Source organism: Enterobacteriaceae bacterium ESL0689 (assembly GCA_029433525.1).
Classification (GTDB): domain Bacteria; phylum Pseudomonadota; class Gammaproteobacteria; order Enterobacterales; family Enterobacteriaceae; genus JAQTIF01.
Genome location: JAQTIF010000001.1, coordinates 1,095,759 through 1,211,101, shown reverse-complemented (window position 1 = coordinate 1,211,101; position 115,343 = coordinate 1,095,759). Strand labels below are relative to the sequence as shown.

Genomic DNA, 115,343 nt, shown 5'->3' with positions numbered 1-115,343 from the left:
TGGTCTTCGATTGGGTCGAAAGCAATTTAGTCAAAGGACGAGGCGTTAATCGACTTGATAGCACTGAACGCCCCAAAAGTCCGGAAATCAAAAATGATATCCGCCAGTACCGACAAGATCTTCGTGAAAGCGGTTATCATTTTACCGGTGATGCTGATGATAGTCAGTTATCAGTGACACCATTAGTCGGCCTTGGCAAATCGAGCCCACTGAACAAAACAATCCTCTGTCTTATGCCTTGTACAGAACATAAACTGACTATCTGTACACCTTATTTTAATCTGCCAGTGTTGCTGGTACGCAATATTATTCAACTATTGCGTAATGGAAAACAGGTAGAAATTATTGTTGGCGATAAAACAGCGAATGATTTCTATATTCCAGAAAATCAACCATTTAAAGTTATTGGTGCTATTCCTTATCTGTATGAGATAAATCTACGACGCTTTCTTAGTCGATTACAGTATTATATTGACTCTGAACAGTTGATTGTACGTCTCTGGAAGGATGGTGATAATAGCTATCATCTTAAAGGAATGTGGGTCGATGATGAGTGGTTATTATTAACCGGTAATAATCTCAATCCACGTGCATGGCGTCTGGATCTGGAAAATGCCATTCTTATTCATGATCCACAGCATCAGCTTAAAGCCATGCGCGAAAAAGAATTGCAGCTGATTCGTCATCATACGACTCAGATCAAACACTATAATGATCTGCAGAATATTGCTGACTATCCAGTAAAAGTACGTAAGCTCATTCGCCGTCTGAGACGTATCCGTATTGACAGGCTAATTAGCCGTATTTTATGAATATAGCCCTCATGATGAGGGCTAATCTATGGCATCACTTGCATAATGAGCTTCTGGTCCGCTCGATATACTTTCTTGTGTAATACCTGTTTTATGTACTTTAACGTAGAAATTATATGATACGGTAGTCAGACTAAGAGTCTGGCCCACTTGGTTATTGGCGCAACCAGTACGGATAGCGCGGAGAAACCGCAGCGTACAGGTAGTACGTGATGATTTCGAGCACTGCCCAGGGCCAGCCTGTGATGTTCCCCTTACAACACCACTTTCCCATTTAGATTTAAATGATATTCCACAGATTGCCGCGTTTATTCAGCACTGGCTGGCAGGGAATAAATCCTCATAATCCCCTGTAAGACACATACAAAAAGGACCCGGTCTTCCGACCGGGTCCTTTCCGCTGTTTTAAAGCCTGGCAGCTCCCTGCTCTCGCATGGGGAGTCCCCACACTACCATCGGCGCTTCGGCGTTTCACTTCTGAGTTCGGCATGGGGTCAGGTGGGACCACCGCGCTGTCACCGCCAGGCTGATTCTTTCTAATCCTTCCTCGCTCTTCTTCCGGACCTCGCTGAAAATCTTTCTCTCTCTCCGCTCCACGCTTCCGATAAAACACCTTCGGCGTTGTAAGGTTAAGCCTCACGGGTCATTAGTATCAGTCAGCTCAACGTGTCACCACGCTTACACACCTGACCTATCAACGTCGTCGTCTTCAACGTCCCTTCAGGATACTTTCATATCAGGGATAACTCATCTCAGGGCAAGTTTCGGGCTTAGATGCTTTCAGCACTTATCTCTTCCGCATTTAGCTACCGGGCTGTGCCATTGGCATGACAACCCGTACACCAGTGATGCGTCCACTCCGGTCCTCTCGTACTGGGAGCAGCCCCCCTCAGTTATCCAGCGCCCACGGCAGATAGGGATAAGAACTGTCTCACGACGTTCTAAACCCAGCTCGCGTACCACTTTAAATGGCGAACAGCCATACCCTTGGGACCGCTTCAGCCCCAGGATGTGATGAGCCGACATCGAGGTGCCAAACACCGCCGTCGATATGAACTCTTGGGCGGTATCAGCCTGTTATCCCCGGAGTACCTTTTATCCGTTGAGCGATGGCCTTCCATTCAGAACCACCGGATCACTATGACCTGCTTTCGCACCTGCTCGCACCGTCACGCTCGCAGTCAGGCCAGCTTCTGCCATTGCACTATCCTCCTGATGTCCGACCAGGATTAGCTGACCTTCGTGCTCCTCCGTTACTCTTTGGGAGGAGACCGCCCCAGTCAAACTACCCGCCAGACACTGTCCGCAACCCCGCTCAGGGGCGCGTTAGAACATCAAACATTAAAGGGCGGTATTTCAACAGCGGCTCCATGCAGACTGGCGTCCACACTTCTTCGCCTCCCGCCTATCCTGCACATCAAGGCTCAAGGTTCAGTGTCAAGCTGTAGTAAAGGTTCACGGGGTCTTTCCGTCTTGCCGCGGGTACACTGCATCTTCACAGCGAGTTCAATTTCACTGAGTCCCGGGTGGAGACAGCCTGGCCATCATTACGCCATTCGTGCAGGTCGGAACTTACCCGACAAGGAATTTCGCTACCTTAGGACCGTTATAGTTACGGCCGCCGTTTACCGGGGCTTCAGTCAGCTGCTTCTCCTTTCAGATTACAGCATCATTTAACCTTCCGGCACCGGGCAGGCGTCACACCGTATACTTCCACTTGCGTGTTTGCACAGTGCTGTGTTTTTAATAAACAGTTGCAGCCAGCTGGTCTCTGCGACTGACCTCAGCTCCACGCGTTAAGCGCTTCACCTTGCGTCAGCGTGCCTTCTCCCGAAGTTACGGCACCATTTTGCCTAGTTCCTTCACCCGGGTTCTCTCAAGCGCCTTGGTATGCTCTACCTGACCACCTGTGTCGGTTTCGGGTACGATTTCATGTTACCTGTCGCTTAGAGGCTTTTCCTGGAAGCAGGGCTTCTGTTACTTCGGCACCTCAGTGCCTCGTCATCACGCCTCAGTGTTATAGTGTTCCGGATTTGCCTGAAACACCCACCTGCACGCTTAAACCGGGACTTCCGTCACCCGGATAACATAGCCTTCTCCGTCCCCCCTTCGCAGTAACATAAAGTACGGGAATATTAACCCGTTTCCCATCAGCTACGCCTTTCGGCCTCACCTTAGGGGTCGACTCACCCTGCCCCGATTAACGTTGGACAGGAACCCTTGGTCTTCCGGCGTGCGGGTTTTTCACCCGCATTATCGTTACTTATGTCAGCATTCGCACTTCTGATACCTCCAGCATGCCTCTCAGCACACCTTCTTCAGCTTACAGAACGCTCCCCTACCCAGCAGCTTGCGCCGCTGCCGCAGCTTCGGTGCATGGTTTAGCCCCGTTACATCTTCCGCGCAGGCCGACTCGACCAGTGAGCTATTACGCTTTCTTTTAATGATGGCTGCTTCTAAGCCAACATCCTGGCTGTCTAAGCCTTCCCACTTCGTTTCCCACTTAACCATGACTTCGGGACCTTAGCTGGCGGTCTGGGTTGTTTCCCTCTCCACGACGAACGTTAGCACCCGCCGTGTGTCTCCCGTGGTATCATTCTCCGGTATTCGCAGTTTGCATCGGGTTGGTAAGTCGGGATGACCCCCTTGCCGAAACAGTGCTCTACCCCCGGAGATGAACCCACGAGGCGCTACCTAAATAGCTTTCGGGGAGAACCAGCTATCTCCCGGTTTGATTGGCCTTTCACCCCCAGCCACAGGTCATCCGCTGATTTTTCAACATCAGTCGGTTCGGTCCTCCAGTTAGTGTTACCCAACCTTCAACCTGCCCATGGCTAGATCACCGGGTTTCGGGTCTGTACCCTGCAACTAGTCGCCCAGTTAAGACTCGGTTTCCCTGCGGCTCCCCTATTCGGTTAACCTCGCTACAGAATACAAGTCGCTGACCCATTATACAAAAGGTACGCAGTCACCCCACCACTAAGCCCCCTCTGCTTCTTTTGGCGGCTGGGCGTCGCTCACGCTCCGCCTGCCCTGCCTTACAGCAAAGGATGCCTCGTGGAATCTCACCACTGGCTTAGTGGTGGGGCTTCCACTGCTTGTACGTACACGGTTTCAGGTTCTCTTTCACTCCCCTCGCCGGGGTTCTTTTCGCCTTTCCCTCACGGTACTGGTTCACTATCGGTCAGTCAGGAGTATTTAGCCTTGGAGGATGGTCCCCCCTTCTTCAGACAGGATTTCTCGTGTCCCGCCTTACTCTTCGAGTCCACAGCATGCGCGCTTTCGTGTACGGGGCTGTCACCCTCTTTTGCCGGACTTTCCAGACCGTTCCACTAACACCCATGCTGATTATGACTCCGGGCTCCTCCCCTTTCGCTCGCCGCTACTCGGGGAATCTCGGTTGATTTCTTTTCCTCGGGGTACTGAGATGTTTCAGTTCCCCCGGTTCGCCTCGTTAACCTATGAATTCAGTTAACGATGATGTGATTACTCACACCGGGTTTCCCCATTCGGACATCGCCGGGTCACAGGCCCATATCACCTCGCCGGCGCTTTTCGCAGATTTGCACGTCCTTCATCGCCTCTGACTGCCAGGGCATCCACCGTGTACGCTTAGTCACTTAACCTCACAACCCGAAGATGTCTCTTCCGGTCGCTTCGCTTTGAGAGACCCGGACACACTTCTTCGTGTGTCCTCTTTTCAATTTTCAGCTTGATCCAGTTTGTTAAAGAGCAAAATCTCACAGCACGCTGTCTCAGCGTACTCTGACATTTTTTATATGGTGGAGCTATGCGGGATCGAACCGCAGACCTCCTGCGTGCAAAGCAGGCGCTCTCCCAGCTGAGCTATAGCCCCATACAGCGATAAGGTGATCCCTTTTCCTGATTTCCGCCGCAGCAACACTGCATGCGCAAAATCTGGTAGGCCTGAGTGGACTTGAACCACCGACCTCACCCTTATCAGGGGTGCGCTCTGACCACCTGAGCTACAAGCCTGCTGAGATCCCTTTTGCTCATCTTTCATCAGACAATCTGTGTGAACACTTCAGAAATCCAGAACCCTCAGTTTAAGGAGGTGATCCAACCGCAGGTTCCCCTACGGTTACCTTGTTACGACTTCACCCCAGTCATGAATCACAAAGTGGCAGGCGCCCCCCTTTCGGTTAAACTACCTGCTTCTTTTGCAACCCACTCCCATGGTGTGACGGGCGGTGTGTACAAGGCCCGGGAACGTATTCACCGTGGCATTCTGATCCACGATTACTAGCGATTCCGTCTTCGTGGAGTCGGGTTGCAGACTCCAGTCCGGACTACGACGCACTTTATGAGTTCCGCTCACCCTCGCAGGCTCGCCTCCCTTTGTATGCGCCATTGTAGCACGTGTGTAGCCCTGGTCGTAAGAGTATGATGACTTGACGTCATCCCCACCTTCCTCCAGCTTTTCACTGGCAGTCTCCCTGAGTTCCCGGCCAAACCGCTGGCAACAGAGGATAAGGGTTGCGCTCGTTGCGGGACTTAACCCAACATTTCACAACACGAGCTGACGACAGCCATGCAGCACCTGTCTCACAGCTCCCGAAGGCACCCCTCCATCTCTGGAAGGTTCTGTGGATGTCAAGACCAGGTAAGGTTCTTCGCGTTGCATCGAATTAAACCACATGCTCCACCGCTTGTGCGGGCCCCCGTCAATTCATTTGAGTTTTAACCTTGCGGCCGTACTCCCCAGGCGGTCGATTTATCGCGTTTGCTTCGAAAGCCACTCCTCAACGGGAACAACCTCCAAATCGACATCGTTTACAGCGTGGACTACCAGGGTATCTAATCCTGTTTGCTCCCCACGCTTTCGCACCTCAGCGTCAGTCTTCGTCCAGGGGGCCGCCTTCGCCACCGGTATTCCTCCAGATCTCTACGCATTTCACCGCTACACCTGGAATTCCACCCCCCTCTACGAGACTCCAGCCTGTCAGTTTCAAATGCTGTTCCCGGGTTAAGCCCGGGGATTTCACATCTGACTTAACACACCGCCTGCGTGCCCTTTACGCCCAGTTATTCCGATTAACGCTCGCACCCTCCGTATTACCGCGGCTGCTGGCACGGAGTTTGCCGGTGCTTCTTCTGCGGATAACGTCAAAATGAAAGTGTATTAAACTTCCATCCTTCCTCACCGCTGAAAGTACTTTACAACCCGAAGGCCTTCTTCATACACGCGGCATGGCTGCATCAGGGTTTCCCCCATTGTGCAATATTCCCCACTGCTGCCTCCCGCAGGAGTCTGGACCGTGTCTCAGTTCCAGTGTGGCTGGTCATCCTCTCAGACCAGCTAGGGATCGTCGCCCAGGTGAGCCATTACCTCACCTGCAAGCTAATCCCGTCTGGGCACATCCGGTGGCGTGAGGCCATAAGATTTTACTTTGGTCTTCCGACATTATGCGGTATTAGCTACCGTTTCCAGTAGTTATCCCCCTCCACCAGGCAGTTTCCCAGACTTTACTCACCCGTCCGCCACTCGTCAGCAAAGCAGCAAGCTGCTTCCTGTTACCGTTCGACTTGCATGTGTTAGGCCTGCCGCCAGCGTTCAATCTGAGCCATGATCAAACTCTTCAATTCAGGTCTGATCGCTCGTGAATTAAACTTCGTAAATGAATTACGTGTTCACTCAGAGACTTTTTAAATTTGCTTGACCGTCACCGACGGTCAGGCTCTGTCTTCCTGAGTGCCCACACAGATTGTCTGACTGATTGTTAAAGAGCGGTGCTTCAATGAAGCGGGCACATATAATACTCTCATGCGCTTCAGAGTCAAGTGCTTTTTCACTTCCTCTGCCTGATTTCCGGTGGATTCGCTCCGTTATTCCGGGTCAGTGGGAGCGCATTATAGGGAGGAATTTCGTTATGGCAAGTATTAATTCAAAAAAAAGTGTTTCAGGCGGTTTATTGATCAAACGATGGATAAAAACTGACTTTTCCGGAAGTGATCTAACTAGCTCACTTCCGGTTTTTCTATCACTGCACTGCGACGATATGTCCTTCTTTTACTATCAGCTTGATTTCTTTATCAGGGATAAGTTCTCCGGAAAGGATCTGCTGTGCCAGCGGGTTTTCTATCTGTTGCTGGATAGTCCGTTTTAGCGGACGAGCTCCATATACAGGATCGTAACCACTTTCGCTCAATAACTTCAGCGCATCATCAGACATATGCACTTTATAGCCACGTTCTTCCAGACGTTTATATAAACGATGCAACTGAATTTTCGCAATAGAAGCAATATGTTTTTCACTTAATGGATGGAAGACGACAACTTCATCAATACGATTGATAAATTCCGGGCGGAAATTTTGCCCCACAACACCGAGAATGAGTTCTTTCATCTGTGCATAATCCAGGTCACCAAAGCGTTCCTGAATCAGATCGGAACCTAAGTTTGATGTCATAATGACAACCGTATTACGAAAATCAACCGTTCTTCCTTGTCCATCCGTCAAACGACCATCATCCAGCACCTGTAGCAGAATATTGAATACATCCGGATGTGCTTTTTCTACTTCATCAAGCAAAATGACGGAGTAAGGGCGACGGCGTACCGCTTCAGTCAGATACCCCCCCTCTTCATAGCCGACATATCCTGGAGGCGCACCCACCAAACGTGATACGGAGTGTTTTTCCATAAATTCAGACATATCGATACGCACCATTGCGTCATCACTGTCAAACATAAAGTTAGCCAGTGCTTTACAAAGCTCTGTTTTACCGACACCTGTTGGCCCGAGGAATAAAAACGAACCAATTGGCCGGTTAGGATCAGAGAGTCCGGCACGACTACGCCGAATGGCATTCGATACGGCATCAACTGCTTCATTTTGGCCAATAACCCGGCTATGCAACTCCTGCTCCATTCGCAGTAATTTTTCCCGTTCTCCCTCCATCATTCGCGCTACAGGAATACCCGTCCAGCGCGCCAGCACTTCGGCAATTTCGGCATCGGTGACTTTATTACGCAACAGGCGCATAGTTTTGCCTGCGGATTGGGTAGCAGCCGCAAGTTGCTTTTCCAGATTAGGGATCTTGCCATATTGAAGTTCAGACATTCGCGCAAGATCGCCTGTGCGCCGCGCCTGTTCAATGGCAATTTTAGCTTGTTCCAGCTCAGTTTTGATCGTCTGAGTGCCGGAGAGAGAGGCTTTTTCCGCTTTCCACTCTTCTTCCAGAATGGAATACTGGCGTTCTTTATCTTCCAGCTCGTCATTTAACATATCCAGACGTCTCTGACTGGCTTCATCAGGCTCTTTCATCAACGCCTGTTGTTCCAGCTTGAGTTGAATGATACGTCTGTCGAGACGATCAAGCTCTTCGGGTTTCGAATCAATCTGCATACGAATGCTGGATGCCGCTTCATCAATTAAGTCAATCGCTTTATCAGGAAGTTGCCGCCCGGCAATATAACGGTGCGACAGTGTTGCTGCCGCGACAATAGCGGGGTCTGTAATCTGCACGTGGTGATGCAGTTCATAACGCTCTTTCAAACCGCGTAAGATAGCGATGGTATCTTCAACTGAGGGCTCATCAACGAGGACTTTCTGAAAACGGCGCTCCAGCGCAGCATCTTTTTCAATATACTGGCGATATTCATCCAGTGTCGTTGCCCCGACACAATGGAGTTCGCCGCGCGCCAGCGCTGGTTTTAACATATTACCGGCATCCATCGCTCCGTCTGATTTTCCTGCTCCGACCATGGTATGCAGTTCATCAATAAACAGAATAACGTTGCCTTCTTGTTTTGCCAGGTCGTTCAGCACACCTTTGAGACGTTCTTCAAATTCGCCACGATACTTAGCGCCCGCGACCAGCGCACCCATATCCAGCGCCAGTACCCGGCGGCCTTTCAGGCCTTCAGGAACCTCACCGTTCACGATACGCTGTGCTAATCCCTCAACAATGGCCGTTTTACCGACCCCCGGTTCGCCAATTAAAACCGGATTATTTTTGGTACGCCGCTGCAGAACCTGGATAGTTCGGCGAATTTCTTCATCACGACCAATGACCGGATCGAGTTTACCTTGCTCAGCACGTTCCGTCAGATCGACAGTATATTTCTTCAATGCCTGACGTTGATCTTCAGCACCTTGATCGTTCACGCTTTCACCTCCACGCATTTGTTCAATTGCCTGAGTCACATTGGCTGTTGTTGCGCCTGCCGATTTTAGCAAATCAGTCAATGTTCCGCGTGACTCAAGTGCCGCCAGGACAAAAAGTTCCGACGAGATAAAGTTATCCTGTTTCTTTTGTGCCAGTTTGTCACAAAGATTCAACATTCGGACCAAATCCTGAGAGGGCTGCACATCCCCTCCCGTACCTTCCACCTGAGGTAAGCGGTTCAGAGCCTGAGCAATATGAGTGCTTAATTCACCCACATTAACACCAGCAGAAGTCAGTAAAGGACGTATTGATCCCCCCTCCTGACTCAGCAAGGCACTCATAAGGTGAAGTGGTTCGATAAACTGATTGTCATGCCCTAACGCGAGCGATTGGGCATCAGCGAGAGCAAGCTGGAATTTATTAGTAAGACGATCCAGACGCATGATTCCTCCCATAATTGGTCAAAATTGCTACTGGAGATTACATGAGGCCATCCCTCAATTATTCAAGGTTTATAGCGCCAAATTATGTGAAAAATAAGTTTACATTCTGTATCGTCCTGATGGGCGAAGTTATATCAACCAGATAAAACTCGCCATACGTCCGGTGATTTTATCGCGCCGATAAGAGAAAAAATGCTCCTTTTCACTGAACGTACAACGGTCACCACCGAAAATGTGGGTAATGCCTGCGTTATTCAGGCGCTGACGAGCCAGCTGATAAATATCAGCAAAATATTTATCCGCGGTGGGGCGAAAAGCACTTGCCGCCTGTCTGTCTTTTCCGACAAAAGCCTCACGCACTTCTGCGCCAACTTCAAAAGCATGAGCGCCAATTGCCGGCCCTAACCAGGCCAGAATATTTTCCGGTTTATCAGCAAAACAAGCGATGGTTTCTTCCAGCACACCATCACATAAGCCACGCCAGCCAGCATGCGCTGCCGCAACCTCGGTTCCCGCACGATTACAGAACAGAACCGGTAAGCAATCGGCTGTCATTACCGCGCATACTCTACCCGGTATTCGACAATAGGATGCATCTGCCCGTTGAGATTGATCGGGGTCACCATCCAGTTGCAGTACCGTCGTACCGTGAATTTGCTCCAGCCAGATCGGATCGGAGGGTAAGCCACCGGTGGCCACTATCCGGCGGCGATTTTCTACTACATACAATAAATCATCACCGCAATGAGCGCCCAGATTGAGCGAGTCATAGGGCGGCAAACTTACCCCACCCATGCGCGTGGAACTGCAGGCAGCCACCCCCTGCGGAATCGGCCACTGCGGGATGATGAGTTCAGTCATAACCAATCGATATTATCCTTATGCTCTTCATAATCTGCACGCATAGCATTGATGAGCTCAACCATATCCTGTGGAATGGGGGTATGCCATTCCATTTCAATACCGCTGATCGGATGATACAAGCGTAACATCGTGGCGTGCAAAGCTTGCCGGTCAAATTTGCGTAATGCCGCGATAAAATCTTCCGATGCACCTTTGGGCAAGCGAGGACGACCGCCATAGGTCTGATCCCCCACCAGTGGATGGGTGATATGAGCCATGTGCACACGGATCTGATGAGTGCGCCCTGTTTCCAGACGCAAACGTAAGCGAGTATGAACACGAAAGTGCTCCATAATCCGATAGTGCGTCACCGCCGGTTTGCCCATCGGATGTACTGCCATGTGAGTACGTTTCGTCGGATGGCGGCTAATCGGCTCATCGACGGTCCCTCCCGAAGTCATATGCCCAATAGCGATGGCTTCATATTCACGTGTTATTTCACGCAACTGTAACGACTCTACCAGCCGGGTTTGTGCTGGGATCGTTTTCGCCACCACCATTAGACCGGTTGTATCTTTATCCAGACGATGCACGATCCCGGCGCGCGGTACATCTGCAATCGGAGGATAATAATGCAACAACGCATTCAGCACCGTGCCATCAGAATTACCTGCGCCGGGATGAACAACCAGATCGCGTGGTTTATTGATGACCATGATGTCATCATCTTCATAGATGATATCCAGCGGAATATTCTGCGGCTTAAAGCGTGTTTCTTCTTCAATGGCGACATCAATAATAATCTGTTCTCCACCTAATACCTTCTCTTTTGGCTTGTCGACCACGATGCCGTTGACTTGTACTCGTCGATCGAGTACCCAGGCTTTTATACGCGAACGCGAATAATTCGGGAACATTTCGGCTAAAGCTTGATCTAAGCGTTGGCCAAGCTGATTTTCGGATACTGTTGCGGTAAGTTGTACTTGTTGTGCCATATACAGCTTCTTTATTTAACGTTGGGTTTTACGGCTTCGCCGTTTAATATAATGTGCTATTGTAGCTGGTCTTAATCGGGAGCAGGAACTGAGATCCTCCCGCATAAACATTTTGAGGAAGTCAAAACGTCATGATGCGTATGAAATATCTGGTCGCAGCAGTCACACTGAGTCTGACTTTGGTAGGTTGCTCCAGTTCAAAGGAAGAGGTACCTGATAATCCACCGAATATTATCTACGCGACTGCCCAGCAAAAACTGCAGGACGGTAACTGGAAACAAGCAATAACGCAACTGGAAGCGCTGGATAATCGTTATCCCTTCGGTCCCTATTCCCAGCAGGTGCAACTGGATCTGATTTATGCCTATTATAAAAATGCTGATTTAGCCCTGGCACAGGCGGCGATTGACCGTTTCATTCGCCTGAATCCGACTCATCCTGACATTGATTATGTCATTTATATGCGCGGCCTGACTGATATGGCGCTGGATGACAGTGCCCTGCAAGGTCTCTTTGGTATTGACCGTTCCGATCGCGATCCACAACACGCCCGTAACGCTTTTAACGACTTTACTAAGCTGGTACGTAGCTATCCCAATAGTCCGTATGCCACTGACGCTTACAAACGGCTGGTTTTTCTGAAAGACCGTCTGGCGAAATATGAGTTATCCGTGGTGAATTACTATACCGATCGCGGCGCCTGGGTTGCAGTAGTAAATCGTGTTGAGGATATGTTACATAATTATCCCGATACGCAGGCGACACGCGATGCGTTGCCGATGATGGAGAAGGCTTATCGCCAGATGCAACTGAATAGCCAGGCAGATAAAGTGGAAAAAATCATCATCGCTAATAGCAAAAATAGCTGATTATTTATCTATTAAACGTTGTAATGTCATACAGTTAAAGTCTGCTTAACTGTATGACATTACACGCTGTTTCCATTATCCCGATCGTCAAACCAAATCCCCCTGTCTCTAAACAAACAGCATCAGACTGACTGTCTGTTTTTACTAAAGAAATAAATTTTTTGACAAAAATATGTGACATCTGGCACACATATTGGTATCAGGAAAGGTATGCTAAGTTATCAGGATGGAAATATTGAGAGGTAAACTTGATGACCATAAACATTACCAGTAAACACATGGAAATTACTCCAGCAATCCGCCAGCATATTACTGATCGCCTTGCAAAGCTGGATAAATGGCAGGTTCAATTAATCAATCCTCATATTATCCTTTCGAAAGAGCCGCAAAGCTTTGTCGCTGACGCCACCATCACCACACCAAATGGTAATCTGGTTGCCAGTAGTCAGAATGAAGATATGTACATCGCAATTAATGAGTTAACCAACAAGCTGGAACGTCAGCTCAATAAATTACAGCATAAAGGAGAGGCCCGTCGTACCGCAGTGTCGCTGAAAGATACCGCTTTTCCACGGGAAACTGAATAATCCTTAAACTGACATTGTGATTGATTTACGCGCCTTCTGGCGCGTTTTTTGTTGACAGAATGAAAACAGTACAGATACTGTAATCGCTGTTAACTTAGAGCCTGTCCCATTAGGCGTTATTGGCGCAGCCAGTTTGGACACGGACAGCGCGGAGAAACCGCAGCGTACACGGAGTACGTGAGGATTTCGAGCACTGCCCAAGGACAAAATGGCAAGTAAAATAGCCCAATGGACCAGGCTCTTAAGGAATTTATTATGCTACGATCGCTGTTCTTCTTCCTGTTCTTTTTTATCTCTCCCTGATCGGGAGGCTGCTCATCATATGATAAAAAATAATATGAAGAACAACAGTAAAGCCTCCTGAATGAAGGGAGGCTTTTTTATTAATATGCCATGAATTTCAGGTATATAAAAATATTTCCGGCAGCAATAAAGCGGTTTGATGAATGACGGATGAAGATGAATAACAAAAAGGCGATAGATATGACCGAGGAAAACCCATTACTGGCTCTGCGTGATAAAATCAGCGCGCTGGATGAAAAATTACTCACTTTACTGGCAGAACGTCGTAACCTGGCGATAAAAGTCGGTAAAGCAAAGCTGGCGTCACATCGCCCGGTTCGGGATATCAATCGTGAACGTGAGTTGCTGGAACACCTGATAATACTGGGGAAAAACTATCATCTGGATGCTCACTATATTACCAGTTTGTTCCAGTTGATTATCGAAGATTCGGTTCTTACACAACAAGCCTTGCTGCAACAACACCTGAACAAAACTCATCAACACTCAGCACGCATCGCTTTTCTCGGCCCGAAAGGTTCATACTCCCATCTCGCTGCACGCCAGTATGCGACCCGTCATTTCGAACAGTTTATTGAAAGTGGATGTGCTAAATTTGCTGATATTTTCCACCAGGTGGAAACCGGGCTGGCAGACTATGCCGTTGTTCCGGTTGAAAATACCAGTTCCGGTGGCATCAATGATGTCTACGACCTGTTACAACAAACCAGCTTATTTATTGTCGGAGAACTCACACTGCCGATTAATCACTGTATCCTGGCTTGCGCGGTTACCGATCCACAACATATTCAGACGGTATACAGTCACCCCCAGCCTTTTCAGCAATGCAGTCAATATCTGAATCGCTATCCACACTGGAAAATCGAATATATTGAAAGCACCTCAGCGGCAATGGAAAAAGTCGCTCAGACGGGTTCCCCCTCTGTTGTGGCATTAGGCAGCGAAGCCGGTGGTGCGCTTTATGGTTTACAGGTTATTGAGCACTGTGAGGCAAATCAAACTCACAATATCACCCGATTTCTGATTCTGGCACGTAAAGCGGTGAATGTTTCTGATCAAATACCCGCTAAAACCACTCTGCTTATCGCTACAGGACAACAAGCGGGCGCACTTGTTGATGCATTACTGGTATTACGTAAACATCATCTGATCATGAGTAAGCTGGAGTCACGGCCTATTCGTGGTAATCCGTGGGAAGAGATGTTCTATCTTGATATTCAGGCTAATCTGGAATCTTCTGCCATGCGTCATGCCTTAAAAGATCTACGTGAAATGACGCGCTCACTCAAAGTGCTGGGCTGCTATCCCAGTGAGAATGTCATTCCTGTCGAACCCCAATAATCGCTAAGCCAGCGCATTCAGCTGGCTTAGCTACCATTGATCACGACCGGTTATCGTTGGCCTGGCGCAATAACGTTCGGCTCTCAGTCTGAAAACGCTGCGCGTACTCGCCAAACCAGTGCTCTACTTTGCGGAAACTATCGATAAATGCCTGTTTATCACCTTGTTCGAGCAACTGTATCGCTTCGCCAAAACGTTGATAGTAGCGTTTAATCAGCGCTAAGTTGCTCTCTGATGACATGATAATATCCGCGTACAGCTGCGGGTCCTGGGCAAACAGGCGCCCTACCATGGCGAGCTCCAGCCGATAAATCGGTGATGAGAGGGTCAGTAGCTGTTCCAGTGATACATTTTCTTCCGCCAGATGCAAGCCATAAGCAAAAGTGGCAAAATGGCGTAGCGCCTGAATAAAGGCCATATTCTGATCATGCTCAACAGCACTGATACGATGCAACCGTGCGCCCCAGACCTGAATTTGCTCCAGGAACCATTGATAAGCTTCCGGTTGTCGCCCATCACAGTACACCACCACCTGTTTCGCCAGACTGCCACTATCAGGCCCAAACATCGGATGCAGTCCTAAAACCGGACCACGATGTGCTGCCAGCATCGCCTGTAAAGGTTCGGTTTTTATCGATGATAAATCGACCAGGATACAATCTGCAGGTAGCGGAGGTAGCTGCTCTATAACAGAGACCGTCATATGAATAGGCACACTAATAATAACCATCCCCGCATCAGCAACAATTTCGGTGGCATGGGGCCAGTCATCTTTCTCCAGGATACGTATCTGGTAACCAGAAAGTGTTAACATTTTTACAAAGAGTTGTCCCATTTGCCCTGCGCCACCGACAATGACTACGGGACGTAAATCAGGGCATAAGGTTTTAAATCCTTTGTCATTCTCACTGGAATAAGACTCGCGCATAATGCGCCGTAATACATCTTCAATGAGATCAGGGGGGATGCCAAGCATCTCTGCTTCTTCCCGTCGGGAAGCCAGCATCGATGTTTCCCGCTCCGGAATATAGATGGGCAGGCCATACTGACTCTTCACTTTTCCGACTTCAGCAACCAGCTTCAGGCGTTTAGCCAGTAATGCCAGCAACGTTTTATCAACTTCATCAATTTGATCACGTAATGCAATCAACTCAGCAACCATACGATCCTCTTACTCTAAACGGGCCACCAGCTGTCCATGCAGATCCTGGCTCATATTGCGTAACAACGTCGCTGTTGTTTCCCAGTTAATGCAGGCATCCGTCACTGATACACCATATTTCATCTCATCACGCGATAATTCAGAAGACTGATTACCTTCGTTAAGATTACTCTCGATCATCAGACCCATAATGGAACGATTACCCGCTTTAATCTGCGCAACGATCGATTCTGCGACCGCAGGCTGGCGGCGATAGTCTTTATTAGAATTACCATGACTGCAATCTATCATCAAAGCGGGTTTCAGTCCTGCCTGAACCATTTCTGTTTCACATTTTTCAACATCTTTTGCACTGTAATTCGGGGTTTTGCCACCACGCAAGATAACATGGCCATTAGGATTACCCTGCGTATGTAGCAGACAAACCTGACCTGCCTGGTTAATACCGACAAAGCGATGTGGCATCGCCGCAGCACGCATCGCATTAATCGCTGTCGACAGACTACCATCAGTCCCATTTTTAAAACCTACCGGCATGGATAACCCGGAAGCCATTTCCCGATGGGTCTGAGACTCGGTCGTTCTGGCTCCAATCGCAGACCAGCTGAACAGATCGCCGAGGTATTGCGGACTGTTGGGATCCAGCGCTTCAGTTGCCAGCGGTAGCCCCATATTCACGAGATCGATCAACAGATGGCGCGCAATTTTTAGTCCACCTTCAATATCAAATGAGCCATCCATATGAGGATCGTTAATTAACCCTTTCCAGCCAACCGTAGTGCGCGGCTTTTCAAAATAGACGCGCATAACCAGATAGAGGCTATCGCTGACCTCTGCAGCAAGTGCTTTCAGACGATGTGCATATTCAATAGCAGCCTGTGGATCATGAATCGAGCATGGGCCACAGACGACTAATAACCGTGGATCATGGCCGTGAATTATATTCGCGACCGTCTGACGGGATTGTGCAATTTGTAATTCCTGTTCAGCTTCCAGCGGAAACGCCATTTTTAATTGATTTGGTGTGATCAAAATCTGCTCATCAGTAATATTGATATTATTCAGCACGTCTTTTTTCATGATGGTAATCCTGTGTTGCTTGTTGGTAATAATCGGTTGTTTATCGCGAAGGCATATCACCATATCATAAAGAGTAACGAATTCAATACGCAATAAGTAAACTATATTTTACAGCATTAAATAACAAGGCATTATCAGGTTAATTTAGTAAATATTAGTTTACACCTCAAAGGAAGAAATGCTGAATAGCCGGGTATGAAAGTAACGATTGAGGTATATAAAAAAGGGCCGACCTGGCAGGTCAGCCCTTTTTATCAGGATGTCGCGAAAGCGAATATCAGTTCAGGCGCTCTTTGATACGAGCAGACTTACCGGCACGCTCACGCAGATAGTACAGTTTAGCTTTACGCACAGCACCACGACGTTTCACCGTAATACTGTCAACCACCGGAGAGTGTGTCTGGAATACACGCTCAACACCTTCGCCGTTGGAAATCTTACGAACAGTAAATGCAGAATGCAGACCGCGGTTACGAATCGCGATAACCACGCCCTCGAATGCCTGCAGACGTTTTTTAGAGCCTTCAACAACCCATACTTTCACTTCCACGGTATCACCGGGACGGAAGGAAGGTACGTCCTGCTTCATCTGTTCTTGTTCAAGCTGTTTAATAATATTACTCATAATTTTATCTCTTATCCTGGGTAAACTGATCCCGGAGGCATGACGCCATCCCATCATATCTATCGTTGCTGTTCTGCGTGTTCTGTTCTGAACTCCGCCAGCAATTTCATTTGCTCTTCAGTCAGAGCCAGGTTTTCCAGAAGTTCAGGTCTTCTTAGCCAGGTACGACCCAGCGACTGTTTCAAGCGCCAGCGACGGATCTCAGCATGGTTTCCCGACAGTAAAACTGGCGGAACCGTCATCACATCTAACACTTCAGGACGAGTATAGTGTGGGCAGTCCAGTAAGCCATCAACAAAAGAATCTTCCGTTGCTGAAGCTTCATGGCCCAGAACACCAGGAATGAACCGGGAAACAGAGTCGATCAGCGTCATCGCTGGTAACTCTCCCCCACTGAGCACGTAATCGCCAATTGACCATTCTTCATCAATTTCAGCCTGAATTAAACGCTCATCTATTCCTTCATAGCGACCACATACCAGAATCAGTTTCTGATGGGTTGCCAGTTCGCTGACGCCCGCCTGATTAAGCTTACGCCCCTGAGGTGACAAATAAATAACTCTGGCGCCTTCACCTGCTGCCGCTTTTGCTGCATGGATGGCATCACGCAATGGTTGTACCATCATTAACATACCAGGCCCTCCCCCATAGGGGCGATCATCCACCGTATGGTGTTTGTCCTGGGCAAAGTCACGAGGACTCCAGCTCTGGATGCTCAGCAAGCCGTTCTTTACCGCCCGGCCAGTTACTCCGTAATCAGTAATCGCACGGAACATTTCAGGAAACAGGCTGATTATGCCAATCCACATAGCGCCGTCTTTTACCGTTTATCCGGAGAATTTAAAAACCAGGATCCCAGTCTACTTCAATAGTACGAGTAGCGAGATCGACTTTCTTGATAACCTGTCCATCGAGGAACGGAACTAATCGCTCCTTGATACCAAACGCATCTTTCAGGTTTGCTTTGATGACAAGAACGTCATTGGATCCGGTTTCCATCATGCTGGTAACCTTACCAAGATCATAGCCTTCTGTCGTGACAACCTGGCAACCCATCAGGTCTTTCCAGTAATAGTCACCCTCGGCCAGTTCTGGCAGTTGCGAAGCATCTACGACAATTTCACAATTTGTCAGCAGATTAGCCGCATCACGATCATCAATACCCTTCAGTTTAATGACTATATCCTGGTTGTGGTGGCGCCAGCTTTCCAGTTCAATCACCTGCCACTGACCCGCTCGCTGAATTAACCAGGGTTGATAGTCAAAAATGCTTTCGGCCTCTTCGGTGGAGGAAAACACTCTGAGCCAACCACGAATACCGTAGGAAGAACCCATCTTGCCCAGAACGATGGGATTAACAGGTGCTTCGGTGTGTCGTTTGCTCATCATGATCACCGTGACAGATTAAGCTGCTTTGTTCATGTCTTTAATCAACGAGGCGACACGATCAGAAACCGTTGCACCCAGGCCAACCCAATGAGCAATACGATCCAGATCTAAACGTACCCCTTCTTCATTTGCTGATGCGATTGGGTTGAAGAAACCAACGCGCTCAATAAAGCGACCATTGCGCGGATTACGGCTGTCGGTGACAACAACCTGGTAGAACGGACGCTTTTTCGCGCCGTGACGAGCTAAACGAATAGTTACCATAACATCCTCTTATGTGAATAGAACACCCAGGTGCCATCGAGAGAGGGAACCTGGGCGTCATATTAAAAAGCCCCGGAATTTTACTGATTCTGGGAGAAATTGCAATCAACATCTGTTTTGATATTAATGGCCCGGAAAGCCTGGAGGCATCATTCCTTTCATGCCACGCATCATTTTCATCAGCCCTCCTTTTGAGCGCATTTTCTTCATCATGCGCTGCATATCATCAAACTGCTTAAGCAGTCGATTGACATCCTGTACTTGCATGCCGCAACCTGCCGCGATACGGCGCTTACGCGAACCTTTAATAATATCGGGTTTGGTGCGCTCTTTTAACGTCATTGAATTGATAATCGCCTCCATTCGTACCAGCGCCTTATCATCCATCTGCGACTTGATATTATCCGGAATCTGACTCATACCGGGCAATTTGCTCATCAGACTCGCCATTCCCCCCATATTTTTCATCTGCCGCAGTTGCTCCAGAAAATCTGTCAGGTCAAAACTGTCGCCTTTCTTCAACCGGATGGCGAGTTTTTCAGCTTGTGCCCGATCAACCTTACTCTCAATATCTTCGATCAGTGAGAGAACATCCCCCATGCCCAGGATCCGCGAGGCGATGCGATCCGGGTGGAATGGCTCCAGCGCTTCCGTCTTTTCGCCTACGCCGAGGAACTTAATCGGTTTACCGGTAATATGACGAATGGATAGCGCCGCACCACCACGGGCATCGCCATCTACTTTAGTCAGTACCACACCTGTCAGAGGCAATGCGTCGTTAAACGCTTTTGCGGTATTGGCTGCATCCTGGCCGGTCATCGCATCAACAACAAACAGCGTCTCTATCGGATTCAGTGAAGCATGAACTTGTTTAATTTCGTCCATCATGGCTTCGTCGACATGCAACCGACCGGCGGTATCGACCAGCAACACATCATAGAATTGTAAACGCGCCTCTTTCAGTGCCGCATTAACGATATCAACCGGTTTTTGTCCGACATCAGAGGGGAAGAAATCAATATTAACCTGTTCTGCCAGCGTCTCCAGTTGCCGGATTGCCGCCGGACGATAAACATCAGCGGAGGCGACCAGCACTTTCTTTTTGTGCTTCTCACGCAAAAATCTACCCAGTTTCGCGACACTGGTGGTTTTACCTGCCCCCTGTAAACCGGCCATCAGTACCACCGCGGGTGGCTGAGCAGCTAAATCCAGTGTCTGATTCTCTTCACCCATTGCCGCAACCAGCTCGTTGCGTACAATTTTGACGAATTCCTGCCCTGGCGTCAGGCTTTTATTGACATCCTGACCTAAGGCACGCTCTTTAACGCGATTAATAAAGTCACGCACAACAGGCAGCGCAACATCAGCTTCCAGAAGCGCCATGCGTACTTCACGCAACGTGTCTTTGATATTGTCTTCGGTAAGGCGTCCGCGTCCGCTAATGTTACGTAATGAACGCGATAAACGATCGGTTAAATTATCAAACATGGTCTCTCGCCTGAGATAGAAAACGGTCAGCCGCGAACTGCGACGTGAAATAACAGAGATGTCGCGCAGTATAACACGACATGATGCATGATGTGATGCAACGGTTGGAGCCGGTGTCACCTAAAGCTATACTGTGGGCTGATTTCATTTAGCCGATAGCAGACAACCCTATGCCTGTTTTTGTTTTTCTCGCTCTTGTTGCCTATTCCATCAGCCTTACGCTGATCGTTCCCGGCTTATTACAAAAAAATAGCGGCTGGCGACGGATAGCGATCGCCTCCGCCATTATTGCAATCATTTGTCATGCATTTGCCCTGACATTCCGTATTTTTCCCGACGAGGGAGAGGGACAAAATCTCAGTTTGCTCAATGTCAGTTCGCTGATCAGTCTGATCATCTGTGCGATAATGACTTTCATCGCATCATGCCACCGTGGCTGGCTGTTACTACCTATTGTCTACGCTTTTGCAATAATCAATCTCTCTTTCGCGATTTTTTTACCCAGCGAATACATCAAACATCTTGAAAATACGCCGGGCATACTGGGACATATCGGGCTATCACTGTTCGCTTATGCCACATTGATTATTGCCGCTCTTTATGCGTTACAATTAGCGTGGATTGATTATCAACTAAAGAATAAACGCTTGATTTTTAGCCATGAAATGCCATCGTTATTGAGTATTGAGCGTAAAATGTTTCATATTACTCAGGTAGGCGTCATTTTGCTGACTCTCACGCTTGGCAGTGGTTTGTTTTACCTGCGTAATTTGCTCAGCACAGAAAATATTGATAAAGCGGTGTTGTCGATCCTGGCGTGGTTTGTCTATATCATTCTGTTATGGGGGCACTACCACAAGGGCTGGCGTGGGCGTCGGGTTGTCTGGTTTAACATCGCTGGTGCGGGCATATTGACGCTGGCATACTTTGGTAGCCGTATCATTCAACACGTTATTGACTAAATCCAGACTAAGGAGTTCTCTCTGGAACATATCTCAACCACCACATTGATCATCACACTGATCATCATGGTGATCATTTCGGCTTACTTTTCCGGTTCAGAAACCGGAATGATGACACTTAATCGCTACCGGCTTCGTCATCTGGCAAAACAAGGTTATCGTCCGGCAAAACGGGTAGAAAAGCTACTGCGCAAACCAGATCGCCTCATCAGTCTGGTGCTGATTGGCAACAATCTGGTTAATATCCTGGCGTCCGCCATCGGCACAATTGTTGGTATACGATTATATGGCGATATGGGGGTCGCGATCGCGACGGGTATCCTGACTTTTGTGGTGCTGGTCTTTGCCGAAGTCTTACCTAAAACGATTGCTGCCCTCTATCCAGAGAAAGTCGCCTATCCGAGCAGCCTATTACTTGGCCCATTACAGATACTGATGATGCCCCTGGTCTGGCTACTGAATACGATTACCCATCTACTGATGCACCTGATGGGAATTCGTTCAGATATTACTATCAGTAGCGCACTGAGCAAAGATGAGCTGCGCACCATTGTTAATGAATCGCAAACAAAAATCTCGTCCCGTAACCAGGATATGCTGCTCTCTGTCCTCGATCTCGAGAAAATTAGCGTTAATGACATCATGGTTCCGCGTAATGAAATTATCGGCATCGATATCAATGATGACTGGAAATCTATCCTCCGTCAGCTCGCCCACTCTCCTCATAGCCGCATTGTGCTATACCGTGGTTCACTGGACGATGCTATCGGTATGCTGCGTGTCCGTGAAGCTTATCGACTGATGACGGAAAAAAACGAATTCACTAAAGAGGTCATGCTGCGTGCCGCTGATGAAATTTATTACATCCCGGAAGGCACGCCACTGAATACACAACTGGTAAAATTCCAGCGTAACAAGAAAAAAGTGGGGCTTGTTGTTGATGAATACGGCGACATTCAGGGACTGGTAACCGTAGAAGATATTCTCGAAGAGATCGTCGGTGATTTTACCACCTCAATGTCGCCAACACTGGCAGAAGAAGTGACGCCATTGACTGACGGAACCGTCATTATTGATGGCAGTGCCAGCGTGCGCGAAATTAATAAAGCGTTTAACTGGCATTTACCCGAAGATGATGCCCGCACGATCAACGGCATTATTCTGGAAGCACTGGAAGAGATCCCGAAGTCGGGTACTCGCGTGCGTATCGGGCAATATGATATTGATATTCTGAATGTTCAGGAAAACATGATCAAGCAGGTAAAAGTGACGCCAGTAAAATATACCCATAAAAACGGATGACGGGCAAGGCGTTGTTTTATTATCAGCTTCGGTGACCGCCTGAGCGGTCACGTCTGAAAAAGGCATTTAGAGCCAGGCCTGCCTGGTTATTGACGTAGCCAGTCTGGACACGGACAGCGTGGAGAAACCGCAGCGTACAGATAGTACGTGAAGGTTTCGAGCACTGCCCAGGACCAAAATGGCAAGTCAAATAGCCTGATGGGCCAGACTCTTACACAGAATCGTATACAGAGTCTATTAATCAGTTATCTTTTTCTTCAAATCTTCCGCACCTTGTTTGGTCTTATCCCAGCCTTTTTCAACACCTGCTTTGGTTTTATCCCAGCCCTTTTCAGTACCTTCTTTTGTCTTATCCCAGCCTTTTTCAGCTTCCTGTTTGGTTTTATCCCAGGTCTTCTGTGCACCTTCACTGATTTTGCTACCGGTACTGTGACTTTCACCTTGTGCCGCATGTTTTGCTTCCAGCTTCAGTTCCTCTCCCTGATCCTGTGCCTGATGCAGTTTTTCTTTTGCGCTATCAGCACCTTTATGGGCCATTTCAACAGTTTCATCTGTAGCATGTGTTGTCGCAGCAACAACCGGTACTGTTGTCAGAATCGTCGATAACGCAATCATGGTCTTTTTCATCATCCTACCCTCTCCACTCTAATTAATATTATGATTTATAACTAATTTTTCTTATTAGCCTGTGTCATCACAGAGTAAATCACAATATTTTATTTACCATTAATTTTCATTACACACGCAATGATGTAAATAATCATCATTAATACCTGTTACATAATAGTCTAAAAAATAGTAATGCCGTTGCAGATAGTATGCGCGTGATACTATTTTTTGCTCTGCTTCGCACTTTCTTACTGATCACATTCACATTATCAGGAAGCTATGCTTCAATTAGCTAAACCGGTTTAATTAGACTTATGTGGTGAGGGAAATTGAACATGAGTGCAAAAGTATGGGTGCTCGGAGATGCGGTTGTCGATCTGCTACCAGAAAGTCATGGCCGACTCTTACAGTGTCCGGGAGGTGCCCCCGCTAATGTTGCTGTCGGGATTGCTCGCCTGGGAGGGAATAGTGGATTTATTGGACGTATCGGCGACGATCCATTTGGCCGTTTTATGCAGCAAACACTTGATCAGGAACAGGTAGATATTCGCTATATGCACCGTGATCCACTACATCGCACCTCCACTGTGGTCGTTGATCTTGATGAAATGGGGGAAAGAACCTTTACTTTTATGGTCCGTCCTGGCGCAGATCTGTTTTTACAACCTGACGATTTACCCGAATTTGCCCCTCATCAATGGCTACATGCCTGCTCCATCGCACTGAGCGCCGAACCAAGCCGCAGCACAACATACTACGCGATGGAGCAGATCAAGCGCGCTGGGGGACGGGTCAGTTTTGATCCGAATATTCGCCCTGATCTCTGGCAGGATGAATCATTACTTCACACCTGTCTCGATCAAGCTTTTACCCTGGCCGATGTGATTAAGCTTTCTGAAGACGAGCTGTTCTTTATTAGCGATACGACCGATCTTAAACAAAGCACCGCAGCTTTACTCCGGCGCTACCAGCCCGAACTACTGCTGATTACACTGGGAAAAGCGGGGGTTATTGTGGTATTTCAGCAACAGATAACCCGGTTTGCGGCCCTGCCTGTAGTGAGTGTCGATAACACCGGAGCAGGCGATGCTTTTGTCGCCGGGCTACTCTCGGGTCTGGCTGAACGGGGAATGCCTGTGGATATGGCAACCCTGGAATCAACGATTATGCTGGCACAAACCTGTGGTGCTCTGGCAACAACCGCGAAGGGGGCAATGACCGCACTCCCTTATCAACGGGATCTTAACCGGCAGTTTTAGTTATTTCCGGTGATCCAGTCATCTGACGTGAACTGGTACAGAATACTCATTTTAACCGTTACTTTTGATTAATTTGATGAAGAGAAAACGAATAACCATTAACGATATCGCCCGACTGGCTGGTGTCTCGAAAGCAACGGCTAGCCTGGTATTGAATGGGCGAGGCCAGGTGCTTCGTATTGCAGCGGATACCTGCGAACGGGTACAAACCATTGCACGTGAATGTCACTATCAACCCAATATCCATGCACGTTCATTAAGTGATAACCGCAGCCATACTATCGGCCTGGTGGTGCCTGATATCACTAACTATGGGTTTGCTGTTTTCTCTCACCAACTGGAAACACTCTGTCGTACCAGCGGTATGCAACTTCTTATCTCCTGCAGTGATGAAAATCCGCAGCAGGAACGTATCGTCGTTAATAATATGATTGCGCGTCAGGTTGATGGGTTGATCGTCGCTTCATGTCATCACAGCGATGCTGATTATCGCACTATCAGCCAGCAATTGCCGGTCGTATTATTTGATCGCCGTCCCGGTGAAAGCGCTTTACCTCTGGTCATGAGCGATTCCATCCACGCCACCGCAGATCTCATTGCCCAGGTAGCCCCCCGGTATCGCAATGAGTTTTGGTTCTTTGGCGGGCAACGTCATCTTTCGCCATCACAAGACCGTCTTACAGGATTCACTCAAGGGCTGGCGCGAGCGGGAGTTACACTGCAACCTGAATGGATTATTAGCGGGGACTACCACCCGGACGCCGGTTATGAAATGTTTGCCGCGCTCTGCTCCCGTCTCGGAAGGCCACCTGAAGCACTATTTACAACTGCCTGTGGTCTGCTTGAGGGGGTTCTGCGTTACATGAGCCAGCATCATTTGCTGAATACAGCTACCTATCTGGCCAGTTTTGATGATCACTACCTTTATGACTCTTTATCAATACCGGTTGATACGATCCGCCAGGATAACCGTCAGCTGGCATGGCATTGCTATGACTTAATCAGCAAGCTTATTAATGGTAATACGCCATCTCCATTGCAATACTATCTGCCTACGAAGCTGCATATTCGCCATTCCTGACAGGTAGCACTTTCCTTAGCCGCCCCTCTGCCAACCAAACAGAGTAACCAGACATCATTTATCTTTCATTAACATACCTGAAGTCAACTGTACCTTATTTTTGTAATAAAAATAACAAAATAAAAACATCGTCTCTTCAAGGATCAATAGAAAAATGCCCTGGTGTGTGCCAGTCAATTTGAATATAACAACATAATTTCTTTATATCAAAATTTTATTAACAAAATAAAAAGTTTCCGCAAATAAGCGCCATTCATAACAAATACACAACACATTGATTTTATTATGAAAAAAATAACAAAACATCTTTTCAGAAAGAAAAAATATCATTAATACCAAAAATAGTCATCCATTTATGCAATTAATTATAGTAATATACACTCACTACAGGATTGTGATTAATGATTGCATGGCCTTGCTATTGTAGTCATAATGAAATCATGCATGATAAATATTAGTTATAAAAAACGCTCACAAGTAGAAGGTATATGGCTTAATTCGCTATTTAATGATTATTTTACGATTTATCTGATTAATAAATAACAGCCTTTGTTGCTTAATATAAAGCGTGTAGGAGCTAATATTATCTCTGTTGATCAGCTTATTCTATGAATAATAATATATATATAGTTGAATGATTCAAAAAGTGGATCTGTGTCTGATATTCCTTTTTATTTGTTGGTTTTAAAAAGTAATATTAAGAGCCTATCCCAGTAGGCGTTATTGACGCAGCCAGTCTGGACACGGACAGCGCGGAGAAACCGCAGCGTACAGGTAGTACGTGAGGATCTCGGGCGCTGCCGAAAGCCAAAATGGCAAATAAAATAGCCTGACAGGTCACCAGGTTCTTAGCCAGCGTCTTGCTATGCAAAATAGTCAGTTATCTCTTTATGCTGATGGAGGGACTCAGAATACCTCGATGTTCAGATGACCTGCGATAATGACATGAAGCCATATAAACTTACAAAATAATTTAATAACAGGAATGGGTTTTTATGAACAATGAAGCTAACATATTACATATACTAAATACACAGCTTGAGAGTTTAATTTCAACAGAACTATTAACCAAAGCTATCCTGGCCCATTACGATAGTTTTAAAAGAATGTATGACACGAACCCTATCCATTATAAAGTAATATTAAAAAAAGGAAAATTCCTCTTATATACCATATTGGCCATCAACTCTTATTGCTCCAGTAAAAAATTAATATCCGATGCCAGAAAAAAATGTCTTTCATTGGATGTGCTGAGCATGAATAGCATCTATTCATTTATCGAATATCTCTATACGAATAAAATTATTGAGATAGATAGTTCTGATGATGATAAAAGAAAGCTGAACTATTCCTTTACAGAGAAAGGCGAGAAGGAAATTGAAAAAATCATCAAAACTACTGAGCCAGCAATCAGCCTACTTAAAAATCAAACCATTAACCTGAGCAGTAAAAATAGCATAGAAAATTATTTAAAAAGATACACAGAAATATTTGACTGTGGAATTCTCTTATTTAAAGACATGAATGAAATCAATGTTTTTATTGATAAGGATGGTGGCCATCTGATATTGCTTTATATTTTCTGCAATCAAAAAGATAATGTTTTTACCGGATCGATATCACGCATATCCTTTTACTGCAACGTATCCAGATCACATATCTCAAGAACAATTACTGAAGCGATAGAACTAGGGTTAATCAAAAAAAATAAAAATGGTTCGTTATTACTTTTGCCTGCCTTTAACTACATAGCAGAACGATATATGGCGACACATTTTATTTGCGTCATGTACTGTCTTGGATATTTATAAAAATAATCGATTGCTTATAATATCAATTATATATTCAGGACAATCGCAACTGTATACAGAACAATATTTTTTATAAGCTGAAGTTTAATACTCCTGTCAATTAAAAGCTTGTTATACAGGCTGGCACATGTTTTTGAATAGGATAAAACTATCAGGTAAAGTTGTTTTTTGCCTGATAGCGTTATCTTTCCCCAACAATAAAATCATTCAAACTTTCATAAAATAGCAAGCGAAGAATTTTCCGGCTATTAACACCAGTCGTCGCCAGCCTGGATACGGACAGCACAGAGAAACCGCAGCGTATAAGGGATATATGAGGATTTTGGGCACTGCCGGGGAATGGTCAGTAAAATAGCCTGATACTAAGCAAAAAGCAGTCTAATAAATAAGCAATATATAATATTATTTTATCACTTCGTCGCGTATCGATAACTGAAAAGTATTCATCCGATAGACAACATTTGAAGTTCATCATGATTTTTTATATCTGAGATTATAAAATATGGATGACAGGTAGCCAGCAATGCGATGACATATCCATCATGGACCGGCTGATCTGCCTGAAATTAAGTAAGACAACAAAATTTATCACGCATTCAGGTCAGTCACTGGGGAAACAATACCTGATACCATGACCTGGAATAGGATAGATCGACACGGCTTTGTTGAATAAATAGATATTATGCTGCGTGCCTACAAAAACATCGGTCTTCCTTAACGTAAAATCAGAAGGTTAAGGTCAGGGTCGGAAGCTTCTCGCAGTAGAGACCAGCATTTATGACCAAAACAGGTGTGATAAAACAGCATGGTTCACTATTATTCAACAAAGCCGATCGACACAAACATCACACACGAAAGTAATAAGGAGATTAATAATGAAAATCAATTCAAAAGTGGCTGTCGTCACTGGCGCAGGACAAGGTATTGGCCGGGCGATTGCTCTGCGCCTGTCAAAAGACGGTTTTCAGATCGGTTGTCTGGACTTTAATCCGGCAACCGCACAGGAAACCGCTAAGCTTATCAAAGATGCAGGGGGAGACGCCCTGGCTGTCGCGGTTGATGTTTCACATCGGGATCAAGTGTTCGCCGCTGTCGATCAAATTGTCGATCATTTCGGTCGTCTGGACGTGATGGTGAATAACGCCGGTCTTGGACCTACCACACCGATTGAAGATATTACGCCAGAAATTTTTCACCAGGTTTTTGATGTCAACGTAGGAGGCGTTTACTGGGGAATTCAGGCTGCACTCCGGCATTTCAAAACAAGAGCGCCTTCTCGCCCTGGGGAAATCACCGGTAAAATCATTAATGCATCCTCGCAGGCAGGCCAGGTCGGTAATCCTGATTTGGCCGTTTATGGCGCCACCAAGTTTGCCGTTCGTGGTATCACTCAGACGGCGGCAAAAGATCTGGCTAAATTTGGCGTCACCGTTAATGCATATTGTCCGGGGATTGTACGTACTCCAATGATGGAAGGTATCGCACAAAAAGTCGCTGATGAAAATGGTCAGTCACTGGAGTGGGGTCTGCAACAATGGGCTAAAAATGTTGTTCTGGGCCGCATCTCTGAACCTGAAGATGTTGCAGCATGTATCTCCTATCTGGCCAGCCCTGATTCTGACTATATGACCGGTCAGGCATTGATCATTGATGGTGGAATGGCATTCAACTAAGACAGGCGCTTAATATCTGTCAGGAGACTCTCGCGGGAGTCTCTTTAAACGACCCTTGTCATGTCAAAACGCTTAATACCTGCCTCTGCTATTTATCATCAAAAACTCCCTACCTGTATCACAAAATACTATATATTGTGTGGTTGAAGTTTCTAACATCTAAATCTAGTATTTAATCATCAATCAACAGATGCGGAACCACACGGTTGTGTATCGTCCAGTTACCCTCGGTGGGAAGAATAATCATGTGCATTACTGTTTACACTAAAAATGATTGTGTGCAATGTCATGCCACACAACAGGCAATGAAGAATCATGGTCTTACCTTCGACATCATCAATATTGATCATCATCCAGAGGTGATTGATATACTGCGTGAGCAAGGTTTTCGCCAGCTCCCGGTCGTCATTGCCGGCGATATTCACTGGTCAGGTTTCCGCCCGGATATGATTAAGCAGCTACATCAGCTCGCGGTCGCTCATGCATGAGCCAGATTATCTACTTCTCCAGCAGTTCTGAAAATACGCACCGTTTTGTCCAGCGTCTGGGATTACCGGCAATACGGATCCCGCTCAATCAACAAGCCCATATTCAGGCTAACGAACCCTACATTCTTATCGTTCCCAGCTACGGCGGCGGCAATACCGCCGGAGCCGTCCCACGGCAGGTGATTCATTTTTTAAATGATCCCCACAATCGTCAACGGCTACGCGGTGTGATTGCCGCAGGCAATCGCAATTTTGGTGACGCTTATGGTCGTGCCGGGGATGTCATCGCACAAAAATGTGGGGTTCCCTGTCTGTATCGCTTTGAACTCCTGGGGACGGCAAACGATATCGATAATGTACGCAAAGGAGTAAGCAAATTTTGGCAACAACAATCACAGAATCAATAAGTGCCGGAGAAACAGATTTCCATGCGCTTAATGCGATGTTGAATTTATACGACCAGCAAGGACGTATTCCTCTCGAAAAAGATAGCCAGGCGGTGGATGTTTTTATGGCAACCCACGTCGAGGAAAATAGTCGTCACTTTGCTGACCAGAATAGCAAAATTGAGTGGCTGATTGCAGAACATTACTACGATATCAACGTGCTGAATCGCTATCAACGCGATTTTGTACTGGCATTATTCCGCCATGCTCACCATGACCGTTTTCGTTTCCAGACTTTTCTTGGTGCCTGGAAATTCTATACCAGCTATGCACTGAAAACGTTTGATGGCAAACACTACCTTGAACATTTTGCTGATCGTGTCTGTATGGTCGCCCTCACCCTGGCGCAAGGTGATGAAACACTGGCGCGTCAGCTGACTGATGAAATGCTGAGTGGACGCTTTCAGCCCGCAACTCCGACTTTTCTCAACGCCGGTAAACAACAGTGCGGTGAGCTTGTCTCCTGCTTTCTGTTACGCATTGAAGATAATATGGAATCCATTGGCCGGGCAGTCAATTCAGCGCTGCAATTGTCTAAACGCGGTGGTGGCGTCGCCTTTCTGCTCTCGAACTTACGGGAAGCTGGCGCGCCAATCAAACATATCGCTAACCAGTCCTCTGGCGTAGTCCCGATCATGAAAATGCTGGAAGATGCTTTTTCGTATGCGAATCAGCTTGGTGCACGCCAGGGGGCGGGGGCGGTTTACCTGCACGCCCATCACCCTGATATTCTGAATTTTCTCGATACTAAACGGGAAAATGCCGACGAGAAAATTCGCATCAAAACGCTCTCTCTTGGCGTTGTTATCCCGGATATCACTTTTCAGTTAGCGAAAGAAGATGCTCAGATGGCATTATTCTCTCCCTACGATGTTGAACGTCTATACGGTAAACCATTTGGCGATATTGCCGTCAGCGAATGGTATTCTCAACTGGTCGCCGATGATCGGATCCATAAACGCTGGATCCGTGCACGTGATCTGTTTCAGCGACTGGCCGCGATCCAGTTCGAGTCAGGGTATCCCTACATTATGTTTGAGGATACGGTTAACCGGGCTAACCCCATTGCTGGACGGGTGAATATGAGTAATCTGTGTTCAGAAATTTTGCAGGTGAACAGCCCTTCCACTTTGGCCGAAAATCTCGATTATATTCATATCGGTCATGATATCTCCTGCAATCTGGGATCGCTTAATATTGCCCATGCTATGGACTCACCCGATTTTGCCCGTACGATTGAAGTGGCCGTGCGTGGTCTGACGGCGGTCTCCGATATGAGTCACATTCACGCGGTGCCCTCTGTGGCAGCGGGAAATGCCGCCGCCCATGCTATCGGACTCGGACAGATGAATCTGCATGGCTATCTGGCGCGGGAAGGTATCGCCTATGGTAGCCCGGAAGGGCTGGATTTCACTAACTTCTATTTCTATACCGTCACATGGCATGCCCTAAGAACATCAATGCAAATAGCGCGCGAACGTAACCAGTCTTTTGCCGGTTTTTTGCAGTCGCGCTATGCCAGCGGCGAATATTTCAGCCAATATCTGCAAGGGGACTGGCAGCCGAAAACCGCCCGTGTGGCTGAGCTGTTCGCTCAGGCTGGGATCACGCTACCTGATCGCAATATGTGGTTACAGTTACGCGATGAAGTGATGCGGTACGGCCTCTATAACCGTAATCTGCAGGCCATTCCGCCAACGGGCTCTATCTCTTATATTAACCATGCCACATCCAGCATCCATCCGATCGTGTCAAAGATAGAAATCCGCAAGGAAGGAAAAACCGGGCGGGTTTACTATCCGGCCCCCTTTATAACCAACGATAATCTTGCACTCTATCAGGATGCCTGGGAGATCGGCCCACAAAAAATTATCGATACTTATGCCGAAGCCACGCGACACGTCGATCAGGGGCTGTCACTGACCCTCTTTTTTCCTGACACAGCCACCACTCGCGATATTACCAAAGCACAAATTTACGCCTGGAAAAAAGGTATTAAAACCCTCTATTACATCCGTCTGCGCCAGTTAGCGCTGGAGGGAACGGAAGTGACAGACTGCGTGTCCTGCATGTTATAAGGAGAACAGAATGCCCCATTTATCGCCTGTCAGCGCTATCAACTGGAATAAAATCATCGATGATAAGGATCTGGAAGTCTGGAATCGGCTGACCAGTAACTTCTGGTTGCCGGAGAAAGTCCCCCTGTCCAACGATATTCCGGCCTGGCAAACGCTGACAGCCTCAGAACAGCAGCTCACCATTCGTGTTTTCACCGGATTAACCCTGCTGGATACCATTCAGAATACCGTCGGTGCTCCGGCGTTGATGGCCGATGCATTAACACCTCATGAAGAAGCAGTACTGTCTAATATCAGCTTTATGGAGGCCGTTCATGCCCGCTCCTATAGTGCGATTTTTTCTACTTTGTGCCAGAGTCAGGAAGTGGATGCGGCTTACGCCTGGAGTGAAGAGAATCAACACCTGCAACGCAAAGCTGAACTTATCCTGAGCTATTACCACGCCGATAATCCGTTCAAAAAGAAAATTGCCAGTGTATTTCTCGAATCGTTTCTTTTTTATTCCGGATTCTGGCTACCGCTTTATTTTTCCAGTCGCGGTAAACTGACTAATACCGCCGATCTGATTCGCCTGATCATCCGCGATGAGGCCGTGCATGGTTATTATATCGGTTATAAATACCAGAAAGGATTATTAACCGCGAGCAGCGAAGAAAAACGGCAATTACAGGATTTTGCCTGCACGTTTCTGCTGGATTTATATAATAATGAACTGGCCTACACGCAGGATCTGTACGCAGACAGTGGATGGGTTGATAAGGTTAGCGCTTTCCTGTGCTATAACGCGAATAAGGCGCTGATGAATCTTGGTTATGAGGCATTATTTCCGCCAGAGATGGCGATGGTCGATCCCGCTATTCTGGCAGCCTTATCACCGAATGCCGATGAAAACCATGATTTTTTCTCCGGTTCAGGTTCCTCCTATATCATAGGAAAAACTGAAGAAACCGCTGACAATGACTGGAATTTTTGAAAAACTTTACCCGCGACCACCTTCCACGGTGTGCCAGCTGTCCCGAATGCGCATTCATCAGCGGCACACCGTATAGCGTCCCCACAATATTTATCGTTTGCCATCAGGTCTTATCAGGGTGTAAAAACAGATAATCATTGTAAGATAAATCACCCTGGATGATATCGCAGTACATCCGCGTACCGTTATGAAAAAACAGAAAAAATCAACCACCTTGTCCTCGGCCATCTCTCTGAATGAATCCACCTTTATTGAAGGGATGAAAGACAGCCTGCCGATTGTCATTAGCTATATCCCGGTCGCTTTTGCCTTTGGTCTCAATGCAACCCGGCTGGGATTCACACCACTGGAAAGTCTGCTTTTCTCCTGCATTATCTATGCGGGTGCCAGCCAGTTTGTGATCACCACGATGCTGGCGGCAGGAAGTTCATTATGGGTGGCGGTACTAACTGTTATGGCGATGGACGTCCGCCATATTCTGTATGGACCTTCTTTACGTAGCCGGATTTCTCAGCCACTGGACAAAAGAAAAACAGCGTTTTGGGCCTTTGGTCTGACTGACGAAGTCTTCGCCGCAGCGACAGTAAAATTGTCCCGTAATAACCGAGGCTGGAGTGAAAACTGGATGACGGGTATCGCTCTCACCTCCTGGATTGCCTGGGTACTGGGTACGCTGGCAGGGGCTTACTCCGGAAATGGCTTATTAACCGGCTTCCCTGCCATAGAAGCCGGGCTGAACTTTATGTTACCGGCACTGTTTATGAGTTTCCTGTTGGCTTCGTTCCAGCGTAAGCAATCACTCAGTGTAATGGCTGCTCTGACGGGAGCACTCGCAGGAGTGATATTTTTTTCTATTCCAGCCGCTATTCTGACCGGAATTATCTGTGGTTGTCTGACTGCACTGATCCCGGTCCTCTTACAGGAGATGCCTGATGCGCATTGAGGTTCTGGTTATCGCCCTTGTCGCAGGCGGCATGAACTATCTGTTTCGCTATCTGCCACTGCGCCTGCACACATTATATATTCGCCAGGCTCGTCATAAGCATATTGTCACTATTCTGCTTAATACTATCGGTATTACCTCTATTTGCGCTCTGGTGGTCGTTTCCTGCATGCCACAAATCCTTGCCGATCATCATCAACTGTTACCGGCAATCATCGGATTTGCCGTATCAGGCGTGACATTCTGGAAAACACGCAGCATTGTTTTGCCAACATTACTGAGTTCATTAACCTATGGCGTCATATGGAAAATCAGTATGTTGCCATAAAAAGTAGCTGTCGATTTTATTCAATAATTGATTTGATTTATTTGTCACGATAGTTATTATATCCATCGAATTTACTGAGGTTACCGTCAAGATGGACAGTTCGTTTACGCCTGTTGAACAAATGCTCAAATCCCGTGCCAGTCGCTGCCACGATTTCCCGCTTGAGGAAGTTCTGCTGACGCGCCTCTGCATGCATATGCAGGGTAAACTGCTGGAAAACCGGAATAATGTACTGAAAGCACAAGGGATTAACGAAACGCTCTTCATGGCATTGATCACTCTGGAATCTCAGGACAATCATCGTATTCAGCCTTCTGAATTAAGCTGTGCGTTGGGCTCTTCCCGTACCAACGCGACACGTATCGCTGACGAACTGGAAAGACGCGGCTGGATTGAACGTCGTGAAAGTGAAAATGATCGTCGCTGCCTTTACCTGCAACTTACCGATAAAGGCCATCAGTTTTTACGTGAGATTTTACCTCCGCAACACCATAGCCTGCATCAACTCTGGTCTGCTTTAAATGCCAGTGAAAAAGATCAACTTGAGCGCATTGTTCGTAAACTACTGGCTCGCCTTGAGCAAATGGAAAGGGATGATCTACAGGCAGAGTCACAATAGTCAGCCGGGATCGGAATAACATTTTTTTCTGAGTTGATAACTAAAGTCAGACAAAGCGACGGTTTTGTCTGATTGATAAAGCTATTCAGCCAATTCTCAATCATCATTAGGGTGGAAAATAACATGGGTGCAAATGCGGAGAACACATTGCCGCAGCAACAGAACAGCAAAAAAAACAAACGAAAAAGTATTCTTTTATTACTGACATTACTCTTTGTTATTGTTGTCGTCGCTTACGGTATTTACTGGTTTCTGGTGCTGCGTCATTACGAAGAAACGGATGATGCCTATGTCGCGGGTAATCAGGTACAGATTATGGCACAGGTCTCCGGTAGTGTAACAAAGGTCTGGGCTGACAATACCGATTTTGTACAGCAAGGTGATACCCTGGTCACGCTCGATCAGACTGACGCTTTGCAGGCATTTGAAAAAGCCAAAACGCAGCTTGCGATCAGTGTACGTCAGATACGCCAGCAAATGATTAACAGCAAGCAACTGCAGGCAAATATCGACGCCAGAAAAACAGCGCTGGCAAAAGCGCAAGCTGATCTTGATCGCCGGATCCCGCTGGGAACCTCTAACCTGATTGGCCGTGAAGAGCTGCAACATGCGCGCGATACGGTCGCCAACGCTCAGGCGGAGCTGGATGCTGCCATCCAGCAACTCAACGCTAATCAGGCTATCGTTATGAAAAACGACCTTGAGCAACAGCCGACCGTCCGGCAAGCCGCCACGGATGTACGTAACGCCTGGCTGGCATTACAACGGACACAAATCGTCAGCCCGATGAGTGGCTACGTTTCCCGCCGCGCGGTTCAGCCCGGTGCTCAGATTACCCCGGCGACACCGTTGATGGCTGTTGTCCCCGCCACCCATTTATGGATTGACGCCAACTTTAAAGAAACACAACTGGCACACATGCGGATTGGGCAACCAGCAACCGTTATTAGCGATATTTACGGTGATGACGTTAAATACACCGGTAAAGTAGTCGGCCTGGATATGGGTACCGGAAGCGCGTTTTCTCTGCTACCCGCACAAAACGCGACCGGCAACTGGATTAAAGTGGTGCAACGTTTACCGGTACGTATCGCGCTGGATGAAAAACAACTCGCCGCCCATCCTCTGCGCATTGGCCTCTCCACTGTGGTCAAAGTGGATACCACTGACCATAATGGCGAAGTATTAGCCAGCCAGACACGCCAGTCACCGGTTTATGAGAGCAATGCACGCGAGATAAGCCTTGGTCCGGTCAATAAACTGATCGACGAGCTCATCCAGGCTAACGCAGAATAATTCAGGAAAGCATCATGCAACAGCAAAAACCGCTGGAAGGGGCACAACTGGTCATCATGACTATTGCGTTGTCACTTGCCACATTTATGCAGGTGCTGGATTCAACGATTGCCAACGTCGCTATCCCAACCATTGCCGGTAATCTCGGTGCCTCATTAAGCCAGGGAACATGGGTGATCACCTCCTTTGGGGTGTCAAATGCCATCTCTATCCCGCTCACCGGCTGGCTGGCTAAACGTGTCGGAGAAGTGAAACTGTTTCTGTGGGCGACCGTCGCATTTGCTATCGCCTCCTGGGCCTGTGGCATTTCCGGCAGCCTGAATATGTTAATTTTCTGCCGCGTGATGCAAGGGCTGGTCGCCGGGCCGCTCATCCCCTTGTCACAAAGTCTGCTGCTAAGCAATTATCCGTCGGCTAAACGGTCTATCGCACTGGCGCTGTGGTCGATGACGGTTATTGTCGCGCCAATCGGTGGCCCTATTCTGGGTGGATATATCAGCGATAACTATCACTGGGGATGGATATTCTTTATCAATGTCCCGATTGGTATTGCGGTAGTCGCCATGACATTACACACCCTGCGCCATCGTGAAACCAAAACGGAAAAGCGGCGAATCGACAGCATTGGCCTGGCCTTGCTGGTCATCGGTATTGGTAGCCTGCAAATTATGCTGGATCGCGGCAAAGAACTGGACTGGTTTGCCTCTAACGAGATTATTATTCTGACGATTATTGCCGTTATTTCCATCAGCTTCCTTATCGTCTGGGAGCTGACCGATGACAATCCGATTGTCGATCTCTCACTCTTCAAATCGCGCAATTTTACCATTGGTTGTTTATGTATCAGTCTCGCTTACATGCTGTACTTTGGTGCGATTGTATTACTGCCACAACTCCTGCAATCGGTGTATGGCTATACGGCCACCTGGGCAGGACTCGCTTCCGCCCCGGTTGGCGTGATCCCGGTGATCCTGACGCCCATTATTGGCCGTTTTGCACATAAACTTGATATGCGTCGGCTGGTCACCTTTAGCTTTATTGTTTACGCCGTCTGTTTTTACTGGCGCGCCTGGACTTTTGAGCCCGGCATGAATTTCGCAGCATCGGCATGGCCGCAGTTTATCCAGGGATTTGCCGTAGCCTGCTTCTTTATGCCATTAACGACCATTACACTCTCTGGTCTTCCGCCCAGCCGGCTGGCAGCCGCCTCCAGCCTGTCAAATTTTGCCCGCACGCTGGCAGGTTCTATCGGCACCTCCATCACGACGACGCTATGGAGTGATCGCGAGGCACTGCACCATGCGCAATTGACAGAGGCCATTACCCCCTACAACCCCAATGCGCAACGGCTCTATGATCAGCTACATGATCTGGGATTCAGCCAGCAACAAGCATCGGGCTGGATAGCACAACAGATAACTAACCAGGGGCTGATTATCTCGGCAAATGAAGTTTTCTGGATGTCAGCAGGTATCTTCCTGATATTACTGGGACTGGTATGGTTTGCCAAACCTCCCTTTAGTGCGAGCGGTGGTGGCGGTGCGCATTAAGCGCAGACAGATCGGTGTAATAATAAAGGGATCGGCTGATCCCTTTATTATCTTCTGACTTAATGATGCAATTTTTGCTGGATTTCCTGAGAGAGAGCCAGTTCGTCATTGTGATTGATGCGGATGCCACGTTCAATGATATGACGGGCTATCTCCTGCGCTTCTTTCAGTGAATGCATGGTATAAGTGCCACACTGATAAATATTCAGTTCCGGAATCTGCGCTTGATCCTTAACCTGCAAAACATCAGTCATCGCCGCTTTCCATGCATCCGCAACCCGTTGCTCATCGGGTGAACCAATCAGGCTCATATAGAAACCGGTACGACATCCCATTGGGGAGATATCAATAATTTCCACGCCATTACCGTTCAGATGATCGCGCATAAAACCAGCAAACAGATGCTCCAGTGTATGGATACCCTTTTCCGGCATCACTTCCTGATTAGGAACGCAAAAACGCAAATCGAAAACGGTAATTTCATCGCCGTGTGGTGTATTCATTTTCTTCGCGATACGTACTGCTGGTGCTCTCATGCGAGTATGATCGACGGTGAAGCTATCTAACAACGGCATTCTTTGCCTCCGATAGTGTTTTTCTAAAACAGGATGAATGGCTGGCATTCCAGCGAATCATCGACCGATACAAGCCCTGCATTGATCATATTCCTCAAATCAGCGCTACAAAGCTACATGAACATGGCCTTTTTGGTGATATTTTACTACACATATCTGGCTAATAACACAGCAAAAGGTTCTTTATCTTGCGCTTCAATATTCTGCTGACGCACTAACGAGGCCTCACGCTCAGCAAGAAAGTCTGCTTCATGTAAAATTTCCAGCGGCTCTTGTCGTAATAGCGTCGCGTAGCGATCAGACAGTAATTTACCTGTTTTACAAATTCCCTCTTTTTCGAGCATAACACGTAAAATACGCGCTGAAAAAGTCAATTGTGGATCATCAAAGCAGCTGACCAGTTGATCACATACCTGTTGATACTCTATGCCACCGTGAACACTATCCAATGTCTGTGCGACACGACGTAAATCGTGGAACAGATCTTTACCTACTTTTTCCAGCGGGAATTGTGCGCTTTCACAGCCAATCCCGAGAGTTAAACCCGGTTTACGTCCTTCAAGGATCACACGATTCCAGTTAACCCGTGTACACAGCAATTCATCACTGCTCATTTCTGGTGCCTCAGCCAGCACACACCAGACCATAAACAGGTCGAGAAAACGGATCTGCTGCTCGTCAATACCAATGGGCGAGAACGGATTGATATCAAGGGAACGGACTTCGAGATACTCTATCCCACCACGGAGTAACGCCTCAGAGGGTTTCTCATCACCATCAACAACCCGTTTCGGGCGCACTGGTGCGTAGAATTCATTCTCAATCTGCAAAATATTACTGTTGATTTGCCGATATTTTCCCTCTTTTTCGAGACCAATACGCGCATATTCTACTGAGGGGGTTTTTGTTGCCCGTTGCAAACCAGCAACATATTCATGCAGATCATTAAAGGTAATACCAAGCTGGCTTTGTGACTTGTTGGTGTACCCCAGATCACTCAGGCGCAACGAAGTGGCATAGGGAAGGTAATACATCCCCTCTGGCGTCTGCTCAAATGGTAATGTCGTCTGTCTTCCCTGCAGAAAAGATGAGCAGATAGCCGGTGAAGCACCAAACAAATACGGGATCACCCAGCCAAAAAGATAGTAGTTACGAATGGCGCGGAAATAACCTGCTGAAATAATTTCTTTACCACTTTCCTCATCTTTAACCCCATATTTTATCTGCCAGAAGGCCATCGGTAGCGAGAAGTTATAATGTATGCCGGAAATCGTCTGCATTAACGCACCGTAGCGATTTTTCAATCCTTCACGATAGAGCGTTTTCAGTCGCCCGATGTTTGAGGTTCCGTATTGCGCCAGCTCTATATCCTGTCCTGGTGCAATATAACAAGGCATACTCAGTGGCCACATCTGCTCATTACCAATATGACGTGCTGCATAGCGATGAATATCGCGCATAACCGTCAGCATATGCCCGATATCACGGCCAACGGGGGTAATGAACTCCAGTAATGCTTCAGCAAAATCGGTGGTTATCCATTGATGTGTCAGCGCCGAACCCATCGCCTCAGGATGAGGAGTGGTGGCGAGTGAGCCATCGGCATTAATACGCAGCGTTTCACGCTCAAGACCACGCTGGATACCCTGAATAGCCTGCGGATTTTTTTCCAGCCAGTTCAGTGCTTGTGATACGTCCGGAATCAAGTTGACCTCTCACATGTCAGAATCATTTGAATAAATATCATGGTTATTACGTTAAATGAGTACCATCACAATAATTGCTGATAGTGATCGCCATCATTTACAGTAATCGAACATCTACTGCATCCATTCCAGCCAACTTCGCCGCTTGTAATCCCAAATCAGCATCTTCAAAAACAAGACATTTCTCTGCAGCCACCCCCATACGCTTAGCACATAGCAGAAAAGTATCAGGTGCTGGTTTGTAATTCTGAACATCATTAGCGGTCACAACGGCATCGAAATAGTGCCGTAAACCAAGATGAGTTAAAAACGCCTCCGCCACGACACTTTCACTGCCCGTACCAACCGACATGGGGCGGCGTCCGTACCACTCTTTAACCACGGAAATTAATGGTAAAGGTCGTATATTGTCCAGCGATAGCGTTTTCAGGATAGCTGTTTTTTCCTGCGCCAGGCGATGAGGATCGAAAGTCGTCTGATTCCATTCAATCTGGGCCTCGGCAATACGCCATGATGGCGAACCGTTAAGTGCAACCATAGTTGGCTCATCAAAACGCATACCATAGCGATCCAACACTTCCCGCCACGCCTGGCAATGAAGTGATTCGGTATCCAGTAGTGTGCCATCCATATCGAAAATCAGGCCGGCATAATGTTCGTACATGATCATTCTTCAAAAATGGATAAGTGACCGCTACTTTAGCGTAAAAGAAACATGTTGTCGCTGTCGATAGCACCTGGCAATGCAGGAATAACCGGAAATTCAGAAAGATGTTTTTATTATAGCACTCACGTGCATAACGCAAAAAAGGCGGAAGAGAGAATGGTGCATCCGGGAGGATTCGAACCTCCGACCGCTCGGTTCGTAGCCGAGTACTCTATCCAGCTGAGCTACGGATGCATAGAAAAGAAGTATGGCATTCAGTGTGTTAATACTTCCCTGACTGAAAGCACTAAAAATAGCAGACATCCATGAGATATGGTGCGCTGTATTACTCTGTTGGCGGTTGTGATACAACGATCCTGCAGGCCAGGAAGACCTCATTGATCATAATGATATCATCAATGCGATACTGAATAAGATGGTGCATCCGGGAGGATTCGAACCTCCGACCGCTCGGTTCGTAGCCGAGTACTCTATCCAGCTGAGCTACGGATGCATCTGAAAAAACTGACTCTATTCGTATCCTGCTATCACTATGAAACACAGTGATAAAATGGTGCATCCGGGAGGATTCGAACCTCCGACCGCTCGGTTCGTAGCCGAGTACTCTATCCAGCTGAGCTACGGATGCAAAATGGCGGTGAGGCGGGGATTCGAACCCCGGATGCAGCTTTTAACCGCATACTCCCTTAGCAGGGGAGCGCCTTCAGCCTCTCGGCCACCTCACCACACGCCTCTTACGAGTGCTTCAAAGAACGCACTTTGTTGTTCTCGGCTGCGTGGCGCACATATTACTTTCTGATACTTATAAGTCAAACAATTTTTCGGCGCCTTTTTCCGTTTGCATACTTACCGTGCAATTAGCCTGTAAAAACAGCAGGAAACAGAATTTTAGCTCTGTAAAACCACTTGTGCTAAAAGTGATATGACGCGCGATGAGTTTTAACTGTACTGAAAAGATGTGCGCCTCATGAATTCATGAGGCGCGAAAGTCTTAGAAACCAGATGGCTGAGATTTTTCAGCTTGTATACGCTGGTAGATCTCTTCACGATGTACAGAAACTTCCTTAGGAGCATTAACACCAATACGTACCTGGTTACCCTTAACCCCTAAAACTGTTACCGTAACCTCATCGCCAATCATGAGGGTCTCACCAACTCGACGAGTCAGAATCAGCATTCTTTGCTCCTTGAAAAATTAAAAGAGTCGGGTCTAATGTATCCCGGCATTATCCATCATTATATAACGTCAAAAAGTAAGCGATGACAAATACATTAAGCAATAAGCGCCATCAAATTACATTCTGTTAAATTTAAGTTTAGCCGATGCACATAATTTTAACCCAATTTTATCATTAAAGGTGCATTTATTGTAACACAGCACTATTCTGCAATAGCATCATCTGTTGCCTATAGTTATTTCAGTGATAGCTATTGCAATCTAGCGGTAACCCAGTTTTTTACACTAGCCAACGCAGAAGGAAGCGCAGACGCATCTGTTCCACCTGCCTGAGCCATATCAGGGCGACCACCGCCTTTCCCTCCGACCTGCCGGGCAACCATAGCGACCAGTTCTCCAGCTTTGACTCTGCTGGTCATATCCTGAGAAACGCCTGCAATCAGGGAAACTTTACCATCAGTGACTGTAGCCAGTACAATAATAACTGAACCTAATTGATTTTTCAGGTCATCAACGATAGAACGCAACATTTTCGGTTCAACATCCGGTAACTCGCTGACCAGCAGCTTCACCTTACCGATCTCTTCCACTTTACTTGCGAGATTCACACTGACCTGCGCCGCCGCCTGTTCCTTCAGCTGTTGCAGTTCTTTCTCCAGTACACGGGTACGTTCCAGCATGGTGCGCAGTTTATCGCCAGGATTATGGCTGTCACTCTTGAGTAGGCGGGCGATATCACTGATAATATCGCTTTGCGCATGCATGTTTACAATCGCATTTTCTCCCGTGACCGCCTCAATGCGACGAACACCTGCAGCTGTACCGGATTCTGAAATAATCCGGAACAGGCCAATATCGCCTGTACGTGAGGCATGTGTTCCACCACATAGTTCAGTAGAAAAATCGCCCATGCTCAGAACACGAACACGATCATCATATTTCTCGCCAAACAGCGCCATCGCCCCTTTCTCTCTTGCCGTATCGAGATCCATGATCGTGGTATCAATGAGTAGATTGTGACGAATTTGCTGATTAACCAGATCTTCCACCGCGCGAATCTCTTGTGGCGTCATGGCGGTAAAATGAGAGAAGTCGAAGCGCAACATTTTATCATTGACCAGAGAACCTTTTTGGGCCACATGAGTTCCCAGGACCTGGCGCAAGGCAGCGTGCATCAGATGGGTTGCAGAGTGGTTCAGGCGGATATGTTGACGGCGGACATTATCGATTTCAGCCAGTACATCATCGCCTGTCTGTAACGTACCACGGATCAGTTTACCGATATGACCAACAGACTGGCCATACTTCTGGGTATCACGAACCCTGAAGGAGGAGCCGTTTCCTGTCAGCTCACCGCTATCGCCGATCTGCCCCCCTGATTCCGCATAGAACGGCGTTTGATCAAGGATAACGACCGCTTCCTGCCCTTCTTCGATACGGTTAACTGCTTTACCGTCGACAAACAGTGCGCTGACTTTCGCATCCAGTTGCTGCTGATCATACCCTTTAAATACCGAACTGCCATCGACGCGAATCATCGCATTATAATCTGTACCAAAGCCACTGGACTCACGCGCCCGACGACGCTGTGCTTCCATCGCCCGTTCAAAACCAGCTTCATCAACTTTGATATGACGTTCACGACAAACATCAGCAGTCAGATCAAGCGGAAAACCATAGGTATCATACAGACGGAAAGCGGTTTCACCATCGAGTGTGTCACCTTTCAGTTGCGCAAGTTCTTCATCCAGTAACGCCAGACCACGATCGAGGGTACGAATAAATTGCTCTTCTTCGGTTTTAAGAACCTGCTCAACCTGTGCTTGTTGTTTTCGTAGATCAGTCCCTGCCGCTCCCATGACTTCAATTAATGGCGCCACAAGCTTCCAGAAAAAAATATCTCTGGCGCCCGCCATATTGCCATGCCGTACCGCGCGGCGAATTATCCGGCGCAAAACGTAACCACGATTTTCATTCGATGGCAGAACACCATCGGCGATAAGAAATGCACAAGAGCGTATATGGTCAGCGATCACCCGCAATGATTTGCTGCTCAGGTCAGTTGTGCCGATCACTTTGGCAACATCCGCAATCAGGGTGCGAAACAGGTCAATGTCATAATTGGAATCGACATGCTGCAAGACAGCGGCGATACGTTCCAGCCCCATACCGGTATCAACCGATGGTTTCGGCAAGGGTTCCAGCGTTCCATCCGCCTGGCGATTAAACTGCATAAAGACGATATTCCAGATCTCAATATAACGATCGCCATCCTCTTCCGGGCTACCTGGTGGCCCTCCCCAGATATGATCACCGTGATCAAAGAAGATTTCTGTACAAGGACCACATGGCCCCGTATCGCCCATCTGCCAGAAGTTATCAGAAGCGTAGGGAGCGCCTTTGTTGTCGCCGATACGAATAATGCGTTCATGAGGGATGCCGACCTCATTCGCCCAGATATTGAACGCTTCATCATCAGACTGGTAGACGGTTACCCACAGTTTCTCTTTTGGCAACGCAAACCAGTTTTCCCCGGTCAGGAGCTCCCATGCATATTTGATAGCATCCTGCTTAAAATAATCACCAAAACTGAAGTTACCCAGCATTTCAAAGAAGGTGTGATGGCGCGCGGTATAACCAACATTTTCCAGATCGTTATGTTTACCCCCCGCGCGTACACACCGTTGTGCTGTCGTTGCGCGTGAATAATGACGTTTATCAAGCCCCAGAAAAACGTCTTTAAACTGGTTCATTCCCGCATTGGTAAACAATAGCGTTGGGTCGTTATGAGGTACAAGGGAGCTGCTGGCAACAACCTGATGCCCCTTACTGTGAAAAAAGTCGAGAAACGCCTGACGGATCTCCGCGGTGCTCTTGCTCATAATTGTCCTGAAATCAAGCTAATAAGATATTGCTGGCCACCGATACATCTCTTCAGCCAGCAGGATTCCTTACGAAAATAAGATGGGAATAAGATAAGTTTTCCTGACAGGGAAGTAAAATCCCTGACAGCTCAATCTACAAAATTTCGCCAGATATCCTGAATATTTTCCATAACAAAGCCACGATACAGCAAAAAACGCTGTATTTTAACCTTTTCGGAAAACATTGTCGGCAGAGTTTGCCCATATTTGCGTTGTATTTGTTCTTTCGCGAGCGCAATCCAGTCAATATCACATGCCCGTATGGCAATATCCACGATGTTATTGTCAACACCCTTTTGCTGAAGTTCCTGGCGGATACGCACGGGGCCATAGCCCTTACGGCTACGGCTGACAATAAACTGGCGCGCGAAGCGCTCATCATCCAGATAATGGTTGGCGAAACACCAGTGGATAATGTTATCTATCTCTTCTGGCGTCACTGGGACGCTCTTCAGGTCGTTTTTATTCCATACTGGTGTAGCCAGTTTACGCCGTAATTGTTGTTCGCTATGGTCACGTAGCGCCAGAATACGCACCGCACGCTCCCGCAAACAGGAGGCAGCGCTGTCCTGGCGCGGTAAAAGTTCAGTCACAAGTGCCTCAGTAATCAAAAAAACAAAGGGCTACATTGCAGCCCTTGTCGATTCTTTTCAGCACACCATCAGAAATCTTCCGGAGTTTCTTCAGCATGCTCGCCGTTATTATCGATCGCGAAGTCTGGCGTTGTGTTCTGATTGTTCAGCAACCGCTCGCGAATTTTTTGCTCAATTTCTTTTGCGGCGGCGGGATTCTCTTTCAGCCAGGTAATCGCATTCGCTTTGCCCTGACCAATTTTATCACCATTGTAGCTGTACCACGCACCAGCTTTTTCAATCAGTTTCTCTTTCACGCCCAGATCAACCAGTTCGCCAAAGAAATTAATCCCTTCGCCATACAGGATCTGAAACTCCGCTTGTTTAAACGGTGCAGCCACTTTATTTTTGACCACTTTCACACGGGTTTCGCTGCCCACCACGCTCTCACCCTCTTTGACCGCACCAATACGGCGGATGTCGAGGCGTACAGAGGCATAAAATTTTAACGCATTACCCCCTGTCGTCGTTTCCGGATTACCGAACATGACACCAATCTTCATACGGATCTGGTTGATAAAGATCAGCAGTGTATTGGACTGTTTCAGGTTGCCAGCCAGCTTACGCATGGCCTGGCTCATCATCCTGGCTGCCAGCCCCATGTGAGAATCACCGATTTCGCCTTCGATTTCTGCTTTCGGTGTCAGGGCGGCAACGGAATCGACGACGATGACATCCACTGCACCAGAGCGCGCCAGCGCATCGCAGATTTCCAGCGCTTGTTCACCGGTATCGGGTTGAGAGCATAGAAGATTATCGATATCGACACCCAGTTTACGGGCGTAAACAGGATCTAGCGCATGTTCCGCATCAATGAATGCACAGGTTTTACCTTCACGTTGCGCAGCTGAGATGACCTGTAAGGTCAGGGTTGTTTTACCGGAAGATTCAGGGCCGTAGATCTCAACGATACGTCCCATCGGCAAGCCGCCCGCCCCCAGCGCGATATCCAGTGAAAGTGACCCTGTGGATATCGTTTCAACATCCATAGAGCGATCCTCACCCAAACGCATGATGGAACCTTTGCCAAACTGTTTTTCAATCTGGCCCAGTGCTGCCGCCAGCGCTTTCTGTTTATTTTCATCGATAGCCATTATGACTCCTTCATACCAGGGATGAACCAGGATAAATTCTATTCTTTAGCCATGATTATACTGTATAGCTATACAGTATCAAGCATTTTGTAAAAATTGTCGCCAGAGAAATTGTAGTGCATATGCCGTGGCCTGACGGCGCACTGCCTCCCTCCCGCCAACAAAGCGTTCGCATTGGGTAATGCTTTGTCCATTATCTCCCGCGATGCCAAACCAGACTGTACCAACGGGCTTTTCAGCACTACCGCCATCTGGCCCGGCGATACCACTGACCGAAATGGCATAGGTGGCACCGGCTACACGCAATGCACCCGCGGCCATTTCAGCAACCACTTCTGCGCTGACCGCACCGTATATCCGTAAGGTCTCTTTGCTGACACCCAGTAGCTGTGATTTGGCTTCATTACTGTAAGTGACTGTACCCTGGGCGAACCATGCGGAGCTCCCGGCGATATCGGTTAACACTTTTGCGATCCAGCCACCGGTACAGGATTCTGCGGTGGTGACCGTCGCCCCCTGAGCTTTAAGCTTCAGTCCAACTCGTTCGCTCAGTTGCATCAATTCCAGATCGGTCATTATTACCTCACCTCTGTCAGAAGAAAGCCATCAAAGATAGCATCTTTGATGGCCATGTCATGATGGCGTGATTAATTTACGACAAACGTCGCAGAACAGGCGACGACACAGCGCTGTCCTGGCAATGGCGCATCATTATATGAAGGAGTTGGCGCAAAAGATCATCGGGTACGTGCTTGTGCCACCGCCAGACCCAGCTGCCAGACAGCCATCGCATAATGGGTACTGTGATTGTAACGAGTGATGGTGTAGAAGTTCGGTAATCCGTACCAGTACTGGTAACTGCTGCCCATATCCAGTCTCAGTAAGCTGGCTTGCTGATGATGCCGTAGTGACTGGGTTGGTATCAGCCCCGCTGCCGCAAGTTGTGAAAGGCTATAGCGGGTTTTAAAGCCATGTTCCATTCCGGCTGCCTTACCTTGTGCCTGGACGGCCACAATATCGCCACTCACCCAGCCATGCTGCTTAAAATAGTTCGCCACACTACCAATTGCATCCACCGGATCCCATAAATTAATATGTCCGTCACCATTAAAATCTACGGCATACTGTTTGTAGGAAGAGGGCATAAACTGACCGTATCCCATCGCACCAGCAAATGAGCCTTTAAGATCCATGGGATCATCCTGTTCATTGCGTGCCATTAACAGAAAGGTTTCCAGTTCGCTGGTGAAATACTCCGCACGTCGGGGATAATTAAAGGCAAGTGTTGCCAGCGCATCCAGAATCCGGGTTTTGCCCATCACCCGTCCCCAGCGGGTTTCAACACCGATAATGCCAACAATAATTTCCGGTGGCACACCGTAAATCTGCCACGCACGGTTAAGCGCATCCTGATACTGATCCCAGAACGCGACGCCATTTTGCACATTATCAGCGGTGATAAATTGTTTCCGGTAGCGTAACCAGGCACCATTCGGTCCCGATACCGTGGGTTTAGCCGGTGCCTGGCGATCCATCAGACGCAGAACATAATCCAGATTTTTCGCCTGAGACAGTATTTCATGCAGTTGCTGTCGGTCAAAACCATGCTTGTTCACCATATCATTAATGAACTTTTCTGCTGCCGGATTACCAGCGAAATCCCCCTCCATGATCATCACGTTATGTTGTGGCTCCAGCACAAACTTCCCGCCCTCTTTCACCGTTTCGCTTTCCGGCGTCAACATCGAATTATCGCTACAGGCGGCGACGAGAATACACAGAGGAAATAAGGCAAGGTAGTAACGCTTCAGCATGAGACATCCATTTAATCAATTTCAGCAATAAACAGGGCTTGATGCCTGACCGCTTTCACTTGCCATTCTGGCCCACAGGAGTGGCCGGAATCGTTACGCACTCGCTGTGCGCTGCGGCTTCTCCACGCTGTTCGTGTCCAGGCTGGCGGTGGCGGGTGATCAGACGCTGATAATAAGCATACCAGTGTCAGCAGGAAAGCAGCAATCCTGTTATCTGTCCGATCCGCTTTTCTTTTCATCCATGATAATTCCCAACTGCTCCCGTCAGTATCAATGTGAAAAAAGAACCCGATCCCCGCAATCTGGCTCAATGCCGGTCAATATCTCAGTGACTGTCGGGATAAAAAGATCGCTTATTTTTTGGGCTGGTACTTTTCAGGAAGTTCCGGAACCGGGCGTTGGTCATCAAGCAAATGAAGAACGGTGAGCAGCGGATGACGCCAGATCATGCGTGGCCCAGCCCAGCGCATAATCTGCTTCATTTCGTCACGTTTCGCTGGCTGGTAACAATGCAATGGGCACTGTTTACAGGCAGGTTTTTGCTCCCCAAAAATACATTTATCCAGCCGCTTATCAGCATAATCATTTAGCGTCTGATAATGTTCAGCATCGGCGATAGCATCCGGACTGCGATGTTGATAAAGCAATATCATTTTTTGGATCGTGCGTTTTTCTCGTTTTATCCGCGACCCGGTCATCGTACTTCCTTATCCATTAAAGATGTAAAAATAATAGACCTTTATAACACAGGAGATAGCGATTTTCTCTTAATTGCCGATCCGATACCGTCTTCATCTCAATGGTAAATTCTTCCGCAAGATCCCAATATCCTGTTGCAAATAAAAATCACTATCATTATTATTTTTGTTATAAATACAAGCAGTAAGCACCGGTGAAGGAAAACTGAAAATTCACTGGCAAAAATAAAAATATCAGTCTGGAAGCATTATGTGAGCGCATACTAATAAGAATCAGGGGATAGTTGATACTATGCATAAATCCACTCCATCACCGATGTGGTTCAGGAAAAGTTTACTGGTTACCTCTTTGCTGGCAGCGTTGTATCACCCCTGCTCAGCGGCATCAGAGACCATAACACCCACGCCAGATCGGGATACCACATCTGACACTAACGAGCAGATGATCGTTACCGCTCCCGCGCTGACAATGAAAGCAGGCAACGAACATTCACTCAGCGCCCAGCAACTGCAGGATAAGGGCGGCAATGATTTTGGCACAATTATGCGCTACGAACCATTAATTAGCGCAACAGGCGCCGCGGGCGGCTCCGGCAATGGCAAGAGTGGTTTTGACCGTGGCGGTTATACCGGCTATAACATTCGCGGCCTTGAAAGCAACCGTGTCAGTATTGATGTCGATGGTATCGCACAGCCGAATGCCACCGGACGTGGATACGCCGGTCGTGGCGGACTTAACAGTTTTGGTATCGGCCGTGATTATATCGATCCTTACATGTACAGTAGTGTCGATATTCAGTCCGGTGCCACTTCAACAGAAACGGCTAACACTTCGATTGGCGGTAATGTCTCCTTCCAGCCAAAATCAGCAGATAACTATCTGTATCCGGGGAAAAACAGCGCATTTGGTTACCGCAGTGGTTATGATTCCGCCGATCGTAGCTGGCACAACGGCATAACTGCCGCCGCCGGAGATGAATATCTGCGTGGCATTTTTGTCTTCAGTCGTCGTGATGGTCAGGAAACAACAACCAATAGCAAGGAACTCAGCGCCTATCCAGCCAACTGGCACTCTGATGCATTTTTAACTTCAGGCATCTGGCAACCCAGCGATCAGTACAAACTGACCGGCACCCTTGATTATTATCATAAAACGAACCATACCCATTTCGATAGCTGGAATGGCTCCGGCAGTACCATTCTTGGGCGGGCGGAGCAAACCAGTCAGACCCGACGCTGGGGCGTCAGTGTAAAAGATGACTGGACCCCGATGAATACCTTCTTAGACAATATGTCAACCAAAGTCTATTACCAGCATACTGAAGCTCATGACTGGACACATATGCCCAACGTCAGTACTGGTACGCCAGAAATCGATGCCTCCAGTTACGATACGGATACCTGGGGTATCCAGACAGCATTGATGAAATCAATTGACCGTCACGATTTAAGCGCCGGGTTAAATGCCAGCACGGTTAAAACCAAACGCCCCTTTAGCCAGGAACCGGCACCCGCCAGTACCGGTAAAATCATGCAGCCAGAAGCGGATAGCCGCAGTAATATATTAGGCGGTTTCATTCAGGATAAAATCAATTTCGATATTGATAGCCATAACTTTGCCGTGATCCCTGGGGTTCGTGTTGTTTATCAGTCGACAAAGCCACAGAATCTGCAAAGCCTGTCGGCCAATAGTACCAGTTTAACCCCTGCCGCTGCCGCGAATCTGTACGGTAAGAATAGCGATACCCAGGCACTCCCCTCACTGGCATTTCAATATGACATCACCCCACAACTGATGACCTATATACAGTACAAGCGCGGGGCCGAATTTCCGAATGCCAGCCAGTTATATGGCTCCTGGAACCTGAACTCCACTTATGCTGACCGTGCGCAGTATGCACTTATCGGTAATACCGATTTAGATACCGAAACCAGCAATAACGTCGAGTGGGGCATGAAAGGAGAAATGGTTGAGGGGATCACCCTGCGAAGTGCGCTGTTTTACAACAGTTACAAAAACTTCATGGCCTACAACCGTTATACCCGTGCCAATAACCCAGACCGTTTCACTCATGTGCCCTCGAATATTCATACCATCTTCCAGACAGAAAACCGTGATTCCGCCTTTATCTATGGGGGGGAAATCAGTTCCAGATTCAACTTTGGCACCTGGTTTGAAGAGGTTAATGGTCTGAGTGCGACGCTTGCTTATGGCTATAATGAAGGGAAAGCGAAATCCAGTTACCTTGGCGACAGATATGTAGATATTGACAGCGTTGCTCCCATGAAGGCCATCACTGGCATCGCCTGGGATGATCCGGCAAAACGCTATGGTACCGCACTGACCGCGACTTTTGTTAAAGGCAAACGCGCCACGGCAACCAGTCGTGAGTCTTATCCTAACACCGGTTCAGCGATAACGCAGACAACGAAAGAGTATATGCGGGTTCCCGGTTATGGTCTGCTGGACTGGACGGCCTGGTGGCAGGTGGCTAAAAATGTGCGTTTAAATGGCGGTGTTTATAACATCACGGATCGTAAATACTGGGATTATCTGAGCAGCCGTACGCTTGAAACAACGACTAATCAGGATGCTTACAATAAAGCACTCTCTGTTATGCCAGGACGTACCTGGCAAATGGGTCTGAATATTGATTTCTGATGATTTGCCAATAGATAACCTCTCCGGCATTTCAGATTGCGGAGAGGTGTTTGACAGAAGTAGACGCTTTATTTGTTGTCAATAACCATCCAGGAAGTACCTGCTTCTCATTATTGACAGCACTGACAAAGGGTAGTACCTGGAATCTTCAGGTACTACCTCTATTCTGCCGTCTCTGCGCCCGATCCGTGACTTTATTAACTCACATTGATAACGCCTGACAGATTAAGCGTTTCACCCATCAGGCTAATTTACTTGCTATTCTGACCCTCGGCAGTGCCCAAAATCCTCACATACTGCGGTTTCTCCGCACTATCGATCAGATGGGCTGCGCCAGCAACACCTTATGTGATAGATGCTAAGCGGTTAAGGATTTTTTGTTAGATAAATATAGACAATCAATATTAATACAGGAAAAGTCCTGAACAATATATCTACAAATGGTTTTTCGTAATATACGCCAAGAAATATGATAACAGCTGCCGCTACATTACATACTTGTATTAGTTCACCACCTATTAACGCTTTCTCTATCGGATCCTGAGTAGTAAAAAATTGCGAGTAGTATTCAGCATAATTTACAACCGTTGTCCAATATTCAGTGATATCATCCATAAAAAAATACTCCCTGGGTGACCAGATTGATATATATTGTATTTTTCGGCATAAGAGCACATCACCCCGGCGGCTATGTTACCGATTAACATATAAACAACATTCTCAACATCACAACTCTTTTGAAAAAATTATATTTATCATGACCCAAGCCATCTGTTGTTCCTGACGGACAGATTGTTTTCTGATTCTATCCTGATCGATTTTCATGCTTCACATGGCTTTGTTGAATAATAGTGAACCATGCTGTTTTATCACACCTGTTTTGGTCATAAATGCTGGTCTCTACTGCGAGAAGCTTCCGACCCTGACCTTAACCTTCTGATTTTACGTTGAGGAAGACCGATGTTTTTGTAGGCACGCAGCATAATATCTATTTATTCAACAAAGCCGCTTCACATCAGAATCTACCGTTATTTTGCTTATTTGTGAATCCATAAAATAACTTTTTTACGCCACAGCGCCTCATCAGTTGTTATTATATTTAATTTTGTTATTCAATGAGTTAAAAATAATTTACAGTGTCGCTTTCAACTTTACAGCCAAAATTAATCAACAGATTATAAATAATATCATCTCAAAAATCAATATTTGTTAATTAATGATCATGTAATTATTACATAACATATACTTTAGAAACACTAAACTGAAACAGTTTTATTACTTCATAAGCTAATATAGCGGTAAAATATTGCTCAATTATCGTATATAAAGCACCTCACAGGCAAATACAATAGTGACAGGCCATACAGAATATACACCAGCGATATTACCTTATTTTTATCATTACTCCTGTAGCACGCTGAATTTTAAATAAAATTATTTACATTTCAACATAGCGTATTAAGACATTATTTTCATTCATATTACTTAACAACCTCAGCAACAAGCCGACCGGATGATGGCGGATGACAAATGATGAGCAACATCATATTGACAGGTTTATGGGTGCCTGATAATAATTATTCGCTATCATTTCAATAAGATATATGTTTGTTTTATATCAAACCCAGCATCCTCCACCAGGTGGCCGCCAATATCAGTAGTAACAGATAACCCACCAGTGAGAGCCAAAGTCCGACATCCGTAAACTGCCTTGCTGTGAAAGTATCGGTACCCAGGCAAACCATATTTTGTGGGGCATTAATCGGTAAAATAAAGCCAAAACTGACGCTGAAAGCCAGTAAAATCGTCATCCCGACAGGGTTCACGCCCAGTTCCGATGGCAAACCGGTTAACAAACTGATTAAGATCGGTAATAACGCGGAGGTCAACGCGGTCGCACTAGCAAATCCAAGATGGATAACAATTAAAAAAGCAGACAGAATCGCAAAAATCGCCAATGGCGATAAGCTATCAAGACCAAAGCCTTTTACGACATAATCCGCCATCCAGGCGGCAGCATGGGTATCAAGTAACGCCGATCCCAGACTAATTCCAATACCGAAGGTCAGTAAAGTCCCCCAGTGTACACGCTGTTCAACATCGTTCCAGCGCATCACCCCCATCCCCGGCAGAAGCATGACTGCCAGCCCGGCAAGCGTAACCGAAGTCGTGTCAATGTTGTGTAATTTTCCACCGGTCGCCCACAAAAAAAGCATTAACAGTGAAATGACTATCAGACGTTTTTCTTTACCGGTTGCTGATCCCAGATCCTGAAGTGCTTTGTTTATCGCCTCACTGCCACCAGCAATGATTTCCGTTTCAGGCGGCAAGCGTTTACGCACGACAAAATAGAGCACGACAGACATGGCCAGGCTCCAGGGTGCCCCCGCCAGAAACCAGTCTAACCAGCTGACACTATGATTGATGCCAAACGTTTTATTGATAAAACCAAGAGAAAGCAGATTCTGTGCTGCTGAAGTCTGGATACCCACATTCCAGATACTGGTCGCCTGGGCAACTACAATGACCATTGAAGCGGCCAGACGGGAATGTTTATCAATTTTAAAGGCGGCGATGACCCCCATCATAATCGGCACCACACAGGCAGTACGGGCCGTAGCACTGGGCACCACCAGACTCAATAAAAGGGTGACGATGATAATTCCTGTCAGCATCCGGCGACTACTGGTTCCCGTTTTTGACATGGTAAACAACGCAATACGTTTATCCAGCCCGGTAATCGTCATCGCGGCAGCAATAAACATCGCCGCCGCCACCAGTGCCAGCGCGGGGCTGGAAAAGCCAGGTAATGTTAACTTCAGTGCCTTAGCCGTCCCCAGTATCCTATCGGGTTGTTGCATATCCGGCGCAAAGCCAACCATAGAAATGATTAATACGGCGATCACAATCGCACTGGTGGTATAGTCCATTGCCTCACTCATCCAGACGATAATGGCAAATACCAGTATCGCAATCATATTTTGCCCGGCAACCGGTAATTGCTCCGCCGAAGGCAGAAACACAATACTAAGACCCGCAATCGTCGCCAGCCATAATCCGGGATGCGGGATCATATTGCTCTTTTGTCTGGTTCTGTCAGGAACTGATGACATAATCACCTCACTGGAGAAAAGATGGCAGATAAAAATGCCGCCTGTACGATCTCTCTGTCATCCTGCAGGCGGCGTTGATAGTTGTATACAGAGACACGGTAGTGAATAAAAGGTAAGTAAAATGATCGCATAATGTGAAATTTCATTTTACTTTTCACTCAATACCGCTACTCCGACCCACAATGTATTATCAGTTTATTAATATAATGACAAATTAATTTAATTAAAATTAAATCTATTCAATATTAATCAACATTATCATGCGAGGAAATCATGGCGATAAACGCAGATAACAGGGGAACATGTTGGCCAGCGTTATCGACAAAAGAGGGCGGCTGACCATCTGATATAACAAAGATATCAGCCACACCGTCGCCAGCATGAAGATCACATCGCTGACAGAAGATTACAGATATATTAAATGAATACTGCACTTTTTATCCTGCGGTTAACGTCGGCCGAATAAGACCTCCGGATGGCCAGCCGCAAGGATTCAGCTGACAGAAACATTCCAGCCAGCCAGCCAGACAGACAGACAGACAGACAGACAGACAGACAGACAGACAGACAGACAGACATATTAAACATATTCATTCCCTTTATTTTTATTGATATACTTCACAAAAGATGACAGTATAAATAGATATGATGAAGTTGATTTAAGCTACTAAGGAAAGGATTTATCTCATGGAAAATAATAATCACGCTATGCCACATATCAGGCGCACAACACATATTATGATGTTTGCTCACCGCTGTAGCTTTGACTTTCACTTCTTTCAATACCAGCCATTCTCCCCATTTACAGGTATTACGATATAGTAAGCTTTGTAACTTTACGTATCGAAATTTAATACCTGCATCTCGCAGAGTTTACTCTAAAACCACCTGACAACCCTGTTATCAGGCGGCCTGAGTCTTTGCATTCGAAAAAATTAATATACTGATTCTGCTATCAGTGGTTGTATTTTAATTTTTTTATACTATCAATTTCATCTTATGAGATTGAGGATTTACTATTACCTGAAATAAGAGGAAAAAATATGTCCAAGTTAAAAATTGCAACCAGCAATAATTGTCATGATTATTTTTCTACACAACGTAAAATCATTAATGTTAATGAAAGTAATTTCGTTGATGTTGCTGGCATCGTATTATCGATCAGCGATGTTGAAAACGGGAAATTAGACGAAATTATCGCGACTGGCTATGACATTCCTGTGTTTATCGCCACGGAAAATGAGGATAATGTTCCGCGAGCGTATCTGTCACGCATATCTGGCGTATTTGAACATAATAAAAACCGCACCACGTTATATGGCCGTCAGCTGGAAACCGCCGCCAGCCATTACGAAACGCACCTCCGCCCGCCGTTCTTCGGTGCGCTGGTTGATTATGTCAATAAAGGTAATAGTGAATTTGACTGCCCAGGACATCAGGGCGGTGAGTTTTACCGCCGTCATCCCGCCGGTAATCAGTTTGTTGAGTTTTTTGGCGAAACCCTGTTCCGTTCTGATTTATGTAACGCTGATGTGGCAATGGGTGACCTGTTGATTCACGAAGGTGCTCCCTGCCTGGCGCAACAACATGCTGCTAAAGTTTTCAATGCTGACAAAACTTACTTTGTACTCAACGGAACCTCTGCCTCAAATAAAGTGGTTCTGAATGCACTGTTGACACCGGGTGATCTGGTTCTCTTCGACCGTAATAACCACAAATCCAATCATCACGGTGCGTTACTACAGGCAGGGGCGACCCCCGTTTATCTGGAAACCGCCCGTAACCCATATGGTTTCATCGGTGGTATTGACGCGCACTGCTTCGAAGAACGCTATCTGCGTGAACTGGTCAACGAAGTGGCCCCAAAACGAAAAAATGATGCCCGTCCTTTCCGCCTGGCGGTCATTCAGTTAGGGACTTACGATGGCACGATCTATAACGCTCGTCAGGTCGTGGATAAAATTGGTCACCTGTGTGACTACATTCTGTTTGACTCCGCGTGGGTTGGTTATGAACAGTTTATTCCGATGATGGCGGAATGCTCGCCGCTGTTACTGGAACTGAACGAAAACGATCCGGGTATCCTGGTCACTCAATCAGTGCATAAACAGCAGGCTGGCTTCTCCCAGACGTCACAAATTCATAAAAAAGACCGTCATATCAAAGGACAGCCACGCTATGTGCCTCATAAACGCCTCAATAATGCCTTTATGATGCATGCTTCTACCAGTCCATTCTATCCCCTGTTTGCCGCCCTTGATGTCAACGCGAAAATGCATGACGGTGTCAGTGGCCGCAATATGTGGCGGGACTGCGTTACCAATGTGATCAATGCCCGTAAGTTGATCCTCGAAAACTGCCACCATATTCGCCCCTTCGTTCCGGAAATGGTGAACGGTAAGCGCTGGCAGGACTATCCGACAGAAGAAATCGCCAGCAGCCTGCGTTTCTTTGATTTCGTTCCTGGCGAACACTGGCATGCGTTTGAAGGTTATTCTGAACACCAGTACTTCGTCGATCCCTGCAAACTGTTACTGACCACGCCAGGCATTGATGCGCGTAACGGCGAATATGAAGCGTTTGGTGTCCCGGCCACTATCCTCGCTAACTTCCTGCGTGAAAACGGTGTGATACCGGAAAAATGTGACCTCAACTCTATCCTGTTCCTGATGACGCCTGCTGAGGATATGGCGAAGTTACAACAGCTTGTTGCGCTGCTGGTTCGTTTCGAGAAATTACTCGACGACGATGCTCTGCTGGCGGATGTTCTGCCCTCTATCTACCAGCAACATCAGGATCGTTATGCCGGTTATACCCTGCGTCAGTTGTGCCAGGAAATGCATGATATCTATGCCCGCAATAACGTCAAACAACTACAAAAAGAGATGTTCCGTAAAGCACACTTCCCTGGCGTCCGTATGCTTCCCCAGGAAGCTAACTACGCCTACCTGCGTGGTGAAGTTGAACTGGTACGTCTGGATGATGCGGAAGGCCGCATCGCGGCAGAAGGTGCTCTTCCTTATCCACCAGGGGTTCTGTGTGTCGTTCCGGGTGAAGTCTGGGGTGGTTCAGTACTGCATTATTTCAAAGCCCTGGAAGAGAGCATTAATCAGTTGCCGGGTTTTGCGCCTGAGTTACAGGGCGTCTACATCCAGGAACATAATGGTCAAAAACAAGTGTGGTGTTATGTGATCAAATCACGCGCCTAACCGATCAATCTGATCAAGAGACATCACTATGAGTAAACCTAGCGCAAATAAAATGAGTGTCACCCAGCTCACCATATTGACGATGGTGAATATGATGGGTTCCGGGATCATCATGCTACCCACTAAGCTGGCTGAAGTGGGGACTATCTCGATTATCTCCTGGCTGGTGACAGCCGTCGGTTCTATGGCACTGGCCTGGGCCTTTGCCAAATGCGGTATGTTTAGCCACAAACCCGGCGGCATGGGCGGCTACGCGGAGTATGTATTCGGTAAATCCGGCAACTTTATGGCGAACTATACTTACGCGGTTTCGCTGTTAATTGCCAACGTCGCAATTGCTATCTCCGCGGTCGGCTACGGTACAGCGTTGTTTGATGCCAGCCTGTCACCAGTACAAATTGGCCTGACGACTATTGGTGTACTGTGGATCTGTACCATCGCCAATTTTGGTGGTGCGCGCATTACCGGGCAAATCAGTAGCGTTACCGTCTGGGGTGTGATTATCCCGGTGGTGGGCTTATCTGTTATTGGCTGGTTCTGGTTCAGTCCGACCATGTATGCCAACGCATGGAACCCGCATGATGTGCCATTCTTCAGCGCTGTCGGCTCTTCCATTGCCATGACGTTATGGGCTTTCCTCGGTCTGGAATCTGCCTGTGCTAACGCTGATTCCGTGGATAATCCGGAACGTAATGTGCCTATTGCTGTTCTGGGGGGCACACTGGGTGCAGCTATGATTTACATTGTCTCAACCAATGTGATCGCCGGGATTGTGCCCAATATGGATCTGGCTCACTCGACTGCGCCGTTTGGCCTGGCGTTTGCCCAGATATTTACCCCGGAAATTGGTAAAGTCGTCATGGCATTAATGATCATGTCCTGCTGTGGATCACTGCTTGGCTGGCAGTTCACGATTGCCCAGGTGTTTAAATCATCATCTGATGAAAAATATTTTCCCAAAATATTCTCCCGGGTCACCCAGGCCAATGCACCGATTCAGGGCATGCTGATCATCGTGGTTATTCAGAGCGGATTAGCGCTGATGACCATCAGTCCTTCCCTGAGTAAACAGTTCGATGTTCTGGTAAACCTGGCGGTTGTCACCAATATCATTCCTTATGTTCTGTCGATGGCCGCAGTGGCTATTATTCAGAAACAAGCGAATGTTCCTGACAGCAAAGCCAGAAATACCACCTTCATTGCTTTCATCGGCGCGATGTATAGTTTTTATGCACTCTACTCCGCGGGTGAAGATGCGATGCTGTATGGTTCTATCGTGACTTTCTTCGGCTGGACATTGTATGGTTTTATCTCTCCCCGTTTTGAATTGATCAAAAAACAGGGATAATAATCCTCTCCCCCGACAACCTGCCATTGCCGGGGGATTTATCCCGCTTCTGAGACAGGAACAATACGATGACTTTATTACCCATTATTGCGATCATTTATGCTGTTATGGCGCTGGTATCGGCGGTAATCATCTGGTTTCTGACGGCCGCAGATAGCAAACAGATGCGCCTGCTGGCCTCTGTTCTGATCGGGATAACGTGGCCAATCAGCCTGCCGGTGGCTCTGTTTTTTTCCCTTATCAGAGTATGATGTGCAGTCACAGGGACTGCACTTTATTTTGACCATTCCCGTTTTACATCTGAAATCAAGGTGATCAGATATTAGCAATGCATTGCTGGCTGCCACTGTTGATTTACCGAGGGGCATGGATATTTTAATAATATTAAACTACATTCCCTTAATTTAATATTATATTAACGTTCCAACGTCATGCTAAATGACAGATATTTATAAAAATGAAATCGAATACGGCAAATAAATGATCTGTCTTGTTTCTGCTTATTTTTCATTAAAAACTCCTTTATTGTGAAAAATTCATCCCTGAAGGTATAATCGAATTGCATAAGACGATTGGACTTCAGGGCTATCTTGCTCCTACAGATGAAAGCCCTGAAGCCCTAATCCGTAGCAGTGAGTATATATTATGCTTAGTTTATAAAAAATGAAAGATCAAAACTGAACTTAAGACATTATAGCTTGTTAAGCTGGTAGGTAGAAAGCTAAGATACTAGCTTCCCTCTTCGAGGGTTAAACCGATCAAAACTGATCTTTTCAGTACAAAATCGAAACGTTCCCCGTGTCAACGGGGTCTTACTGACCCCATGAGCTAACCACTCATGGGGTTTTTTACGTTCACTGCCCGATCAATCCTTCACGGGCTGAATAACCGCATTGCGGCGCGTCTGATATCACCAGCACAATAGCAAACTTCGGGTTCTGATGCTGTGCAAGACACCACTGCTGAAGGGCATCACCGGTGAGCTGCTCAAACTCTGTCTTGTGTTTTTCCCACCAGCTTTTACGTACCCGTAACAGGCTCATCTCCCAGCCAAGGTCACCTGAAGCATAAGGAACGGGCTGCCCCTCGATCATTTTGGCCAGCCACAGGCTAACAGACTCTTCCGCCAGACGGGTAGAGAGATGATCAGCCATAAAGTTACCACTCTGACTACTATAATTGGTCGTAAAATTCAGCATCTGCTGGTCAGCAAAGGCGCGATCGCAATAGTATTTTCCCTCCTGTCTGGCACTGCTTTTGACCAACCCTTCCGGCTTAACGACATCATCACCGTACACAGACTCAATCAATAAACGGGCAGCCTGTGGCATACGGATCGCCCCCTGCTGCCGCAATACCTGCTGGGTCAGCCACAGGCAGCTATGATCCGGATAGACATAGGCACTATTACGCATCGCGCTGACTAACCAATCCTCCTGCGGCGTCGCACTCCACGCTGGGGCGAGGATCTGCAATACCGGTGCCTCACGTTCATCCGGGCCCTGTGTTTTTACCTGCCCCTGATCATCACGCAGATGACGCTGCAGACGTCCGGCACGCTGGATAAGCAGATCGATCGGCGCTAAATCGCTGATCATCTCATCGAGATCAATGTCAAGGCTCTGCTCGATCACCTGAGTGGCGATCACAACTTTTCCGCTACGCTGCATTCCACTCTGTTTACCGAACCATAATAGGGTGCTGGACTCTATTCGCTGGCGATCGCAAAAAGCAAATCGGCTGTGAAATAACAACGTATCCGCTACCGGTACCACGCCACGGGCGATAAGCTGACGATAACTCTTCACCGCATCATCCACCGAGTTACGTATCCAGGCGATACACTTTCCCTGCCTGGCGGCCTGTTCGATACGATCCAGACACACTAACTCATCATGCAACCAGGCGACCTTAACACTGCGCTCCACCGCTTTGCGCGTCTCAACCCGCTGGGAAATCACCGCTGTCGCCGTCGCCTGTGTCAGCCAGGGGTAGTCATCCAGCCCCAGTAGCGGTGCCTGAATAGTGCTCTCCGCTCCGCGTGCAAAAGCGGCAATCAGCCGATCCCGTTGTTGCTGAGACAGAGTGGCGGAAAGCAGGATCGTGGTGTTGCCATCACGAGCCTGTTTTTTAATTAATTCCTCTAAAATACGTCCCATATAGGCATCATAAGCATGGATTTCATCCGCCAGCAAAATTTTACGGCTCAACCCCAGTTGCCGCAGATTACTGTGTTTGAACGCCATCACCGCCATCATCGCCTGATCGAGTGTGCCAATACCGATATCCGCCAGTAACGCTTTTTTATTGCTGTCGGCAAACCATGCGGCACACCCCAGGCTATCCGGGGTCTCATCATCCGGCTCTTCTGAGCCTGCCAGTTCTCCCGCCTGGAACGCCTGGTTAAAACGATTCATTAAACTACGCGCACTGTGTGCCAGTATCAGACTGGGATGACTGTCCGGCTGGTAAAATGCCAGTCCATTTTGGGCCAGACGATCGTACATGGCATTGGCGGTTGCCATAGTCGGCAAACCCAAAAACAGCCCCTGCGCCTTATCTGCCGCCATCAGCCGATGTGTCAGTGTCAGCGCCGCCTCGGTTTTTCCGGCTCCCGTCACATCTTCCAGAATAAAGAGCTGTGGTCCGTGATGATTTATCGTCAGATCCAGCACTTTCTGTTGTAACGGGGTGGGATGCTGAATAAACGGAAACAGTGCATGGAACCCGGCAAAAGGCGCTACCGCCGCCGGGCGTGGAAATACCGTTATCGCCCGCTCCGCTTGCGCCAGTGCCTGCTGCCAGTAGACTTCTACCGACATTTGGCGAGCGACGCGCGGGAAAAAGTGGCTCGCCGAACCGATCCAGTCTGCCAGAACCACCAGCGCGGAAAGTGGCCAGGAGAGGTTTTTAATCGGCGCCATGCCTTCCTCTTCGCCCCAGCAATCAGGCAGCGTTATTAACGGAAAGAGCGTTTTGATCTCCATCAGAAAGTCATGGGCGGCCTCTCTGTCGTCAGGCAGAAAATTATTCACTTCATCATAACTTTCCGGTGGACGACCATGATGTCCGGTTACCACTGGCATCCATATCTCCATCACCCGCCGCTGTTGCCGGTGAGGGAAAGAAGCGGAGGGCAGAAGTTCAGCAATATCACTCAAATCAGACTGCCATAGCCAGTAGCCGAGAGCGGAATGGGAAATCTTCTCATAATGTTGTCGGCTACCGGCAGGCACCGGCAGATCATGATCGGTGTATAACTGCTGAAAAGAGCGGGCAAACTTACCGATATCATGCCAGCATAAAAGCCAGGCAAAAAATTGTCCGGCCTGCTGCGGGCAGGTTAAGCCAGCACGCTGTAAATAAGTCGCCAGGCCATAGATATTATGCTCCACCATTTTATAACCCATCGCCGCGACATCCAGCGAATGCCAGCACAGAAGATGGTAATCATCACCGCCCCCCTGCTCGCCACGACGGGTTTTTCCCCAGTAATCAAAAAAAGACATGTTAAAACCCTGGTTGTCAACTGACTCACCATTGTGATCTTTATGTATTTACAGGGTAAATAATGTGATTGATATCAAGATAATACACTCAGATCCTGACCCAGCAGGCGCTTAATTCTCATGCAAGCCACATTCCCGCTTCAGGCCAAAAAAACGGGTCTCTTCTTCTGACATACCCAGTTGCCATTTTCGGCTGGTATGTGTATCACCGACTGAAAGATAGCCCTGCTCCCATAAGGGGTGATAGTGCAGACCGTGCTGTTGCAGATACTGATACACGGTACGATTATCCCAGTCGATAATCGGCAGCACTTTAAAAACCCCACGCTGGACAGACAACACCGGCAGATGTGCCCGGCTGGCAGACTGCTCCCGACGCAGGCCGGCAAACCAGGTTTGCGCGCCGAGTTGCTGTAATGCCCGATTCATTGGCTCGACTTTGTTGATCTGATTATATTTCTCAATACCGGCAATCCCCTGCTCCCACAGCTTGCCATAACGTGCCTCCTGCCAGGCGGCACTTTCCTTCGCGCGGAAAACGTTCAGGTTAAGATGTAGCTTATCGGTTAACTCATCAATAAACTGATAGGTTTGGGCAAACAGATAACCGGTGTCAGTGAGGATCACCGGAATACCCGGACAGAGCTGATTGACCAGATGCAAACTGACCGCCGCCTGAATCCCAAAACTGGAGGAGAGCACATATTCACCCGGCAAGTTCTCCAGCGCCCAGCTCACTCGCTCTTCGGCACTTTGCTGTGCCAGTTGCTGATTGGTTTCTGCCAGCGCCCTTACCTGCTCTTCTTTTGAGAGTGCCTGTAACATATTAAGACTCAATACCGACATAGCTGCCTCACTTATTGCCAGAAATCCCGCGCCGGATCGCATACCGGTCGGATAATCCCTGCCCGCAGGGTAAAATCACCAAAGCCTTCATCCTTTTCCCGCTCTTTTGCCCAGCGCGCAATGAGCGGATCGAGAACCGTAATGATTTCCGCTTCGGTGATATTCTCTTTAAACATCCGTGGAATACGTGTTCCGCTACGGTTACCGCCGAGGTAGAGGTTATAGCGACCCGGCGCTTTGCCAATCATGCCAATTTCCGCCAGTAACGCACGACCACAACCGTTTGGACAACCGGTAACACGTAATACAATATACTCGTCAGCCACGTCATGCTGACGCATAATCGCTTCAATCTTATCGACAAATGAGGGCAGAAAACGCTCTGCTTCCGCCATTGCCAGCGGGCAGGTGGGAAAAGAGACACAAGCCATCGAATTTTCACGCTGTGCCGTGACCGCATTCAGCAGACCATGATCACGCGCCAGCTTATCAATCCGGGGCTTTTCACTTTCTGTCACTCCCGCGACGACCAGATTCTGATTGGCGGTAATGCGAAACTCGCCCTGATGCACTCTGGCGATCTCCAGTAATCCGGTTTTCAACGGCCGTCCCGGATAATCGAGAATACGGCCATTCTCAATAAACAGTGTCAGATACCAGTCGTTATCGACCCCTTTTACCCAGCCGATACGATCACGGCGATCGGTCAAGGTATAAGGCCGGATGGGGGCAAAAGTCATACCCGCCCGACGCTCCACTTCCGCTTTAAACGTTTCTAGTCCGACACGTTCGAGAGTGTACTTAGTCTTTGCATTTTTACGATCCGTTCGATTCCCCCAATCCCGCTGGGTGGTCACCACCGCTTCGGCAACCGCCAGCGTATGTTCAAGGGGCAGATAACCGACCTCGCTGGCAGTGCGGGCATAGGTTTTCCGGTTACCATGATCGATAGACAATCCCCCGCCAATCAGCAAGTTAAAACCAACCAGTTTGCCATTTTCAGCAATCGCCACGAAATTCATATCATTCGCATGTAAATCGATATCATTGTGCGGAGGGATCACCACCGTGGTTTTAAACTTACGTGGCAAATATGCCTGGCCAAGGATCGGTTCTTTATCGGGGATAGCGCTTTTCTTTTGATCCAGCCAGATTTCGGCATATGAATGGGTACGTGGCAACAGATGTTCAGAAATTTTCCGCGCCCAGGCGCAGGCTTCTGTATGTAATGACGATTCGAACGGGTTCGAGGTGCATAAGACATTACGGTTGACGTCATTGGCCGTCGCCAGTGAATCCAGTCCTACCGCATTCAGCATCTGATGCGCCGGTTTGACGTTCTTTTTCAGAATACCGTGAAATTGTAAGGTCTGGCGATTTGTCAAACGAATACTGCCATAAAGGGTATTCTCAGCGGCAAATTTATCTATCGCCTGCCACTGTTTTGCGCTAATGATGCCCCCCGGCAGGCGGCAACGTAGCATCATCGCATGACGCGGCTCCAGTTTCTGCGCTACCCGCTCGGCGCGAATATCGCGATCATCCTGCTGGTACATGCCATGAAAACGAATCAACAGAAAATTATCACCACTAAAACCGCCGGTGATCGGATCGTGCAAATCCTGTGCAATCGTGCCGCGCAGATAATCGCTCTCTGTTTTCATCCGTTCAGCATCGACCTGTTTGCCTTCAACCACATGTGAATCGGGGTATTTTTCACTCATTAATAGACATCCCGCTGATAACGGTGCGCCGCGCGCAACCCGGTTAAAAACTCATCTGCCGCCTCGGCATCCATCGCGCCAGACTCAGCCACCACATCCCGTAACGCCTGCTCAACATCCTTCGCCATATGGTTGGCATCACCACAAACATAAATATGGGCACCCTGCTGGATCCAGCGCCACAACTCAGCCCCCTGTTCGCGTAACTTATGCTGAACATAGATTTTTTGCTGTTGATCGCGTGACCAGGCCAGATCGATGCGGGTCAGCAAACCTGCTTTGACGTCACGTTGCCACTCAACCTGATAGAGGAAATCCTCGGTAAAATGCGGATTACCAAAAAACAGCCAGTTCCCGCCCTTCGCCCCTTCCGCTGCCCGTTGCTGCATAAACGCACGGAATGGCGCAATCCCTGTCCCGGAACCGATCATAATTACCGGTGTCTGCGGGTCGGCAGGCAGGCGGAAATGATCATTCTTTTCGACAAAGATGCGCACCTCCCCTTCTTCTGCCAGACGATCCGCCAGAAAGCTGGAAGCCCCCCCCGCCCGCTGGCGACCCGCCACTTGATAACGCACCACCCCCACGGTCAGATGGACTTCGTTACCGACTTCGGCCTGCGAGGAGGCGATAGAGTAAAGACGCGGCGTCAGTGGGCGTAGCAGGCTGATGAGCGCATCAGCATCCAGAGATACCGGAGCGCTACGCACCATATCGACCAACGGCGTGGAGGCCGCATAATGTTGCCGTTGCGTTTTATCCGTTAATAATGACAACAGCGATTCACTGCCGCTCAGCGTCGCGTAACGCTCCACCAGCATGGCGCTATTCACCGTCAGTTCATAATGCTGCTCCAGCGCTTGCGCCAGTGGCATCGATTGTCCTGCCACGTTGACCGACTCATCACCTGTCAGCGCGAGTAACGCCATCAGTTCACGCACTAACGCCGGATCATTTTGATACCACACACCCAGCGCATCACCGGGCTGATAGCACAAACCAGAATCGGCAAGATCAATTTCAATATGACGGACATCTTTTTGTGAATTACGCCCGGTAATTTTCTGATTCACCGTCAGGGTGGCCGTCAGCGGTGACGCTTTGCTGTAAAGGTTGGGGCTAACATGCTGTACCGTCGCATTGCTGACCGACCGGGAGACGGGAAGTTGCGCGGCCAGCTTCTCCACGATACGGGCACGCCATTCTGCCGCAATGGCTTGGTATTCAACATCGGCATCCACGCGCGCCAGCATCCGCTCGCCACCCAACTCCTCGAGACGGTGATCAAAGGTTTTCCCCGCCTGGCAGAATAGCGGGTAAGAGGTATCGCCTAAGCCAAATACGGCAAAAGCGGTATCGGTCAGCGCAGGCGCCTTTTTCGAAAACAAGAATTTATAAAAAGGTATCGCCTCTTCTGGAGGTTCACCTTCGCCTTGTGTCGAGGTGACAATAATCAGCCGTTTTTCGTCCGCTATCTGCTTAAATTTATAGTCTCCGGCATTTATCAATTGCACATTTAAGGGTACAGCTAATAAATCATCACGCAATGCTTCCGCTATCCGGCGGGCATTACCGGTCTGCGATGCCGAAATAAGCGTTATGCCTGCACTATCGTTTATCTGAGCAGGCGCAGCGAGTGGCTGATTTAACTGTCCCCAGAGATAACCCGCCACCCAGGCAAGCTGAGTGGGCGTTAAATCATTTATCGCCGCCTGAATGCATGATATTTGTTGCGGATTAAGCGGTGGCGATAGAGAAGGAGGGGCCTGTATCGTCATAAATTGTTATATCCCGGTCAATGAATTGTCTTGATTTGATTTGTTATTCTGGCTCTGCGCAGAGCCAGAAATTCCCACGGATTACCGATATGCGCGATCCCTGTCCCCATTGACGATAGCGAATACGTCTGTCAGCCAGGCGCTTCGTCTGTTGATGAGCGATAAAAACCCGCGGAAATCGTGCCGAATAGCGTTCGTGTGACAGCGCCAGCGCCGATCACGTGCGCATCCGGTGTAACCTGAATGATTCTGGGTGTATATAAGGTTAACGGCGTAACCGAGAACAATTAAAGAAGGGATGGCAATATTAAATAACCAAACGAACTAATCTGACAGGCCCATTCCGCTGAGCAAAAAAACCCGCCAGAGCGGGTTTTTAGAGTAAGCACAACAACGAGAATTATGCCTGACCTTTGATCTCTTTACGGCCATTGTAGGGAGCTTTTTCACCCAGCGCTTCTTCAATGCGAATCAGCTGATTGTATTTCGCCACACGATCAGAACGGCTCATTGAACCGGTTTTAATCTGTCCTGCCGCTGTACCTACCGCCAGATCAGCGATGGTCGCATCTTCGGTTTCACCGGAACGGTGAGAGATAACGGCAGTGTAGCCCGCATCTTTCGCCATTTTAATCGCTGCCAGCGTTTCACTCAGTGTACCGATCTGGTTGAATTTAATCAGGATCGAGTTAGCGATACCCTTTTCAATCCCTTCTTTCAGGATCTTAGTATTGGTCACGAACAGGTCATCACCGACCAGCTGGATTTTATCGCCCAGAACCTTAGTCTGATAGGCGAAACCGCTCCAGTCAGATTCATCCTGGCCATCTTCGATCGAAACGATCGGATACTGTTTGGTCAGGTCTTCAAGGAAATGAGTAAATTCTTCCGAAGTAAAGGCTTTATTACCTTCACCGGCCAGAACATATTTACCATCTTTATAAAACTCTGAGGATGCGCAGTCCATCGCCAGGGTAATATCTTTCCCCAGTTCATAACCGGCAGCTTTGACCGCTTCGGCGATTACTTCCAGGGCTTCTGCGTTCGAAGCAAGATTCGGTGCGTAGCCACCTTCATCACCGACAGCGGTATTCATGCCTTTCGCTTTCAGCACTTTTGCCAGGTGGTGGAAGACTTCCGATCCCATACGTACCGCTTCTTTCAGTGATTTCGCACCGACTGGCTGGATCATAAATTCCTGAATATCAACGTTGTTATCAGCATGCTCACCGCCGTTGATAATGTTCATCATCGGAACGGGCATGGAATACTGACCTGGCGTGCCATTCAGTTCAGCAATGTATTCATACAGTGGCTGCCCTTTGGACGCGGCAGCGGCTTTGGCGTTAGCCAGAGAGACCGCGAGGATCGCGTTAGCACCAAATTTGGATTTGTTTTCTGTGCCATCGAGATCGATCATGATCTTATCAATGCCTGCCTGATCGTTAGCATCTTTGCCAGTCAGCGCCTGGGCGATCGGGCCATTCACTGCAGCGACCGCTTTAAGCACGCCTTTACCCATAAAACGGGATTTGTCACCATCACGCAGTTCCAGCGCTTCACGGGAACCGGTAGAAGCACCTGATGGCGCGGCCGCCATCCCGACGAAGCCACCTTCAAGGTGAACTTCGGCTTCAACCGTCGGATTTCCACGGGAATCGATGATTTCACGACCGATAACTTTAACGATTTTAGACATTCGATTTTCCTTAAGTACAAGTTGAAATAAAATTTCAGATCAGCAACGCACATCATCTGATGCGTTGCCGTTTTAATTCAGTTTACTTCATCTGGCGTTTCTGGTACTCATTCGCCGCTTTGATAAAGCCGGTAAACAGCGGGTGACCATCACGTGGCGTGGAAGTAAACTCCGGATGAAACTGGCAGGCAATGAACCAGGGGTGGTTCGGCACTTCGATAATCTCTACCAGTTGGTCATCTCCGGAACGCCCGGCAATGCGCAAACCCGCATGCTCAATTTGTTTCAATAACATATTATTGACTTCATAGCGATGGCGATGGCGCTCTGTGATGGTCGGCGTGCCGTATAACTGGCGCACCAGACTCTTCTCCATCAGCTGACACTGCTGTGCTCCCAGACGCATGGTGCCACCCAGATCGCTTTTTTCTGAGCGCACTTCAATATTACCCTCTTCATCGCGCCATTCGGTAATCAATGCCACTACCGGGTATTGGCAATCTGGCATAAACTCTGTCGAGTTGGCGTTGTCCATCCTGGCAACATGACGGGCAAAATCAATCAGCGCAACCTGCATACCAAGGCAAATACCCAGATAAGGAATATTATTTTCACGCGCATAGTGCGCGGTGGTGATCATGCCTTCCACACCGCGATAACCAAAGCCGCCGGGAACCAGAATAGCGTCCAGACCTTTGAGGATATCAACACCGCGTATCTCCACATCCTGGGAGTCAATCAGCTTAATGTTAACCGTCAGACGATTCTTCAGACCACCGTGTTTCAGTGCTTCAATCACCGATTTATAAGCGTCGGGCAATTCAACATATTTACCGACCACCCCGATCGTTACCTCACCCACTGGGTTGGCTTCTTCGTATATCACTTGTTCCCACTCAGCCAGATTGGCTTCCGGACAGTTTAAGCTGAATCGTTTACAAATGTAATCATCCAGGCCCTGAGATTTGAGCAAACCGGGGATTTTATAAATGGAATCGATATCTTTCAGTGATATCACGGCCTTTTCCGGGACATTACAAAACAGCGCAATTTTAGCACGTTCATTGGTCGGCACGGCGCGATCGGAACGACAAATCAGAATATCGGGCTGAATACCGATCGAGAGAAGCTCTTTGACAGAGTGTTGCGTCGGTTTGGTTTTCACCTCACCCGAGGCGGCCATATAAGGCACCAGGGTTAAGTGCATAAACAACGTATGTTCACGGCCAATTTCCACCGCCATTTGACGGATTGCTTCCAGAAAAGGCAGCGATTCGATATCACCCACCGTCCCGCCAATTTCCACCAGCACGACATCATGACCTTCACCGCCTGCCAGCACACGTTCTTTAATCGCATTGGTGATATGGGGAATAACCTGCACCGTCGCCCCCAGATAATCACCCCGGCGCTCTTTACGCAGGACATCGGAGTAAATACGCCCGGTGGTGAAGTTGTTGCGGCGACTCATCCTGGTGCGAATGAAACGTTCATAATGGCCAAGATCGAGATCGGTTTCAGCGCCATCTTCGGTCACGAACACTTCTCCGTGCTGGATGGGGCTCATGGTTCCTGGATCGACATTAATATAGGGATCCAGTTTCATCATGGTGACGTTAAGCCCACGGGCTTCAAGAATAGCCGCGAGGGAAGCAGCGGCAATGCCTTTACCCAGAGAGGAGACAACCCCGCCGGTAACAAAAATATAGTTTGTTGTCATGCTGAACCTGAGAAGTTAGGTTTAAAAGACGATGGAATATCAGGACGGGAAAGCAGTATACCGGATCATCACTGCCGTCACAAACGTTGATTACCATGTCTGATCAGTCAATCCATACTTTTTACAGACGAAAAAAATAGCGCTTACCATAAAATTTATCAAATAAAATCAATTTATTGACAGTTATGTAACGCACGCCAGCGCGGGAGACGCTTCTCGCCGTCATCCCGGCACAGCGCGTCAGGGTGTGCTTCTGGATTAGTGCTCAGCTTCCTGGCGTTTGACTTCCTGCCATACGGCTTCCATCTCCGCGAGATCCACCCCTGTCATATCCAGCCCACGGGCAGCTACGATGCGCTCCACTTCGCGGAAGCGACGTTCAAACTTGCGGTTGGCTTTTTGCAACGCGGTTTCTGCTTTAACCCCCAAATGACGGGACAGATTGACGGTAGCGAACAGTAAGTCCCCGACCTCCTCCTCCAGCTTCGCGCTATCCACCGTGGCGCGCTGGGTCTCGGCCAGTACTTCATCAATCTCTTCATACACTTTATCCAGTACCGGCGGCAGGGATGCCCAGTCAAAGCCCACCGACGAACAACGACGCTGAATTTTACCGGCACGCATCAGTGCGGGCAGATTATGGGGAATATCATCCAGCACCGAATACTGTGCCTTTTCTGCCCGCTCAGCACTTTTTATCTGTTCCCAGCGCCCCTGAATCGCTTGATCACTGACGGTATTTTGCCCGGCAAAAATATGCGGATGGCGACGCACCAGCTTATCGCTGATCGCCGAACACACGTCGTCGAAAGTAAAACGCCCCTCTTCCTGGGCTATCTGCGCGTAAAACACCACCTGAAAAAGCAGATCGCCCAGTTCACTACGCAGATCGGCAAAATCCTCACGCATGATGGCATCCAGCACTTCATACGTTTCTTCCAGCGTATGCGGCGCGATCGTGGCATAGGTTTGTGCTTTATCCCACGGGCAGCCCTGTTGTGGATCACGCAGACGTTTCATGATATCGAGCAAACGAGCAATGGCCGTCATATTTTCCCCTGCAATAGTATAAAAATTAACCTTCTCCGCCGACGCAAACCGCGATGATAAATAACATAAGCCGAAGATTAGCTGCCACGTAAACGCCGGGCATCAATGACATCCGGTATCTGGGTTAGTTTCCCCAGCACCCGCCCGAGTACCTGAAGATTATAAATTTCAATCGTCATATCGATTGTCGCTAACTGCTGTTTGGTATCGCTACGACTGATCACGCTCAACACATTGACCTTTTCATTGGCCAGAATGGTCGTAATATCACGTAACAGCCCGCTACGATCATTGGCCATCACCCGTACTACCAGTGAATAACCGGCCGAGTAACTTTCTCCCCACACCGCTTCAACAATACGTTCCGGTGCGTGGGACTGCAGTTCCGCCAGTTGATCACAATCGGCCCGGTGGATTGAAATACCGCGCCCCTGGGTGATAAAACCGACGATCTCATCACCGGGGATCGGCTGGCAACAGCGTGCAATGTAATGCATCAGATTACCCACCCCTTCCACCACCACCCGGCCATTATCTTTATCCTTATTGTGATTCTGTGGCGTATAGGTTTTCTGCTGTAGCTGCTTTAATGCCGCGGCATCCTGCTCTTCCGCTGTCGGCTGGTGAAACTGCGAATACAGGAAGTTAACCATCTGATTAAGACGGATATCGCCACCACCTATCGCCGCCAGCAGATCATCCAGTTCATGGTAGTTGTAACGCTGTAACAGCGGTTTCTCTGCGCTTTTCAGCGTGATACCCAGTTGCTCAAGATCCTCATCGAGGATCTGTCGTCCGGCGAGAATATTCTTGTCACGATCCTGTTTACGAAACCAGGCGTGAATTTTAGAACGCCCACGGCTGGTGGTGACATAGCCAAGATTGGGGTTGAGCCAGTCACGGCTCGGATTAGGCTGCTTCTGGGTGATAATTTCAATCTGATCGCCCATCTGCAGCTGATAGGTAAAAGGCACAAGACGGCCACCGATTTTGGCACCAATGCAGCGATGACCGACATCACTATGGATATGATAAGCAAAGTCAAGGGGCGTGGCACCCGCAGGGAGATCGACCACCTCCCCTTTTGGCGTAAAGACATATACCCGATCATCAAACACCTGGCTGCGGACTTCATCCAGCATCTCTCCGGAATCGGCCATCTCATCCTGCCAGGCGATCAGTTTACGCAGCCAGGCAATGCGATCTTCATAATTGCGACCACCGCCCGCTGCTGCCTCTGTGCCCTCTTTATATTTCCAGTGCGCCGCGACCCCCAATTCTGCATCATCATGCATTTGTCGGGTACGGATCTGAATTTCTATCGTTTTCCCCTCCGGGCCCAGCACCACCGTATGGATCGACTGATAACCATTGGGTTTGGGATTGGCCACATAATCATCGAACTCATCGGGCAGATGACGATAATGGGTGTGTACAATCCCTAACGCGGCATAGCAGTCCTGCAATCGTTCGGCAATCACCCGTACCGCACGAACATCAAACAGTTCATCAAACGCCAGATGCTTTTTCTGCATCTTTCGCCAGATACTGTAAATATGCTTCGGCCGACCGTACACTTCGGCCTGCACCCCTTCGGCTTTCATTTCAATCCGCAGGTGGCTGACAAACTCATCAATATAGCGCTCACGGTCAATCCGCCGTTCATGCAGCAATTTAGCAATGCGTTTATATTCATCAGGATGCAGATAACGAAAGCTGTAATCTTCCAGCTCCCATTTCAGTTGACCAATGCCTAAACGATTCGCCAGCGGCGCATAGATATTGCAACACTCTTTGGCCGCCAGTACCCGCTGGTCTTCAGAGCCATCCTTCACTTCCCGCAGATGGACAACCCGTTCCGCCAGCTTAATGATCACACAGCGAAAATCATCCACCATCGCCAGCAACATCCGCCGGACATTATCGACCTGTTCAGAGGAGACCGCATCGGTGTGCGTGGCTTTAAGCTGACGAATGGCTGCCATATCCCGCACACCGTGGATCAGCGTCGCCACAGCGTGCCCCACACTCTCCTCAATCACCGCCTCGCTGACAACATGACTGTCCACCAGCGGAAATAACAACGCCGCCCGCAAGGTATCGATATCCATATTTAATATAGAGAGGATCTCCACCATCTCGATACCGCGCCACAACAACAGTTCTGCCTGCGGGTGTCCCTGTGTATTATGATGACAATACGCCCAGGTTTCGGTTAAGCGTTCACACGACGGCTGGCTGACCATACCCAGGCTCGCGACCCATTTTGTCGGGTCGAACTCACCAGCCTGGTTAAGATGTGCACTTCTTACCGCAACCATTATCCTCTCCTTCAGTAACCCTGTCTGCCGAAGCCAGTCAGCCTCAGCACAACCCCGGGTTCCTGCATGATGTTATCAACCAACATACTCAAACAATGCCATAGATTCCAGATGTCCGGTATGCGGAAACATATCCAGCATCGCCAGACGCTGGATACGATATCCCGCCTGTAATAACGACTCACTATCGCGTGCCAGTGTCGCCGGATTACAGGAGACATACACGATGCGTTGTGGCGTCAGCCTGATAATGTGTGGTATCACCTCTGCCGCACCGCTTCGCGCCGGATCAAGCAGCACTTTATCAAAACCCGATTTCGCCCAGTGCTGACCGGCCACCTCTTGCGCCAGATTTTCATGACAGAATGTCACGTTACTTAACTGATTATCTCTCGCATTCTCCCGGGCTTTTGTCACAAGGGCGGCGACCCCCTCCACCCCCACGACATGGGCGGCCTGTTGCGCCAGTGGCAGGGTAAAATTGCCCATGCCACAGAACAGATCGAGCACCCGATCCTGGGGTTGCACAGCCAGCCACGCTAAGGCGGTGGCGACCATGCGTTGATTCACGCCATCATTAACCTGAATAAAATCACGCGGACTAAACGCTAAGCGTAGACCGCATGACGAATACCAGGGGGTAGGGCCGCAAATATGTTCCAGTATCTCGCTTTGCGGTGCTAAATACAGCCCAAGCGAGTGAGATTGCGAAAAAGATTCCAGTTTTTGCCGATCGGCGGTCGATAGCGGTGCCGTATGACGCAACACCATCAACGGGCCATTATCCGCCAGCACCAGTTCGACATGGCCGACCTGACGCTGCGCTTGCAGGTGACTCAGACACTCACGCACCGCAGGTAAGAGTGCCTCCAGTTGCGGCGCCAGGATCGGGCACTGCACCACATCGACAATATCATGCGTATTGGCCTGACGAAAACCCATCTGCAACCGGCGTGTCTTTGGCTGATACTTCAGGCTCAGGCGCACGCGGCGACGGTATCCCCACGGGGAAGCCGCAATCATCTCGTCGACCTGATGTTTCATCAGTCGGGACAAGGCCGCGCATTTGCTCTGCTGCTGAAGTTCGGTAGCAATATGCTGCTGCAGACAGCCGCCGCACAGATTAAAATGGGGACAACGTGGTGTCTGACGCTGAGGACTATCCGTAAAACGACGTTTTACTTTCGCCCTGGCATACTGTTTTTTCTCTTCTGTTACCACCACATCAGCCTGCTCACCAGGAAGTAAATTATTAATAAATAAAGTTTTTCCCTGATAATGAGCCACACCCTGCCCAAAGGGATCGAGATCAGTCACGTTGACCGTTATGATTTGATGTGTCGTCACGCGCCGTTTTGCAGAGTAGAATTGCACCATTGTAGATATCTGTCTCAATTCGCTATATTGACTGGCGCCTATTCTCCCATAACGGAATCGCATGACCAACTACAGCCTCCGCGCCCGAATGATGATCCTTATTCTGGCTCCTACCATACTGATTGGTTTACTGCTCAGTATCTTTTTTTTCGCCCATCGTTACCATGATCTGCGCTGGCAACTGGAAAATACCGGCACCAGCATTATCAGCCCGCTGGCGGTTTCCAGTGAGTACAGTATCAATCAGCAAAATCATCAGGCGATCAGCCATCTGGTTAGCGTACTGCATCGCCGTCATTCCGATATTGTGCGCGCAATTGCGATTTATGATGCCAAAAATAACCTGATAGTTACCTCCAATATTCAGCGTTCACCCAACACGCTCCGTCTGAAAGCGGGCATGCCACTGCCAGACCAGTTAAGTATGGAGCAGAAGGGGAATACGATGATCCTGCGTACCCCGATCATCAGTAACAGTTATCTTTCTGATGACGCATCGATCACCAGCCCTAAAGCCCCCGGTCATATCCTGGGTTATGTGGCTATCGAATTAGATCTCAACTCGCTGCGTTTACAACAATATAAAGAGATATTTATCTCCAGTATTCTGTTGCTGTTCAGCATTGGTATCGCGCTGATTTTCGCCTGGCAGTTAATGAATGATGTCACCGGCCCTATCCGCAATATGGTCAATACCGTTGATCGTATTCGTCGCGGGCAACTGGACAGTCGCGTCGAAGGGTTTATGTTCGGTGAACTGGATATGCTGAAAAACGGCATTAACGCGATGGCGATGTCGCTGGCTGCCTACCATGAAGAATTACAGCACAGCATCGACCAGGCGACATCCGATTTACGTGAAACCCTCGAACAGATGGAAATTCAGAATGTCGAGTTAGATCTGGCTAAAAAGCGGGCGCAGGAAGCGGCGCGGATCAAATCAGAATTTCTCGCCAATATCTCTCATGAATTGCGCACCCCACTGAATGGGGTGCTCGGTTTTACGCGCCTGACACTGAAAACTGATTTAAATCCAACCCAACGTGACCATCTGATCACTATTGAACGCTCAGCAAACAATCTGCTGGCGATTATCAATGATGTCCTCGACTTTTCGAAACTGGAAGTCGGTAAGCTGATGCTGGAAAGCATCCCTTTCCCGTTGCGTAATACCCTCGACGAAACCATCACTTTACTGGCGCATGCGTCCCATGACAAAGGGCTGGAACTGACGCTGAATATTAAAAATGATGTGCCCGATAATGTCATCGGCGATCCGCTGCGTCTGCAACAAATTATCACTAACCTGGTCGGCAATGCGATCAAGTTTACTGAACGTGGCAATATTGATGTTCGGGTCGAACAACGCGCGATTAGCCATACCAGTGTTCAGATTGAGATCCAGATCCATGATACTGGCATAGGTATCCCTGAATCGGATCAATCCCGTCTGTTCCAGGCGTTTCGTCAGGCCGATGCCAGTATTTCGCGACGTCATGGCGGCACCGGGCTGGGGCTGGCGATTACCCAGCGGCTGGTGCATGAAATGGATGGCGATATCTCCTTTCACAGTCAATCTGGCCGTGGCTCGACATTCTGGTTTTATATTAATCTTGCGCTCAACCCGCACGCGATTGTGGAAGGGGTGGCGACTCAGCCGCTGGCAGGGAAAACCCTTGCCTATGTCGAAGCCAATACCACGGCGGCACAGTCGACCCTTGAACTGCTGACTACCACACCGCTGGAGGTGGTTTACAGCCCGACACTGTTCACGCTGCCACAGGCACATTACGATATTATGTTAATCGGCACCCCGATTGCTATCCGTCACCCTGACAAACAAAAAGTCGCCCAGGCCAGCGCCCTCGCCGAGCATGTTCTGCTGGCGCTGCCTTGTCATGCCCAAACCAATGCTGAAACCCTCAAACAAGACGGGGTCACCGCCTGTTTGCTCAAACCGCTAACGGCGACACGTCTGCTTCCCGCATTAACGGCGCTCTACCGTCCGCCGTTACCGGCCATGCCGCTTGAATCCGGCGGCGATAAGCTACCAATGACCGTCATGGCGGTTGATGATAATCCGGCTAATCTGAAACTTATCGGCGTTCTGCTCGAAAATCAGGTTCAGCATATCATCCTGTGCAGTAGCGGTCAGTGCGCTATCGACGAAGCGAAAACAAGGTCGCTGGATCTGATTTTAATGGACATTCAAATGCCGGATATGGATGGCATCTGCGCCTGTGAGCAGATACGCTCTCTTCCTCATCATCAGCAAACACCGATTATCGCGGTGACCGCCCATATTTTTGAAGGGCAAAAAGAGCGACTGGTCAATGCCGGGATGAATGATTATCTGGCAAAACCGATCGACGAAGAGCAGTTGCACAATTTACTTCTGCGCTATCAGTCAAAAATGAACGTGGTATCACTGCCACTCAACGCCAGCGAGTCGTCGGTTGACGATAACCAGACCTTTAGCTGGCAACTGGCGCTGCGCCAGGCGGCGATGAAACCGGATCTGGCGCGCGAAATGCTGCAAATGCTGCTCGCCTTTATGCCAGAAGTGCGTAACCGGGTCGAAGAACAGCTGGTGGGTGAAACGCCGGAAGGGCTGCTCGATCTGATCCATAAACTGCATGGCAGTTGCAGCTATGGTGGCGTGCCACGGCTAAAGAAATTGTGCCGGATGATAGAGAGCCAGCTACGCAAAGGGACTCCCGCCAGCGAACTGGAGCCAGAATGGCTTGAATTGCTGGATGAAATGGACAATGTTGTCCGGGAAACCCGGCATATCCCAGGAATATAGCGGTTGATCAGCGGATGATCTGGCCCGCGACGCCAGCATCCTCTGTGCGTTCATTGAACGGTAGCAGACCGCGCCAGCCAAACTGTGACAGCGCCTGCATCCAGGTATCATCAAACGCGGCGCGGATCACCAGCGGTTCATCGGTAAAGGGGTGAGTCAACGAAAGCTGGCTGGCATGCAACAGCAGACGGCGACAGGCAAAATGCTCTGCCGCACTGCGGTTTTGCCGCAGATCGCCGTGTCGGCTGTCACCAATAATCGGATGGCGCAGGTGAGCCAGATGGCGACGTAACTGATGTTTGCGCCCGGTTTTAGGCTCCAGTGCCACCAGACTGTAGCGGGTGGTGGGATAGCGGCCCGTGGCGACCGGCATTTCCACCGTCGCCATGCCACGATACCAGGTGATGGCGGCCTGGGGCGCTTTATCTTCGCGGCAAAACTTATCGGCAATTTTATCCTGCTCTTCCCGCAAGGGATAATCCAGCACCGCCTCAGCCGTTAACCAGCCGCGCACGATGGCGTGGTAACGCTTTTGTATCTGATGGTGAGCAAATTGCCAGGATAACCGATTGCCCGCCTCGCTCGACAATCCCATCAGCAAGACACCGGAAGTCGGGCGATCAAGACGATGTGCGGTAAAAACATGCTGTCCAATCTGATCGCGCACTGTCTGCATCACCACCACTTTTTCATGGCGATCCAGCCAGCTACGATGAACTAACCAGCCAGCAGGCTTATTGACTGCCACTAGCCATTGATCCTGATAGATAATCTCCAGCATCAGGTATTGTCACCCGTCAACAGTGCGTCCAGCTGCAATAATGCCAGTAGAATGGGCTCACGTAGCGGATGGGCGCTATCCAGCGCCATTTCATAGTAAGGTGTGATGGCGACATTTTGCGGCAACGGTTGTTGACTGTCGAGTAATTGCCGCATGCGCGGCAACAGCACCCACTGCAACCACTCCAGCGGTTCCAGGGTATCGAGACAGAAAGGCTGCGTGCTGGCAAGGGCGCGGCTGTCAGGGGCCGTCTCCTGCCATAATCCGGCTTGCCGCAGCATCATTTCAAGGCGCTGTAAATGCTCGCGTAACGGGTCATCAGGCGTCATCAGCTCACCTCACTATTTCCGGCGCCAGGTGGTTTCCTGCGAACCATCTTCAAGGATAATCCCCATCTCATTCAGACGGTCTCGTGCCGCGTCTGCCGCAGCCCAGTCCTTTGCTTTACGCGCATCGAGACGCTGCTGGATCAGCGCTTCAATTTGACTGATATCGTCGGTTTGTGCGCCATATTGCAGGAATACTTCAGGTTCCTGCTCAAGCAGCCCCAGTATCGCCGCCAGTTTACGCAGATGGGCCGCCATCGCATTCGCCGCAGCGCTATCTTCCGCTTTCAAGCGATTCACCTCTCGCGCCATATCGAACAGTACCGAATACGCCTCCGGGGTGTTGAAATCGTCATCCATCGCGGCGATAAAACGCGCTTCAAAGGCGTCTCCCCCCGCGGGCGCGACGGTGTTATCGGTACCACGCAGCGCTGTGTATAACCGTTCCAGCGCCGCGCGCGCCTGGCGGAGATTGTCTTCACTATAATTCAGCTGGCTACGATAGTGGCCCGACATCAAAAAATAGCGCACGGTTTCCGGATCGTAATGTTTCAGCACATCGCGGACAGTAAAAAAGTTACCCAGTGATTTCGACATTTTCTCATGGTCAATCATCACCATTCCAGAGTGCATCCAGTAATTGACATACTCCCCATCATGCGCACAGCCAGACTGGGCGATTTCATTTTCATGATGCGGAAACATCAGATCGGCCCCCCCGCCGTGGATATCAAAATGGTGTCCCAGATGTTTGCAGTTCATCGCCGAACACTCAATATGCCAGCCGGGACGTCCTTCCCCCCACGGTGAAGGCCAGCCGGGTTCACCGACTTTTGACATTTTCCACAACACAAAGTCGAGCGGATTACGTTTGGCATCGACCACATCAACCCGCGCACCTGCCTGTAGCTGCGCCAGATTCTGACGTGATAACTGCCCATAATGCGGGTCGGTCGACACGGAAAACATCACATCGCCATTGTCAGCGACATAAGCGTGTCCGCGCGCAATCAGCTGGGCGGTCATGGCGATAATTTCAGCAATATGATGGGTCGCACGCGGCTCCTCGTCAGGGCGCAAAATCTTCAGTGCATCAAAATCATGATACATTTCTGCGATCATACGCTCGACAAGCTGAACAAAATTTTCACCATTTTCATTTGCGCGCTTAATGATTTTATCGTCGATATCGGTGATATTACGCACATATTTCAGCCGATAACCAAGAAAACGCAGATAACGCGCCACCACATCAAAGGCGACGAAAGTCCGGCCATGACCGATATGGCAGAGATCATAAACGGTGATACCACAGACATACATGCCCACTTCTCCGGCATGTATCGGTTTAAACTCTTCTTTCTGGCGGGTCAGGGTATTAAAAATTTTTAACATCGAAGCTTTCATCCTGGCGCATGAGGGAGACAAGCTGGTTATTCTAACGCTAATTCTGATGGGAAGCAGCAGGCAATGTCAGGTGATCGAACGCCACGGTTATGCTATAACAATTCTGATCTTACCCAATCCTGGGTTCAGATAGACACTCTCCAGAACAGGATATAAAAATGGTTACTTTTCATACCAATCACGGCGATATCGTCGTCAAAACCTTTGATGATAAAGCGCCGGAAACAGTCAAAAACTTCCTGGACTACTGCCGTGAAGGTTTTTATAACAATACCATTTTCCACCGTGTTATTAATGGATTTATGATCCAGGGTGGCGGTTTTGAACCCGGCATGGTACAGAAAAAGACCAAATCACCGATTAAAAATGAAGCCAGTAACGGTGTGAAGAATGCTCGTGGCACCCTGGCGATGGCCCGCACACAAGACCCACACTCGGCAACCGCTCAGTTCTTTATTAATGTGGTCGATAACGACTTTCTCAACTTTACGGCGGAAAATACCCAGGGCTGGGGTTACTGTGTCTTTGGCGAAGTCGTCGATGGCATGGATATCGTCGATAAAATTAAAGCCGTCCCTACCGGCCACAGTGGTATGCATCAGGATGTGCCGAAAGACGATGTGGTGATTGAAAGCGTCACTGTCAGCGAGTAATTCGTGGCGACACTGTTCATCGCAGATCTCCATCTGCAAAGCAAAGAACCGGCGATCACCGCCGGTTTTCTGCGCCTGTTACAGACACAAGCGCGCAGTGCCGATGCCTTATATATCCTCGGCGATTTTTTCGAATCATGGATCGGCGATGATGACGTCAGTGCGCTGCATCAGGAGATCGCCTCAGCACTCCGTGCATTAACCGCTGCCGGGGTTCCCTGCTATTTTATTCATGGTAACCGCGATTTTCTGCTCGGCCAGCGTTTTGCCGACGCCTGTGGCATGACCTTGCTGGCAGAAGAAACCGTCATCAATGTGCATGGTCGTCAGATACTGATTATGCATGGCGATACCCTGTGTCGTGATGATACCGCCTATCAGGCTTTTCGCGCCCGGGTACACACCCGCTGGATTCAGACGCTGTTCCTGGCTCTGCCACTGTTTCTCCGTCGTCGTATCGCCGCCCGAATGCGCGCCAACAGTCAGGCCGCTAACCACAGTAAGCCCGACACGATTATGGATGTGACCCCACAAGCGGTGGTGGAGATGATGGAAAAGTACCAGATACAGTGGTTAATTCATGGCCACACACATCGCCCGGCGATTCATCCCTTATCCGCGAATGGTCAACCGGCTTATCGGGTAGTTCTTGGCGCGTGGCATGATCAGGGAAGCGTGGTCAGAGTGAGCCAAGACAATGTCGAGCTGCTTCCTTTCCCATTTTCAGATGCGCGCTAAAGCCCGGTCATTCAGCGCTGATAATCCGCTATCGGTAAAAACGCATTGATTACCGTTTGCCTGATGGGCATCGCCGTGACGCAATCGTTTACCTGTAGCGGAAGTTCATGTTATTCTGACTAATATCAAGCCATGCCGTACCCCTGTCAGGAGTCTTAAGGCCGATGTCTTCTCAACCTCATTCCACACCTGTTGCCATCGTCATGGGTTCGCAAAGCGACTGGGCGACGATGCAGTTTGCCGCCGATATTCTGAATGATCTCGGCGTGTCGTATCACACCGAGATCGTCTCCGCCCACCGCACGCCCGATAAACTTTTTCATTTTGCTGAAAGCGCGGAAAACAACGGCTATCAGGTGATTATCGCCGGTGCGGGTGGCGCGGCACACCTGCCGGGGATGATCGCGGCTAAAACCTTAGTCCCGGTATTGGGCGTACCGATCCAAAGCGCAGCATTAAATGGTTTAGACAGTCTTCTTTCCATCGTCCAGATGCCACAGGGTATCCCGGTGGCGACGCTGGCGATCGGCAAAGCGGGGGCCGCCAATGCCGCACTGTTGGCGGTACAAATGCTGGCATTACATGACGATGAACTGCATCAGCGGCTGCACGACTGGCGTCAGGCCCAGACTAACGCGGTACTGAATAGCGCCGATCCGCGAGATATCGTATGAAGTCTGTCTGTGTCCTCGGCAATGGTCAGTTAGGCCGCATGCTGCGCCAGGCGGGTGAACCGCTGGGGATCACCGTCTGGCCAGTCGGCGCGGAAACCCACCGCGACGAGATACCTTTTCAGCACAGCGTGATCACTGCCGAAATTGAACGCTGGCCGGAAACCACACTGACCCGTGAGCTGGCCTGCCATCCGGCGTTTATCAACCGTACTGTGTTACCGATCATCGCCGATCGTCTGACACAAAAACAGCTCTTCGACCAGCTAAAACTGGCCACCGCACCGTGGCAATGGCTGACAGACCCCGCTGAGTGGCCCGCTATCTTCACCCGCCTCGGCGAGCAGGTGATCGTCAAACGCCGCAGCGGTGGCTATGATGGGCGTGGTCAATGGCGTCTGCACCCGCATGGTACTCCCCTGCCCGACGATGAAAACTACGGCACTTGTATTGTCGAACAACAGATTAACTTCTTCGCTGAGGTTTCCCTGATTGGCGCGCGCGCTGAGGATGGCAGTACGGTGTTCTATCCCCTGACCCACAATCTGCATCAGGCGGGGATTTTGCGTGCCAGTGTGGCATTCCCCCAGTCTGATCGCAGCCAACAGGCGCAGGCAGAGGATATGCTCGCCTCGATTATGCATACCCTGAATTATGTCGGCGTCATGGCGATGGAGTGTTTTGTTACCGCGGAGGGTTTGCTGATTAACGAACTGGCACCTCGAGTACATAACAGTGGTCACTGGACGCAAAACGGTGCCTCCATCAACCAGTTTGAATTGCACCTGCGGGCGATTACCGGCCTGCCACTGCCTCCCCCGGTGGTGAATCACCCCTCGATGATGCTTAACCTGATCGGCTGCGATCTCAATTACGACTGGCTGACGCTACCACTGGTACATCTGCACTGGTACGATAAAACGGTGACCCCGGGACGCAAAGTAGGCCATCTGAATATCACTGACTATGATCCTGACCGTTTGCAGGCAACGCTGGAAGCACTGAAAACGCATCTTCCCGCCGAATACCGCGCGATAATATCCCAGGCACAAGCACTGCTCCGCTCAGGGGGGATACCGTCATAGCACAGAACAACATCGCCCTGACAGAGACGGAGGGTGATCGTGAAGGGTGACATAAGTTAATATACCCGGCGTCTGGTGCGTCCCAGGCGCACTTCGTTAATCATGATAACGGAGTCTCATGCATCACCAGCAGGTACTGTTATGCAAAAATCAATTTTAGTCACTGGCTGCTCCAGCGGTATTGGGCTTGCCAGTGCGCTGGATTTAAAAAACCAGGGGTTTCATGTCCTGGCGGGCTGCCGCAAAGCGCAGGATATTATCCGTATGCAGTCCCTGGGGCTGAGCGGTATTTTACTCGATCTCGATGACCCACAAAGCGTTGATCGCGCGGCATCAGAGGTGATTGCCCTGACCAGTAATCATCTGTATGGCTTGTTCAATAATGCCGGATACGGCGTTTACGGCCCTCTGCTCACCCTTAGCCGCCAGCAAATGGAAGCGCAATTTTCCAGCAACTTTTTTGGTGCCCATCAGCTTACCATGCGATTACTTCCCGCCATGATCCCCCACGGCGAAGGGCGGATCGTGATCACTTCATCGGTTATGGGACTGATTTCCACCCCCGGACGGGGGGCTTACGCGGCCAGCAAATATGCGCTGGAGGCCTGGGCTGACGCCTTACGTATGGAACTGCGCCAGAGTGGTATTCAGGTCAGCCTGATTGAGCCCGGCCCGATCCGTACCCGCTTTACTAATAACGTCAATCAGACACAACGGGATAAGCCGGTGAAAAATCCCGATATCGCCACCCGTTTTGCCCTCGGCCCGGAAGCGGTAGCGAAAAAGGTTCGTCATGCTTTTACCAGTGATCGGCCGAAGTTACGCTATCCGGTGACCCTTGTGACACATGTTGTCGGCTGGCTGAAACGTCTGCTCCCTGCGCGACTGATGGATAAAATTGTCAGCCATTAAGTTGAAGCTCAGGCGGTCGCCCCCATTTATACAAATATACGGAAATCCACCTAAGAGATCCCCTCATGTCAGTACAGAATATCATTAATATTACCGAAGCCAACCTGCATCAGACGCTGGAAAAATCCGCCAGTATCCCGGTACTGTTCTATTTCTGGTCAGCACGCAGCCAACACTGTGCGCAACTTACGTCGACCCTCGAAACGCTGGCGACGCAATATAACGGGCAGTTTATCCTTGCGAAAGTGGATTGTGATACAGAACAGATGATTGCCGCACAGTTTGGGCTGCGCGCCATCCCGACGGTGTATCTTTTCCAGAACGGCCAGCCGGTAGATGGTTTTGAAGGCCCGCAATCAGAATCGGCGATCCGTGCCTTGCTGGAAAAAGTGTTGCCGGATGAGGAAACGCTGAAAACAGAGCAGGCGATCGCATTGATGCAGGAAGAGAAATATGCCGAAGCCTTACCTTTGCTGAAAGAAGTATGGCAATTATCGAAACAGGATAATGAGACCGGGCTATTATTAGCCGAAACATTGATCGCATTGCAACGGGCGGATGAAGCGCAAACCGTGCTGGAAACCATCCCGGCAGCCGAACAGGATAGCCGCTATCAGGCGTTGATTGCCCGGATCGCACAGCTAAAACAAGCGGCCGATACACCGGAAATCAAGCAGCTATATCAGCAGGTTGAGCAAAATCCGGATGATACCACCCTGGCGGCACAACTGGCCTCACAGCTACATCAGGTCGGACGTCATGAAGAGGCGCTGGCCCTGCTCTTTAGCCATCTGCAAAAAAACCTGACGGCCGGTGATGGACAGATCCGCCAGCTATTTCAGGAGATCCTCAATACCCTCGGCACCAGTGACGCCTTAGCGGCACAATATCGCCGTCAGCTCTATTCGCTACTGTACTAAGCGCTGGCTTCCCCGGTAGGGTGCGGCTTACCGGGGAGCGATCAACAACTTATTGCGTCATCGGTGGTGAAACGATCAACTGATCACGGGCATTAAAAAAATGGCGGTAGGTCAGATAGCTGGCAATGATGGTGGATAAACTGGCCGTCGACAGCAACATAAACGTGACCATAATCTGATATTTTATCGCCTTCACCGGATCAATCCCGGCGAAGATAAGTCCTGACATCATGCCCGGCAAACTCACCAGCCCGACTGTTTTGGCGGAATCAATCGTGGGAATAAGCGCGGCGCGAATACTCGCCCGGATTAATGGTTTAGCCGCCTGACGTGGCGTCGCACCAAGGCTGAGTTTTTCGATGATCGGCTGTTGCTCACTGCGGAAAAATTGTCCCATCGTGTTGTAGCACAATCCTACCGCGACCATAGCATTGCCCGCGATCATACCGGCAATCGGGATCACCTGCATCGGCACAAAAGCAATAGAGTGTGAGAAAACCAGTACCGTCAGCGTCAGTCCAGTACCTACGGTAATGGCAATAAATGACGAGACAAATGCTTTATCAACATATTTACTACGCTTTTGAGCATTCCACGCAGCATTAAAACAAATAAATAACACCATTAATAACGTCAGCAACACATGATTAACGGCAAATATATATTTCAGAACATAGCCGACAATAATAAGCTGCACCACGGCACGGCAAACACTCCAGAGAATATCTTTTTCCAGAGCCAGCTTTTCCCGATAGCTGATAATAATCGCCACCAGTACCAGCACCATCGACAAGACCAGTGATTCATTCGTGATATTATGACCGTTCATCAGACACCTCCGGCGTGCTGCTATTTGCAGGTAAGGTAATGACATCATCCGCATGAGCAATCTCACTGCTATCGTGGGTCACCCACAGAACGGCAATATCTTCTTCCGTTACATAATGGTGAATAATATCATTGACGTTATGTTTATTACGCTCATCCAGCGCGCTGGTCACCTCATCCAGTAGTAATACACGCGGCAAAAATTGCAAATTGCGCAGCAGTGAAACACGCTGCTTCTCACCGCCAGAGAGCTCATTAATCGGTTTCTGCAGTGTCTCTTCCGTCAGGTTAAATCGTTGTAAACCGGCGATGAGTACCTCGACGGACGGCTTTTGATGGCGGATCTGCCAGGGGAAAATGAGATTGTCATAGACCGTATTACCGAAGAGTACCGGGGTTTGTGTACAGTAGGAGACCTGTTGACGATAGATCTCCGGTGACAGCGTATTAATATCCTGACCGGCGAAAAAAATCTGCCCACTCGTGGGACTCAGCAGAGAAGCAATAATTTTCAATAATGTACTTTTTCCACAACCAGAAGGGCCGGTGATCAGCTTAAACTCACCATTCTGAAGCGGAAAACAGATATTTTTCAGGATCACGGTCGAATCAATCTGAAAACCAATATTTTCAATGCGTAAAATCGGGGTATCGGCTGACATATTTATTCCATTTTTGCTTCATTATTTATGGACTAATTTTGATCTGGCGCGCTTCCACCTGAAGACCTAAAAATATATACTGTATTTAAATATACATCACTTTTCGGGTATCACACGCTTATCTAATAAAACAGGAGATCACAGGTGTCATTTGCTATTCTTATTTTCATTGCCGTAGCATTGGTTGTTGCAGCCACAGCGGCAAAAATCACCCCCCAGGGATATCAATGGACGGTTGAACGTTTTGGGCGTTACACCATGACGCTGCAGCCTGGATTAAATCTGGTGGTTCCCTTTATGGATCGCATCGGCCACAAGATTAATATGATGGAACAGGTGCTGGATATCCCCTCACAGGAAGTTATTTCCCGTGATAACGCCAATGTCACCATTGATGCTGTCTGCTTTATTCAGGTGATCGATGCCGCCAGAGCGGCTTATGAAGTCAGTGATCTGGAACAGGCGATCATCAATCTGACCATGACCAATATCCGTACTGTTCTCGGTTCTATGGAACTTGATGAAATGCTCTCTCAGCGTGACAGCATCAATTCCCGTTTGCTGCATATCGTCGATGAAGCCACCAATCCGTGGGGGATCAAAATCACTCGTGTCGAAATTCGTGACGTTCGTCCACCCGCAGAACTTATCTCTTCCATGAATGCGCAAATGAAAGCGGAACGTACCAAACGTGCTTATATCCTTGAAGCCGAAGGGGTACGTCAGGCTGAAATTCTTAAAGCGGAAGGGGAAAAGCAGTCACAGATCCTCAAAGCGGAAGGGGAACGTCAGTCTGCTTTCTTACAGGCCGAAGCGCGTGAACGTTCCGCCGAAGCGGAAGCCCGCGCCACTCAGATGGTTTCAACCGCAATTGCGGAAGGGAATATTCAGGCGATTAACTACTTTGTTGCACAGAAATATACTGAGGCTTTACAACAGATTGGTAGCGCTGATAACAGTAAAGTGGTGATGATGCCACTGGAAGCCAGTAATCTGATGGGTGCCATTGGTGGCATTAGCGAACTGCTTAAAACCAGCGGAGAAAAACGGTAAATACTATGATCACTCTGTTTATCACCAATCCTTATAGTTTCTGGTTCAGCCTGGGTGGATTGCTACTGATAATAGAGATGCTGGGCGGTAACGGCTACCTGTTGTGGAGCGGTATCGCCAGCCTTGTGACGGGTCTGTTGTGCTGGATATTTCCATTTGGCTGGCAATGGCAGGGAACACTGTTTGCGTTTCTGACATTGCTGACTACCTGGCTATGGTCGCGCTGGCTACACCGACAGGCGAAACGCCAGTCGTCCGCTGAGCCCGGACTGAATCAACCAGGAAAACAGCTGATCGGGCGTACTTTCACTCTCGACAAGACGCTGGTCAACAGCCGTGGTAATGTCCATGTTGGTGACAGTTCATGGCCAGTGGTTGCTGATAGTGATCTCCCTGCCGGTTGCCAGGTGAAAGTGCTGGCGATTGAAGGAATTACACTGCGCGTCAAAGTAGCTGCATAACATCATTAACCAGATGCTTTTCACTGACTGCCGCTCACCAGACTATCAATAATTGGGCAAGCGGCGTCATCGTTACCTGGGCAGGATGCGGCCAGCGTCAGAAGACGGGTTCTCATTGTTTGTAGCATGTTAATATGAGACTCAATTTCTGCCACTTTTGCCAGCGTCCTGCGTTTCACATCTGCACTGTGTCGCGATGGATCATGCAGTAAATGAATCAGTTCGCGACACTCATCAAGTGTAAATCCCACCTGTCTGGCCTGACGCAACAACGTCAGTTCATCCAGATGGCGCTGACTGTAACAGCGATAGCCATTTTCACTGCGCAACGGGGATGTCACCAGTCCCTTTTGTTCATAAAAACGGATCGTTTTACGGCTTAAACCGGTTTTTTTCGCCATCTCACTGATGTTCATATCGCCCGCCAGTAAACTCATTATTGCTATAAAAACCATAATAATACACGCGATGACAACATTTCATACTGCATCATCACCGTTAATTAATAGTTTTAACTATTAATTAGCAATATATTGATAGAGATAGACTAAATATATCAGTTATCTCATCACGGCAAACATTTTGATACAGATCAAAATAAAAATTATTTCGCCAACTTTTTGATTGAACTCATAGAGATACAATCAATATAATAAACATGAATGATAATAATTATTATTTCTAAACGCATAAAGGTTATAAATTTTGCCACGGATTACTAAAACTCGCTTTGCTATCTCTGCCCTACCATTATGTATTTCCGGTATCGTATGTGCAGCGACACCCCCCTCACCGGTCAAAAACCCCTCTGACGATATCATGGTTATTACCACCAGCCGCGCAGAAAGCAGCCTGTGGGAAAGCCCGGCCACCATTCAGGTTATCGATCAACAAACGCTGCAAAACTCGACCCAGGTGTCGATCGCTGATGACCTGCAGGATATTCCCGGTATCGAAGTCACTGATAACTCCCTCGCCGGTCGCAAACAAATTCGCATTCGTGGTGAAGCCTCTTCACGGGTGTTAATTCTGATTGATGGCCAGGTGGTCAGCTATCAGCGTGCCGGACAAAACTACGGCGCTGGCTTACTGATTGATGAATCCGCGCTGGAGCGCATTGAAGTGGTCAAAGGCCCCTACTCTGTACTTTATGGCTCGCAGGCTATTGGTGGCGTGGTCAACTTCATTACCAAAAAAGGCGGCGATAAACCTCTCGCCGGACGCACTAAAGCGGTCTATAACTCGGCCACCGCTGGCTGGGAAGAGTCGGCTGCAGCCTGGGGTAGCAGCGGTAATTTTGACTATCGTATTAATGCCAGCTACTCTGACCAGGGCGATCGTGACACTCCCGATGGCCGCTTACCGGATACCCATTTCCGCAATAACAGTCAGGGGATCTGGCTGGGGTATCGCCTGGATGATCATCAGTTTGGACTATCGCTGGATCGCTATCGCACCTCAACCCAAACCTGGCTTGATGATTCGCAGCAATTTGATGAATTCAGCGTCCGCCTGCCGAAACTGGAACGTGAAAAAGTCGGGATCTTTTATGATTATGCCGTCGGCGGCGATTACCTGAAAAACATCCACTTCGATGCCTACAATCAGACGATCGAACGCAAATTTGAAAATCATGTCAAAATCACTCAGGCCATCCCCAGCCCGGCGATCCAGGCGCTGACTATCGACAATCAGACCAACACCAACGATAAGCAATACACCCAGGGGTTTACCCTGCAAAGTCAGTACTCACTTCCCGCAAATAATGAGCTGGTGATTGGCACCCAGTATCAGCATGACCGGGTGAGACAAAATACCCGCAGTGACACACGTCAGACAGCAGCGACTGGTCTCTTTGATACCCTGACTTACTCCACCTCTTATGTCGAAGCCCGGCAGAGCAATACCTCTCTGTTTGCACAAAATAGCTGGCGTTTCGCCGATGACTGGACATGGACCGTTGGCGCACGCCAGTACTGGCTCTCTTCAGAACTGACCCGTAACGACAGCGCCAGCAACAACGGCCAGCAATCAGAAGGGAGAAAATCGGCCCATGACGATGAGTTTGTCACCGCCACCAGTCTGAACTATTCCGGTTTTAAAGATCTCGAACTGCGCGCCGCTTATGCGCAGGGCTATGTTTTCCCGACCCTGACCCAGCTCTTCATGCAAACCTCTGCCGGAGCGGGGATCACCTATGGCAACCCAAACCTGAAAGCAGAACACTCCAGAAACTATGAGCTGGGTGCCCGTTATAAAGGCAATATGTGGCTGATCGATAGTGCTATTTACTACTCAGAAGCCAAAGATTACATCGCTAATCTCACCTGTTCAGGCGGTGCGATCTGTCAGGGCAATAGCAGCTCTTCACGGGGAGAATATTATTACTACGATAATATCGACCGCGCCAAAAGCTGGGGTATGGAGCTGACCGCCGAATACAATGGCTGGGCGGTTTCACCTTATCTCAGCGGTAATCTGCTGCGTCGCCAGTATAAAGGCAATACACTGACCACCTGGGACACTGGCGAACCTTCGCTGACCGGCAGAGTGGGGGTCAAACACACCCAACTGATCCACAGTCTCAGCCTCAGCTCGGATCTCTTTATCCGCGCGGCCAACAGCGCTAAAGATAAAACCGGCTCAAAGGAGCTTAACTCCCCGGGCTGGGCGACGCTGAATCTCGCGTTCAATACCGAATTTGGTCCACAGGACCAATATCAGATCAATCTGGCACTTAACAACCTGACTGACAAACGTTACCAGACCGCCCATGAATCAATTCCGGCGGCCGGTTTTAACACAGCGGTCAGTTTCGCATGGAACTTCTGAAGATGAAAAAAATTATCACTGGATTACTGGCAGTTATCTGTTTTTTTAACGTCGAGGCCAATGATCGGATCGTGGTCGCCGGAGGGTCATTAAGCGAACTGATCTACGCGATGGGCGCAGGCAACCGGGTGGTTGCGGTGGATGAGTCCACCTCCTGGCCGCCCGAAACGGCCGCGCTGCCGCATATCGGCTACTGGAAACAACTCAGCAGTGAAGGCATTTTATCCCTGCACCCGGATCATTTTATCACCTGGCAGGATGCTGAACCCCATGTTGCCCTCGAACAGTTGCGGGCACAAAAAATCAACGTCCTTACCCTGCCACGGATACCGGCTACTGTCGATCAGATGTACGCCAATATTCACACCCTGGCCACCACGTTACAGATCCCGGCACAGGGTGATACGCTGGTCAACCATATCCAGCAACGGCTGGCGCAGGTTCAGCGTAGCGTGGCGACGAAAGAGGCGCCTGTTAAAGCGCTGTTTATTCTCTCGGCGGGCAGTAGCGCCCCCCAGGTGGCCGGTAAAGGCAGTGTCGCCGATGCTATTATGACGCTGGCGGGGGCAGAAAATGTTGCTACGCACTCGCAATACAGAAGCCACAGTGCCGAAGCCCTGATTGCGGCAAACCCGCAAGTGATTGTCGTCACATCACAAATGGCCGGTGACAATCTCAGTCGGCTGAGTACCATCGCTGGCATAACCCATACGGCAGCCTGGAAAAATCACCGTATTATTACCGTTGATCAAGCGCTGATTCTGGGGATGGGGCCGCGCATCGCCGATGTGGTCGAATCCCTGCATCAGCAATTCTGGCCTTAATAATAAATGGAATTGATACAGACATATGAATAATAAAGAAAATATGCTGGATTTCACCGCACATTATGCGCTGGAAGGAAACCAGCCGTTTAAAGATCGCCGGGTCACTATGCCCTGGCGTAGTGCTGTTCCTGTCGCAAAAGAGCAAGTCGAACAAACCTGGCAAACGGTCATCAACCAGACCACGCCACCACGTAAGAGGCTGGCCTATTTACATATTCCTTTTTGTGCCACCCACTGTACCTTCTGTGGTTTCTATCAGAACCGCTTTGAGCAAGATCATTGTGCCCGCTATACCGATGCGCTAATCCAGGAAATCGAAATGGAAGCCGGGAGCGTACTGCACCAGTCTGCGCCTATCCATGCGGTTTACTTCGGTGGTGGCACACCTTCCGCACTGTCCGCGCAAGATCTGGCGCGTATCATTACGACATTAAGAGAAAAACTGCCGCTGGCCCCCGACTGTGAAATCACCATTGAAGGCCGGATACTCAACTTTGACGATAACCGGATTGATGCCTGCCTGGATGCGGGCGCTAATCGGTTTTCTATCGGTATCCAGTCCTTCAACAGCCAGATCCGTAAAAAAATGGCGCGCACATCCGATGGCCCAACGGCGATCGCCTTCATGGAAGGGCTGGTCAAGCGGGATCGCGCCACGGTAGTCTGCGACCTGCTGTTTGGTCTGCCGGATCAGGATGCGCAGTCCTGGGCAGAAGATCTGGCTATCGCCCGTGATATTGGCCTCGATGGTGTCGATCTCTACGCCCTCAATCTGCTGCCCCAGACGCCGCTGGGCAAAGCGGTAGAGGCCGGACGAACCACCATTCCTCCGCAGGCACAGCTGCGTGATCTCTACCTGCAAGGCTGTGATTTCATGGATAGCATTGGCTGGCGTTGTATCAGCAACAGTCACTGGGCACGCACAACGCGCGAACGTAATCTCTATAACCTGCTGATTAAACAAGGCGCTGACTATCTGGCCTTCGGTTCGGGTGCAGGCGGCTCTGTCAATGGTTATTCATGGATGGTCGAACGTAATCTCACCGCCTGGCATGAGTCCATCGCGGCCGGGAAAAAACCGCTGATGATGATGATGAAAACCATTGATCGTAACTACCAGTGGCGGCATACCTTACAGGCCGGTGTCGAAACAGCACGTATCCCACTGGATGAGCTGACACCTCATGCTGAAAAATTAGCCCCTTTACTCCGCCAGTGGCATCAGGCGGGGCTGACCACCGATGCCTCAAGTTGTGTACGCCTGACCAATGAGGGGCGTTTTTGGGCCAGTAATATTTTACGCTCTCTGGGTACACTCATTCAGGAACTTAACGAACCGCAGATTGCGGTAGAAAAACCATAACACAGGAGAACTTATGAGCCATGTCTCTTTGCCGGATTTTTTAAAAACCGAGCCCGATGGTACGCTGGAAGCGGTTGCTGAACAGTACAACACCACCTTGCTGGAGGTGGTTAAAAATCTGCCGGTCAAAACGATTGTTCCGGGCGATCAGTTCGATGCAATCTGGGATACCGTCTGTCAATGGGGTTCGGTCACAACACTGGTTCATACTGCCGATGTCATCCTCGAATTTAGCGGTGAGCTTCCTTCCGGCACACACCGTCACGGCTACTTTAACCTGCGCGGTAAAAAAGGCATGACCGGGCATATCAAGGCCGGAAACTGCAGCCATATCGCGCTGGTTGAACGTAAATTTATGGGTATGGATACCGCCTCTATCCTGTTCTTTAATCAGGCGGGCGCGGTGATGCTGAAAATTTTCCTCGGTCGCGATGAACATCGCCAGTTACTGAGTGAACAGGTCAGCGCCTTCCATGCCCTGGCAGCCTCCCTGCAGGAACAGAACTTATGACCCCGTGGTTACTGTTCGGCGCAGGCGGCAAAGGCGTGGGCGCAGCAACACTGGCACTGGCGCTGGCAGAACAGCGCCCGGTGGTGGCTGTTGTGCGTGATCCTGAGGCTGCAGCTCAGCTGCAAAAAAAAGGCGTCAACGTCTTTCAGGGTGATGCCTGTGACGCCGGGGTCGTGCATGACGCCTGCCTGGCTGCGGGCCCCGATGCGCTGATCATCTCCTCAATGGGGGGCAATCAGGAGTATCAGGCTCACCGTACTGTGATTGATGAAGCAGAAAAAGCCGGTATCCGACGGATGATTCTGGTCACCTCACTGGGATGTGGTGATAGCTGGTCATTTTTATCGCCGCGTGCCAGAAACGCTTTTGGCCTGGCGGTGCGGGAAAAAACCCTGGCGGAAAGCTGGCTGCAAACCAGTCAGCTGGATTACGCTATCCTGCGCCCTGGCGGTCTGCTTGATGGCGACGCGACGGGGCAGGCACAACGCTTCCAGCATCAGGAGTGTCATGGTTTTGTCAGACGTGCGGATGTCGCGGCACATATTCATGCCCTGGCCTGTGCTCCGGCACTCGACAACCAGATTTACGCTCTGATCGAGCCAGAATTGAAACCGGCGTAATTATCGCGTGGCACGGAATTTCTGTGCCACACCACGTCACTGGAGTTGCTCGTGCTCAAGTATTCGTTCTCTTCTGTTACAGTACTGACCACACTTTCGCTATTGCTGGTCGCCCTGATGTTGTTCGCGGTCAGTCAGGGAGCATTGAATATCCGCCTGGCTGATCTTTACGATGGAGAATATCGCGACATCTGGCTTAATATTCGCCTGCCAAGAGTGCTGTTAGCGGTGCTGGTGGGCGGGGCGCTGGCCACCGCAGGGGCCATTATGCAGGGGCTGTTTCGCAACCCCATGGCTGATCCCGGACTGCTGGGCGTCAGTAGCGGATCGGCGTTGATGGTTGGCATGTCCATTGTCCTCACCCTCCCCTTACCGGCCGTTTTACTGCTCTATGAACAGATGATTTTTGCAGTCATCGGTAGCATCCTGGTCTGCACGATCATTTTTTTGATCAGCCAGCGACGCAGCCATACTGGCATGGTGCAATTACTGTTAGCCGGGATTGCGATCAATGCCCTTTCCGGCGCGGCTATCGGTATCCTCAGTTATATCGGCGATGAGCAACAGCTGCGCCAGCTGACGCTATGGATGATGGGCAATCTCGGACAGGCACAGTGGCCGACGCTGTTAGTGGCGGCGTCGTTTATCCTGCCCGCCATAGCGATAACGCTCTTCTTTGGCAATACCCTGAATCTGTTACAGTTGGGTGATGAAGAAGCGCACTACCTCGGCATCAACGTCAAACGCCGCCGCCAGCAACTCTTAGTATTGAGTTCATTACTGGTCGGCGCAGCCGTCTCAGTCAGTGGCATTATTGGCTTTATTGGCCTGGTGATCCCGCATCTGATCCGTATGACCATCGGGGCCAATCATCGCTGGCTCCTTCCCTGCTCAGCGCTGGCCGGTTCCTGTTTGCTGCTGTTAGCCGATACCTTAGCCCGCACTCTGGTACAGCCCGCAGAGATGCCCGTGGGTTTACTCACCAGTCTGCTGGGTGGCCCCTATTTCTTGTGGTTAATTCTCCGCAACCGGAGGCCATCATGATAGAAGCGCGCAATCTGGTTTATCTTGCGGGCGATCGGCGTCTGACCGATGATGTTTCCCTGACCTTACCGGGCGGTGAGATTGTTGCCATCCTCGGGCCAAACGGCGCGGGAAAATCGACCCTGCTACGACAGTTAACCGGCTATCTGCAGCCACACAGCGGGCAATGCTCGATGCTGGGAAAACCGCTGACGCAATGGTCGATAAGCGAACTGGCAAAAACCCGCGCAGTGATGCGCCAGCATAACCATATCGCCTTTCCGTTCAGCGTGCAGGAAGTGATCCGGATGGGCAAATATTGCCGTCACGGTCATCATTCGGGTAATGAAATCCACCATATTATGCAGTTATGCGGTTGTCATGAACTGGCTGCGCGTGACTACCAGCAACTGTCCGGCGGTGAACAACAACGGGTACAACTGGCGCGCCTGCTAGTGCAGCTGTGGGAAACGGTCCCCTCGCCCAAATGGCTGTTTCTTGATGAACCCACGTCAGCACTGGATATTCACCATCAACAACAGCTCTTTCGCCTGCTACGCCAGCTGGTACACGAGCAGCAATTTAACGTCTGTTGTGTGATCCATGATCTCAACCTTGCGGCACGCTATGCCGACCGCGTGATATTGATGGAAAAAGGCCGGATTGTTGACAATGGAAAACCCCACACGGTACTCAATCAGGAGACATTAACCACGCTGTATGGCGCGGATATCACCATTGTCAATGATCCCGCAAACCATTCACCGTTGATTGTCCTCGACAGGTAACAACCTGTAAATCATCCTGTTAACTGGCCCTGCTGAGGGTCAGAACCACAACGATACCCGGCCGCCTCATTCAGACACCCGGTTTAGGGCTATGCTGGAGAGAGCCACAACGCTGCCAGCGACGATAATCAAAAAAGTATTTGCCCTCGGCATGGTAAATACTTGACCTTCCCCTGACGGGAAGGTTTACCCTGTATGATAAGAGCCTTCCCATCAGGCGTTATTGACGCAGCCAGTCTGGACACGGACAGCGCGGAGAAACCGCAGCGTACACGGAGTACGTGAGGATTTCGAGCACTCCCCAGGGGCAAAATGGCAAGTAAAATAGCCTGATGGGCCAAGCGCTAAGTTAACCATCCGATAAGGAGTTTTCTATGTCACAAACCATCGACCTGAGCCTGGAGGGCTTATCCTGCGGTCACTGTATCGGCCGTGTCAAAGCCTGCCTTGAGCAACGCCCTGACGTTGAACAGGCAGAAGTTACCCTGACGCACGCACATGTCACAGGCAGTGCCAGCGCACAGGCACTGATTGATACCATTAAACAAGCCGGATACGAAGCGACGCTCAGCCACCCAAAAACTAAACCGCTGGCAGAATCAGCCACTTCGCCGGAAGCACTGACAGCGGCTACGGCAACGCTTCCGGCACCGCATGATGATGAAGAGAGCTATCAGACACTGCTGATTAACGGGATGAGTTGCGCCAGTTGCGTCTCGCACGTGCAAAAAGCGCTGGCTGCTGTGCCAGGCGTGGTTAAGGCACAGGTCAACCTGGCTGAGCGGACTGCGCTGGTAATGGGTCATGTGCCAGCCAGCGCATTAGTACAGGCGGTAGAAAACGCGGGCTACCGTGCCGAAGCGATCGAAGATGATCTCCAGCGCCGCGAACGCCAGCAAGCGACAGCGACCGCCGCCATCAAACGCTTCCGCTGGCAGGCGGCTATCGCCCTGCTGGTCGGGGTGGTGGTGATGCTCTGGGGGATGACTGGCGATCATATGACGGTCACGGCAGCGAATCGCACGCCATGGCTGGTAACCGGCGTAATAATCCTGGCGGTGATGATCCTCGCGGGCGGTCACTTCTACCGTAGTGCATGGAAAAGCCTGAAAAATGGCAGCGCGACCATGGATACCCTGGTGGCGCTCGGCACCGGTGTTGCCTGGCTTTACTCGATCAGCGTTAACCTGTGGCCTGACGCCTTCCCGCTGGCCGCACGCCATCTCTACTATGAAGCCAGCGCGATGATTATCGGCCTGATCGACCTCGGCCATATGCTGGAAGCCCGTGCCCGCCTGCGATCATCAAAAGCGCTCGAAAAGCTGCTTAACCTGACTCCCCCCTCAGCACGCGTGGTGACAGAGGAGGGGGAAAAAATCCTCCCCCTCGCCGCGATTCAGCCAGGAATGACGCTGCGACTGACCACCGGGGATCGTGTCCCTGTTGATGGCACCATAAGCCAGGGCGAGGCATGGCTGGATGAAGCGATGCTCACCGGCGAGCCACTGCCGCGCCAGAAAAATACTGGCGACACGATCCATGCCGGTACGGTTATGCAGGATGGCAGTGTGCTGTTTATCGCCCGTGCTGTCGGTAGCCACACAACCCTGGCGCGGATTATTCGTCTGGTACGTCAGGCACAAAGCAGCAAGCCAGAAATCGGCCAGCTGGCCGACAGAATCTCCGCCATCTTTGTGCCGGTAGTGGTCGCCATTGCCCTGTTCAGTGCCACTATCTGGTTCTTTTTTGGCCCGCCGCCACAAATTATCTATAGTCTGGTGATCGCCACTACCGTGTTGATTATCGCCTGCCCTTGTGCCCTCGGACTGGCGACACCGATGTCGATTATCGCCGGTGTCGGACGGGCGGCAGAATATGGCGTACTGGTGCGCGATGCCGACGCATTACAACGTGCCAGTCAGGTCGATACTCTGGTGTTTGATAAAACCGGCACCTTGACCGAAGGAAAACCGCAGCTGATCGCGATCCAGACCCTGAACGGTGCCGACGAAGCGACGGTATTACGGCTTGCCGCCGCACTGGAACAAGGTGCCAACCATCCGCTGGCGCGGGCCATCAGCACCAAAGCCGCCGGGCTGACACTCCCGGTGGTCGATCATTTCCGTACTTTGCCGGGGCGCGGGGTCAGTGGCGAAGCCGAAGGCCATACCCTGTTGCTGGGCAGTCAGGCGCTGTTTGATGAGCGCGGCATGATTAACCACACGCTGGCCGATGATATCAGCCATCAGGCGGCACAGGGGGCAACGCCGGTTCTGCTGGCGATAGAGGGTCAGATTGCGGCTCTGTTCGTTATTCGCGATCCCTTACGTCATGACAGCGTGGCGGCGCTGGCACGCCTGCGTCGTCAGGGCTACCATCTGGTGATGCTGACGGGAGACAATCCGACCACCGCACAGGCGATCGCCAGAGAAGCCGGGGTGGAGAGCGTGATTGCGGGCGTTTTACCGGAGGGAAAAGCGGATGCTATCCGGCAATTGCAAGAGCAGGGAAAGCGGGTGGCGATGATCGGCGATGGAATTAATGATGCCCCGGCGCTGGCGCTGGCGGATGTCGGGATCGCGATGGGAAGCGGCAGCGATGTGGCGATTGAAACCGCCGCCATGACATTAATGCGCCACAGTTTGCAGGGGGTCGCCGACGCGCTGGCGATTGCCAGAGCCACGCTGCGTAATATGCGGCAAAATCTGCTGGGGGCGTTTATTTATAACGCGCTGGGTATTCCGATTGCGGCCGGGATCTTATGGCCGCTGACCGGAACTTTACTGAATCCGGTGGTTGCTGGCGCGGCGATGGCGCTCTCCTCCATTACGGTAGTGAGTAATGCCAACCGCCTGCTGCGTTTTAAACCACAGGACTAGATGTTATCCCCCATACGCGCTAGCATGAGAGCTTCAACCGGGAGAGCGCGTATGGGCTGGCTAAACCAAATATCACTGCGATGGCAGGCCGCCATGAGCACCACTTATCGCTGGCCGGCACAGGATATGATGCTGCCTGAACAGCGTTATCTGCATCTGGTTGGCGGTATTCACATGGGAACCAGCGAGATGTCCCCCCTGCCTGCCAGACTACTGAAAAAGCTGCACCAGTCTGACGCGCTGATCGTCGAGGCCGATATTACCCGCGATGATGCCCCCTTTGACAACCTCGCCACTTATCCGCCACTCGCGGAGCGCCTGAACGCTGAACAGCTGGCCAGGCTGGTGGCACGCACGGCTGAATTAGGCGTTTCCATCACGCTGTTTGACCGGCAGCCACTGTGGCAGATTGCCATGATATTACAGGCAACTCAGGCGCAGACCCTGGAATTACGCCCGGATTACGGCATTGATTACCAGCTTCTGATTGCCGCACATCAGCACAACATCCCGGTGATTGAACTGGAAGGGACGGACAGCCAGCTGACATTACTACATGCCCTGCCCGATAACGGGCTGACATTACTGCTCGACACCCTGACGCACTGGCATACCAATGCACGGCTTTTAGAGATGATGATCGGCTGGTGGCGTGGGTGGCAACCTGACGACGATAAGCTGCCGTTACCTTCGACCTTTAGTCAGCCGCTGCATGATATGCTGATGCAACAGCGCCATCTCGCCTGGTGTCAAAAGCTGCTGAGCCTGCCATCCGGGCGCTATATCGTGGCTGTCGGTGCCTCACATTTATATGGTGAGGGAAACCTGCCTGAGATGATAAAAGAGAGACAATTAACAGGAACACTATGACCCCGGCTATTAAATTACTCGAAAAAAATAAAGTCGCGTTTACCCTCCACCATTACGATCATGATCCCGACGAGACCCACTTCGGTGACGAAGTGGTACGTAAACTGGGACTCAATGCGGATCAGGTTTATAAAACCTTGCTGGTGGCAATTAATGGCGATAGCAAACATCTGGCAGTCGCTGTCACGCCGGTTGCCAGCTCTCTGGATTTGAAAAAAGTCGCTAAAGCGCTGAATGTGAAAAAAGTTGATATGGCCGATCCGCTGGTAGCACAACGGGTCACTGGCTATCTGGTTGGCGGGATCAGTCCGCTGGGACAGAAAAAACGCCTGCCGACTCTGATTGACATCTCGGCTCAGGGGTTTGCCACCTTGTATATTTCCGGTGGCAAACGCGGGCTGGATATCGAACTGACAGCGGGTGATCTGGCGCAACTACTGTCAGCCCGATTTGCTGATATCGCGCGCCACGACTGAAGCGCGCGATGGTGCTGAAGTCGCTGGGCATTACTGCCAGCGCACTTCATCCTTTGGATCAAAGGCAGCGGCATCCAGCGGGGAGTTTTGCTGGATATACTCTTTCAGCACTTCCGCATCAATAAAACCGGTATTGATATATCCGGGTTTTTTATCGATAACAGGATAGCCATCTCCACCGGCAGCATTAAAGTTCAGGGTCGCCATGCGGTAAATTTTTGCTGGATCAATCGCTTCCCCTTTGATTTTTAAATCATTGAGCTTGCCGTTTTTCGCAGTAAAGCTGACATTGAAGAACTGCGGGTAAGCACCAGAATCCGGCTGCAGCTGCGCCACCGCCGTAAGATACTCGGTGACTTCCCGACCACTCATATCGACATACACCAGCACATTACTAAACGGCTGAACTTTTAGAACATCTTTATAGGTGATATCGCCCGCTTCGATAGAGTCGCGGATACCACCACCGCTCATCACCGCAAAATCCGCCTGCGCCCGTGCCGTCTGTGCCGCCAGCAGCAAGTGCCCCATATTGGTCTGTACAAAGCGCACTTTGCTACGATCGCCCTCAAGATGACCATTGACACGACCAATTTTAACCTCTAACTGAGCCTTCCCTTTATTCTGGAATGGCGTCAGCAATGACAGCATCTGCGCGTTTTCAGCGATTTGTGGCGTATACAATATCCGCTCGCTCTGGCCATTATCGTAGGTCACTTTCTTCTTCAGATTGACCGGCAGCAACTGATAGCGCACCAGTTTCATATCACCATTGCGGAACTCAAAATCAGCACGGCCAACATATTTTCCCCATTCGTGCGCCTGCACAATCCAGATGCCGTTCTGTTTATCCGGCACGCAAGGTGTGCCTGGCACATAATCAACCTGTTTTTTATTCTCCGCCGCCATGCAGACCGGGTCCTGGGAGTGACCGCCGATAATCATCGCCAGCGATCCGGCAGGCAGACTGCGTGCCATCTCGACATCACCCGGCGCATTAGAGCCGTGATGACCGTCATCGTAATGACCCATATGGGTGGCAGCGAGGATCACATCAGGTTTTTCACTCTGCTGTAAGGTCTCAATCGCCCGTCTGGCTTCATCTGCGGGTTTACGAAACTCAATGTCGGTAAAAAAATCCGGATTTCCCAGCTTCACGGTGTCATCGGTGGTCAGGCCAATAACCGCGATTTTCAGGCCATCGCGCTTAAATATGGCCCACGGCTTAAACAGACGCTCGCCACTGCTTTTCTGGTAGATATTGGCCGACAGCAAGGGGAAGTTGGCCCATTTCTCCTGTTGCCGCAGCACACTCAGCGGTTTATCAAACTCGTGATTACCGATGGCCATCGCATCATAGCCCACCAGATTCATACCACGAAAATCGGGTTCAGCATCCTGTAGATCGGACTCCGGCACACCGGTGTTAATATCGCCGCCCGATAACAACAATACGCTACCACCGGCAGCGGCAACCTCTTTGCGGATATCATCCACCAGCGTTTTCTGTGCGGCCAGGCCATATTCGCCATAATCATTGCGCCAGAAATGGCCATGATGATCATTGGTGTGCAAAATGGTGAGTTTATAGGTTTTATCCTGCTCATAAGCCTGCGCGGACAGACTTCCCAGCGCCAGTGTCGCGAATAAAGTCAGTGCCAGACGGTGTTTTTTCAGATGCATATTTTCCTCCCTGACGGAATGAATAAACACTGGAATTATAACGAGTTAAAACATCAGACCAAGCAGTTTTCCGCATTGATATTGACTGTGCGATTAAGCGCCTGGCCCAGCAGACGTTATTGGCGCAGCCAGTCTGGACACGGACAGCGCGGAGAAACCGCAGCGTACAGGTAGTACGTGAAGATTTCGGGCACTGCCCAGGGCCAAAATGGCAAGTAAAATAGCCTGATGGGCCAGGCTCTAACAATAGGGCGCCGTCAGCGTGACCATCATCGTAATATGCCGTTCATCCGCATTCAGTGCCGGGATATAGGCATATTTTTCACCGCCAGCGGCAAGGAAAAGCGCCTGATACTGTAGCGCGACCTCTTCCAGGGTTTCCAGACAATCCGCCGCAAACCCCGGACAGATAACCTGAATATGTTTGACGCCATCTTCAGCCAGCTTTTTGAGTAGCTCATCGGTATAAGGCATAAGCCACGGTTCACGGCCAAAACGTGACTGAAAGCTCATCATGACCCGTTGCGCTGGCAGGCCCAGCGCGGCAATCAGCGCACGGGTGGTATCGCGGCAACGTTGTGGATAATCATCCCCTTCGTCAGCATAGCGCTGAGGAATGCCATGATAAGAGAGCAACAGCACATCCGGCTCACCGTGTTGGGCAAAAGAGCGACGTACCCGGTGGGCCAGTGCCGTGATATAGCTGGCCGCATCCGCGTAGTCGCGAATAAACGAAATACCCGGCATGGCACGCTTTCTGGCCAGAATGCGCGCCAGTTCATCCCATACAGCCGCCACGGTTGAACAGGAGTATTGTGGATAGAGTGGCAATACCACGATATGCGCCACCCCCTGTGCCAGCAGTTCATCCACCGCCTCATTCAGTGAAGGAGAACCATAGCTCATTCCTAACGCGACCGGCGTATTCGGAAGACGCGCCGCCAGGGCCTGTTGTTGCTGGCGGCTATAGACCAGCAGGGGTGAGCCGCCGTCCATCCAGATAGCCTGATATAATCGGGCCACACGCGGCGCACGGCGCGGCAGGATCACCCCGCGCAGTAGTGGCCACCATAACAGACGTGAGGTATCCACCACCCGTTTATCGCTGAGAAACTGCCGCAGATAGCGCTTTACCGCCCGTGGCGTGGGGGCATCAGGGGTGCCTAAGTTAACCAGCAGAATACCGGTTTTCGTTCGCGACATAACCACCTCTTGATGACGGGTATGGCAGATAAAGGTAGCGAAAATACGGGCGACGCTACCTTTACCAGGGGGCGCATCCCACCGATCAGCGGATGAGAATGCACAGGATTAGTTCAGGATCTTTTCCAGATCGGCGCGGACATCAGCTACCACTCTGGTGCCATCGACTTTTTCATAGCGAGTGTTGCCCGCCTGCGCTTCCTGCTGATAATAGCCGATCAGGGGGGCCGTCATCTGATGATACTCCACCAGCCGTTGACGTACCGTCTCCTCCTGATCATCTTTGCGGGTGGTTAACACTTCGCCGGTAACATCATCTTTACCTTCGACTTTCGGCGGATTGAATTTGATGTGATAAACCCGCCCGGAAGGGGCGTGTACCCGGCGACCAACGATACGATCGACGATCAATTCATCAGGCACAGCAAATTCCAGCACGTAATCGACGGCAATGCCAGCCTCTTTCATCGCATCCGCCTGTGGGATGGTGCGCGGGAAACCGTCCAGCAGGAAACCATTGCGGCAGTCAGGCTGTGCGATACGCTCTTTCACCAGCGCGATAACCAAATCATCAGTGACCAGCTTACCGGCATCCATAAGATCTTTCGCCTGTTTACCCAGCTCAGAACCCGATTTTACCGCCGCACGCAGCATATCGCCGGTGGAGATTTGTGGAATACCGTATTTCTCCATAATGAATTGAGCCTGAGTTCCCTTCCCCGCGCCAGGCGCGCCAAGCAGAATAATGCGCATTGCGAAAATCACCTCAAAAATATTAAAAACGCTAAACCATACCACCAGAACGATGCACGCTCAAGGCAACCAGGCTGATCGTGATGATTAATAACGTGTTTTAGCCGTCGATAGCGCGACAGCGGCAACAGTATCATTCAATGGCTATGCGGTTATGACAACCGGAAGTGCCCTTACCAGCATCATGGTGGAGGATCCCGCTGTCAGTACGAAAAAGATGTTATGATTTTGGGAGCCACTACAGAGTGATTGACTACGGGTATCTGGAAAAGTCCCACTTTCTGTTATTCACCCTGTATGACAAAGATCAGAAAGATGATTTAACCAAAGCACAGCGCGAAATGCTTGAACAGGCCAGGAGCAGAGGGCATTGATGAAAGAGCGTGATATTTTTAGCGAACTGCAGGAAGGCATGGCTGCGTGGGGAGCGTTTAATGGCGGCAAAAAAACGTTGCGAATGCACAAGGTCAGCATAAAACCCGTAACGATGACACCGGCTGAAGTGAAGGCGGTACGCGAAAAACTGAAGCTGTCACAGGCTGTTTTCGCCCAGTATTTACATACTGGCGTCACGACGCTGCAGAACTGGGAACAGGGACTCGCTAAACCTAATAGACAAGCCATTCTGCTTATCAAAATGATTGAGCACAATCCTGACACGCTGAACGAACTGGCAGCGCTGTAGCGCCACCAGAGGCATAGAGTACGCAACAATTTATGTTTTTACGCGGTTCATCCCCGCTGGCGCGGGGAACACAGTAATCTGAGGTAAGCCAATCATGCCAGTTTCGGTTCATCCCCGCTGGCGCGGGGAACACAAAGATAAATGTGCCGTAATTGTTAGATATATCGGTTCATCCCCGCTGGCGCGGGGAACACTGGCAGGCGCAGGGGGTGGATCAGGCCGCAGACGGTTCATCCCCGCTGGCGCGGGGAACACAGGCGTTGCGTTGCGGTTTTTTTCGAAGCTGGCGGTTCATCCCCGCTGGCGCGGGGAACACCTGAATCGCTGCGTCCATGAAAACCTGGCGATCGGTTCATCCCCGCTGGCGCGGGGAACACACCGTTACCATCGGTCTGACTGGTGTAGTTCTCGGTTCATCCCCGCTGGCGCGGGGAACACGCACCGTTGCGCCCGTCCGCATTGTGGGGAACCGGTTCATCCCCGCTGGCGCGGGGAACACAAGAATGTTATTCATCGCCTGCCGTTCAACGGCGGTTCATCCCCGCTGGCGCGGGGAACACGGGTTAATTGCTTCTGATTTAAATAACCTGATTGGTTCATCCCCGCTGGCGCGGGGAACACTATAAACCGATTAAATCCGTTACTCCGTCAGCCGGTTCATCCCCGCTGGCGCGGGGAACACCGGTAGAACCACTGTTTTTTCTTTGCAGCCCACGGTTCATCCCCGCTGGCGCGGGGAACACAACGCTCCGGCACTGCTGGAGCGTAAATTACCCGGTTCATCCCCGCTGGCGCGGGGAACACATCTGGCTCGGTCGTGCGCTGCTGATGAACCCCGGTTCATCCCCGCTGGCGCGGGGAACACGCTCAGGTGGTGGCAAGGCGTCAACGCCAAAACGGTTCATCCCCGCTGGCGCGGGGAACACTACTAAAGGACAGCAGCCAGGCAGGTTTCAGCCGGTTCATCCCCGCTGGCGCGGGGAACACAGTTGCTGACGCTGGCTAAATCCGACAACCCTCGGTTCATCCCCGCTGGCGCGGGGAACACCCGGCTGTCACTGATACAGATCTCCCCGATTTCGGTTCATCCCCGCTGGCGCGGGGAACACTGATGGTCACGCTGTCGTTAAATCGTTTGAGGCGGTTCATCCCCGCTGGCGCGGGGAACACCGGCGTTACGAAAGTTTTATCAGGCAAGTTGGCGGTTCATCCCCGCTGGCGCGGGGAACACACGGGTATCGGCAATGACGGTGCGACCGACACCGGTTCATCCCCGCTGGCGCGGGGAACACCGGTTATATAAAAAGTTTGTCATGTTTAATACCGGTTCATCCCCGCTGGCGCGGGGAACACGTCCCGGTACACCGCGCCACACCGCCAAAATCCGGTTCATCCCCGCTGGCGCGGGGAACACTCCCTACCACGTCCGCACTCATGCCGCGTACCCGGTTCATCCCCGCTGGCGCGGGGAACACTCAATTGCGTTGACACTGTCGGCGTTACCTGTCGGTTCATCCCCGCTGGCGCGGGGAACACGATTTATTAAAGCCCTCGTATTACTACGGTGGCGGTTCATCCCCGCTGGCGCGGGGAACACCTCCACAAAAAACCCCTTCTCACCAGAAATTACGGTTCATCCCCGCTGGCGCGGGGAACACTTTTAGTATTCAGATAACAGTTGGCGCGTACGCGGTTCATCCCCGCTGGCGCGGGGAACACCAGATTTTGACTCCCTCCCTCCAGCAACGACCCGGTTCATCCCCGCTGGCGCGGGGAACACTGACCCACAACATAATCCGTACCGTTGCTGTCCGGTTCATCCCCGCTGGCGCGGGGAACACATTTCACCCGTTGAAACCGGGATTTCGTATATCGGTTCATCCCCGCTGGCGCGGGGAACACACACTCGGTGTCAGAGGCCGGAATGAGAACGGCGGTTCATCCCCGCTGGCGCGGGGAACACACGAATTGGCAAGATATTATCTTTATCTGTTACGGTTCATCCCCGCTGGCGCGGGGAACACTAACGCTCCGGCACTGCTGGAGCGTAAATTACCCGGTTCATCCCCGCTGGCGCGGGGAACACTCTAAATGTATATACTTGTTTCGCATGGACTTTTTTTAGCAAAAAAAATCTACCACGATTTTACTAAAAAACAAATTGTTAAAGAGGAATTAATTTATTGATTTACAACAGGAAAAAAAGAGACTAACCGGAGGCCGTCAAAATCTACCGGCATACGGCGATTTTCCCCCCATGTCTGAAAATCGAAACCTGATTCATTATTGGTCGCCCATGCCATAACAACATTACCATTATCACAAAGCTGGGTGACCTGTTGCCAGATCATTTCACGAATTCGTTTTGACGTGTCACCGACATAAACGCCCGCACGGACTTCCAGCAGCCAGATCGCCAGTCGCCCACGTAAACGGGGAGGCACATTTTCCGTCACAACCATCACCATACTCATCCATGGCCTCCCCGATGGCCAATATCTCCTGATGACTCGGGTTCTGGAATCGCCGGTGGCAGCATATCAGGTGCAGGTTGCGGCGGTGATATTTCACCCGCCGCAAGGACTTGTTCTATTAATGGGATCAGTTTTCCCGTCAGTCGGGTACTACGGAATATATCCCGACAAGCCAGCCGAACTTCACGATCAGGTTGCGTTGGATAACGAGACGCTATTTCAAAGGCTTTCGGTACCACTGACTCAAATTTGACAATATCCGCAATGTCATACACAAAAGAGAGCGGTTTACCACTATGGATAAATCCAATTGCCGGTGCATAGCCCGCAGCCAGCACTGCCGCTTCAGTAATACCATACAGGCAGGAAGTGGCCGCACTGATACACTGATTGATAACATCGCCTTTTTCCCAGTCCTGGGGGTCATACTGGCGTCCATGCCATTTAACACCGTACTGTTTGGCCAGCAGAATATAGGTTTGACGAACCCGGGAACCTTCAATACCACGCAGTTGCTCAATAGAACGGCGCGCCGGGGGCGGCTCACGAAAACGGAGCTCATACATCTTGCGCACCACTTTCAATCGTAAATCGTCATCCAGCGCCAGTTTTGCCTGATAAAGTAGCTTATCTGAGCGTGCGCCACCCGGTTGCCCGGAAGCATAAAGACGGACACCCGCTTCCCCCACCCAGACCAGTAAAGTGCCGACGGTGGATGCCAGGCGTACCGCCGCATGAGAGACCCGGGTTCCCGGCTCCAGCATGATGCAGGCCACCGAGCCTACCGGTATATGCGTGCGTATTCCGGTTTTGTCAATCAGCACAAATGCCCCATCAAGCACATCGATTTGCCCGTACTGGAGAAAGATCATTGAGGTGCGATCTTTAAGCGGAATCGGGCTCAGCGGAATAAATGTCATGCTCCGTTCCAGGACTTAATCATCATCAGACCACAGCCAAAGGCTCGGCTTTTGCCATATCCTGATGCCAGACTTTGTAAAAAGAGCGCTGGCTGATTGACCACCAGCGTGCCGTTATAATCGACACTGCTGAACTGAATACTCCTGCGCGATTTCTGGCTTCTGATCTGCTGCTGGCGATAAGCGTCAATGCTGACTTCCGTGGGCGTAAAGCCGTGACGTTCTCCCTGTTGTGCCAGCCACGTCAGCGCCGCTTTTTGCTGATAAGGCCAGATGTCTCTTTTATCAACATGCGCTTTCACCTGACGTTTGGCATCCATAAGCAGATCATGACGTTTGCCTGCTTTACATATCGTCGGGTTAGCACGCAGGCTAAAACATAACTGTTGCCCGACACTTAATGCCGGATCAAACGGGCGGCATTGCACTTCTGCGATCTCACTGGCGACAGGGGGTTGCGCTGAGAGAACAAAGAAGCGCAATGCGCCCTGTAATTCTTCACGACGATAGAGGAATTGCCGGGCTTCCATCGCAGGGAATAATTGCCACAGCCATTGATGCATGACGTATTCGCCCCGTTCGATGAGCTGGAGTAACTGCTCAGGAGAAAACTGGCTGGTATAGAGAGTTATTCTTGAGAGGTACATGTCTCCTCCTTGATGATCCCGGTTCCCTGATTGACGATGCGTTCACCGAACAGCCACTGCTTACGACTTAAGGGATTATCACGGGTGTACAAAATTTTATTGGCTTCCAGTCCCGCATGTTCTCCTTCCCACCAGCACTCATTTTGCAATGGCGGCAGCGGGATTTTTAGTTGCCGCCACTTTGCCCGATAGTGGTGGTAGGCCTGAGTTAAGACATCCGCTGCTTCGCCTTCCAGTAATAAGGGGGCCAGCGGTAAGCTTAATGGATGACTTTTACGTCCCAGGTAAAGCGGGAAAACCGGCTGGCGCAATGCCTCCTGTAACTGTTCGAGGGTATAGGGCGCATTGGCGGTCAGAGCGATGCCAACCAGCCACCAGCTATCGGTGTAATAGTCACGTCGCGTGACCAGCGTCTCTAACACCTTCGGATCATGGAGCTCTTCCCGACGACTGAAATAACGGACTTTACGTACCGCTTTTGGCATCTGTACCGTATGGTAATCCCGGGCCCAGCGGGGGTGATGACTGGCCGATAACAGAAAGGCATAGTGCTGATTGAAAAGATGCAATCGCTCCTCTTCATCACGGCAGATCCCGACAGCCGCCGCCAGCAATCCGAGCAGGGCTGAACGGGTAGGAAGCGGCTGACTATGGCGCACTTCTCCGGGGGCGGCCATCCCCCAGGAAGCCATCGGCCCATGAAGCTGAAAAACCAGATATTGGCTCATAGACTCGCCCTTATGCACAGATAAAATCGAGCATCGCGTTCATGCTGCCCTGCTTGCGGGTTGTGTCAAAATCTATGGTATCACTGCACTGACCATACACGCTGTTCATATTGTTGCGTAAAGCGGTAATGCGCTCGATCGCCACATCCAGCTGGCTGGTGCCGGTAATGGGTTCATAAAAGGCCGCCGCCAGCGAGCGCGGCTGATCGGTGCTTTTCTCTGCCAGCGCCCAGGAGGCATAAGCCCGGGTGGCAAAGCTGTTTTGTTTACCCGTCGGCGAGACTTTGAGTGCCGCTTCCGTGAAAGCACGTAGCGTTTTATTGGCTAATGCTGCATCGCCATTGAGATTTTTCACCAGCAGATCTTTATCAATGCAGATATAGGTATAGAACAGCGCCGAACTAAAATCGGTCTCACCCAGATGGCCTGCCCCCGCATCATCAGAGGCGGCGCGCAAGTCATCGACGGCGGTGAAGAAGTCATCTTCGATCGTGGTTTCCGCAACACCAAACGCATGGGCCACCTGACAAGCCGCTTCGATATTAAATTCGGGTTTCTCGGCCAGCATGCGGCCAAACATCGCAATATCAACCGCCATGCGATCCTGACGTAGCAGATTGAGTTCTTCCTCTTTCGGTTTACGCCGTTCTTCTGCCAGACGATGCGCCAGCTCTTTTACCGCCTCGAACTCCGCCGGGCTGATATGTACCAGCTGCTCGGTTTCCGCATTCGGCAGTTGATCTTTATATTTTTTATCGTTTTTAACTTTACCCAAATAATTAGCAATATCCTGTGCATAGGCGACAGCGGTTTTCTCATCTATGCCATTTTCCATCATGATTTCTGCCGCTGTGCGGGCGATCCTGCCGCTGCGTATGCCAATATGACCCGCCAGCGCCTGCTCAAACAGCGCACTGGTGCGCCATGCCCGTTTCAGGCTCTGGGAGGAGATACGCAGGCGTGTAGCACCGCCCACGAATACGGTTTTCGGGCGGCCACTGTCATCACGGTTCAGGTTGGCCGCAGGGTAAGCCGTTAATAAATGGAGCTGAATAAATGTTGTCATAAAGAGATCCCGGTAAAATAGTTGACGGTTTTATTCGTCTTCGTCAGCGTGGTAATAGTCGAGTGCCCAGCGGATAGTGATAAAGTCAGTGAGTGGCTGGCGGCGACGTTTATGGTTTTGCACATCATCGTATTCCTGGCACCAGTGGAAGATATCTTCCGTCAGTGACGACAGATTGACGTTTCCTCTCAGGAGTTTTACCGCACGGCGTAGCTGGCGCAGTAAATCATCGGGATCTTTCACCGCCGATAAACGGCGAAAGCGCTGCTCCGACATCACCGGTTTATCACCCGTTTGCTGCCCTAACTGGGCAGCAAAGGGCGTATTCTGAACGACTGTTTTGATATCCGCAGCCAAAGCCGCAGTGAGCGCCAGAGCAGTGATCCGCCATTCCTGATGCTCTTTTTTCCATAAAGTATGGGTTTGCAGCAGCAGTGAGCGAAAACCTTCGGAGAGACAGATGTCACTGATCGTATTGCTGCGCCGCAGGCTGGCACGGTCTCCACGCCTTTCCTGTAATTCATCATACCAGCGGCGTAACGTCGCCTGATGATCATCCTGCACTATTGTCATTTAGCCCCCTTCTGCTTTGTGGCTTCGCTGTTCTTTTTTTCCTTCGTCGGCGTAAAATATTTTTTGCGCGCTGCTATACAACGTTTCAGATCATTATCTTCATACGGATTGCTAAAAACATGCTCATCAAAATAATTGCGCGTGAATAGCCATAAGGTTTTTTGCCATTGATTCAGCAAAGCGTCCCGATCCTCACCTTTTTCAAGATGGTGAATAAAATCGAGAAATTTTTGCTGGGTCAGATTCCAGAAATCGATATCGATAAAACTAAAATCACCGCGTGCGCCCTTAGCATCGTCAAACCAGGCCGCTTTCAGCGCGCTACGTAATAAGCTAAGAAGACGTATCGCTGTTTTCGCTGCCTGGCGTAAATCAGGCATGATATTTTCGGTCATTAATAATGGAAACTGATGCTCGTACCAGCAACGAATTTTCATATTATCGAAATCAGCGCCAAATCCCCATAATCCGACTTTTGTCTTCCTGAGACGATGAGAATGAAATATCCTGACCACCTGTGCCGGATACTCGTTATTATTTTCTGTCTGCTGCTGATAACTTAAGCCCAGCCAGTCGCGCCAGATAAGACCGCCGGGTTGCGGCTTGACAGAGAACAAGCCACTGTCCTCTTTGAGCGGTCGCCGGTAGGGGGTCAGCGGGTGTTGCCAGCCTTCATATTTCACTCCGTAGTTCTTAACGCTCATCGTAGTGAGTAGTTGATCGCTGACGGCGCCACAGATATCACACTGACCGTTCTCTGTTTTTGAGAAATTGAGCCGAATACGCCGTGGCATTCCCCAATACGCCTGTAATTTATTGACCTGTTCTGGCGTAGTTATGGTCTCTGTCGGTGGCTCACTGGTTCGCGTTTTTGCCAGCCAGGGAAAAATGGCGTCATTATAGGTAGTGGGTAATGGCATACCTGCCACGTCCTGCGGCATCACGTTCAGCCACAATTTGCGCCACAGGGGTGTTTGCCGCTTGCCCTGATATTCCTGCAGTTTAATCAGCGTGGTCAGCGGGCCACCGCCACGCAGTCCGGTACGATATCCTCTGCCTCCTGATGGGGCATTGAGCTGTAACGAAAACAGGGCAAGGGCGGCGCAATGAGGGCAAAAACGTTCTGTGATACCACGCTTGATAAAGTGATCTTTATTGAATTTGATCGTCTGGGCACCCGGGATCTCTGGCAGAAGCTGAGCAATAGAAATCTCTTCGCCACTGAAGTGTTCAAAATCCTGCATAAATGAGGGAGAGTCCGCAGAAAGCTGAAAGTACGGTTCCAGGGGGAGCAGCGCATTGTGTACCGCTTCCGCCGTTAATCCCTCCTCCCAGATATCTTCCCAGCGATAGCTATTTTCAGGTGCCAGCGTCGATTGCAATAAAGCGAGTAAGAATTGCCAGGCAGCACCTTGTAAATCGGCCCGGGATACAGCGATATCAGCAATATTTTCATCGGCCAGTGCAATGGGTGCCATTCTCCCGGTGGTGCCATCAATAAAACAGACCGGCAACCATGGGGTGGTTAAAAGTGAAGTCATATGCAATATCCTCTCGCAAACATGACCCTATGGATGGTGAGACCTGCCATAATTTTTTTATTCGTCTGATACTCATAGAATTGATGCAGCGAATATAATAAAAAAAGACGCAAAAAAATGTTAACTGGCTCGTAATATTCTGATAGGTTTTCATTTAATGATTGGGATATTCCTGAGAACGATTAACAATCTGAACACCAATAGCACGTCGCAACCGCGATATCGATATAAGGAAGAATATAAACCGCGTGTCAGGCTAATTGCTGTTTAAGCCAGGCGGTTATCTGCCGTAATGCATCATCGAAATTGTGATAGACCGGTGTCGAGGGGATCGCCAGCAATTTCCCATTCACAGACGAAGCGGTAATTAATCCAGACTCCTGTTGCGGACTGAGCGGATCATTTTGCCAGAATCCGGATAGCATCGGCGTCGGGCAACGTCGTCCCAGTAATCCCTGGTTCTTCAGCGAATAACGGTTCAGTTCTACACATAATGCTTCATCAGAGGCATCGTACATACCCAGCCGGGATGCCAGAACATCGAGATACATTCCCGGGATCGCTCTCTGGCGTCGTGGTTCTGTCAGCAACTGATGGACGACTGGCGCGAGACAGGCCACCGCTTTGAGATATTGTGGTGCCAGATAGCCCAGTCGTACTGCCACATTGGCGCCGAAACGAAAACCAAACGCTGCAACCCGGGTATGATCAACCCACGGAATAGTCGGTAATTGCTGCAGGACATGTTGATGTAGCAGGCTGGTTTCCTGAGTCAACTTCCATTTCGATGAAAATCCTGTGGAGGGCATATCCAGCGTTAGCATCGCTATCCTCGCTGGAGCAAAATAGTTGGCATATAAGCTGTAGTAGTCAATTTGCAGCCCATCGAGGCTACCGCACATCATAATGACAGGAAAGGGGCCTTCACCATCAGGGAGATGTAAAAAGGTGGTGATTGGCGAGCCGCCGGGGATCGCGACGGGTAGTTCACGCAGTGAGCCGGGCAAACACTGTACCGCTTGTTGATAAGCGCGGTAAGCCAGGGTTTGTGCCTGCTCAGCCAGTTCGTCACCTTTAATATGCGGGTAAGCGGCAATACTATAAAGACCGGATGCCCGCAACCAGTGATGGCCACGGGCAATGGCTTCATTTTCCTGCCCCGCTTTTTGCTGCCAGCTCATCGCCTGCTTTGACCATTCAAAGATCCAGTTGCCACTACGATATCCGGTGACAGTATCGTAAAGTTCCGGGGTCGTGCGTGGCGCATCGCTCATCGCAATACGTGCCTGTACATCGAGGATATCTTGAGGCGGTATACCACGCCAGATCCATTCCAGGCGATTAATTAAACGATACCAGTGATCAACAGGACGGCTGGCGAGGGGATCAATCACAGAACGGCGTACCAGTGTCGAGGTTTCCGGATGGTCGAATTGTGGCTTAAATAGTGTTTCGCTAAGATTATGTGACATATATCGTTCCCATCGTTTTACTCTTTTAGCGTCCAGCGCGCCAGAAAAAACCCGCCAGTATGATCAGGCGGGGAACAAAGATATTGATGCGATCAATTAACGACCGGAGATGGGCGGCACAAACATCACCCCCATATCCCACGGTTGCTCGATCCATACATCCTGTGGGATATCAACAATATAATCATCAACCAGTGGGCGCCCGGCCGGTTTGGCAAAAATCGTGACAAAGTGTGCTTTGGGATAGATTTCACGAATGGCAACCGCCGTGCCACCGGTATCCACCAGGTCATCAATTACAATAAAACCTTCACCATCACCTTCAGCACATTTCAGAACGATCAGCTCGCGCTGACTATCGTGGTCATAACTGGAAATACAAACCGTATCAACATGACGAATACCCAGTTCACGCGCCAGTAATGCCCCTGGGATCAGGCCACCACGACTGACCGCGATAATTCCTTTCCATTGTTCAGACGGCATCAGGCGACTGGCTAATTGGCGGGCGTGGATCTGTAGCATATCCCAGGTGACGACGTATTTTTCTCTCATGTGCAGTGTCCTGGCCTCTATTTTAAGGCCTAAAAATAATATTCGAGGGGGAAATAATGCGCGAGATTATAGAGACATAAAGCGCTAAAAACCAGTGTTTAGCCGCGATCATCCCGCTTTTTGCACTGTTCAGGCCACCGGTCCTGCTATAAAGTG

The 115,343-nt window shown here is 49.7% G+C and carries 93 protein-coding genes, 6 tRNA genes, 3 rRNA genes, 2 pseudogenes, 1 CRISPR repeat array and 1 other annotated feature (1 of these 106 only partly in view); of the genes and pseudogenes, 44 read left to right on the top strand and 60 right to left on the bottom strand.

Annotated elements, in window-relative coordinates:
- A protein-coding gene (gene pssA, locus PT300_05960) for a CDP-diacylglycerol--serine O-phosphatidyltransferase (GenBank protein MDF7680173.1) crosses the window boundary here: on the top strand, positions 1-812 show its 3' portion. 544 nt of this gene lie to the left of the window's left edge; the window shows 812 of its 1,356 coding nt (coding positions 545-1,356); the start codon falls outside the window, past its left edge; the stop codon is at positions 810-812.
- A gap of 410 nt (positions 813-1,222) precedes the next feature.
- Here the strand turns inward: pssA and rrf are convergent.
- The 8 genes from rrf to rluD all read right to left on the bottom strand — a co-directional run bounded on the left by rrf (position 1,223) and on the right by rluD (position 11,226).
- Positions 1,223-1,338 (bottom strand): 5S ribosomal RNA (rrf, locus tag PT300_05955).
- Between the two features lie 99 nt (positions 1,339-1,437).
- Positions 1,438-4,438: ribosomal RNA gene (locus tag PT300_05950) — 23S ribosomal RNA — on the bottom strand.
- Between the two features lie 154 nt (positions 4,439-4,592).
- Positions 4,593-4,668: transfer RNA gene (locus tag PT300_05945), tRNA-Ala, on the bottom strand.
- A gap of 63 nt (positions 4,669-4,731) precedes the next feature.
- Positions 4,732-4,808, bottom strand: a tRNA-Ile gene (locus PT300_05940).
- Between the two features lie 72 nt (positions 4,809-4,880).
- Positions 4,881-6,419, bottom strand: a 16S ribosomal RNA gene (locus PT300_05935).
- Together the 16S, 23S and 5S rRNA genes with 2 tRNA genes alongside form the textbook arrangement of a ribosomal RNA operon.
- 395 nt (positions 6,420-6,814) lie before the next feature.
- Entirely contained in the window at positions 6,815-9,388 is a 2,574-nt protein-coding gene (gene clpB / locus PT300_05930; GenBank protein MDF7680172.1) for an ATP-dependent chaperone ClpB, read from the bottom strand.
- Positions 9,389-9,517: 129 nt separating this feature from the next.
- The gene (gene yfiH / locus PT300_05925; protein MDF7680171.1) at positions 9,518-10,249 is read right to left on the bottom strand and encodes a purine nucleoside phosphorylase YfiH; all 732 of its coding nucleotides are present in this window, start codon (positions 10,247-10,249) and stop codon (positions 9,518-9,520) included.
- A complete protein-coding gene (gene rluD, locus PT300_05920; protein MDF7680170.1) occupies positions 10,246-11,226 on the bottom strand; it encodes a 23S rRNA pseudouridine(1911/1915/1917) synthase RluD in 981 nt (326 codons plus the stop codon). Before rluD ends, yfiH begins: the two co-directional genes overlap by 4 nt.
- Positions 11,227-11,357: 131 nt before the next feature.
- Here rluD and bamD point away from each other — a divergent pair, with 131 nt between their 5' ends.
- The 3 genes from bamD (at position 11,358) to pheA (ending at position 14,326) form a co-directional block, all read left to right on the top strand.
- Complete coding sequence (bamD, locus tag PT300_05915; GenBank protein ID MDF7680169.1) at positions 11,358-12,095, top strand: outer membrane protein assembly factor BamD; 738 nt, start codon at positions 11,358-11,360, stop codon at positions 12,093-12,095.
- 251 nt (positions 12,096-12,346) lie between these two features.
- Complete coding sequence (raiA, locus tag PT300_05910; protein MDF7680168.1) at positions 12,347-12,682, top strand: ribosome-associated translation inhibitor RaiA; 336 nt, start codon at positions 12,347-12,349, stop codon at positions 12,680-12,682.
- A 254-nt stretch (positions 12,683-12,936) separates the two neighbouring features.
- Positions 12,937-13,067: a sequence feature (Phe leader region), on the top strand.
- Between the two features lie 98 nt (positions 13,068-13,165).
- Positions 13,166-14,326 carry a bifunctional chorismate mutase/prephenate dehydratase gene (gene pheA / locus PT300_05905; protein MDF7680167.1) on the top strand — a complete coding sequence of 387 codons (1,161 nt, stop codon included), beginning with the start codon at positions 13,166-13,168 and terminating at the stop codon, positions 14,324-14,326.
- Positions 14,327-14,366: 40 nt separating this feature from the next.
- On the opposite strand, the gene tyrA is transcribed toward pheA, so the two are convergent.
- From tyrA to ffh, 7 genes and pseudogenes are all read right to left on the bottom strand, one after another.
- Positions 14,367-15,488 carry a bifunctional chorismate mutase/prephenate dehydrogenase gene (gene tyrA / locus PT300_05900; protein ID MDF7680166.1) on the bottom strand — a complete coding sequence of 374 codons (1,122 nt, stop codon included), beginning with the start codon at positions 15,486-15,488 and terminating at the stop codon, positions 14,367-14,369.
- A gap of 9 nt (positions 15,489-15,497) precedes the next feature.
- Positions 15,498-16,568 (bottom strand): 3-deoxy-7-phosphoheptulonate synthase, encoded by a 1,071-nt coding sequence (locus PT300_05895; GenBank protein ID MDF7680165.1) that lies wholly within the window; start codon positions 16,566-16,568, stop codon positions 15,498-15,500.
- Positions 16,569-16,845: 277 nt separating this feature from the next.
- Complete coding sequence (gene rplS / locus PT300_05890) at positions 16,846-17,193, bottom strand: 50S ribosomal protein L19 (GenBank protein ID MDF7680164.1); 348 nt, start codon at positions 17,191-17,193, stop codon at positions 16,846-16,848.
- Between the two features lie 4 nt (positions 17,194-17,197).
- A pseudogene (trmD, locus tag PT300_05885) lies at positions 17,198-18,002 on the bottom strand (tRNA (guanosine(37)-N1)-methyltransferase TrmD).
- 31 nt (positions 18,003-18,033) lie between these two features.
- On the bottom strand, positions 18,034-18,579 hold the full coding sequence (gene rimM, locus PT300_05880; GenBank protein ID MDF7680163.1) for a ribosome maturation factor RimM: 546 nt from the start codon (positions 18,577-18,579) through the stop codon (positions 18,034-18,036).
- Positions 18,580-18,597: 18 nt separating this feature from the next.
- Positions 18,598-18,846, bottom strand: coding sequence for a 30S ribosomal protein S16 (rpsP, locus tag PT300_05875; GenBank protein ID MDF7680162.1), 249 nt, complete (start codon positions 18,844-18,846; stop codon positions 18,598-18,600).
- A 123-nt stretch (positions 18,847-18,969) separates the two neighbouring features.
- Positions 18,970-20,334 (bottom strand): signal recognition particle protein, encoded by a 1,365-nt coding sequence (gene ffh / locus PT300_05870; protein ID MDF7680161.1) that lies wholly within the window; start codon positions 20,332-20,334, stop codon positions 18,970-18,972.
- A gap of 170 nt (positions 20,335-20,504) precedes the next feature.
- Between ffh and PT300_05865 the strand changes: the two genes are divergently transcribed.
- Together PT300_05865 and PT300_05860 are read left to right on the top strand one after the other, a co-directional pair.
- Entirely contained in the window at positions 20,505-21,296 is a 792-nt protein-coding gene (locus PT300_05865; protein ID MDF7680160.1) for an inner membrane protein YpjD, read from the top strand.
- Between the two features lie 21 nt (positions 21,297-21,317).
- The gene (locus tag PT300_05860; GenBank protein ID MDF7680159.1) at positions 21,318-22,598 is read left to right on the top strand and encodes an HlyC/CorC family transporter; all 1,281 of its coding nucleotides are present in this window, start codon (positions 21,318-21,320) and stop codon (positions 22,596-22,598) included.
- A gap of 237 nt (positions 22,599-22,835) precedes the next feature.
- Here the strand turns inward: PT300_05860 and PT300_05855 are convergent, their stop codons facing one another.
- Positions 22,836-23,225: a hypothetical protein gene (locus PT300_05855; GenBank protein ID MDF7680158.1), complete on the bottom strand. Its 390-nt coding sequence runs from the start codon at positions 23,223-23,225 to the stop codon at positions 22,836-22,838.
- A 317-nt stretch (positions 23,226-23,542) separates the two neighbouring features.
- Here PT300_05855 and PT300_05850 point away from each other — a divergent pair, with 317 nt between their 5' ends.
- From PT300_05850 to emrB, 13 genes are all read left to right on the top strand, one after another.
- Positions 23,543-24,466, top strand: a complete 924-nt coding sequence (locus PT300_05850) for an aminoimidazole riboside kinase (GenBank protein MDF7680157.1) — start codon at positions 23,543-23,545, stop codon at positions 24,464-24,466.
- A gap of 76 nt (positions 24,467-24,542) precedes the next feature.
- A complete protein-coding gene (locus PT300_05845) occupies positions 24,543-25,547 on the top strand; it encodes a LacI family DNA-binding transcriptional regulator (protein MDF7680156.1) in 1,005 nt (334 codons plus the stop codon).
- A gap of 995 nt (positions 25,548-26,542) precedes the next feature.
- Positions 26,543-27,358: a hypothetical protein gene (locus PT300_05840; protein ID MDF7680155.1), complete on the top strand. Its 816-nt coding sequence runs from the start codon at positions 26,543-26,545 to the stop codon at positions 27,356-27,358.
- An 875-nt stretch (positions 27,359-28,233) separates the two neighbouring features.
- Complete coding sequence (locus tag PT300_05835; GenBank protein ID MDF7680154.1) at positions 28,234-29,031, top strand: (S)-acetoin forming diacetyl reductase; 798 nt, start codon at positions 28,234-28,236, stop codon at positions 29,029-29,031.
- A 245-nt stretch (positions 29,032-29,276) separates the two neighbouring features.
- A complete protein-coding gene (gene nrdH, locus PT300_05830) occupies positions 29,277-29,519 on the top strand; it encodes a glutaredoxin-like protein NrdH (protein MDF7680153.1) in 243 nt (80 codons plus the stop codon).
- Complete coding sequence (gene nrdI, locus PT300_05825; protein MDF7680152.1) at positions 29,516-29,926, top strand: class Ib ribonucleoside-diphosphate reductase assembly flavoprotein NrdI; 411 nt, start codon at positions 29,516-29,518, stop codon at positions 29,924-29,926. The genes nrdH and nrdI overlap by 4 nt, the downstream gene beginning before the upstream one ends.
- Entirely contained in the window at positions 29,899-32,043 is a 2,145-nt protein-coding gene (gene nrdE, locus PT300_05820; GenBank protein ID MDF7680151.1) for a class 1b ribonucleoside-diphosphate reductase subunit alpha, read from the top strand. Before nrdI ends, nrdE begins: the two co-directional genes overlap by 28 nt.
- A gap of 10 nt (positions 32,044-32,053) precedes the next feature.
- The gene (gene nrdF, locus PT300_05815) at positions 32,054-33,016 is read left to right on the top strand and encodes a class 1b ribonucleoside-diphosphate reductase subunit beta (GenBank protein MDF7680150.1); all 963 of its coding nucleotides are present in this window, start codon (positions 32,054-32,056) and stop codon (positions 33,014-33,016) included.
- Positions 33,017-33,275: 259 nt separating this feature from the next.
- Positions 33,276-33,959 carry an AzlC family ABC transporter permease gene (locus PT300_05810; protein ID MDF7680149.1) on the top strand — a complete coding sequence of 228 codons (684 nt, stop codon included), beginning with the start codon at positions 33,276-33,278 and terminating at the stop codon, positions 33,957-33,959.
- Complete coding sequence (ygaH, locus tag PT300_05805; protein MDF7680148.1) at positions 33,949-34,287, top strand: L-valine transporter subunit YgaH; 339 nt, start codon at positions 33,949-33,951, stop codon at positions 34,285-34,287. Before PT300_05810 ends, ygaH begins: the two co-directional genes overlap by 11 nt.
- Before the next feature lie 91 nt (positions 34,288-34,378).
- Complete coding sequence (gene mprA / locus PT300_05800) at positions 34,379-34,906, top strand: transcriptional repressor MprA (protein ID MDF7680147.1); 528 nt, start codon at positions 34,379-34,381, stop codon at positions 34,904-34,906.
- Between the two features lie 123 nt (positions 34,907-35,029).
- Positions 35,030-36,202, top strand: a complete 1,173-nt coding sequence (gene emrA / locus PT300_05795; protein ID MDF7680146.1) for a multidrug efflux MFS transporter periplasmic adaptor subunit EmrA — start codon at positions 35,030-35,032, stop codon at positions 36,200-36,202.
- A 14-nt stretch (positions 36,203-36,216) separates the two neighbouring features.
- Positions 36,217-37,752 (top strand): multidrug efflux MFS transporter permease subunit EmrB, encoded by a 1,536-nt coding sequence (emrB, locus tag PT300_05790; GenBank protein MDF7680145.1) that lies wholly within the window; start codon positions 36,217-36,219, stop codon positions 37,750-37,752.
- A gap of 59 nt (positions 37,753-37,811) precedes the next feature.
- On the opposite strand, the gene luxS is transcribed toward emrB, so the two are convergent.
- From luxS to PT300_05715, 15 genes are all read right to left on the bottom strand, one after another.
- Complete coding sequence (gene luxS, locus PT300_05785) at positions 37,812-38,327, bottom strand: S-ribosylhomocysteine lyase (protein MDF7680144.1); 516 nt, start codon at positions 38,325-38,327, stop codon at positions 37,812-37,814.
- A gap of 146 nt (positions 38,328-38,473) precedes the next feature.
- Entirely contained in the window at positions 38,474-40,033 is a 1,560-nt protein-coding gene (gene gshA, locus PT300_05780) for a glutamate--cysteine ligase (GenBank protein MDF7680143.1), read from the bottom strand.
- Between the two features lie 97 nt (positions 40,034-40,130).
- Complete coding sequence (yqaB, locus tag PT300_05775) at positions 40,131-40,697, bottom strand: fructose-1-phosphate/6-phosphogluconate phosphatase (GenBank protein MDF7680142.1); 567 nt, start codon at positions 40,695-40,697, stop codon at positions 40,131-40,133.
- 160 nt (positions 40,698-40,857) lie between these two features.
- Positions 40,858-40,934: transfer RNA gene (locus tag PT300_05770), tRNA-Arg, on the bottom strand.
- A gap of 182 nt (positions 40,935-41,116) precedes the next feature.
- Positions 41,117-41,193: transfer RNA gene (locus tag PT300_05765), tRNA-Arg, on the bottom strand.
- 58 nt (positions 41,194-41,251) lie between these two features.
- Positions 41,252-41,328 (bottom strand) — tRNA-Arg (locus PT300_05760).
- Positions 41,329-41,332: 4 nt separating this feature from the next.
- Positions 41,333-41,425, bottom strand: a tRNA-Ser gene (locus tag PT300_05755).
- Positions 41,426-41,691: 266 nt separating this feature from the next.
- Positions 41,692-41,877, bottom strand: a complete 186-nt coding sequence (gene csrA, locus PT300_05750; protein MDF7680141.1) for a carbon storage regulator CsrA — start codon at positions 41,875-41,877, stop codon at positions 41,692-41,694.
- Between the two features lie 251 nt (positions 41,878-42,128).
- Positions 42,129-44,759, bottom strand: coding sequence for an alanine--tRNA ligase (alaS, locus tag PT300_05745; protein ID MDF7680140.1), 2,631 nt, complete (start codon positions 44,757-44,759; stop codon positions 42,129-42,131).
- Positions 44,760-44,890: 131 nt separating this feature from the next.
- Positions 44,891-45,394, bottom strand: coding sequence for a regulatory protein RecX (locus PT300_05740; GenBank protein MDF7680139.1), 504 nt, complete (start codon positions 45,392-45,394; stop codon positions 44,891-44,893).
- 68 nt (positions 45,395-45,462) lie between these two features.
- The gene (gene recA / locus PT300_05735) at positions 45,463-46,527 is read right to left on the bottom strand and encodes a recombinase RecA (protein ID MDF7680138.1); all 1,065 of its coding nucleotides are present in this window, start codon (positions 46,525-46,527) and stop codon (positions 45,463-45,465) included.
- A 78-nt stretch (positions 46,528-46,605) separates the two neighbouring features.
- A complete protein-coding gene (gene pncC / locus PT300_05730; GenBank protein ID MDF7680137.1) occupies positions 46,606-47,103 on the bottom strand; it encodes a nicotinamide-nucleotide amidase in 498 nt (165 codons plus the stop codon).
- 161 nt (positions 47,104-47,264) lie between these two features.
- Positions 47,265-48,341 carry a lytic murein transglycosylase B gene (gene mltB, locus PT300_05725; protein ID MDF7680136.1) on the bottom strand — a complete coding sequence of 359 codons (1,077 nt, stop codon included), beginning with the start codon at positions 48,339-48,341 and terminating at the stop codon, positions 47,265-47,267.
- Positions 48,342-48,352: 11 nt separating this feature from the next.
- Positions 48,353-48,580 carry a hypothetical protein gene (locus PT300_05720; GenBank protein ID MDF7680135.1) on the bottom strand — a complete coding sequence of 76 codons (228 nt, stop codon included), beginning with the start codon at positions 48,578-48,580 and terminating at the stop codon, positions 48,353-48,355.
- Between the two features lie 114 nt (positions 48,581-48,694).
- Entirely contained in the window at positions 48,695-49,039 is a 345-nt protein-coding gene (locus PT300_05715) for a nitrous oxide-stimulated promoter family protein (protein ID MDF7680134.1), read from the bottom strand.
- A gap of 292 nt (positions 49,040-49,331) precedes the next feature.
- Here PT300_05715 and PT300_05710 point away from each other — a divergent pair, with 292 nt between their 5' ends.
- Positions 49,332-51,701 carry a TonB-dependent receptor gene (locus PT300_05710; GenBank protein ID MDF7680133.1) on the top strand — a complete coding sequence of 790 codons (2,370 nt, stop codon included), beginning with the start codon at positions 49,332-49,334 and terminating at the stop codon, positions 51,699-51,701.
- A gap of 366 nt (positions 51,702-52,067) precedes the next feature.
- Here PT300_05710 and PT300_05705 read toward each other — a convergent pair whose 3' ends face one another.
- A complete protein-coding gene (locus PT300_05705; GenBank protein ID MDF7680132.1) occupies positions 52,068-52,316 on the bottom strand; it encodes a hypothetical protein in 249 nt (82 codons plus the stop codon).
- Between the two features lie 998 nt (positions 52,317-53,314).
- Positions 53,315-54,814, bottom strand: coding sequence for a DASS family sodium-coupled anion symporter (locus PT300_05700; GenBank protein MDF7680131.1), 1,500 nt, complete (start codon positions 54,812-54,814; stop codon positions 53,315-53,317).
- Between the two features lie 687 nt (positions 54,815-55,501).
- Here PT300_05700 and speFL point away from each other — a divergent pair.
- The 4 genes and pseudogenes from speFL to PT300_05680 all read left to right on the top strand — a co-directional run bounded on the left by speFL (position 55,502) and on the right by PT300_05680 (position 59,622).
- Positions 55,502-55,603: pseudogene (gene speFL, locus PT300_05695) on the top strand (leader peptide SpeFL).
- A 254-nt stretch (positions 55,604-55,857) separates the two neighbouring features.
- A complete protein-coding gene (gene speF, locus PT300_05690; GenBank protein MDF7680130.1) occupies positions 55,858-58,023 on the top strand; it encodes an ornithine decarboxylase SpeF in 2,166 nt (721 codons plus the stop codon).
- A gap of 28 nt (positions 58,024-58,051) precedes the next feature.
- Positions 58,052-59,371, top strand: a complete 1,320-nt coding sequence (gene potE, locus PT300_05685) for a putrescine-ornithine antiporter (protein ID MDF7680129.1) — start codon at positions 58,052-58,054, stop codon at positions 59,369-59,371.
- A 68-nt stretch (positions 59,372-59,439) separates the two neighbouring features.
- The gene (locus PT300_05680) at positions 59,440-59,622 is read left to right on the top strand and encodes a GhoT/OrtT family toxin (GenBank protein ID MDF7680128.1); all 183 of its coding nucleotides are present in this window, start codon (positions 59,440-59,442) and stop codon (positions 59,620-59,622) included.
- 603 nt (positions 59,623-60,225) lie between these two features.
- On the opposite strand, the gene cas3 is transcribed toward PT300_05680, so the two are convergent.
- The 9 genes from cas3 to rlmD form a co-directional block, all read right to left on the bottom strand.
- Positions 60,226-62,880 carry a CRISPR-associated helicase Cas3' gene (gene cas3 / locus PT300_05675; GenBank protein MDF7680127.1) on the bottom strand — a complete coding sequence of 885 codons (2,655 nt, stop codon included), beginning with the start codon at positions 62,878-62,880 and terminating at the stop codon, positions 60,226-60,228.
- 111 nt (positions 62,881-62,991) lie between these two features.
- Positions 62,992-63,726: a phosphoadenosine phosphosulfate reductase gene (gene cysH / locus PT300_05670; protein ID MDF7680126.1), complete on the bottom strand. Its 735-nt coding sequence runs from the start codon at positions 63,724-63,726 to the stop codon at positions 62,992-62,994.
- 11 nt (positions 63,727-63,737) lie between these two features.
- Positions 63,738-65,450, bottom strand: a complete 1,713-nt coding sequence (gene cysI / locus PT300_05665; protein ID MDF7680125.1) for an assimilatory sulfite reductase (NADPH) hemoprotein subunit — start codon at positions 65,448-65,450, stop codon at positions 63,738-63,740.
- On the bottom strand, positions 65,450-67,228 hold the full coding sequence (gene cysJ / locus PT300_05660) for an NADPH-dependent assimilatory sulfite reductase flavoprotein subunit (protein ID MDF7680124.1): 1,779 nt from the start codon (positions 67,226-67,228) through the stop codon (positions 65,450-65,452). Before cysJ ends, cysI begins: the two co-directional genes overlap by 1 nt.
- Before the next feature lie 400 nt (positions 67,229-67,628).
- Positions 67,629-68,927 (bottom strand): phosphopyruvate hydratase, encoded by a 1,299-nt coding sequence (eno, locus tag PT300_05655; protein ID MDF7680123.1) that lies wholly within the window; start codon positions 68,925-68,927, stop codon positions 67,629-67,631.
- Between the two features lie 82 nt (positions 68,928-69,009).
- Positions 69,010-70,647, bottom strand: coding sequence for a CTP synthase (glutamine hydrolyzing) (pyrG, locus tag PT300_05650; GenBank protein ID MDF7680122.1), 1,638 nt, complete (start codon positions 70,645-70,647; stop codon positions 69,010-69,012).
- A gap of 258 nt (positions 70,648-70,905) precedes the next feature.
- The gene (gene mazG / locus PT300_05645; protein ID MDF7680121.1) at positions 70,906-71,697 is read right to left on the bottom strand and encodes a nucleoside triphosphate pyrophosphohydrolase; all 792 of its coding nucleotides are present in this window, start codon (positions 71,695-71,697) and stop codon (positions 70,906-70,908) included.
- A 77-nt stretch (positions 71,698-71,774) separates the two neighbouring features.
- Entirely contained in the window at positions 71,775-74,018 is a 2,244-nt protein-coding gene (relA, locus tag PT300_05640) for a GTP diphosphokinase (protein MDF7680120.1), read from the bottom strand.
- A gap of 75 nt (positions 74,019-74,093) precedes the next feature.
- The gene (gene rlmD, locus PT300_05635; protein MDF7680119.1) at positions 74,094-75,395 is read right to left on the bottom strand and encodes a 23S rRNA (uracil(1939)-C(5))-methyltransferase RlmD; all 1,302 of its coding nucleotides are present in this window, start codon (positions 75,393-75,395) and stop codon (positions 74,094-74,096) included.
- 61 nt (positions 75,396-75,456) lie between these two features.
- On the opposite strand from rlmD, the gene barA reads away from it, so the two are divergent.
- Positions 75,457-78,201: a two-component sensor histidine kinase BarA gene (gene barA / locus PT300_05630; protein ID MDF7680118.1), complete on the top strand. Its 2,745-nt coding sequence runs from the start codon at positions 75,457-75,459 to the stop codon at positions 78,199-78,201.
- Positions 78,202-78,208: 7 nt separating this feature from the next.
- Here barA and truC read toward each other — a convergent pair whose 3' ends face one another.
- Genes truC through cysS form a run of 3 tightly spaced genes read right to left on the bottom strand, consistent with a single transcriptional unit; the run spans position 78,209 to position 80,703 of the window.
- Positions 78,209-78,982: a tRNA pseudouridine(65) synthase TruC gene (gene truC, locus PT300_05625; protein MDF7680117.1), complete on the bottom strand. Its 774-nt coding sequence runs from the start codon at positions 78,980-78,982 to the stop codon at positions 78,209-78,211.
- Entirely contained in the window at positions 78,982-79,311 is a 330-nt protein-coding gene (locus PT300_05620) for a YqcC family protein (GenBank protein MDF7680116.1), read from the bottom strand. Before PT300_05620 ends, truC begins: the two co-directional genes overlap by 1 nt.
- Before the next feature lie 12 nt (positions 79,312-79,323).
- Positions 79,324-80,703 (bottom strand): cysteine--tRNA ligase, encoded by a 1,380-nt coding sequence (gene cysS / locus PT300_05615; GenBank protein ID MDF7680115.1) that lies wholly within the window; start codon positions 80,701-80,703, stop codon positions 79,324-79,326.
- A gap of 170 nt (positions 80,704-80,873) precedes the next feature.
- Here cysS and ppiB point away from each other — a divergent pair, with 170 nt between their 5' ends.
- From ppiB to PT300_05585, 6 genes are all read left to right on the top strand, one after another.
- Positions 80,874-81,368 carry a peptidylprolyl isomerase B gene (gene ppiB / locus PT300_05610; protein ID MDF7680114.1) on the top strand — a complete coding sequence of 165 codons (495 nt, stop codon included), beginning with the start codon at positions 80,874-80,876 and terminating at the stop codon, positions 81,366-81,368.
- A 3-nt stretch (positions 81,369-81,371) separates the two neighbouring features.
- The gene (lpxH, locus tag PT300_05605) at positions 81,372-82,106 is read left to right on the top strand and encodes a UDP-2,3-diacylglucosamine diphosphatase (GenBank protein MDF7680113.1); all 735 of its coding nucleotides are present in this window, start codon (positions 81,372-81,374) and stop codon (positions 82,104-82,106) included.
- Between the two features lie 164 nt (positions 82,107-82,270).
- Positions 82,271-82,780 (top strand): 5-(carboxyamino)imidazole ribonucleotide mutase, encoded by a 510-nt coding sequence (gene purE, locus PT300_05600; GenBank protein MDF7680112.1) that lies wholly within the window; start codon positions 82,271-82,273, stop codon positions 82,778-82,780.
- Positions 82,777-83,862, top strand: a complete 1,086-nt coding sequence (gene purK / locus PT300_05595) for a 5-(carboxyamino)imidazole ribonucleotide synthase (GenBank protein ID MDF7680111.1) — start codon at positions 82,777-82,779, stop codon at positions 83,860-83,862. The genes purE and purK overlap by 4 nt, the downstream gene beginning before the upstream one ends.
- 102 nt (positions 83,863-83,964) lie before the next feature.
- Positions 83,965-84,774, top strand: a complete 810-nt coding sequence (locus PT300_05590) for an SDR family oxidoreductase (protein ID MDF7680110.1) — start codon at positions 83,965-83,967, stop codon at positions 84,772-84,774.
- Positions 84,775-84,839: 65 nt separating this feature from the next.
- Complete coding sequence (locus PT300_05585; GenBank protein ID MDF7680109.1) at positions 84,840-85,694, top strand: co-chaperone YbbN; 855 nt, start codon at positions 84,840-84,842, stop codon at positions 85,692-85,694.
- Between the two features lie 49 nt (positions 85,695-85,743).
- Here the strand turns inward: PT300_05585 and fetB are convergent, their stop codons facing one another.
- Both fetB and fetA read right to left on the bottom strand, forming a co-directional pair.
- Positions 85,744-86,523: an iron export ABC transporter permease subunit FetB gene (gene fetB / locus PT300_05580; protein MDF7680108.1), complete on the bottom strand. Its 780-nt coding sequence runs from the start codon at positions 86,521-86,523 to the stop codon at positions 85,744-85,746.
- The gene (gene fetA, locus PT300_05575; protein MDF7680107.1) at positions 86,510-87,184 is read right to left on the bottom strand and encodes an iron ABC transporter ATP-binding protein FetA; all 675 of its coding nucleotides are present in this window, start codon (positions 87,182-87,184) and stop codon (positions 86,510-86,512) included. Before fetA ends, fetB begins: the two co-directional genes overlap by 14 nt.
- Positions 87,185-87,328: 144 nt before the next feature.
- Between fetA and PT300_05570 the strand changes: the two genes are divergently transcribed.
- Both PT300_05570 and PT300_05565 read left to right on the top strand, forming a co-directional pair.
- Entirely contained in the window at positions 87,329-88,237 is a 909-nt protein-coding gene (locus PT300_05570; GenBank protein ID MDF7680106.1) for an SPFH/Band 7/PHB domain protein, read from the top strand.
- A 5-nt stretch (positions 88,238-88,242) separates the two neighbouring features.
- Positions 88,243-88,698 (top strand): NfeD family protein, encoded by a 456-nt coding sequence (locus PT300_05565; protein MDF7680105.1) that lies wholly within the window; start codon positions 88,243-88,245, stop codon positions 88,696-88,698.
- A gap of 20 nt (positions 88,699-88,718) precedes the next feature.
- Here PT300_05565 and cueR read toward each other — a convergent pair whose 3' ends face one another.
- Positions 88,719-89,114 carry a Cu(I)-responsive transcriptional regulator gene (gene cueR, locus PT300_05560; protein ID MDF7680104.1) on the bottom strand — a complete coding sequence of 132 codons (396 nt, stop codon included), beginning with the start codon at positions 89,112-89,114 and terminating at the stop codon, positions 88,719-88,721.
- Positions 89,115-89,400: 286 nt separating this feature from the next.
- Here cueR and PT300_05555 point away from each other — a divergent pair, with 286 nt between their 5' ends.
- The 10 genes from PT300_05555 (at position 89,401) to ybaK (ending at position 100,887) form a co-directional block, all read left to right on the top strand.
- Entirely contained in the window at positions 89,401-91,530 is a 2,130-nt protein-coding gene (locus PT300_05555; GenBank protein ID MDF7680103.1) for a TonB-dependent receptor, read from the top strand.
- A complete protein-coding gene (locus PT300_05550; protein ID MDF7680102.1) occupies positions 91,518-92,354 on the top strand; it encodes an ABC transporter substrate-binding protein in 837 nt (278 codons plus the stop codon). Before PT300_05555 ends, PT300_05550 begins: the two co-directional genes overlap by 13 nt.
- Before the next feature lie 25 nt (positions 92,355-92,379).
- A complete protein-coding gene (gene hutW, locus PT300_05545) occupies positions 92,380-93,720 on the top strand; it encodes a heme anaerobic degradation radical SAM methyltransferase ChuW/HutW (GenBank protein ID MDF7680101.1) in 1,341 nt (446 codons plus the stop codon).
- A 13-nt stretch (positions 93,721-93,733) separates the two neighbouring features.
- Positions 93,734-94,231 (top strand): heme utilization cystosolic carrier protein HutX, encoded by a 498-nt coding sequence (hutX, locus tag PT300_05540; protein MDF7680100.1) that lies wholly within the window; start codon positions 93,734-93,736, stop codon positions 94,229-94,231.
- The gene (chuY, locus tag PT300_05535) at positions 94,228-94,851 is read left to right on the top strand and encodes an anaerobilin reductase (protein ID MDF7680099.1); all 624 of its coding nucleotides are present in this window, start codon (positions 94,228-94,230) and stop codon (positions 94,849-94,851) included. Before hutX ends, chuY begins: the two co-directional genes overlap by 4 nt.
- Positions 94,852-94,902: 51 nt before the next feature.
- Positions 94,903-95,895, top strand: coding sequence for an iron ABC transporter permease (locus PT300_05530; GenBank protein MDF7680098.1), 993 nt, complete (start codon positions 94,903-94,905; stop codon positions 95,893-95,895).
- A complete protein-coding gene (locus PT300_05525; protein MDF7680097.1) occupies positions 95,892-96,662 on the top strand; it encodes a heme ABC transporter ATP-binding protein in 771 nt (256 codons plus the stop codon). Before PT300_05530 ends, PT300_05525 begins: the two co-directional genes overlap by 4 nt.
- A gap of 374 nt (positions 96,663-97,036) precedes the next feature.
- Complete coding sequence (gene copA / locus PT300_05520) at positions 97,037-99,541, top strand: copper-exporting P-type ATPase CopA (protein MDF7680096.1); 2,505 nt, start codon at positions 97,037-97,039, stop codon at positions 99,539-99,541.
- A gap of 51 nt (positions 99,542-99,592) precedes the next feature.
- Positions 99,593-100,411, top strand: coding sequence for a TraB/GumN family protein (locus PT300_05515; protein MDF7680095.1), 819 nt, complete (start codon positions 99,593-99,595; stop codon positions 100,409-100,411).
- Positions 100,408-100,887 carry a Cys-tRNA(Pro)/Cys-tRNA(Cys) deacylase YbaK gene (gene ybaK, locus PT300_05510; GenBank protein ID MDF7680094.1) on the top strand — a complete coding sequence of 160 codons (480 nt, stop codon included), beginning with the start codon at positions 100,408-100,410 and terminating at the stop codon, positions 100,885-100,887. Before PT300_05515 ends, ybaK begins: the two co-directional genes overlap by 4 nt.
- Before the next feature lie 30 nt (positions 100,888-100,917).
- Here ybaK and ushA read toward each other — a convergent pair whose 3' ends face one another.
- From ushA to adk, 3 genes are all read right to left on the bottom strand, one after another.
- Positions 100,918-102,570 carry a bifunctional UDP-sugar hydrolase/5'-nucleotidase UshA gene (gene ushA / locus PT300_05505; GenBank protein ID MDF7680093.1) on the bottom strand — a complete coding sequence of 551 codons (1,653 nt, stop codon included), beginning with the start codon at positions 102,568-102,570 and terminating at the stop codon, positions 100,918-100,920.
- A gap of 240 nt (positions 102,571-102,810) precedes the next feature.
- Positions 102,811-103,773 carry a ferrochelatase gene (gene hemH / locus PT300_05500; GenBank protein MDF7680092.1) on the bottom strand — a complete coding sequence of 321 codons (963 nt, stop codon included), beginning with the start codon at positions 103,771-103,773 and terminating at the stop codon, positions 102,811-102,813.
- Between the two features lie 108 nt (positions 103,774-103,881).
- A complete protein-coding gene (adk, locus tag PT300_05495) occupies positions 103,882-104,526 on the bottom strand; it encodes an adenylate kinase (GenBank protein ID MDF7680091.1) in 645 nt (214 codons plus the stop codon).
- Between the two features lie 373 nt (positions 104,527-104,899).
- Here adk and PT300_05490 point away from each other — a divergent pair, with 373 nt between their 5' ends.
- Complete coding sequence (locus tag PT300_05490; protein ID MDF7680090.1) at positions 104,900-105,211, top strand: type II toxin-antitoxin system MqsA family antitoxin; 312 nt, start codon at positions 104,900-104,902, stop codon at positions 105,209-105,211.
- Positions 105,212-105,254: 43 nt separating this feature from the next.
- Positions 105,255-107,297: a CRISPR direct-repeat array (repeat unit 29 nt; unit sequence CGGTTCATCCCCGCTGGCGCGGGGAACAC).
- A gap of 94 nt (positions 107,298-107,391) precedes the next feature.
- Here PT300_05490 and cas2e read toward each other — a convergent pair.
- The 9 genes from cas2e to gpt form a co-directional block, all read right to left on the bottom strand.
- Entirely contained in the window at positions 107,392-107,685 is a 294-nt protein-coding gene (cas2e, locus tag PT300_05485) for a type I-E CRISPR-associated endoribonuclease Cas2e (protein MDF7680089.1), read from the bottom strand.
- Entirely contained in the window at positions 107,682-108,605 is a 924-nt protein-coding gene (gene cas1e, locus PT300_05480; GenBank protein ID MDF7680088.1) for a type I-E CRISPR-associated endonuclease Cas1e, read from the bottom strand. The genes cas2e and cas1e overlap by 4 nt, the downstream gene beginning before the upstream one ends.
- Positions 108,602-109,252 (bottom strand): type I-E CRISPR-associated protein Cas6/Cse3/CasE, encoded by a 651-nt coding sequence (gene cas6e, locus PT300_05475; GenBank protein MDF7680087.1) that lies wholly within the window; start codon positions 109,250-109,252, stop codon positions 108,602-108,604. The genes cas1e and cas6e overlap by 4 nt, the downstream gene beginning before the upstream one ends.
- Positions 109,234-109,980: a type I-E CRISPR-associated protein Cas5/CasD gene (gene cas5e / locus PT300_05470; GenBank protein MDF7680086.1), complete on the bottom strand. Its 747-nt coding sequence runs from the start codon at positions 109,978-109,980 to the stop codon at positions 109,234-109,236. The genes cas6e and cas5e overlap by 19 nt, the downstream gene beginning before the upstream one ends.
- 10 nt (positions 109,981-109,990) lie before the next feature.
- Positions 109,991-111,046 carry a type I-E CRISPR-associated protein Cas7/Cse4/CasC gene (cas7e, locus tag PT300_05465; protein ID MDF7680085.1) on the bottom strand — a complete coding sequence of 352 codons (1,056 nt, stop codon included), beginning with the start codon at positions 111,044-111,046 and terminating at the stop codon, positions 109,991-109,993.
- Positions 111,047-111,076: 30 nt separating this feature from the next.
- Complete coding sequence (gene casB / locus PT300_05460; GenBank protein MDF7680084.1) at positions 111,077-111,619, bottom strand: type I-E CRISPR-associated protein Cse2/CasB; 543 nt, start codon at positions 111,617-111,619, stop codon at positions 111,077-111,079.
- Complete coding sequence (casA, locus tag PT300_05455; GenBank protein ID MDF7680083.1) at positions 111,616-113,166, bottom strand: type I-E CRISPR-associated protein Cse1/CasA; 1,551 nt, start codon at positions 113,164-113,166, stop codon at positions 111,616-111,618. The genes casB and casA overlap by 4 nt, the downstream gene beginning before the upstream one ends.
- 245 nt (positions 113,167-113,411) lie before the next feature.
- On the bottom strand, positions 113,412-114,632 hold the full coding sequence (gene frsA, locus PT300_05450) for an esterase FrsA (protein ID MDF7680082.1): 1,221 nt from the start codon (positions 114,630-114,632) through the stop codon (positions 113,412-113,414).
- 96 nt (positions 114,633-114,728) lie between these two features.
- Positions 114,729-115,187 (bottom strand): xanthine phosphoribosyltransferase, encoded by a 459-nt coding sequence (gene gpt, locus PT300_05445; GenBank protein MDF7680081.1) that lies wholly within the window; start codon positions 115,185-115,187, stop codon positions 114,729-114,731.
- Positions 115,188-115,343 lie beyond the last annotated feature (156 nt).

Bases quoted from the DNA above. Each gene is read 5' to 3' on its own strand.
- hutX (MDF7680100.1), top strand. From the start codon at position 93,734: ATGAGCCATGTCTCTTTGCCGGATTTTTTAAAAACCGAGCCCGATGGT.
- ybaK (MDF7680094.1), top strand. From the start codon at position 100,408: ATGACCCCGGCTATTAAATTACTCGAAAAAAATAAAGTCGCGTTTACC.
- pyrG (MDF7680122.1), bottom strand. From the start codon at position 70,647: ATGACAACAAACTATATTTTTGTTACCGGCGGGGTTGTCTCCTCTCTG.
- PT300_05850 (MDF7680157.1), top strand. From the start codon at position 23,543: ATGAGTGCAAAAGTATGGGTGCTCGGAGATGCGGTTGTCGATCTGCTA.
- ppiB (MDF7680114.1), top strand. From the start codon at position 80,874: ATGGTTACTTTTCATACCAATCACGGCGATATCGTCGTCAAAACCTTT.
- pheA (MDF7680167.1), top strand. From the start codon at position 13,166: ATGACCGAGGAAAACCCATTACTGGCTCTGCGTGATAAAATCAGCGCG.
- PT300_05490 (MDF7680090.1), top strand. From the start codon at position 104,900: ATGAAAGAGCGTGATATTTTTAGCGAACTGCAGGAAGGCATGGCTGCG.
- PT300_05705 (MDF7680132.1), bottom strand. From the start codon at position 52,316: ATGGATGATATCACTGAATATTGGACAACGGTTGTAAATTATGCTGAA.
- PT300_05680 (MDF7680128.1), top strand. From the start codon at position 59,440: ATGACTTTATTACCCATTATTGCGATCATTTATGCTGTTATGGCGCTG.
- speF (MDF7680130.1), top strand. From the start codon at position 55,858: ATGTCCAAGTTAAAAATTGCAACCAGCAATAATTGTCATGATTATTTT.
- PT300_05700 (MDF7680131.1), bottom strand. From the start codon at position 54,814: ATGTCATCAGTTCCTGACAGAACCAGACAAAAGAGCAATATGATCCCG.
- bamD (MDF7680169.1), top strand. From the start codon at position 11,358: ATGATGCGTATGAAATATCTGGTCGCAGCAGTCACACTGAGTCTGACT.
- PT300_05720 (MDF7680135.1), bottom strand. From the start codon at position 48,580: ATGAAAAGAAAAGCGGATCGGACAGATAACAGGATTGCTGCTTTCCTG.
- yqaB (MDF7680142.1), bottom strand. From the start codon at position 40,697: ATGTACGAACATTATGCCGGCCTGATTTTCGATATGGATGGCACACTA.
- pncC (MDF7680137.1), bottom strand. From the start codon at position 47,103: ATGACCGATCTGGAATTGATGCAACTGAGCGAACGAGTTGGACTGAAG.
- nrdH (MDF7680153.1), top strand. From the start codon at position 29,277: ATGTGCATTACTGTTTACACTAAAAATGATTGTGTGCAATGTCATGCC.
- barA (MDF7680118.1), top strand. From the start codon at position 75,457: ATGACCAACTACAGCCTCCGCGCCCGAATGATGATCCTTATTCTGGCT.
- gpt (MDF7680081.1), bottom strand. From the start codon at position 115,187: ATGAGAGAAAAATACGTCGTCACCTGGGATATGCTACAGATCCACGCC.
- cas2e (MDF7680089.1), bottom strand. From the start codon at position 107,685: ATGAGTATGGTGATGGTTGTGACGGAAAATGTGCCTCCCCGTTTACGT.
- cysS (MDF7680115.1), bottom strand. From the start codon at position 80,703: ATGTTAAAAATTTTTAATACCCTGACCCGCCAGAAAGAAGAGTTTAAA.
- cueR (MDF7680104.1), bottom strand. From the start codon at position 89,114: ATGAACATCAGTGAGATGGCGAAAAAAACCGGTTTAAGCCGTAAAACG.
- copA (MDF7680096.1), top strand. From the start codon at position 97,037: ATGTCACAAACCATCGACCTGAGCCTGGAGGGCTTATCCTGCGGTCAC.
- relA (MDF7680120.1), bottom strand. From the start codon at position 74,018: ATGGTTGCGGTAAGAAGTGCACATCTTAACCAGGCTGGTGAGTTCGAC.
- cas3 (MDF7680127.1), bottom strand. From the start codon at position 62,880: ATGTCTTTTTTTGATTACTGGGGAAAAACCCGTCGTGGCGAGCAGGGG.
- hutW (MDF7680101.1), top strand. From the start codon at position 92,380: ATGAATAATAAAGAAAATATGCTGGATTTCACCGCACATTATGCGCTG.
- eno (MDF7680123.1), bottom strand. From the start codon at position 68,927: ATGTCTAAAATCGTTAAAGTTATCGGTCGTGAAATCATCGATTCCCGT.
- PT300_05865 (MDF7680160.1), top strand. From the start codon at position 20,505: ATGCCTGTTTTTGTTTTTCTCGCTCTTGTTGCCTATTCCATCAGCCTT.
- clpB (MDF7680172.1), bottom strand. From the start codon at position 9,388: ATGCGTCTGGATCGTCTTACTAATAAATTCCAGCTTGCTCTCGCTGAT.
- luxS (MDF7680144.1), bottom strand. From the start codon at position 38,327: ATGCCGTTGTTAGATAGCTTCACCGTCGATCATACTCGCATGAGAGCA.
- purK (MDF7680111.1), top strand. From the start codon at position 82,777: ATGAAGTCTGTCTGTGTCCTCGGCAATGGTCAGTTAGGCCGCATGCTG.
- PT300_05845 (MDF7680156.1), top strand. From the start codon at position 24,543: ATGAAGAGAAAACGAATAACCATTAACGATATCGCCCGACTGGCTGGT.
- chuY (MDF7680099.1), top strand. From the start codon at position 94,228: ATGACCCCGTGGTTACTGTTCGGCGCAGGCGGCAAAGGCGTGGGCGCA.
- cas5e (MDF7680086.1), bottom strand. From the start codon at position 109,980: ATGAGCCAATATCTGGTTTTTCAGCTTCATGGGCCGATGGCTTCCTGG.
- PT300_05855 (MDF7680158.1), bottom strand. From the start codon at position 23,225: ATGAAAAAGACCATGATTGCGTTATCGACGATTCTGACAACAGTACCG.
- ffh (MDF7680161.1), bottom strand. From the start codon at position 20,334: ATGTTTGATAATTTAACCGATCGTTTATCGCGTTCATTACGTAACATT.
- PT300_05895 (MDF7680165.1), bottom strand. From the start codon at position 16,568: ATGAAAAAAGACGTGCTGAATAATATCAATATTACTGATGAGCAGATT.
- truC (MDF7680117.1), bottom strand. From the start codon at position 78,982: ATGCTGGAGATTATCTATCAGGATCAATGGCTAGTGGCAGTCAATAAG.
- hemH (MDF7680092.1), bottom strand. From the start codon at position 103,773: ATGTCGCGAACGAAAACCGGTATTCTGCTGGTTAACTTAGGCACCCCT.
- adk (MDF7680091.1), bottom strand. From the start codon at position 104,526: ATGCGCATTATTCTGCTTGGCGCGCCTGGCGCGGGGAAGGGAACTCAG.
- tyrA (MDF7680166.1), bottom strand. From the start codon at position 15,488: ATGGTTGCTGAGTTGATTGCATTACGTGATCAAATTGATGAAGTTGAT.
- nrdI (MDF7680152.1), top strand. From the start codon at position 29,516: ATGAGCCAGATTATCTACTTCTCCAGCAGTTCTGAAAATACGCACCGT.
- cysI (MDF7680125.1), bottom strand. From the start codon at position 65,450: ATGAGTGAAAAATACCCCGATTCACATGTGGTTGAAGGCAAACAGGTC.
- frsA (MDF7680082.1), bottom strand. From the start codon at position 114,632: ATGTCACATAATCTTAGCGAAACACTATTTAAGCCACAATTCGACCAT.
- csrA (MDF7680141.1), bottom strand. From the start codon at position 41,877: ATGCTGATTCTGACTCGTCGAGTTGGTGAGACCCTCATGATTGGCGAT.
- alaS (MDF7680140.1), bottom strand. From the start codon at position 44,759: ATGAGCAAGAGCACCGCGGAGATCCGTCAGGCGTTTCTCGACTTTTTT.
- cysJ (MDF7680124.1), bottom strand. From the start codon at position 67,228: ATGACGATACAGGCCCCTCCTTCTCTATCGCCACCGCTTAATCCGCAA.
- rlmD (MDF7680119.1), bottom strand. From the start codon at position 75,395: ATGGTGCAATTCTACTCTGCAAAACGGCGCGTGACGACACATCAAATC.
- emrB (MDF7680145.1), top strand. From the start codon at position 36,217: ATGCAACAGCAAAAACCGCTGGAAGGGGCACAACTGGTCATCATGACT.
- cysH (MDF7680126.1), bottom strand. From the start codon at position 63,726: ATGTCGGTATTGAGTCTTAATATGTTACAGGCACTCTCAAAAGAAGAG.
- PT300_05525 (MDF7680097.1), top strand. From the start codon at position 95,892: ATGATAGAAGCGCGCAATCTGGTTTATCTTGCGGGCGATCGGCGTCTG.
- cas6e (MDF7680087.1), bottom strand. From the start codon at position 109,252: ATGTACCTCTCAAGAATAACTCTCTATACCAGCCAGTTTTCTCCTGAG.
- PT300_05840 (MDF7680155.1), top strand. From the start codon at position 26,543: ATGAACAATGAAGCTAACATATTACATATACTAAATACACAGCTTGAG.
- rimM (MDF7680163.1), bottom strand. From the start codon at position 18,579: ATGAGCAAACGACACACCGAAGCACCTGTTAATCCCATCGTTCTGGGC.
- rplS (MDF7680164.1), bottom strand. From the start codon at position 17,193: ATGAGTAATATTATTAAACAGCTTGAACAAGAACAGATGAAGCAGGAC.
- purE (MDF7680112.1), top strand. From the start codon at position 82,271: ATGTCTTCTCAACCTCATTCCACACCTGTTGCCATCGTCATGGGTTCG.
- PT300_05585 (MDF7680109.1), top strand. From the start codon at position 84,840: ATGTCAGTACAGAATATCATTAATATTACCGAAGCCAACCTGCATCAG.
- fetA (MDF7680107.1), bottom strand. From the start codon at position 87,184: ATGTCAGCCGATACCCCGATTTTACGCATTGAAAATATTGGTTTTCAG.
- raiA (MDF7680168.1), top strand. From the start codon at position 12,347: ATGACCATAAACATTACCAGTAAACACATGGAAATTACTCCAGCAATC.
- PT300_05715 (MDF7680134.1), bottom strand. From the start codon at position 49,039: ATGACCGGGTCGCGGATAAAACGAGAAAAACGCACGATCCAAAAAATG.
- mazG (MDF7680121.1), bottom strand. From the start codon at position 71,697: ATGACGGCCATTGCTCGTTTGCTCGATATCATGAAACGTCTGCGTGAT.
- cas1e (MDF7680088.1), bottom strand. From the start codon at position 108,605: ATGACATTTATTCCGCTGAGCCCGATTCCGCTTAAAGATCGCACCTCA.
- ushA (MDF7680093.1), bottom strand. From the start codon at position 102,570: ATGCATCTGAAAAAACACCGTCTGGCACTGACTTTATTCGCGACACTG.
- PT300_05565 (MDF7680105.1), top strand. From the start codon at position 88,243: ATGATCACTCTGTTTATCACCAATCCTTATAGTTTCTGGTTCAGCCTG.
- potE (MDF7680129.1), top strand. From the start codon at position 58,052: ATGAGTAAACCTAGCGCAAATAAAATGAGTGTCACCCAGCTCACCATA.
- mprA (MDF7680147.1), top strand. From the start codon at position 34,379: ATGGACAGTTCGTTTACGCCTGTTGAACAAATGCTCAAATCCCGTGCC.
- nrdF (MDF7680150.1), top strand. From the start codon at position 32,054: ATGCCCCATTTATCGCCTGTCAGCGCTATCAACTGGAATAAAATCATC.
- emrA (MDF7680146.1), top strand. From the start codon at position 35,030: ATGGGTGCAAATGCGGAGAACACATTGCCGCAGCAACAGAACAGCAAA.
- PT300_05590 (MDF7680110.1), top strand. From the start codon at position 83,965: ATGATAACGGAGTCTCATGCATCACCAGCAGGTACTGTTATGCAAAAA.
- PT300_05515 (MDF7680095.1), top strand. From the start codon at position 99,593: ATGGGCTGGCTAAACCAAATATCACTGCGATGGCAGGCCGCCATGAGC.
- rluD (MDF7680170.1), bottom strand. From the start codon at position 11,226: ATGGCACAACAAGTACAACTTACCGCAACAGTATCCGAAAATCAGCTT.
- PT300_05810 (MDF7680149.1), top strand. From the start codon at position 33,276: ATGAAAGACAGCCTGCCGATTGTCATTAGCTATATCCCGGTCGCTTTT.
- PT300_05710 (MDF7680133.1), top strand. From the start codon at position 49,332: ATGCATAAATCCACTCCATCACCGATGTGGTTCAGGAAAAGTTTACTG.
- PT300_05835 (MDF7680154.1), top strand. From the start codon at position 28,234: ATGAAAATCAATTCAAAAGTGGCTGTCGTCACTGGCGCAGGACAAGGT.
- PT300_05550 (MDF7680102.1), top strand. From the start codon at position 91,518: ATGGAACTTCTGAAGATGAAAAAAATTATCACTGGATTACTGGCAGTT.
- mltB (MDF7680136.1), bottom strand. From the start codon at position 48,341: ATGCTGAAGCGTTACTACCTTGCCTTATTTCCTCTGTGTATTCTCGTC.
- rpsP (MDF7680162.1), bottom strand. From the start codon at position 18,846: ATGGTAACTATTCGTTTAGCTCGTCACGGCGCGAAAAAGCGTCCGTTC.
- yfiH (MDF7680171.1), bottom strand. From the start codon at position 10,249: ATGACTGAACTCATCATCCCGCAGTGGCCGATTCCGCAGGGGGTGGCT.
- cas7e (MDF7680085.1), bottom strand. From the start codon at position 111,046: ATGACAACATTTATTCAGCTCCATTTATTAACGGCTTACCCTGCGGCC.
- ygaH (MDF7680148.1), top strand. From the start codon at position 33,949: ATGCGCATTGAGGTTCTGGTTATCGCCCTTGTCGCAGGCGGCATGAAC.
- PT300_05620 (MDF7680116.1), bottom strand. From the start codon at position 79,311: ATGACGCCTGATGACCCGTTACGCGAGCATTTACAGCGCCTTGAAATG.
- casB (MDF7680084.1), bottom strand. From the start codon at position 111,619: ATGACAATAGTGCAGGATGATCATCAGGCGACGTTACGCCGCTGGTAT.
- fetB (MDF7680108.1), bottom strand. From the start codon at position 86,523: ATGAACGGTCATAATATCACGAATGAATCACTGGTCTTGTCGATGGTG.
- recA (MDF7680138.1), bottom strand. From the start codon at position 46,527: ATGGCTATCGATGAAAATAAACAGAAAGCGCTGGCGGCAGCACTGGGC.